The 84,485-nt window shown below is 39.6% G+C and carries 51 protein-coding genes and 2 pseudogenes; 26 read left to right on the top strand and 27 right to left on the bottom strand.

Features of this window, described 5'->3' with window-relative positions:
• Positions 1–459 precede the first annotated feature (459 nt).
• From MXE38_RS03110 to MXE38_RS03120, 3 genes are all read left to right on the top strand, one after another.
• Entirely contained in the window at positions 460–1,647 is a 1,188-nt protein-coding gene (locus MXE38_RS03110) for a peptidoglycan-binding domain-containing protein (RefSeq protein WP_246911193.1), read from the top strand.
• 487 nt (positions 1,648–2,134) lie between these two features.
• Positions 2,135–2,926 (top strand): hypothetical protein, encoded by a 792-nt coding sequence (locus tag MXE38_RS03115; RefSeq protein WP_246911195.1) that lies wholly within the window; start codon positions 2,135–2,137, stop codon positions 2,924–2,926.
• A 1,092-nt stretch (positions 2,927–4,018) separates the two neighbouring features.
• Positions 4,019–4,957: a hypothetical protein gene (locus tag MXE38_RS03120; RefSeq protein WP_246911197.1), complete on the top strand. Its 939-nt coding sequence runs from the start codon at positions 4,019–4,021 to the stop codon at positions 4,955–4,957.
• A 1,137-nt stretch (positions 4,958–6,094) separates the two neighbouring features.
• On the opposite strand, the gene MXE38_RS03125 is transcribed toward MXE38_RS03120, so the two are convergent.
• Positions 6,095–6,874: an MBL fold metallo-hydrolase gene (locus MXE38_RS03125; RefSeq protein WP_348647352.1), complete on the bottom strand. Its 780-nt coding sequence runs from the start codon at positions 6,872–6,874 to the stop codon at positions 6,095–6,097.
• Between the two features lie 122 nt (positions 6,875–6,996).
• Here MXE38_RS03125 and MXE38_RS03130 point away from each other — a divergent pair, with 122 nt between their 5' ends.
• The 4 genes from MXE38_RS03130 to MXE38_RS03145 all read left to right on the top strand — a co-directional run bounded on the left by MXE38_RS03130 (position 6,997) and on the right by MXE38_RS03145 (position 13,141).
• Positions 6,997–8,751: a transposase gene (locus MXE38_RS03130; protein WP_246911202.1), complete on the top strand. Its 1,755-nt coding sequence runs from the start codon at positions 6,997–6,999 to the stop codon at positions 8,749–8,751.
• A 148-nt stretch (positions 8,752–8,899) separates the two neighbouring features.
• Positions 8,900–9,835, top strand: a complete 936-nt coding sequence (locus MXE38_RS03135; protein WP_246911207.1) for a LysR family transcriptional regulator — start codon at positions 8,900–8,902, stop codon at positions 9,833–9,835.
• Positions 9,836–10,527: 692 nt separating this feature from the next.
• Positions 10,528–11,493 (top strand): flagellin, encoded by a 966-nt coding sequence (locus MXE38_RS03140; protein WP_246911208.1) that lies wholly within the window; start codon positions 10,528–10,530, stop codon positions 11,491–11,493.
• A gap of 673 nt (positions 11,494–12,166) precedes the next feature.
• Entirely contained in the window at positions 12,167–13,141 is a 975-nt protein-coding gene (locus tag MXE38_RS03145; protein ID WP_246911210.1) for a Gfo/Idh/MocA family oxidoreductase, read from the top strand.
• A 614-nt stretch (positions 13,142–13,755) separates the two neighbouring features.
• Here the strand turns inward: MXE38_RS03145 and MXE38_RS12390 are convergent.
• The 5 genes from MXE38_RS12390 to MXE38_RS03175 all read right to left on the bottom strand — a co-directional run bounded on the left by MXE38_RS12390 (position 13,756) and on the right by MXE38_RS03175 (position 22,167).
• Positions 13,756–14,877 (bottom strand): DUF805 domain-containing protein, encoded by a 1,122-nt coding sequence (locus MXE38_RS12390; protein ID WP_281503137.1) that lies wholly within the window; start codon positions 14,875–14,877, stop codon positions 13,756–13,758.
• A gap of 1,012 nt (positions 14,878–15,889) precedes the next feature.
• Positions 15,890–16,753: a DUF3737 family protein gene (locus MXE38_RS03160; RefSeq protein WP_246911215.1), complete on the bottom strand. Its 864-nt coding sequence runs from the start codon at positions 16,751–16,753 to the stop codon at positions 15,890–15,892.
• Positions 16,754–17,859: 1,106 nt separating this feature from the next.
• On the bottom strand, positions 17,860–18,792 hold the full coding sequence (locus tag MXE38_RS03165) for a substrate-binding domain-containing protein (protein WP_246911216.1): 933 nt from the start codon (positions 18,790–18,792) through the stop codon (positions 17,860–17,862).
• A gap of 663 nt (positions 18,793–19,455) precedes the next feature.
• Positions 19,456–20,574, bottom strand: coding sequence for a glycoside hydrolase family 172 protein (locus MXE38_RS03170; RefSeq protein WP_246911217.1), 1,119 nt, complete (start codon positions 20,572–20,574; stop codon positions 19,456–19,458).
• Between the two features lie 312 nt (positions 20,575–20,886).
• Positions 20,887–22,167, bottom strand: a complete 1,281-nt coding sequence (locus tag MXE38_RS03175) for an oligosaccharide MFS transporter (protein ID WP_246911218.1) — start codon at positions 22,165–22,167, stop codon at positions 20,887–20,889.
• Positions 22,168–23,587: 1,420 nt separating this feature from the next.
• On the opposite strand from MXE38_RS03175, the gene MXE38_RS03180 reads away from it, so the two are divergent.
• Positions 23,588–24,235 (top strand): manganese efflux pump MntP family protein, encoded by a 648-nt coding sequence (locus tag MXE38_RS03180; RefSeq protein ID WP_246911219.1) that lies wholly within the window; start codon positions 23,588–23,590, stop codon positions 24,233–24,235.
• A gap of 459 nt (positions 24,236–24,694) precedes the next feature.
• Here MXE38_RS03180 and MXE38_RS03185 read toward each other — a convergent pair whose 3' ends face one another.
• From MXE38_RS03185 to MXE38_RS03210, 6 genes are all read right to left on the bottom strand, one after another.
• Entirely contained in the window at positions 24,695–27,712 is a 3,018-nt protein-coding gene (locus MXE38_RS03185; RefSeq protein ID WP_246911220.1) for an acyltransferase family protein, read from the bottom strand.
• Positions 27,713–28,322: 610 nt separating this feature from the next.
• The gene (locus MXE38_RS03190; protein ID WP_246911221.1) at positions 28,323–28,988 is read right to left on the bottom strand and encodes a YigZ family protein; all 666 of its coding nucleotides are present in this window, start codon (positions 28,986–28,988) and stop codon (positions 28,323–28,325) included.
• Between the two features lie 1,673 nt (positions 28,989–30,661).
• On the bottom strand, positions 30,662–31,654 hold the full coding sequence (locus MXE38_RS03195; RefSeq protein ID WP_246911222.1) for a DUF805 domain-containing protein: 993 nt from the start codon (positions 31,652–31,654) through the stop codon (positions 30,662–30,664).
• Between the two features lie 114 nt (positions 31,655–31,768).
• Complete coding sequence (locus MXE38_RS03200; protein ID WP_246911223.1) at positions 31,769–32,377, bottom strand: DUF805 domain-containing protein; 609 nt, start codon at positions 32,375–32,377, stop codon at positions 31,769–31,771.
• 334 nt (positions 32,378–32,711) lie between these two features.
• Positions 32,712–33,386 (bottom strand): DUF805 domain-containing protein, encoded by a 675-nt coding sequence (locus tag MXE38_RS03205; protein WP_281503138.1) that lies wholly within the window; start codon positions 33,384–33,386, stop codon positions 32,712–32,714.
• A 99-nt stretch (positions 33,387–33,485) separates the two neighbouring features.
• A complete protein-coding gene (locus MXE38_RS03210; protein ID WP_246911224.1) occupies positions 33,486–34,421 on the bottom strand; it encodes a hypothetical protein in 936 nt (311 codons plus the stop codon).
• 217 nt (positions 34,422–34,638) lie between these two features.
• Between MXE38_RS03210 and MXE38_RS03215 the strand changes: the two genes are divergently transcribed.
• On the top strand, positions 34,639–36,177 hold the full coding sequence (locus tag MXE38_RS03215; protein WP_246911225.1) for an IS4 family transposase: 1,539 nt from the start codon (positions 34,639–34,641) through the stop codon (positions 36,175–36,177).
• 632 nt (positions 36,178–36,809) lie between these two features.
• Here MXE38_RS03215 and MXE38_RS03220 read toward each other — a convergent pair.
• On the bottom strand, positions 36,810–37,973 hold the full coding sequence (locus MXE38_RS03220; protein WP_246911232.1) for an iron-containing alcohol dehydrogenase: 1,164 nt from the start codon (positions 37,971–37,973) through the stop codon (positions 36,810–36,812).
• Positions 37,974–38,703: 730 nt separating this feature from the next.
• Between MXE38_RS03220 and MXE38_RS03225 the strand changes: the two genes are divergently transcribed.
• The 3 genes from MXE38_RS03225 (at position 38,704) to MXE38_RS03235 (ending at position 42,645) form a co-directional block, all read left to right on the top strand.
• A complete protein-coding gene (locus MXE38_RS03225) occupies positions 38,704–40,008 on the top strand; it encodes a dicarboxylate/amino acid:cation symporter (RefSeq protein ID WP_246911243.1) in 1,305 nt (434 codons plus the stop codon).
• A 98-nt stretch (positions 40,009–40,106) separates the two neighbouring features.
• On the top strand, positions 40,107–41,303 hold the full coding sequence (locus MXE38_RS03230) for an MFS transporter (protein ID WP_246911246.1): 1,197 nt from the start codon (positions 40,107–40,109) through the stop codon (positions 41,301–41,303).
• Positions 41,304–41,970: 667 nt separating this feature from the next.
• Positions 41,971–42,645 (top strand): hypothetical protein, encoded by a 675-nt coding sequence (locus MXE38_RS03235; RefSeq protein WP_246911249.1) that lies wholly within the window; start codon positions 41,971–41,973, stop codon positions 42,643–42,645.
• A 284-nt stretch (positions 42,646–42,929) separates the two neighbouring features.
• Here the strand turns inward: MXE38_RS03235 and MXE38_RS03240 are convergent, their stop codons facing one another.
• Together MXE38_RS03240 and MXE38_RS03245 are read right to left on the bottom strand one after the other, a co-directional pair.
• Entirely contained in the window at positions 42,930–43,073 is a 144-nt protein-coding gene (locus MXE38_RS03240) for a hypothetical protein (RefSeq protein WP_246911251.1), read from the bottom strand.
• Between the two features lie 387 nt (positions 43,074–43,460).
• Positions 43,461–44,249: a ParA family protein gene (locus MXE38_RS03245; protein WP_246911254.1), complete on the bottom strand. Its 789-nt coding sequence runs from the start codon at positions 44,247–44,249 to the stop codon at positions 43,461–43,463.
• A 600-nt stretch (positions 44,250–44,849) separates the two neighbouring features.
• On the opposite strand from MXE38_RS03245, the gene MXE38_RS03250 reads away from it, so the two are divergent.
• The 6 genes from MXE38_RS03250 to MXE38_RS03270 all read left to right on the top strand — a co-directional run bounded on the left by MXE38_RS03250 (position 44,850) and on the right by MXE38_RS03270 (position 54,688).
• On the top strand, positions 44,850–48,695 hold the full coding sequence (locus MXE38_RS03250; RefSeq protein ID WP_246911262.1) for an ATP-binding protein: 3,846 nt from the start codon (positions 44,850–44,852) through the stop codon (positions 48,693–48,695).
• 485 nt (positions 48,696–49,180) lie between these two features.
• Positions 49,181–49,531: an Hpt domain-containing protein gene (locus tag MXE38_RS03255; RefSeq protein WP_246911264.1), complete on the top strand. Its 351-nt coding sequence runs from the start codon at positions 49,181–49,183 to the stop codon at positions 49,529–49,531.
• 675 nt (positions 49,532–50,206) lie between these two features.
• Entirely contained in the window at positions 50,207–51,313 is a 1,107-nt protein-coding gene (locus tag MXE38_RS03260) for an HD domain-containing phosphohydrolase (protein ID WP_246911277.1), read from the top strand.
• 454 nt (positions 51,314–51,767) lie between these two features.
• Positions 51,768–51,890 carry a hypothetical protein gene (locus MXE38_RS12395; RefSeq protein WP_281503139.1) on the top strand — a complete coding sequence of 41 codons (123 nt, stop codon included), beginning with the start codon at positions 51,768–51,770 and terminating at the stop codon, positions 51,888–51,890.
• Between the two features lie 263 nt (positions 51,891–52,153).
• Positions 52,154–53,305, top strand: coding sequence for a polyamine ABC transporter substrate-binding protein (locus tag MXE38_RS03265; RefSeq protein ID WP_246911279.1), 1,152 nt, complete (start codon positions 52,154–52,156; stop codon positions 53,303–53,305).
• Between the two features lie 477 nt (positions 53,306–53,782).
• Positions 53,783–54,688: a flagellin gene (locus tag MXE38_RS03270; protein ID WP_246911282.1), complete on the top strand. Its 906-nt coding sequence runs from the start codon at positions 53,783–53,785 to the stop codon at positions 54,686–54,688.
• 303 nt (positions 54,689–54,991) lie between these two features.
• Here MXE38_RS03270 and MXE38_RS03275 read toward each other — a convergent pair whose 3' ends face one another.
• From MXE38_RS03275 to MXE38_RS03295, 5 genes are all read right to left on the bottom strand, one after another.
• Positions 54,992–56,320 carry a hypothetical protein gene (locus MXE38_RS03275; RefSeq protein WP_246911285.1) on the bottom strand — a complete coding sequence of 443 codons (1,329 nt, stop codon included), beginning with the start codon at positions 56,318–56,320 and terminating at the stop codon, positions 54,992–54,994.
• 616 nt (positions 56,321–56,936) lie between these two features.
• Positions 56,937–58,844, bottom strand: coding sequence for an NAD(P)/FAD-dependent oxidoreductase (locus MXE38_RS03280; protein ID WP_246911287.1), 1,908 nt, complete (start codon positions 58,842–58,844; stop codon positions 56,937–56,939).
• Between the two features lie 303 nt (positions 58,845–59,147).
• Entirely contained in the window at positions 59,148–63,506 is a 4,359-nt protein-coding gene (locus MXE38_RS03285) for a hypothetical protein (RefSeq protein ID WP_246911290.1), read from the bottom strand.
• A gap of 11 nt (positions 63,507–63,517) precedes the next feature.
• On the bottom strand, positions 63,518–64,702 hold the full coding sequence (gene dnaX / locus MXE38_RS03290) for a DNA polymerase III subunit gamma/tau (protein WP_246911294.1): 1,185 nt from the start codon (positions 64,700–64,702) through the stop codon (positions 63,518–63,520).
• A 174-nt stretch (positions 64,703–64,876) separates the two neighbouring features.
• Positions 64,877–65,455: an adenine phosphoribosyltransferase gene (locus tag MXE38_RS03295; protein ID WP_246911297.1), complete on the bottom strand. Its 579-nt coding sequence runs from the start codon at positions 65,453–65,455 to the stop codon at positions 64,877–64,879.
• Between the two features lie 231 nt (positions 65,456–65,686).
• Here MXE38_RS03295 and MXE38_RS03300 point away from each other — a divergent pair, with 231 nt between their 5' ends.
• From MXE38_RS03300 to MXE38_RS03335, 8 genes are all read left to right on the top strand, one after another.
• On the top strand, positions 65,687–66,046 hold the full coding sequence (locus tag MXE38_RS03300) for a metalloregulator ArsR/SmtB family transcription factor (RefSeq protein ID WP_246911318.1): 360 nt from the start codon (positions 65,687–65,689) through the stop codon (positions 66,044–66,046).
• 118 nt (positions 66,047–66,164) lie between these two features.
• Positions 66,165–67,181 (top strand): permease, encoded by a 1,017-nt coding sequence (locus MXE38_RS03305; protein ID WP_246911320.1) that lies wholly within the window; start codon positions 66,165–66,167, stop codon positions 67,179–67,181.
• A gap of 9 nt (positions 67,182–67,190) precedes the next feature.
• Positions 67,191–67,559, top strand: a complete 369-nt coding sequence (locus MXE38_RS03310; protein WP_246911323.1) for a thioredoxin family protein — start codon at positions 67,191–67,193, stop codon at positions 67,557–67,559.
• Between the two features lie 1,362 nt (positions 67,560–68,921).
• A complete protein-coding gene (speA, locus tag MXE38_RS03315) occupies positions 68,922–70,802 on the top strand; it encodes a biosynthetic arginine decarboxylase (RefSeq protein ID WP_348647353.1) in 1,881 nt (626 codons plus the stop codon).
• A 12-nt stretch (positions 70,803–70,814) separates the two neighbouring features.
• Positions 70,815–71,756, top strand: a complete 942-nt coding sequence (gene speB, locus MXE38_RS03320; RefSeq protein WP_246911340.1) for an agmatinase — start codon at positions 70,815–70,817, stop codon at positions 71,754–71,756.
• A 91-nt stretch (positions 71,757–71,847) separates the two neighbouring features.
• Positions 71,848–72,534, top strand: coding sequence for an HAD-IA family hydrolase (locus tag MXE38_RS03325; protein WP_246911342.1), 687 nt, complete (start codon positions 71,848–71,850; stop codon positions 72,532–72,534).
• Between the two features lie 208 nt (positions 72,535–72,742).
• A complete protein-coding gene (locus MXE38_RS03330; protein ID WP_246911344.1) occupies positions 72,743–73,918 on the top strand; it encodes a hypothetical protein in 1,176 nt (391 codons plus the stop codon).
• 55 nt (positions 73,919–73,973) lie between these two features.
• Positions 73,974–74,810, top strand: coding sequence for a DUF2057 family protein (locus tag MXE38_RS03335; RefSeq protein WP_246911355.1), 837 nt, complete (start codon positions 73,974–73,976; stop codon positions 74,808–74,810).
• A gap of 463 nt (positions 74,811–75,273) precedes the next feature.
• On the opposite strand, the pseudogene MXE38_RS03340 reads toward MXE38_RS03335, so the two are convergent.
• The 7 genes and pseudogenes from MXE38_RS03340 to MXE38_RS03370 all read right to left on the bottom strand — a co-directional run.
• Positions 75,274–76,053 (bottom strand): annotated as a pseudogene (locus MXE38_RS03340) (helix-hairpin-helix domain-containing protein); the annotation flags it as partial.
• Positions 76,054–76,803: 750 nt separating this feature from the next.
• Positions 76,804–77,910, bottom strand: a pseudogene (uvrC, locus tag MXE38_RS03345) (excinuclease ABC subunit UvrC); the annotation flags it as partial.
• 1,071 nt (positions 77,911–78,981) lie between these two features.
• On the bottom strand, positions 78,982–79,773 hold the full coding sequence (locus tag MXE38_RS03350) for a MetQ/NlpA family ABC transporter substrate-binding protein (RefSeq protein WP_246911358.1): 792 nt from the start codon (positions 79,771–79,773) through the stop codon (positions 78,982–78,984).
• A 383-nt stretch (positions 79,774–80,156) separates the two neighbouring features.
• Positions 80,157–80,579: a hypothetical protein gene (locus MXE38_RS03355; RefSeq protein ID WP_246911362.1), complete on the bottom strand. Its 423-nt coding sequence runs from the start codon at positions 80,577–80,579 to the stop codon at positions 80,157–80,159.
• Positions 80,580–81,155: 576 nt separating this feature from the next.
• Positions 81,156–81,671 carry a MetQ/NlpA family ABC transporter substrate-binding protein gene (locus tag MXE38_RS03360; protein WP_246911372.1) on the bottom strand — a complete coding sequence of 172 codons (516 nt, stop codon included), beginning with the start codon at positions 81,669–81,671 and terminating at the stop codon, positions 81,156–81,158.
• A gap of 170 nt (positions 81,672–81,841) precedes the next feature.
• On the bottom strand, positions 81,842–82,495 hold the full coding sequence (locus tag MXE38_RS03365; RefSeq protein WP_246911374.1) for a DUF805 domain-containing protein: 654 nt from the start codon (positions 82,493–82,495) through the stop codon (positions 81,842–81,844).
• A 455-nt stretch (positions 82,496–82,950) separates the two neighbouring features.
• On the bottom strand, positions 82,951–83,745 hold the full coding sequence (locus MXE38_RS03370) for a MetQ/NlpA family ABC transporter substrate-binding protein (protein ID WP_246911379.1): 795 nt from the start codon (positions 83,743–83,745) through the stop codon (positions 82,951–82,953).
• Positions 83,746–84,485: the final 740 nt, after the last annotated feature.

The following is an 84,485-nucleotide window of genomic DNA, read 5'->3' on the forward strand; positions in this document are numbered from 1 at the left end:
GTACAAACATATAAATTAGTTGTACCAAAATATAATTAACATTTTTGCAAAAATTCACGTTTATAATAGATTGTGATAAAATAATAATTAAATACTGCTGTATTAATTAATTAATAACTTTCCCAATTCTTTGAACTATGTCCAAGCGCAATCTACTATAACTTATAGCTTATAAGACTTGATGAATCGGCATGTTTATTATCATGCATAGGGTACATAAGAGTTGCTCAAACATAGCTCAGTTATGGGGTCTTAAATGACGCTGTATTAATGCTATAAAACAAGCATTATGTCCCATTTTAGTTCCGAGAACTGGGAAAGATTTAATTAATGGCAGAATCAAGCATCCTATTCAATTTAGTTCCAAGAATTTGGAAAATTTTAGTTTAATAACTTATCAAGTTATTTTCGCTCATCTTTATATTACGCGATGTACGTACCTATAATAATAACTGTATTATGAAGAATATCCGTTTGTTTTTATTTTCTATAATATGTTGGAATATAATCTTTAGTGGTTATACATTAGCAAATAACTCTGACTTAAGCTTTTATGAAACTAAATATGCTGGTATGGGTAAATACTCTGTAGAAGAGTTAATGACTTTTGATGACTCTGATGTAAGAAATAACACACGATTATTAAATTATGAAGAAGCACAAAAGTGCGATGACTATATTCAATATGCAAACATAAGAGGGCTTGTTTTTCAACACTTGATCTCTTTTACAATTGTTCCTGAAAAAACATGTCCTGGTACTGTCGACTATGATTTTTTTTCAAAATCAGAATCATTGTATTCTTTTTTACCTGTAAAAAATGATTTTAAATTATGTGAAAATGCTAACTACCCAAGTAAATACTTCAATTTATTTACTACTAAATACTTTTCAGTTGACAGCGGATCACTTGATTTATTAAAAAAATACTTTAAACAATCTGACGATCTTATCGCTTATGAGCCTAACATTATCCTTGATAAATCAAAAGTAAAAGAAGCTCAAGAAATTTTGAATAAACTAGGATATAAAGCAGGAAATGCAGATGGCATTATGGGGCTAAAAACATCTAAGGCTATTGTTGCTTTCTCAAAGAGTGTTGATTTATTAGCAAACAAGATGGCATTTGCAGGAGCTAGTCGTGGGTTAATTAATGATCATGTTTTAAATGCTTTAAGACAGTGTATTGATCAACGTAAGAGTAATGTTGATGTATTAGCCCAAAAGAATGCTTTAGACGTAGCTAATCGTGAGTTAATTAATGATCGTATTTCAAATGTTTCAATAAAGTGTATTAATCCAAATAAGTGTTATATTGAAGTATCATCAAAAGAGAATGCTTCCGACGAAGATACTAGACGTGAATTAATTAATGAGCATGCTTTAGATGCTTTTTCAGCTTTAAATGCTTTAAATGATTTAAAACATTGCATTGATCAAAATAAGTGTTATGTTGAAGTATCATCAAAAGAGAATGCTTTAGACGTAGCTAGTCGTGAGTTAATTAATGATCGTATTTCAAATGCTTCAATAAATTGTATTAATCTAAATAAGTGTTATATTGATTTATCATCAAAAGAGAATTCTTCCGACGGAGATAATAGTCAGGAGTTAATTAATAATGCTATTTTAAATCTTTTAAGATAGTCCTGAACTCTGCATACTAAAGTATGCCTCAAAGTAGATTTGCCTTATATATCGCATTTATCAAAAAATTGTAGAGGTTACCTAACAATAGGTTAACCTCTAGTCTTGCCCCTTGGAAACAAGATATATATGGGGTTTTATTCAAATTTGTTGTTTGAAGGTTACTTTAGTATGCAGAGCTCAGGATAGTGTATTGATCACAGTAACTGTTTTGAAAAATAATTATTATATAATAAACTTTCCCAATTCGTTTAACTATATCCAAGACGCAATCCACTATAACTTATAGCTTATAAGCCTTGATGAATCAGCATGTTTAGTATCATGCATGGGGTACATAATAGTTGCTTAGGCATAGTTCAATTATGGAATCTTAAATAATGCTGTCTTAATGCTATAAAACATGCATTGTGTCCCAGTTTAGTTCCAAGAACCAGGAAAGTTTTAATATAAGTTTATTTTATATTTCTTAATTTATTTGCGTAATATGAACTTGAAAAAATTTTTAGCATTAGCTATATCGCTTCTTTCACTTATAGCTTATTTCAACTATTCTTATGCTAAAACTGTAGAATATTTTCCTGGCTCAAATATTGACCCAAAACACTTAAGCGTAAACGAATTAAAATTATGTGGACAATATCATTTTCTTTTACAAACATCACAAGATATAGAAAATAACACAGGATTGCTTAGCGAAGAATTTTTAGAAACTAACAAGCAATTGCTAAAGTTGTCCAGTGATTATTTATCTAATCATTGTTTAGGAAATAGTTTTTTTAAAGAAGATTTAGATAATGTTAAACAATCTCTTTGGCCATCAGAAGCAGATACCCCATTAACATTCTATATTTTTAACTTTATTAAAAGTCACCTAAATTTTCCTCAATATAATGGAGTATCTTATAATTGCGTCAATAATTTATTTGAAAATAAATATTTTCTAGCTGATCCTTTTTTTAGTTCATTGCTTGGATTAACCATAACTAATAAATCGCTAATTGAAAGATCTAATTGGATACTCAAAGAGCTAGGTTTTAAATCAGATCTTGATGACATATATTTACCTGATGAACAAGCTGTTTTAAAGTTTAAGCTACACTTGTACAAAAGTTTGCCATATTATCGAACAGACTCACCTCTGTATAACCTCGATGTTAAAACCGCAATAATATTACATCATTGCTTAAACCTTTTAGAAGAGAAATGTTTTATTGACAAACAACATTGGAGAGCTCTTAAAAATTCTAATATCAAAGGTTTAAATACCGCCAAATGATTAGTAGCTTCTAAGAAGCTACTTGCCATAAAACCTATCTTTCAAAATACAGTAGGTTAGTGCATTTCACATTAATTATAAAAAGCAAAACTCGACAATAAAATGCTGTAAACTCAATTTTGTTGTTGAGTAATTGCTTATATTTAAGGTTGTTTGGCATCTTCTCTGGTCAATTTTTTTATAGTTAAAGAAAACCGCATTACCCCGAGAAAACACCATTAAATAGCACTTATTTGTCTATTTTGTTGGCTGTTTTTTGTATTTTGCTAGTCCCTGTTTTCTATTAGCTGTCTACTCTCCCATAGCAGCAACATAAATCAAAGAGTAATATGTGCTTTTATACTTGGCAATCCCCCTCCATAAAGTGATCTACAAAATCATATGAGCTCTTTTAGAGATTTCCAAATTAATGGATAACTTAATACTGATAATAAATAGCTAAAACACCTTGTTCTGATAGCTAAACTTTATAAAAGTACTTGGCAAGTTTTCCTGTAGATCAGACATAGGGGAGACAATCAAATATTTACGTTAAATAGCAGCTTTGCTAGCCTTTTGGAGGTCATTTATAGAGAATTGTGGCTGCTCAACCACTAAAGCTACGAACATTTTGATAAATAACCAATTGTCTCCCCTATGTCTGGTAGATCCCACAATATTTTTAGAGGAAGCTACCTTCTAAAGTGCTATCCGCATATGGCGCCACAACTACTTCTATCCCTATGTGGCTATCTACAAGCTTTTAGATTACGGCCAATCATTACTATAAATTCATGCCTCTATTGCCTAACTATGTTTGCCAGCATACCTATTTAAGCTGATGGAAGGCTAACCTAATCATTGAAAAAACTAGATAGAATAAGGCTTGTCCATGCGCCCCTGAAATAATTTTGCTATTACAGTACTAGCAACTTGATACTAATAAATCTAAAACTCCCAAAACTATATTAAAAGGCCTAGCCTATAGTCATTGCCTATAAGCCTAACCTAAGAGCATTGAGCTACCTCAAATACCTAGGTCAAATATTTTAGTCCAGGTTGAGAGCATGCTAAAATAGTGCTCTTATGTGTATTGTCTATAGGATAGTTTAAATGGATTTCAAGCCAATTCCTCCAGATGGAAAAGTTCATGACTTGCGTAATGCTCAAAAACCAAAAACTGAGCAAGAGATTAAAGATGAAAAGCAGGCTAAGAATGATAAGGTTAGACGCAATCTTCGCATTGTAGCCTTAGTATTGGCTTGTTATTACTTTGCTAGTGCTGGTTATTCTTGGTATCAAGAGTCTCAACATGAGCAAAATGCTACTACCGCTACCAACCTACAAAATCCATTAAAAGATCCTGTACTCTTTAGACAGACTTTTAATACCTTAATTAATGAGCAAGACACTTCTTTGCCAACTGCTAATGCCAATGATACTCCTGAGGGTTTTGTGGCTGTGCTCTCTACCTCAGTAGAAATGCAAGGTATGGCTAAGCCTAACTCCAAAGAGTTACAAAGTGTACAAATTCAAACTCGCTATCCTGATGCTTTCCCACCTGAGAGCTTAAAGGCCTTTAAGACCTTTATCTTAGCTAACGAACGTCTTTACAATAGTGAAGCTGATATGGCTTTGGTAGATGAAGTGCTTAACAACTTAGGCATTATTCCTAAGTTTGATGCCAATGAGGATAATAAGGTCTTTGCCCCTACCACAGTACAAACTGATGGCTACCAATATCAAACTACCTTTACCTCAGGCCCTATCGATGAGCTAACCTTGGTGGTAACTCCACGCATTAACCTCTCATCCTTTACCAAGGACGATGCAACTGCAAGCCAGTCTGAGCAAGCCCCAGCTACCAACAGCCAGGCAGCAACCCAGGCTGCACCACAGGCTAATAGCCAAGAGCAATCAGCCTTAAACGCTGTGGCAGAGCAAGACACCACCCAAGAGCAACAAGCTACCATCGATGCTCAGCAAAACTCCGAGCTTCAAAAAGAGCTAGAGCAAAACTCCCCAGTAGAGTCTGATGTTCCAGTGCTCTAATGAGCTAAGAGCCAAGAGCCAAGAGCCAAGCTCAACTAAGATACCTGCTTAGCTTTTTACAAGATAGCTCCCATAGAAATATCAACGAGCTATCTTAACTACCAAATTACAGACATATGGAAGACAGTTGGTTATTTATCAAAATTTGCTTAGATTTTGCGTTGGGGAGGTAATAAATTCGTATAAATGCCCCTCAACATACAGCAAAACTGTTAGTTTAACGTAAATACTTGAATGTCTCCCCTATGTCAAAATTAAAGGAATAGCCCCAATCTTATTAGAGCTATTCCTTTTTTCTTGCCTGCCATCTTGCCATAGCCTACCCATCTTTTTTAGCAGCAAAATTCTCTTGCAGCTCTGATAGCAGGTGTGATGCTGTAAATTTCTTGGCACTCTAGATCTAATATGCACTATTTGGACTAAAGCAACTTGATGAGAGCAACCCTACTTAATTTTCAAGTTCTTTAAATCTAAATAGCCTCAGTCTCAGGATAAATCTAAGACTAAGGCTAGTGTAGGCAATAATATCAGCACCTACACATACAACTACAACTCAAACTACAAATACAAGCCTAAATTGGAGGTAAACTTAAACAAAGCATTAATTGCAAGTAAAAGCCTTATGGCTTGAATAAATATGATTTGGCCTTATTACTCTATACAAGAGTACCCTATCAAGTCATACCTAAATTTGCTGAAAATTACCCCTTATTGACACAAATCCGATATATATCATGATTGTTGTTTTTTTCGAAAGGGATATTTATCACTTAATCGAAAATGCTCTTTGTGCTCTTAAAGCTGATTTACAAGGGAAATTTTGCAAGTTAAGGGATATTTTTCACTAAGTTCAGGTCATACCCCTGCTGCAATTAAAAGTCTTTTAGGATCTAGGGTCTCCTAACTAATCTTTCCTTTAACCAAGGTAATCACTCACTAAAACACTTTGCTCTGATAGCTAACCTTGTTTTCACAGTACTTTGATTATATCTTTAGCCTTAAAGCACTTGGTAAAACAGGTATTTAATTAGGATGGCCAAGCTAAGCTAAGCTAAGCTAAACCAGGCCAAACCAAGTCAGGCCCAGACCAGGCCAAACCCAGCCAAGCTAAACAGTACCAAAGGATTTATGGAAATTTTAGAAGCTTAAAGACTCTCCATCTTCTGGGATAATAAAGTTTGCTATTTGTCTCTTAGTTAACAAGCCTCTCATCTCATACCTACTTATAGAGGCATGAGCAACTGTGTCCATATGAGAAATAATAAGATGAGCCTCAGGTAAGGTTGCAGCAACACAAGCTACATCTTCATCGTTCATAATTAGCCTACCAAAGCCCTCAAGTTCGGCTGCACATGCATTTAGCAGTACAACCTCAGGATTATGTTTACGTAGTGCCTCTTGCAACTGTGGATACCAAACAGTATCACCACAAGCCATAAACTTAGGCTCTTGATAGGACTCAAGACAAAAGCCACTAGCTTGACCACAAGCCTCAATTGTTCCATGACGACATGGGGTTTTAGTAATAGTAATACCCTCAAAGTCAGTGCCTTGTGCTGACAAAACTCTAACATCCTTAAACTGATTTTGACTAAGAATGCTAGCATCTTCATCGTTTTGTACAAAAACAGGAAGATCGTGAGGTAAGCAATCACCTATATGACCATTAGGCATCATATCTACATGATCAGGGTGTATATGGGTAATAATAATGGCATCAACATCACGTAAAATATCTTCAACACTCATAGGCAAAGGAGCAATAGGCATAGGAATATTAGCCTTCATCTTATCTTGCAACTTAAATACATTAGGTACCATCTGTGCAATAGAGCCTAAAGCATATTGAGGAGCTAACCATGGGTCTATTAGTATAGTCTTATTCTGATAGACTATTTTTACAGTAGCATTTCTAATCCTACTTCCCTGAAAATATTGTACGGTATCATGATTTAATCATAAATACCCCTTATTTTTCCTATATTTTGCCTAAAATATGATACCGTACAATTCACTAAATATTGTACGGTATCACGATTATGATATATACAGACATAACTTTTCCTATCCCAGACTCTAAAACATATGAGCTGCGTCTGTTAAGAAGTGGAACTGAACCTTACTTATACTTCCGTAACGGAAGTAAAAGGGTTAATGGTAAGCTTGTACATGATCGCATCCTTATAGGTAAGATAGCCACAAATATTGACAGTGATCAGCCTCATTTCAACCCTAATGATAACTACTTTAAGCTTAAAAACATTCCTATTCCTTCATCAGAAGTAAGTAGGACTGCTAAAAGAGGACGTAAGCCAAAGCAAATTAGTAATGGCTTTTCTCAAGCTAACCATTGTGTCGATAAAACAAAAAGCATAATGTCATCCCAGTCCAATAATGAAAGCGACTCTTTGCATTTAGAGGATGGTAAAGGTCATATTCTTACAACCAGTCTAGTTGCAAAAGAGATTGGACTTACTGACATCCTAAAAGGTTGTATGAGCTCTAAGTTGTTTAACGATACTATGTCTTCCGCTGCGTTCTTGTCTTTAGGAGCTCCAGGAGGACTTAGTAACATTGACGACTTTACCTCATTAGGTGCTGCACTTGGATTTCATCAAATGTCAACCCAAGACCTAAGCGTGCTATACAAAGATCTTGACAGTTTTTGTAAGGACGATTTCTTTAGACAATGGATTGCATTGCATGGCAGTAATAGTGTCTGTTATGACATTACCTCCATTTCAAGCTACTCAAGCGATATTGAGTTGGTGGAAATGGGGTATAACCGAGATCATGAGCCTCTTCAACAGGTAAACCTTGGGTTGATTTGTGCCATGCAATCTAAGATTCCCTTGTTTTACGCCGAGTACAGCGGCAGCATAAATGACTTTTCAAACTTCCCTAATGTGCTCTCTAGGGCTAGGTTACTAGGATTGGGCGCAACAACTGAGATGACTCTTGTTATGGATGGAGGGTTTGCCAACCTTAAAACACTATCCTTACTAGAACTAGCAGAGATGCCTTATATTTTAGGAATGCCTCTTAGCAAATTTCCAAAAATCAAAGCTCAAACACAGAGCGTGTTTAGAAACTGCTATTACTCACTTCAGTTTTTTGAGCTTCATGGCGATTTAATCAGATACCATGAGATTCCATATGATATCAATGGCAAACAAGAGCGATTAATTATGTATAGGTCAGATGACTCATACAGTAAGCAAAGCAAGTCACTACTATGCCATATTGCTCAGTTACGTGAAGAGCTAAGTACTAAAAAGAACCCACCTGTTAGCAACATGCGTAGGTATTCTCAGTTCTTTCACATAAACGTTGAAAAGGACAACTCCTTTACCTTTACTGATAACGTTGAAGCTCAGGCCGCTGCCTTGTCTCTTTGTGGTTGTTTTGCAATTCTATCATCCAGAAAAGACATGAGTGTGAAAGCTATTCTTGAAGAGTATCGATCAAAAGACTGTGTGGAAAAGTCCTTTGGTATAGTTAAAAACGATATTCTTCATGAGCGTTTCCGAGTAAAGAGTTCATCAACACTTAGAGGCAAGATGTTCCTAGTATTCATAGCACTGGTTATAAGAGTTCGATTAGAGCAACTCTTAAGACCTGTTCTTACTAGAAATAAGATAGGAATCGATAGTGCAATAGAACGCTTAAAATCAATTTCCTTCATAAGACAAGGAGATAAGTGGTTTACTCATAATGCCTTAACCAAAATTCAAAAAGAAATCTTATATGCTCTTGGTGCTAAGTTGGATATGTTGGTGTCTAATTGGGTATAGTTTGCACTGCTTACTGATACCGTACAATATTTTCAGGGAAGTAGGTTCTAATCTGCTGAACTAACATACATTTTCCTCACTAACGAAAACAGCTATGAAGTGATGCGAAAATTCTATAAATCGATCATTACTATGAAAAGCAACTAACATGAAATTAGACGCAACCATTTGGTTGCTGGTAAAGCATATGAACCTACATCATTTAGAAATCTTTTTAGCCGTTTGCCATGCAGGTAGCTTACAAGGTGCTGCCGATAAATTAGGCATATCCCGTCAAGCAGTTAGCAAAGCTATCAATGCTTTAGAAAGCTCATTAGGAACAGCTTTGTTTATCAGAGAAGCTAGAGGCATTACACTAACTACCACTGCTTATGTATTTAAAGAGCATGCTCAAAAAGTAGCCATAGAGCTTGCAGCTATAAGAAAATTAAGAAATATTGAGCTACTACCACGTCGCCCGCTCATGATTTATTCTTTAGATCATGTTTTTTCCTATATTGGCTCTGACTTTATGGTCGAGTTTGCTAATCAAGAAAAACAAATCACCTTAAGTGTAGTAGAAAGTACTGACGAAAATGCTTTATTAGCTTTAGAGGCAGGTAAGTGTGAGTTAGCTATAGTGTATGGCCCTTTTGATGAAGAACGTTTTGAGTCCATACCTTTGTTCGATACCCAATATACAGTTAGAATGCTTGCTACCCATCCTTTAGCAAACAAAGAACTGCTTACTCCTCAAGACCTACTGGGCCAAAAGATTATTGGCAAAGGTCGCTCTTATAGCTGTTTTACTAAATCTTTTGATGAGATTTTAAGCAAATATCAAGAAGAGGTAGATATCATTGCTGAGACCTCTGATGAGGCTCTTTTAACTGAACTAATATTAAAAACTAACGCTCTTGCTGTAGGATTTGACTATTCCTACCAATTAGACAATCCCCTCATAGTTGAAAAACCTTTTGCTAAAACTCCCAACAATACCAAAGTCAACATCTGTTTAGTGAAAAGAAGAGGTACTGTAGCCACCTATGCAGCCTCTGCCTTTGAGCATAGTCTAATTAATTACTTAGCCACTAAGCACTCCTGATTGCTCCCTTAAGAGCTGGTATACCTCGGTTCAAACAACTCTGGCCCTGCCTTTTAGCAGACATGGGTTAGCTTTATTTCATTTGTCTAATCTTTAGACCTTATAGAGATCATAAACGTATGGGTATGGTATGACTTATGACATGGGCTTGTATTAATGTGAACTTGCCTTTAAGGCCACTCATTGTCTCCTAAGCATTAGTATTTGTATAGTTAGACAGAATAGTTGGCATACTTGCTTGCCAACCTCCCTACTTGCCTACTTAACCATTAGTATGAGCATGGACGTGATTATGGGCATGCACCTACCAAGATTATTACTACTCATGGCAAGAGTGCATGGTTGCAATATATTAAGAATACCCTTAGCAACCAATAAGCTTTTACCTCCAAGTAATACCTATCTTGCCCCTGCTTATCATTGCAATCTATGAGGCCATTATTTAATGATTGGTAAGTTGCGTCGTTTTTTTGAATTAAGCAATGGCACTTTATTTGCTAATTGTTTTTAGTAAAACCAAGCCTTTAGCTTAGAGCTACAGGTATTACTATATGATAGAGATGTGGTTTATTAAAAGTCATTAAGAAATCACATAGCATTGAGCACAAACTTTTACTATTAAAGTCCATTTAAGCTCATAACTCTATCGATTAAGTCAAATTGTAACTTTATCATTTACCGAGAGAATTGTTATGGCACTTTACGTTAATACTAATGTAAGCTCAATTAATGCCCAGCGAAAGCTTACCAATGCCACCAATAGCCTGAATGTATCCTACCAGCGTCTAGCCTCAGGACTTCGCATCAACTCTGCAAAAGATGACGCTGCTGGCTTACAAATTTCCGATCGTCTTACCTCTCAGATCAATGGACTTAACCAAGGCAACCGCAATACTAACGACGGTATCGCCTTAGCTCAGACCATTGAAGGTGCCTTAGACGAAACCACCAATATGCTCCAACGTATTCGTACCCTAGCCGTGCAAGCTGCAAACGGCACCAATACCGCCGAGGATCGCAAGGCATTACAGCAAGAGGTTACAAGCCTTTCACACGAAATTACTCGTATTGCCAAGCAAACCACCTTTGCAGGTGCCACTGTTCTTAATGGCAAGCAAAACCTCGGTGCTGGTGGTGCAAACGGTAAGAACTCAAAGAGTATGATTCCATCTGGTGGAAGTTTAATTTTCCAAGTTGGTGCTAATGCTGGTGACACCTTAGCCTTATTATGGGATAAGCCATTTACTATGACTGGTATCGCTACCCAATCAAACATTAAGCTGGAAACAGATAAGGCTAACGCTAGTAAGACTGGTCTTTTAATGACTGGCGGTCAAAATAAAAGTTTAGCACGTTGGAGTGTTAGCACTGCAAATGCTGCTACAGCTACATTAACCAATATCGATGCATTCATCCAGTTAGTTGATTCACGCCGCTCCGAGCTAGGCGCGATCCAGAACCGAATGGAAAGCACCATCCGTAATCAGGCCAATATTTCAGAGAATGAGGCTGATGCACGTAGCCGTATCCGTGATACTGACTTTGCCTCTGAGACAGCTGCTCTTACACAGAACAATATCATTCAGCAGGCTTCTCAATCAGTGCTTGCTCAGGCTAACCAGCGTCCTACCATCGCTCTTAGCTTATTAGGTCAATAAGAATAACAATCTCTCTCTTTATATTTAGAGGCAGACGTAAGTCTGCCTTTATTCTTTTTATGTAAGTAATCTGTCTTACACTACCCCACCAACAAGGTTTTTTATCTACCTTTCATGAACCTATTAGTGTCATGAAGCTTACAAGCACCCGCCATTGTCGTCATGTGTACTTCTTGTAGTTAAACCCAATAGCTGCACTAGAATAGTTGAAGCTATCAGTTTGCTAAGTCTCATAGCTAAACAACGGTCATTTATCCAAGCACAGTATTTTAGGTATTTTTAGTTTGCACTAAGGTCTTGCAGCCCCAACTTCCTACAGTATTACCATCAACTTACATTCAATCTTGTAACCTAAAAGTTAGCGAATAGTGCAATCCCATGCCACTGTTGATTTATCGTCCTGTTAATTAGCAAACTGACTGACCAGCAGGCCTACTTCCTTCCTTGCATGCCCTCCTTACTTACCACCCTTCCTAATAGCTAGTTGCTTGCTGTATAGCTTACAGGATGGCTGTAAAGCAAGAGGAAATGTGAGTAACTGCCTAGGGCTTGGGGCTGTTGGCAATTTTGACCTGGGGTAAATATTTTGTTTTAGATTGTGTGCTAATATTGAGAACTGTGGGCACGTGCCTATAGTCTTGTTGTTTTGTAGTTTTACTTAGGAAGTTATTTTATGAAGGTTGGTCTTTTAGCAGCTGGTGGTATTGCCGCCAAAATGGCAGAAACTCTCAATGGCTTAAATCATCCAGAGATTGAGCTCTATGCTGTTGCCTCACGTAGTGCAGAACGTGCTAGTGAGTTTGCTAAGAAATTTAACATTCCTGTATCTTATGGCAGCTATGAAGAGTTAGCCGCTGATCCTAATGTAGATCTTATTTATATTGCCTCCCCACACTCTGAACACCATATCCATGCTCAATTATGCCTTAAGCATAAGAAAGCTCTCTTAGTTGAGAAGGCTTTTACTGCTAATGAGAAGATGGCTAAAGAAGTGCTTGACTATGCCAAGGATCAAAACACCTTAGTAACCGAGGCTATTTGGACTCGCTATATGCCTTCACGTACTATTATTGCCAAGGCTATTGCTGATGGTAAGATTGGTACTCCTCACTCTATTCAAGCTAATTTAGGCTATCCAATTGCCCATAAGGATCGTATCTTTAAGCCAGAGTTAGCTGGTGGTGCTTTACTTGACTTAGGTGTATACCCAATTAACTTTGCCATGATGTTCTTTGGTCATGAGCTTGAGAGTGTCACTGGTACCTGTGTTAAGAGTGAAACTGGTGTCGACTTCTTAGACAATATTTGCTTAGTATTCAAAGACGGCAAGATGGCCTCTTTACATGCTACAGCTTATGGCCCTGCTGATCGTAATGGCATTATTTATGGTGATAAGGGCTATATGGTGGTTACTAACATCAACAATCCAGAAAAGGTTGAGATCTTTGATAAAGACCACCAGCTCGTAGAAGAGCTCCCATTACCAAAGCAAGTTACTGGCTATGAGTACCAAGTCATTTCTTGTCTTGAAGCCTTAAAGGCTGGCAAGTTAGAGTGCCCAGAAATGAGCCATCAAGAGACCTTAGAGGTAATGCACGTAATGGATGAGCTTCGTGCTAAGTGGAATATTGTTTATCCATTCGAGTAGTATTCCTAAAAGCTCATTATAAGCAGCCCTCTTACCAGTGCTTCTTAGCACTATGTTTCGCTGCTAAACAAACAACAAAGGCCCCCGCCCGCACTTCATACCTGCCCAGGGGCCTTTTTGCTAATCAGAAGCCAATATAGCCTCAGCTTGTGCTACTGCACCATGCTCTTTTATTACCTCTATAAGAGGTAAGCTAAGCCAAGCTATGCTAAGCTATGCAAAGCTGAGCAGACCTAAACAGCTCATACCCTTTCTACCTTGAGCAAGATGTGGCTTAAAGACCCTCTCTATGAGCCATCAAGCTACCAAGTCTTGACCTATCTCATCTTAGCAAAGCTACATTAAGCCAAGTTAAGATACCTTACGCAAAACAACGTTTAGCTAACAATGGCAACCCTTGAGTTTTCTTTCACTAATATCCCAATTGAATGCCTTGTGACTTATTTTTGCGCAGCACCCAAAAAAATAGCTGGCTCACAATAAGCCAGCTACATTCTAGGAAAATATGAACTGGTAGCAGCAAGTGAAATTATTATTATTTCAGTCTTAAGCAAAACAAAGATTGCGCCTAGCCCTATCGCTCTGCGCAATCTCTTACATCGCTTCAATAATTTCTACTTGGATTCTTTTTGCTCTACAGCCTCTTCTTTAGTCTCTTGAGCAGGTACTGCCTCAACGGTGGCATCTTGAGCAGTTTCAGGAGCTACATCTTGAGCAGGAGCAGCCTCAGGTGCTACGGCCTGTGCAGGAGCTGGGGCTGCAGCGGTGTTTGGCATTGCTTGCTGATTAGGGTCAAAGCCTTGTTGATTTGGATTGAAACCCTGCTGGTTTGGAGCAAAACCTTGTTGATTTGGGTTGAAGCCCTGCTGGTTTGGAGCAAAGCCTTGTTGATTTGGGTTAAAGCCCTGCTGGTTTGGAGCAAAACCTTGCTGATTTGGGTTAAAGCCCTGTTGGTTTTGATAGAAGCCCTGCTGGTTAGGGTTGAAACCTTGCTGCTTTGGGTTAAAGCCCTGTTGGTTAGGATTGAAACCTTGCTGATTTGGGTTAAAGCCCTGCTGGTTAGGGTTGAAACCTTGTTGGTTTTGATAGAAGCCCTGCTGGTTTGGAGCAAAACCCTGTTGATTTGGGTTAAAGCCCTGCTGGTTTGGAGCAAAACCTTGTTGATTTGGATTGAAACCCTGCTGGTTAGGGTTGAAACCTTGGTTTTGACCAAAGAATTGAGCAGGTTGCTGCTGCTGCATGTTAGGGGCAAAGTTTTGAGCAGCCTGAGGGAAAGCACCTGGAACACCATTTAATGGATCTGGACCAAAACGATTTGGGCCTACAGTGCCTCTTAGACAAAAGAGTACAAATAAGTAGATGTAGAAGCCAATACCAATTAAGCATAAAGTTGAGCCAGCATAAATTAAGCCTTCCTCACGCTCTTCCAGTCCTACCAAATATAAAACTGTACCAATAAACAGAGGTACGTATACACCAGCAAGCCAAAAGCCACGCTTGTTAAGATCATGAAGACGACGAATGGCAACAATGGTATTGAGCCAACTTAAAGCAGCACCACCTACAAATCCAATAATAGCACCTACAGCTGGAATTAATCCTAAAATTCCAATTACGATATTAGCTAAAAAAACGAACAGCATGCACCACCAGAACTCAGAACGGGTAGCTCTATCCTTCCAGTTAAATGGTTTTTGCACAACACAGACTTTGACAGCATCTACAAAAGAAGACATGATAATTCTCCTGATATCTAAAATAATATAGGCACAATCAGGCCTAGCTAAGCAACGATTACAAAACAAGATCGCTACTGATTTTTTTGGACAGTCGTATCGATTACCCTTAATAAGAAAGGCTAATTCAGTAGGTAGCGGTTGTGTCAAAACCGAAATCGGTAATAGAGCTAACAGACACTAAAGATCTATTAGCGTTAAGGCTTAATTATGTTTGTTTGAAAGTATCCCCAATCATTACAGTGGCATCGCAATGAGGCACAGCTAATGAAAGTTGTCCTTAAATAAAAAAATAAAATTCTTTTTTAGTGAGATAGTGTTTGTTGGAGGCAAAAGATGCTTCCTTAAACTTCAAAGAATAGGGATAAAGTGCTTTAAAGTGCCAAAGCAAAATATCCTAGTATGCACAGACGCACTACAACGAAAAAAGATTAAGCTGAACTACTCAATCTTTTGGGTAGACCTGGTAAGACAGGCTGCATAGAGTAGAGATTGCTAAAATTATATAGCAATTTTAGGTGATGCTAGTTTTTGATAAACATTATCATCTTGCCTGAGGGTATAATATTCATATCTATGCAAAAATGCAAGCCATTTTTAACTAAAAACAAAAAATTTTGTATTAGTCTATTAATTACTTAGCTTACCTACGCCTTGCTCTTCTATGCAATTGGAGCATTTCTTACTTGTTTTCTAACTTGTATGATAAGGGCAAAAAACCACAGTACACTCATACCTCACCACCTATTACTACTGCTTAATTAAAGGCTGATGTCAACTAATTTAGGTGATGATTAAGGTCGTAAGCTATAGTGCCATTATATGAGGCTATAGCCGTGTTTGTGGTGAGTATTGAGATTGGGACTGGGACTTTGTGTGATGGTTTTGGGGTATGAATAGCTCGAGGTGCTTATTGGCAGTGATAGCAAAGTGCTACTAACCTACAAAGGAGCAATGCTCCTTTGTAAGTTGCTTTATAGCCCTAGTCTCATCTAATCTAGGGGCCCGAAGCTTAGCTTTGCTGGTCGTTGTTGTTGTTAACAATAATTTGGCAGTGGCAATTCTTTAGGTCTTGCTCAGTAATGATTTGACCTACGCTATCGACAATAATGCGGCCTGAAAGAGGATTTTTGATGGAGGTGATATGACCTTTAATGGTGGCACTAATGTCTGAGTACTCAAAAGAACGATCACCAATTTCAAAAGTACAGTTAATGAGCTTGAGGCCCTTGCAATAGCATAAAGGCTGAGAGCTAACAATGTGGCAATTAATCAGGGTTAAGTTTTCTGAGTACCAAGCTAAATACTCACTAACTAAGGTGCTATTGCTAACGGTGACGTTTTTGGCATGCCATAGACAATCTTTGGTCTCAATATGGCTATTGCTAATAGTAGAGTCCTCTACATATTGCAAAGCATACTTACCAGTAAGCTTGGCATCGTTAATAGTGAGACGTTTTGAGTCTAAAAAGCCATAGACAGAGTTAATCTGACAATTATTGAAGCTTAAGTCTGCGCTTTTCCAGCCAAACTCTTCACTGTCGATATCACAATCTACAAAAGTAATATCTTGGCACTCTCTAATATTTTTCACGCTATGCAGCTGACAATTATCTATCAAGCCATGAGAGTCGTACCATAGTGGAGCTCTTGTTGCTTCATCTAGTTTGCAATTACGCAATACAAAATTTTGGGCATGCCATAGCACATAGCGCATGGCAAAAGTACAGTCCTGTACCTCAAAATCATGACATTCTTTTAGAGCTGACTCACCATCAGCCTCGCCTCCAAAATGACAGTTAAGAACCTTTATATCGCTCATACCATATAAGGCACGCTCTTGATCAAAAGAGAGATCAGCTATTATCTTATTCATAGAAAAACTACCAAAACAAACTTTAATTTAGCCACTCAACTTGCAGCCACAAGGATGAAGCTTGAAGCTTGAATCGCCCGCCCTTGCTGCTGCCTTAGACCTTAACTAACTATCAAATGTTTTTTGTATAGCTTAATCAAAATTACCCTAAAGCGATATGGGTAAAGCTCTCAAAAACTTGTCTATTCCTCTACACTTACAAACTTGTCGCTTCTTTAAAGCGCCAGCTTGGCCATAAGCTTCAATAAGCTAAGCTTGGCTAAGACTTACTTGGCTTGGATAGGCTTGGATAGGCTTGTTTTGCTCAAGCCTACTTAATTGCTTAAGGCTAAATGATTGATGCTTGATGCTTGAAGGGAGCTCTTTTTATGTGGCCAGCACTATTACTTATAAGAGGAGCAGGTCATAAGTTGCAATCAAGTTAAAGGCTCAAGCCCTCAGAGCAGCAGCATTGACTAAGGACACTAAATTTAGGCTTGGTGCAGTACTCACTGGCACTGGCACACCATTACGCTATCATGCCCTTTAGTTATCATGCCCCTTGCACAGGCATACTATGGCTAGGAATAAGACTATCTCCCATTACCTATCGCTTCGCCTACCTTGTTTGTTGTCCGAATGCTACTACCTACTAAGCCAAATTAAAGCTCTATGAGTGCCCAATAGCAGTTAAGCCTATCTAACTAAGAGTAAATCAAGGCTTTAGTTTAGCTAAACTATAAACATGGGCTGTAGCATATTGTGGCTATTGAAAACTAAATCTTTATTGCACCAGAGCCAGTACCAAACAGGGTTGAAGCATGCCTAAGCCCTTGTCCACCAGAGCTGTTGCTCTACATAACCGTAGCACAGCATGCCCATGGCACAATATGGCCATTACACACTATGGCTGTTGCACACCACGACCATTGGACTGGCAGTTGTAGCGGTCTATGGCCATGGGATGCCCAAACTTAGGCTAGCTGTGTTGTAGCGCACCACTGTTAAAGCAAGCTACTGTTAAAGCCCGCCCGCACCACAACTGAACAATGTTAAGGCACACCTGAGTTGTTGAAGGTAAGAGGTGGTGTGTTGTGTTGTGTGCCTGGGGATGGAGGGCTTAGGTATTATTTTTCTCCTAATACGGCTGGTATTAAGATATGGGTGTTTTCCATGGTCTCACCGTCCAAGAGCTTGTCTACCAAATGAAAACAAGCATGGGCAATTTCCTGGTAATTAGGCTCTAAGTAATGCACCTGAGCATCAATGAGAGCCAAAGAATTTAGTGAGTCAAAAACTAATAAGGTGAACTTATCGAATGAGAGCTTATGCTGCTTAATAAAGCTTAAGACTCCTAAAAACACAATATAAGAGGAGCAAAACAAATAGTAATGCTCTTGCTGAGGATAGCGCTCTAGGATTTGAGAGACTAGTTTTGCCCCCACCATACTCTCATAATCATCATGAAAACTATAGGCCATTGGTTCAAAGCCATGTTCTTGTGCCCAAGAGCTAAAACCTAAGAAGCGATCATTAATGGAGGACAACCATAAATCTGCTCCTACAAAGAAGCAACTACTAGCAGCGGGTACATGCTCTACTAAAAACTGATAACTACTTTGTTTAGCCTCAGTAATTACATAAGGCAAAGCACTATCTTCAAAGCAACGATCAATAAGAACTACAGGGATATTGGCCGCAATTTTGTCGTAAAAAGCACTAGTTTTATGGGAAGTAAAAACTAATAAGGCATCTACCTTCTTCTCAAGCAAGCCTGTTACTACGCTAATTTCTTGCTTCTCATCATAGTGTGAACAAGCAATGATAAGTTGGATATTATTGCTGGTAAAAATAGCCTCAAGCTCATTTAAGTATAAGGAGAAGCTGTAATTTAGGAGGTCTGGAACAATCACTCCTACAATATTAGAGCACTGGGCACGAGCCAATAATCTTGCCACCAAAGGATCGGATTCATACTTCTTAGCAATAGCAATCACTCTATTAAAGGTATCTTCGCTAATACGCATTTTCTTATGATGCCGATTGAAAATAGCTGACACTGTAGAAGGCGATACATTGCATAATTTTGCTAGTTTGCTTAAATTCATGCCTGAACCCATAGTAATCCCCTTTGAAATCAAAGCTATTAAAGCTGATGGTACTTCTTATTGCTATCCCTTTAGTTTAATTGTTGGGCAATGATTATTCTACTTTATGTCGTTTTCAATATTTTCCACGATCAGTAAATTTTCACCCTACCCCTACTAAGCTGTATTGCTACCTCAACACTTCGTTTCTTGCATACCCGTAGTGATGGTTTGTCTGTTTACTTGCTTGCTTGCTTTTATGAGTATAGCAACAACATCATTAAAGGATGCCCAATGCTTGGTTTTAAATGGTTCTACCAAAAGCAAAAAAGATAGCCCTATCAATATAAGGCTATCTTGGTAGCATAGATGTTGTGTATTGTTGTATTGATTTTTTAGGCTCTCACCTGTCTTAATGGCCATTGAGCTTTACTTGCTCTTGCCATGCTCCTTACTCATACAAATAGCTTTGTATATGCTTCTACTTATGGCTTTGCATATGCTTGGGTTGCAGCCTCTAGCTTTTGCTTGGACTGCTACCTCTAGATTTTTCCTAGGCCTCTAGCAGCATGAGCAGGACGGTGTGAGGATAAAAAACTTTTTTGTTAGCACTGACTTTACATATTGGGCATTGCGCTAACGTGGTTGACGATAAGCTCTATCAGGTAGAGTGTATGGGCTGTTTAGGCCTGGGGCTTGATAGTAGTAAGCTACTGTTGCTACATCGTCTTGACGCTCGTACAGCCTAATGTCGTCGTTACCAATCTGCTGTAAGGTAACCTTTAAGTCAGAGCTAAAAGCAATTGGATCTGGGATATGGAAACGATATAAGCCATGAGATGGTAAGCCATCATCACCAAAGCCATGTACAGGGTTAGCTTGTCCTGTTTGGAAGAAATCACGAGTGCTATCTCTATTAGTTTGGTATGGATAGCCCATAAATGGAGTTTGGTAGCACTTGGCCTTTGGACGGCCATTGGCATCTCGATTATGGAAAGCCCAAGCACCACCAAAATAGTCCTCAGAACCAGTAGAGTTTTGAGTTGGATATTGGCTATCGCCATCAATATAGAACTTAAACTCACCCTCGCCCCACCAGTAGCGCTCAAGAGCAGTTAAAGCTAAATAGGTTCCTACATAATAGCCAGGGCCCTTAACATTATCCAAGATTACATAATCCTGAGCTAAGGTAGTAGTACGCTCACGTCGCCATTGAGCATGGAAATAAAGAGGGTTCTCAATCTCATGAGGTAATAGAGCATAGTTAATGGTGAAGAAGAAGTTTTCTAAATCAGCCTCATGCTCATTAACAATCTCGATACGGCACTTCTTATTAAATGGCATTTTAAAGTAGCAATTAAAACCACCTGTTGGATTTACTACTATTGGCATGGAATTAATATCACAGCGCATGCCAAAACCATTACAGAAGAAATCACCAATTGGAGAAATTACTGATGGATATTGCTCATCATCAAAGAAAATCTTAAGCACTACATCACGTAAGACAAATGAGCCTCTTACGGTACGATCAGTCAAGGTGATCCAAATATGTCTAATCTCACCAGGGCCAGTAATATCAGCAATAGTCACAGTTTCTTGTGATTTAATTTTAATACAGCCACTACCCTTACGGCCTGGGCCTAAGTGGCTGCCTGCCATGCATGATTTGCCTTTTTCACCAGTTAAATTTTCTGGAGAGATAGAGCGGGTTTGCTCACCATGAAAAGTAGTTAAGTAGTCTAAATTGTTCATTTTTTTACCCCAATCAACAGCACTATCATTACCAGTGCTGGCTTTTACTTGGAAATGTAATTGTTGGTTTAATTAGTTGTAAAAACTTGTTAGTACTTAGCATCCAGGATTACTTGGGACTACTGATGCAATGATGGTTTACTCTTGCTCAATCGAGCACTATGACACTAAGACACTTTAGCACTTTGGTAGTCAGAGCAGGAAACTTGAATCTTGAATCTGTGCTCTTGGCTCTTTAGCCTTAGGTCTTTGGGCCTTTAGTCTTTATCCTGGATACTGGTTATTGTTTAGTTGGTTAAGGTTTAATTAGGACTAAGCTGCACTCGCAGTGAGCTTGTCTTTTTTAAAAATTTGTTTGAAGCTCTTATCTTGCTTTAAGAAAATAACAGCAAAAATCATGAATGCTAATACGGTTAAACCTAAGTAGTGGAAAGTTACGCCCGCACCATAAGAGTCGTAAAATGAGCCTACAGTAGAGGAGAAGGCAATCACGCCTATAGAACCAGCTACTTGGTAACCAATTAAGAACACAGTGGCTGATAGTCTCTTGTCAAAATTGCATTGAATGTATTTGAACACGGCAACTAATACAGTAGAAATTTCTAAGCAGTGCATGAGCTTAATTACGGCAAACATTTCAACTGAGGTTACAACTGAGGCTAAATAAATACGTAAGAAAGATACAAAGGCAGCAAAAATTAAGGCATTCTTAGCACCAATCTTATTAGCTACAAAAGGCACAGTGAACATTACTGCGGCCTCTAAAAATACTTGAGCAGAGTTTAGATAGCCATAAATCTGATAGGCATTGGACTTCTCATCAAAAAGATGAGTAAAGAACACAGGGAAAAGCTGTTGGTCAAAAATGTTGTACAAAGAATATGTACCTAACACATAGAGTACAAAGATCCAAAAGCGTACTAACTTAAAGACAGAGATAATTTCAGCAAAGGTTAAAGATTGATTGTTATTGGCAATTTTGGCCATATTTTCAGCTGAAATGTTCTCTGGCTTAAAGACAATATTAAGCACCATATACAGCACACCAACAGCAGAGGCCATATAGAAGTTTAGATGAGGATCAACACTCATTAATAGACCAGCAATAAAGGTTCCAGCAGCATAGGATAAGGAGCCCCAGGTACGTACTTGGCCAAATTCTATAGAGCAAGCACGGCTGATTTTGTCGCAAAAGCTATCTACCAGCCCCATACCAGCAACCCAGCCTAAGCCTAAATAGACACTGCCAAAGACCACGCCTACATAAAAGCTCTCTCTTAGTAATGGCTCATATACATAGATGATGGCAGGTGCACAGCAAGTCATGATAATACTTTGGAACCACACTAAGTGCTTCTTAAGCACTAACTTATCTTGCAAAATGCCATAAAAAGACATGAAAAATAGAGAAAAGGTAAAGTTAGATGAGTACAAAATACCAGTTTGCTCAGCACTAAGACCTATTTCGCTAGAAAGCCAAATGGCATAGAAAGAAAACACAAAGGCAGCACAAGCGTAGTAGCAAAATGAATAGCTAGAAGCAAACCAATAAGCTGGTCGCTTATAAAACGGCTTAGAATCAACGTTTGACATTGTTTTATCTCCCCAACAAGACGATGAGGAGATTGTGCTTGGCTAAAATTTTAGCAAAAATTATCTTTACATAAATTTATGATCTACTTCACAAAAGCCCCGATAATTGACCTTGTTTTTAACCAAAATCCCTAACTTTACCCCGCTATGTTAGCTTTGTAGCATCCTCTGTCAGCCCCTATTGTTCTTTGACATTCAACTAACTAACACGCATACCACTAATGCCGCTCTGCTAATAATGCCATTGATAGCTCTTAGAAAAAGCTATAGTTCATTACAGAGCTACTAAGTTCCTGATGCTTTAAATCATGAATGAATCTTTGTACCTGTTGTGAATATTTACCTAAACTTTCCACTCCCTAGTGCTAAGGCTTGCCTTAGCGCAAGCACTAACGCTAAAACGCAAGCTCAAGCTTAAGCTCCAGCGCCCGCTCACGCTTACACTCAAGTTCAAGCAAAAGCTCCCGCTTCCCCTACTCTTTATTATGAAAGTGCCTAAACCTACAGTTAACAGTTGGCTCATAAATGTAAATGTAAGCTTAGAGCTTACATACATCAATTGGTGTCAGTACAAATCTAATTGGCTGTCATAAGAATTTTTTGTGTTCTACTAGCCTATATCAGAGGTCATAACTTACTTTGATATCATTCCTATTGAGCACTATCAATAAAAGCCTTGTTTCTTAGTGAGCTTTCTTTATAATCAATTGCTCACAAAAATTGCTCAGCTATGCACGTAAGGTATCTGCCTTTTAAACGAGCTCTATTAGACAACTATTAGACTACGTTGCTCCTAATAGCTAAGCCCATATACTTAAGCCTTGAGCTTGGTTAAGACTAGCTGCCAAAGCCTTGTTTTACTCTTAGCTTGCTACTGCCACGGCCATAGCAAGTCCCTAACCTTTGCCATCACCATGGCTATGGTTATGGCTATAGGCCTAATTAGCAATGCAAACTAAGTAGTAACACTGACTGTTCTGCTCTTAATTAAGCTACATTTTGCTATGCCTGAGCTTGCTTTTGTTTAGCGAAGCCTTAATCGCAGCTTGAAACTATGACCAGCCGTGTTTAGTTGTATTTTGCGGTGCTTAGCCATGTTCTGCTAAGGGGCTATGATGAGCTTGGCTGTACCGTCTAAGCTCAGCTGTGTAAGCTATGTAATTTATGCTTGAGTTAGCATGGCCTTGACCGAGATTAAACCTTTAGTATATTGAGAACTTATGATAAAGCAGTATTGGTAGCTACAAGCTAAGAGCTAAGAGCTAAGAGCTGACGGCTTAGATATGCGAGCTAAAAACTGCAAGCTATGCAGAGCTATGAGAGCTTAGGGATGAGCTGTTGCTAGAGGTTGCTTGGTAAGGACTAAGAGAATAATTTTGTCTCTGCTTGTGGCTGTGCTTTTGTTAATGGATCTGTTTTTATGTCTTCATCGCAAATGTTAATTATTGCCTTAGCATTGTCTGTAGATGCTTTGGTGTGCTCCATTATTACAGGCAAAACCAGCTGCAATAATATTTCTAGATTAATCACAGGCTTTACGGTAGCTTTTAGCTTTGGCCTTTTCCAATTTCTCATGCCTATCTTGGGCTTTTTAGGTGGCAAACAACTACAGGAGACGCTTGCTGCTTTTGATCATTGGATAGCTTTTATTTTGCTCTCAGGTGTAGGTGCTAATATGCTTAAAGAGGCCTACACTTCCTATCGTGAGCAACACTCTGATGATGATGATAGTGGCGGCGGCCACTGTAATTCCAACCAGCTACTGCAAGTAAGCTTAATAGCATTATTATCCATGGCTATTGGAACTTCTATTGATGCTTTAGCTGTAGGTGTGTCTTATGGCTTAGTTAGTGATGCCATTATGCTCTGTGCTTCTATCATCGGTATAGTGTGCTTTATTTGTTCCCTACTGGGCTATTTTTTAGGTCAAGTGCTAAGTACCTTTAAAGCCATCGACCCTATCCTTAATCTCTTAGGTGCTATAGTGTTAATCTCAATAGGAGTGAATATTCTTATTGAGCATCAGGCCCTTGAACAGATTAGCCATCTTATGAGCTGCGCTTATTAGCTTAAGCCCCCGACCCTTTTCCCTTTTCCCTTTGCCCTTAAGCCCAAAATATTGCCCTAATAAAATCTTTGCAGCCGCCTATTGGCTGTTTAGTACAGCTCGGCACGGCATGGCACATTACGGCACTGCACTGCACTGCCTATTAACGCCACTTTGATGCTACTTTGCGACCCTGTGTAGTACAGTAAGGCAAGATAAGGTAAGGTGTGGTACAGCATGGCAAAACGCTGCAAAACAGCACCGAACACCAAGGCTGTTTAGCTTAGAACAGAGGCTGTTAGAACTGTAGCTGTTAGCTAAGCAAAAATTCCAGCAGCGCAGCTTACATGCAATATAGCCATCTGCTATGTAGCACACATAAGTGCTTATAATTCGATGTTTAGCTGTGAGCTGGGGAGAACAGCTTTTTCATGTTCTTGAGTTTAATGTTGTTTTGACCTGGAATAAGCAAGCATAGCTCTAGCTATAATTGCCAAGGAGACCTAAGTCCTCAAGGTGCTGAATTTCCTCTGGAGTTAGGTAATGTTGCTTGTCTTTGAGCTTACACTTGGTACTCTTAACTTCCTCAAAATACTTATACTCCTCGCGAGGGTCAGCTAATTGAGGTCTATCGTGATCTGATGATATTTGTGAGTACAAATATGAAATTTGCTCACCAATATGATGAGCCATACTTACATTATCAATATCCTCTTGTTTGTGCTCATGCGCAAATTGCAAACACTCTAGCTGTGGTCTAAGTTCTTGGTATTTTTTAGCGTTGTACATGTGCTCTAAATGTAGACGAGGATTAGAGATATTACTATTTCTATGTACCACGAATACATTTTGCTCAGAAGAAAAATTAAGATGCTCTTTATTGTATTCTTCATTAGGGTAGAAAACAGAGGACTGATTTTTTGTAGTAGCGGTGGTTGTGGCTGAGAGCAAGGCCAATTCTGAATCTAAATCCTGATTAAGCTCCTTGGCAAGCTCGTTTGGCAATTCCAAATCTACGAAAGCTGGGGCTGGATCTAAAGTTTGAGTTTGAGTTTGAGTGTGTGGAAAAGCAGCTGGGGCAGTAATGGCAGCAGTTGCATCAATGTGAGTATCTGACTTTATTGCATTATTGTCAGGCTCTACCTCATATGGTAGAGCATTAGATACAGAAGTTAAATTATCTTGAGTATTAGTTGCCTCACTTAATGGGGCCTTATGATTAGACTGAGACTCTTTTTTGACCAAATTTGGAGCCTCTGTGGCTGTAGGTTGTGGTGCATCTTTAGGAGCTACTTTAGTGGCAGCTTCTGAGACTGCCTTGGAGGCAGCCTCTGGAGTGGTTGTAGCTCTAGTCGCAGCTGCCGCCGCTGCTGGCTCGGCCTCTGTGCCAGCTGCTTGAGCAGCTGGGGCAGGGGCTGGGGCAGGGGCTGGGGCTTGGGAGGAGTTTAGTAAGGGGCCATCGGCGTAGCCCTCTTCCTCATCCACGTCTTTACCTTGTGGGGTTTGACCCACTACTTCGTCTTCAAAGTTGGTTCTGACCTTACCTTGCTTAACACCAATTTGAGACAAGATATAAGAAACTATCTTTACTGAGCCTGCCCATGAGTAATGTAAGCCATCTTGGTAAACAGGAATGTATTTGCCTACTAAGATTTCACAATTACTATCAACACAAATAGCCTCATTAGGATCAATGTACTTAACAGGACGGTCTTTGTCAGTTAAATGCTGATTTTGTGGTAGTTCCAGCACCGATCTTTGCAAGAAATCATTCATTGGAATGGCATTTAACTCCTTGCTCTTAGTGCAGGTAAAGTGAGCACGAATAAAGCGGCTTAAAGGATTTTGCAAAGCATGTAAATACATACAGGTACTGCCCACATCAAACACAGTTTGACGAGGAGTGCCAATGATATAGAGCTTACGATTTTTAAAGCGTGCAGCCATAGATTGAATATCACGCTTAACTGCCTTTTCAAACAAATGCTCAGGTACTTGAAAATCATTAGAACGACGTACTAAGCTACCTTGATAGCGTGGCCAATCTTGGGCTACTACAATAGGCAGATCAGGATATTTATCTACCGCTTTTTTAGCCTCACTATAGCGCATAGCGCACTTTTCATCGATATGACCCTCAGAGCGGCGGTTAACGTAGTTTAACCAAGAATAACAACCATCTCTAAAAACAGTAATCACATGCAAACCACGATCAATTAAATCAAGTGCATAATGACGAGCAAAGCTATCACCAATTAAAATAAAATCTGGCTTACGCTCTAAATCACCAATAGCATTGATTGTTCCTTCAAAAGGCACGGAATGTCCGCCATATTGAGCGTAGCGAGTAACCTCATGATCTAAACGGAACTTAGCACCATTGATAGAAATATACCAAGCACATAAAGCAACTACAAAATAGCTGCCTAAAAATACGTAACCAAAATTACGACGACGCTCGACCAAGTAGTGTAAGAGCACACCCAAGATAAAGATTGGTATTAACAGCTCTAAGCACCAAACATTAAAGCCTAGCTTGGTAATAAACACTATTAACGGCCAGTGAGCTAAATAAATAGCATAAGACCATAGACCTAATTTTTGAAAAACGATATTTCGTAAGAGGGACTTCTTATTATCTGCTGCAATACATAAGTAAGTACCAAATAATGGCACTACTGCCCATAAAGTTGGCCAGCCATGAGCATCATCAATGACAGCAAGGGAAATAAAGATAATGATAAGACCTGCTGCTTCGGCTCTTAATGGAGTAATAGCTAAAATACGAGCACGTAAGGTCTCTGGTAAGAGATGGCCCTTGGCTACACCTCTAAAGAAGCTTAAAGGATAGTAATAAGCTAAAGCACCAAACATGAGCTCAAAGGCACGTGATGGCAAAATATAGTAGGAGTAGCGAGGGAAGTTATTAGTTAAATAGCAAGCAAAGATTAAGAAGAAAATGGTTAAAACTAAAACAGTACGAGCAATGGACTTAGTGCTCATAAACTTGCGGAGCAAGATTAAGAGCAAAGGATAGAACATGTAGAATTGCCATTCTACTGATAATGACCAAGTATGTAAAAAGGCTTGGTCTAAGGCTGAATTAGCAAAGTAATCAGTCTTTTGGGCAAAGTACATGTTAGAGACAAAGAATAAGGCAGTAAAAGCCTCATAGCACATGCGCTTAAGATCACTAACTCCAATGAGCAAGTAACCTAAAATCATAAAGACAGCAATTGTTACCATTAAGGCAGGACAAATACGCTGGGCACGACGCTTGTAGAAGTCATAGAGGCTAAAATTATCATGAGATAAGCCCTTCATGATGATCATGGTCATCAAATAACCTGAGATCACAAAGAAAATATCTACACCTAAGAAGCCACCTCTAAAGTAGGTAAACTCTGGAGTTAAAACGTGAACTAAATGATATATAGTCACAGACAGGACGGCAATTGCTCTTAATCCTGTAATATCCATTCTTAGATCTTTGGCCATGGCCTTGTTTCCTCTTATCTTTCCTTTGGTACTTGTAAGGACAGATTTTTTAGATAAGCAATGTGTCTGCAAGCTTCTGAACTTGCACTAATCTTTAAGCTCAATGCTTGGTTAAGTTTGCTTTCTAACACATGCTGGCAAATATTAGCTCTCTTGTATCCTAAATTACTACCAATCTTTAGACATGAGCATACTAAGCCAAAGAACGCATTGTCTTTGACCCAGCTCTTATGTCTATAAATGTCTGATTGGGAGATGATGGCTTTTAGAGGTGTTTGTGTGTTGGTAATTGAATTATTAAGGTAAAGTTAAATACCTACTTAAGAATAATAGTTTGCTATTCTTAGCTGAACTAAACCAAAAAACTTGTCTCAAAGATAGCAAAAATTTAAGCAAAAGGCCAAATTAATTTGATTTTGGCCAGGCAAAAACTACAACTAGCCCTTGCAAAGAACTATTGCAGGGCAAAACCAAGCATTTAATAAGAGATTATTCTAATTTTGCACCAGTTTAGCACTTACTAAGACGTACCACGATGCAAGTAGTAGCCTTAAGACGCATTAAGCCTCACTAAAACGCTCTGAGATTCGCTAAGATACACCAAGGCGCTCTAAGACTTGGCAATGATCTTTAAAGAGCCTTTGGTCAGATCAATGAGCTCACGCTCTAAATTATCTGCCTCATGTAAAGGTAAGACCACATCAAAATATGCCACCTCTGCATAGTTTTCTTTAACTACAGTAGCTCGATAACGTGGCAATAAATATTGGAACTTTGGAATATAACGATGCTCAATACCTAAGCTAAGCTTAGCAGCAATCATGCGCTCTGTAGTTGGCAAAGTCATTAAGGCCTCTTGTACTGAGCCTTGATAGGCCTTTACCAAGCCACCAGTACCCAAGAGCACGCCACCAAAATAGCGTGTTACCACGGCAGTTAACTCACCTACTCCACAATGCAATACAACATTGAGCATAGGTTGACCTGCTGTACCTTTAGGCTCGCCATCATCAGAACAGCCACAATAGGCAGTGGAATTAGGAGCTGTAGCATTAAAAGCAAAGCAATTATGACGAGCATCTTTATATTGCAAAGAGATCTCCTCAATAAAAGCCTTAGCCTCATCAACACTAGCAGTATGAGCAATAGTAGTAATAAAGCGGCTACGCTTAATTACAATTTCATTAACGTGATACTGACCAGGCTTTAAATCAGGCACTAAATAACTATCTTTACTAGCTTCTTTTGCCGCATTTTTATCTTTTGCCTGAGCCATAATCAATAATCCTCACATCTAAAACTACTACTACTATTACTGCTTACACTGGCACTAGCACAAGCACTACAGCCTAAAGCTCAAATAATCAGGCTCTGCCCCTATTATCTAGCCTCTTGCCCTGCTGCCATACCATGCAACGCTATGACACAACATGACATGACATGATATGACACGACACGCCATACATGGCATACCCATGCCATAGCAAGCATGCCGTCCCTAGCCACGGCTTACTCTGCCTCATAACGCAATATACGGCAATGAAATACAATACAATTCAATGCAGTGCCGTGCAATGCAGATTCAGGGTGGCAGTGCTTTACTTGCTGGCTGGGCATGGCAGTAAACTACCCGCTTTGCCCTTAGCTTATGCCATTAACAGCTTTTGAGTACTATCATCAAAAGCCCTTGATGCTAAAGCTATAGCTTGCTCTAAATTATCCCACAATTCGCCCTAATGACCAAAAGAAATAGGCATACCCAACCAGAGCAAATCCCTACTACTTTGCTCCACCATATAAAAAACGGGAACTTCTAAAGCAAAATTGCCCGCCTTCTCATGGAAAGTGGCAACCTTAAAATTGACCAGCCCTATCGCAATTATGACAGCTCCTTATGCCTCAGAAACAAACATAAAGCTCCTAATACCAAGGAGCCAATTACCATGTTTTTTAAACAAGTAGCATCAAAATCTAGCAGTCAGTAGCCTTTAAAAAACAAAACAGGTGCAATATCGAACTCAAGAAGGGCCATTAGCTTGTTAGCTTGTTAGCTTGTTAGCTTGTTAGCTTGTTAGCTTGTTAGCTTGTTAGCTTGTTAGCTTGTTAGCTTGTTAGCTTGTTAGCTTGTTAGCTTGTTAGCTTGTTAGCTTGCGTTGAAAGGGGTTTTTAAGGGGAGGTAAATTGAAACAGGTTCCCTTTAGGTAAGCTAGTCAGTTCACATCAGTTGTTTAGCTTACAGAGAACCTGCGTTTGTGGCAAAACAAATTATACACTATTTAACTGACAATGCAATATTTTATTGTCATAAAGTTTTAGTTTTTTATCAATACAGGTGATTACTATAATTGACAGCTGATTTTATTATGCTTGTTTTGTAATAATTTAGATTATTGCTAGATTTATTCTCTTAAAGAAGCATTTAACCACTATTATTTTTGCATTTTAAATCTTTTGTCATGAATGTGTTTGCTATTGGTTGCTTAACTCAGTAACAGCAAACATAGTGAAAATTAGACTTTTGCCTAGCAAATCAGCCGAAAAGCACATATATATGCGGTTTTATGCCAAGATTTCATTATCAATTTGGCTTTGAGCAACAATTGGTAATTTACCAATGGTCAAATTTGCTGTAATACATCCATGAAAATCTATATATCTTTTCTTTGTCGTAATTGACAAAATATGTTTTGTGATGCGAGCAGCAAAGGCTCTCTTATGCCATTTTGCTTATCTTTTGGGCTTTTGGGCTTTTGCTCCTGTTTGTTTGATATTGAAACTCACAAGCTACTCACTAGTGGACTGAGAGTTAACCAATAACACTATGCAAATGCTTGACCCGTTTTACAAAAAAAATGGCCTAATGTTGTAGTGCAAACATTAGGCCTATTATTTAGTTAAAAGCTCTACTGATACTGAGCTTCTACATAGTATTAAGCTTTAAGTCCAACCCTATTGCTTATTTTGGTTGTTCTGATCATTCTGTGCATTAGGGTTAAAACCGTAGTTTTTGTTTGGATCATAATTGTTTGGATCTGGCTTAAAGCTATTTTCTGATGGATTGAAACCATTGTTTTGGCTTGGGTCAAAGCCTTGATTTGGATTAAAGCCATTATTAGCTGGGTTGAAACCATTGTTTTGGCTTGGGTCAAAGCCTTGATTTGGGTTAAAGCCATTATTAGCTGGGTTAAAACCATTGTTTTGGCTTGGGTCAAAGCCTTGATTTGGGTTAAAGCCATTATTAGCTGGGTTGAAACCATTGTTTTGGCTTGGGTCAAAGCCTTGATTTGGATTAAAGCCATTATTAGCTGGGTTGAAACCATTGTTTTGGCTTGGGTCAAAGCCTTGATTTGGATTAAAGCCGCCTTGATTTTGGTTAAAGTTGTTGTAGTTTTGGTTATTGCTGTTGCGGTGTTGGTTGCGGGCATCACCAAACATTCTCTTAGCCTCTTGGAAAGAGAAATCGTTAGTAATATCAGAGTAATCAATCTCTAAAGGATCTTGACCAAAACGGTTTTGACCAATAGTGCCACGGGTGACAAACAACACTAAGAGATAAATTGAGGCAGCAAAAGGTAAGATGAAGGTAATATAGGTAATAGTTGCTAAGGTCTCAGAACGAGTTGACACTACTATCATCGACATGACCAAGATTAATAATAAGGCACCAGTTGGTAATAGCAGGAAAAAGCCACTCTTATCTTTATCATGTAAACGACGAATGCTTGCCATTAAAGAGAGCCACCATAGGGCAATAGAAACAAAGAAGCCTAGAAAACCTACAATTATGCCTAAGATAGGAATCACAGATAGAATACCTAGTGCCAGCTCAACTAAGAAAGCAAATAAGTTAAACCACCAAAACTCTGAACGTGATGCACGATCTTTCCAATTGAAAGGTTTTTTAAAGACACAGATTTTAACTGCCTGTACGAATGTAAGCATGTTTTTTCTCCTCAGTTTTAGCTAAAAAAGTGGAAAGCTTACAGCTCTTTCACTTTTTTAGATATGCTCATTTTTTCCTAGAACAACCACATATCATTTATGGGGTTGGTATTATTATTTGTTGTTGGCTACATAAGACGAATAGCCATGAAACTTGTTAGCTGCTCTTAGTTGCTCTTGATCAAAGAGCTCTTGAGCTAACTCAAAGTCAAAGTGCCTATTGTTATTGTTATTTTCCTCAGCAAAAACTCTTAATCCCTCATAAGGATCAGGGCCATACTTATTAGGGCCTCTATTACCCTCACACAAAGTTAAAAAGAAAATATAGAAACTAACTACCCACGCAATAATATTAAGTGGGGTTAATATGATTGACCCAAGATCATCATCTACAATTTGGTATATAAAGCCATACTCATAGCCTACACCTACGACTAGATCTATCAGGATTGGAATTACGGGAAAGATCACCAATAATCCACTTCTGCCCACATCATGTAGTCGTCTAACTGTTAATGCAAACATAAAGCCAGTAATTGCCCAGGTCAGATAGCTCCAAAACTCATCAATATAGACTATGTCTGCGATCACTATGAATATGACTGTTAGCTCTATTAGGAAAAACAATAAGAACACGTACCAAAACTCAGCACGTGAGGCACGTCCTGTAAGGTGTAATGGCTTTTTAATAAAAGCTTGAGTGATAGCTTGCAAAAAAGTCATTCCTAAAGAGCACTCCTTAAAGCTAAAGCTAAACCGAATACCTAAATAATTATTAAGGTAGTTTAGCTAATACGCAATTGTCTACCTACTAAAAAGGTGATTTAGCTTTTAGTTTTTGTTCATTTTCCTTATTTTGCACCAATTATGTGCACTAGTAGTTTTTTGTCCTTACCAAGCTCTCTAATTCTTTGCAGCAGCCAAATTTTAGGCACTAATAGGCACTAAAAAGCCTTAGCAGCAAACAACTACTAAGGCTAGCGCTTTAACTTAAGTAAGATAAATCTGATATGGAGGCTTAATTATTCTTTATGCCAGAGCTCCTATCACTCTGAGCTTACTTGCCATCTCCTCCATTATTGTTTGGATTAAAGCCCTGCTGTGCTGGATTGAAACCATTGTCAGCTGGGTTAAAGCCCTGCTGGTTAGGGTTGAAGCCATTATTAGTTGGGTTGAAGCCTTTCTCTACTTGGTTAGAGGTTCTCATGGTTGGTTTAATTGGCTGTTGGCTTTGATTGTATTGGGCAAAATTATTATGTGTGGAGAGCAAATCAAGCTCTAAAGGATCAGGGCCAAAGCGATTTGCACCTACAGTGCCACGTTTGCAGAACCAGCACAACAGCACCAAAAAATAGATAAGTACAGCAAACACACCTAGAATTAGCACTATATGAACAGGTGATTTTTCATCTGCCCATGGATCAACAGTTAAAGCTAAAATAATAATTGCTAGTAGCAAATATAGGTATGGGGCAAACAACCACCAAGCGCTTTTGTTTAGATCATGCATGCGTCTAATAGACACCATGGTATGAAGCCACAATAATGGAATGCTAAAAAAACTCATTATCATGTTCGTCGAACTGTTTATTTCAGCCAATGGCGAGATAAAAATAGAAATCAAATTCATAAAAAGAAAAAACCACCAAAACTCAGAACGAGAGGCACGATCTTTCCAGTTGAAAGGCTTTTTGATAATACAAATTTTTAGTGCTTGAGGAAAAGAAATCATAGTTTGGGTACCCAAGGTGTTAGCTGCAAGGCGCAAGCTGAAAGCTGCAAGCTGCTAGGAGCAAGCTGCAACTAAAATAGTTGCAGCTTGCTTGTGAGACTAGAAGATTTGCCAGATAGCAAACAACACTTCAATGAAACCTGACCAAATGGCAAAAGCACCAAAATACACCATGCCTAAAATTGAGCATAAGCTATTAAGAGGATGCATTACCAGGCCAACAATACCACCAACTACAGCATTACCAAGGGCTAGCCATAAGTCGAGTATGTAGCCAACTAAACCTACTAAGAAGTCCAAGGCTAATACTACGAACACACAAAAAGAGCCTGTATGCGAGCCCGTAAATTGCTTAAAGCTTTTGGAGGCAAAAATTACAGCTAAGGCTTCACTAACAATTTTTTGAGGGGCATTAACGATCCAAGTGAAGGTATACAACAACATGGAAGGGCCATCAGTTGCTGAGCCTAAAAATACTGCCCTATTCTTTTTGTCAAACATATAAAGCGAATATTGCTTTTGTGAGATACCAAGACGATAGGCTAAATTAAGATTTTCTAAAGACTCTTTGTTGTAGAAGGTAAGGAGCTTAATGATTGCATTATCATGGCCCTCAAAGCGATTAATTTCACTCCAATTAGAACTTACCATGAAGGAGGTAAAGCTCGTATTGGTGCTTAGCTTACAAAAACGCTTGGTGTGTTCTAAAGGCTCTTCTGGGCCAAAAAAGTCCTCAGCTATTATGTCTAATTCAGAAGGGATTAGCTGGGTATTGATGTAAGATCCAGTGCAATTAACCACAGGCAACTTACCAATTACCTCACCTTGTGAAGCAAGCGAAGTCACTGGGGTGGTAATGTAGTTGTAGATGCGGCTAGCGCTATGAGCAAAGGTGCCACCATTTAGCCACACAAAATAGCCAAAGAAGGCAGCGATTAGTAATAAACCAAATAAAGCAGATACTAATTCTGAACCTTTACTTGAGCTAGAGCTAGAGCTAGTTTTAGCTCTTTCCTTATTATTCTGTTGACTCATATTATTATTATCCTAAGACTACTGTAATTGGCCTAAAGGCCAAATATCATATGGGAAGAAAATGATTAGAGTTGCTAAAGATAGGCTCAAAGCAACTATAGTGCATAAGACCAAAGGTCTTTAGTAGCCAGGATTTCTCTTATGAAGAGAGAATGGAAAACGTCATGATTTCCTAATTAAGAACGGTCAAGCTAAAAAAGCTGACAAATAACTTATTATGAGAAGGGAGAAATTTTTATGTATTATAGAAGGCATAACCAAACATACACAGAAAAAAAGGGGTTATGCCATGTTCAATTGTCAATTACTTCCAGCCAAAACTCAAGAACTTTTTAATATCATCAAATCATTTGATATAAGACAACTTTCTAAGGAAGTCGGCTTTATAGAAAGAGTACGTAAGTTATGTCCTGAAGCTCTTATTATGGCTCTTTTAACTTTGTGTTCGATTCGAAATGTTTCAGACGGTCAAGATAATGGCTTTGATATTTGCGAAATAGCCTCTTATTACAACTTATACATTGAAAAATATCCTGAGCTTGGAGGGGTAAAAGTCTCTGCAAAAGATATTGACTTTCAAATATATAAGCCAGGATTAACCGTTTTGATGCGTACTGTCTTTGAGAAGTTATTAAAACATCCTTTTGATTCAAATCGTGAAAAAATATGCGAGCTTAAATCTGAGTTATCTAATTGTTTAGGATTTGAGATAAGCGATATAGTCTTACATGATGGCTGCTACAAAATAGTACATAGCTCTCTATGCAATGATTTTCCAGCTACAAGAAAATCGTCTTCTAAGCAATCAGCTCAAATGGGATTGCAAACAGCCTTAAGTTTAACTGCCGAGACAATAACCTCTTTAACAATAACTAGCGCAACAGCAAATGAGCGTAACTATCTATGTTTTCAAAAAGGGTGTATCCATATTTGTGATGCAGGGTATATAAAGTATGAATTGTTTGATGAAGCTACAAAGGCAGGGGCATTACTTATTATTAAGGGCTACTCAAATACTTCAGGTACGATTTTAGAAGCAAAAGTAAACGGAATTATTGATAAAAGCTTAGCAGGAAAAAGCCTTAAAAGCATTAAAAATTTACCAGAAACCATCAATATTGATATGAAGGTTGCTCTTAAAGGCAAGGATAAAACTGCCTTTGTGGATTCTAATGGTAATACTAAAATGATGCAAAACAATATTATTGTTCGCATAATAAGATTTTTTGATCCTCATAAAGGTAAGTGTGGCTTTATTTTAACCAACATACCATCCTGTGTAACAGGCAATATCATAAAGGCTTTACTAAAGCTAAGATGGCAGATTGAGTTATTTTTCCGTGATCTTAAAGGATATAACAATTTAAGGGCAGCTAAGACAACAAGCAAAAGCTTATCTTTAACTTTTGTTTGGGCTAGCCTAACCTCTCAATTACTTAAGTCTATATTTAGGCGATCATTGTCTTTAAGTTTTAATATGGAAATATCTACTAGACGATTAGAGAAATTCTCGTGTTTTAGTCAACTTTATAAAGATCTTGTTTTATTTGCTTTTGGTGTTGAATCAAAAATCAATGATTCTTATAAGCTACTATCGAATAATCCAGATTTAATTAAAAAGGCCAAAAATACAACAAAACAGATTCAAGAGTTAAGATCTATGAATGCTGTTTTAGATGAAATTAAAAGACTATTTAACTGTCCTGAGATCTGCTTTCCCTTACCAGAACTACCATTGCTTCCTTTAAAAAAATAGAATAATTAAAGCTCAATACTCTTAATTAGGAAATCATGGGAAAACGTAATAGATAACTGGGGATAGTTGGGAGGTGAAAAAAGATGTCAACTATCTGGCCTGCATTGTATTAATATCTATTCGGCCATGCAAGTATTTTTGCTTAAATTGTAATTAAATCATGTTTTTTGCTCCTACTGCCCCGTTTTAATAGCTAGTTTGCAAGCTTAATCTTAATGGAATAAAAGATGGTGCCTACTTTTTTGCTGTTGTATTAAGTTAGCTATGGGACTGGTTAGTTGTTTTGCATTGCATTGCATTGGAGCGAAGTGGACTAGATTGGACTGGACTGGACTGGGCTGTGGTGTTTTGGGGCGCTATAAATCAACCAATAAACAAAAGACCTCATGGGCTTTTTAGGCCTATGAGGTCTTTTAGTATGTAAACCTAGCTAGTATGGGCTTTGGCCGATGCTTGGCAAAGCTTGGCCTTGCCAAGATTGGTATTAGTGGAGGCTGGTTTGGAGCTCACTTATACCTTTAATGGCTCTGGTGTGCTTTAGCTTTAGCTTTTGCTTAAGCTTAAGCTTAAGCTTTGGCGAAAGCTAGCTGGGTTTAGTTTAGTTTGGTTTTGTTTAGTTGGTTTGGGTTGGTTTAGAGGCTGTTGCGATAGATTTGCTTTACGTCCTCGAGGTAGAGAGGGCGAGGGCATTGATCGAGGCCTGGGTTGAATTTGATGCAGTGCTCGGCCATTTCATCAATGTGGCTATCATCGATACCTAAAGCAGTTAAATTGTTAGGGAGACCAATGGAGGTAAAGAATTGTTCGGTCTTGTTAATAGCCTCGTTAGCCATAGCAAAACGATCTGCTTGCTCTGGCATATCAAATACGGCCTTGCCATAATGACAGAAGCGTTCAACAGTATCATCATTTAAGGCATAGCGCATTAAATGTGGGGTTAAAATAGCTAAACCTACACCGTGAGTAATGTCGTAAATAGCAGAAAGCTCATGCTCCATGCCGTGGCATGGCCATGGACGGATACCATTACCTAAAGAGCAAATACCATTACAGGCTAAAGAAGAGGCCCACATCATTTGAGCACGAGCATCATAATCCTGTGGATCTTTTAATAAGCGAGGAGCGCAAGCAATAATAGTACGCAAAATGGTCTCACAAATACCATCAGATACTAAATTGCTATCCTTGCAAAAATACTGCTCATAAATATGAGACATGATGTCAGCAGCGCCAGCAGCAGTCTGATTAGCTGGTACAGAATAAGTATATTGTGGATCTAAGATAGAAACACGAGGGTAGATGTGATCACTAATTAAAGGAAGCTTTTCATTAGTTTCTAAATTAGAAATTACAGAGCCATAGTCAAACTCAGAGCCTGTGGCTGATAAAGTTAAAATGGTGACTAATGGTAGTGCCTTTTTTACTTTGTTCCAGTCTAGAACTAAGTCCCAAGCATCACCTTCATAGCAGGCACCAGCACAAATGGCCTTAGCACAATCTAATACTGAGCCACCGCCTACAGCTAACACAACTTCTACGCCCTTATCTTTGCAGATTTGAACGCCATTGCGTACTGAGGTAATACGTGGATTTGGCTCAACACCTGAGAGCTCAAAAATTTCACAATCATTAAGCTTTGCTAACACACTATCATATAAGCCAGAGCGCTTAATGGAGCTACCGCCATAAACTAATAATACTTTCTTGCCGATAGCAACTACTTCATCGTGTAATGACTCAATAGTGCCCTTACCAAAATGAACCTTAGTTGGGGTATGAAAAACAAAATTTTCCATTACTAACAATACTCCTAACGTACTTGTCTAAAATAGTTTTCCATCAATCCTAACAGAATTTTTTTAGCTGACAATATTTATATGAGCAATGATCTAACGTGCTGATTCGAACTTTTTAACTAAAAAGCACACTAGCACACCTAATATTGCTCATTTATCTCAATAAAAGTGCAAAAAGTGAGCAAAAAGCGCCAAATGCTTGGTATTTTTGGAGCAAGGCTTGGAGATTGGGTCTGTCTATGGTAAAAATTTAGGCAGTCGCTAAAAAGTTTGATTTAACTCTCACTTTTTTTCTAGCTGACTGCTTTCTAGGCTCATTGGTATTTATTATTGGCGAAAAATTTAAGTTTTTCCTCATTGTTTGCTATTATGCAGGCCAATTAATCCAGTGAGGGGTTAATTTTATTAAGCTTTATTTTTTTTAGCTTAGGAAAACTAACCAATGGCAGGTTGCACATCTTAGACTGAGGCGCATAGGCGCATCACTAAGATACAAGCTAACAACATTAGTCTTGGCAACCTTAGGTTTTTCAGCAAACTACTAATTGTTTTTAGTAAAAAGTTTTGTTGTACCACTTAATAATTTTTTAGGAGACATTATCCCTGCTAGTAAGTCACGGGCTGGTGCCATCAGCTTTATATAGACTTGGTTCAATAAAAGTGCTAAGTGTTCTTATATATTGTGCTTTTGCGCTTGCATGGCTTATCAAGTACATAATGTAGAAAATTTATGACAAATCAAAGACAGACCTCGACTCTTGAAGCTGCTCGAGCTTCGTTAAGCCCTGAAGAAAAGAAGCGCCGCTTAATTAATGCTGCTTTTTATGCTCTCTGTTTGGTATTGGGTGTAGCTTTTGGCTTTATCAATAACCCAAGCTTAAACGAGCTCATGAACTTTATTGCCTCTGTCTTCACTCGTTTATTCTCTTTTATTGCCGTACCTATTATTGCTTTAGCTTTAATTTCCACTTTAGCTAAGTTAGGCAAGGACTCAAGCTCAGGCAGAATCTTTAAGCAAACTATTTTCTACACTTTAGCTACTACTATTGTGGCTGCTATTGTAGGTGCTTTACTTTATAAGATCATTGCCCCTGCTAATGTGCCAGCTGAAATTGCAGGTACTGCTAATATTGGTGATATTCAGAAAACCACTTATTTAGACCACATTCTTAGTGTTATTCCAAATAACATTTTGCAGCCTTTTGTTGCTGGTAATGTCTTATCAGTATTATTAATTTCTGCTGCTGTGGGTATTGCCTTAGCCGTAATGCCTAAAAATGAGCGCCGTGATGCCTTATTAAATGGTATTTTAGGACTTCAAGATGTGCTCTTTATGCTCATTAAGTGGATTATTGCCGTATTACCAATTGGTATTATGGGCTTTACCGCTAAATTAGTAACAGAGCTTGAGCATGGTGTAGTATTAGGATCGGTGGCCTCTTACTTTAGCGTAGTAATCAGCGCCAACTTAATTCAGATGTTTATCATCTTACCTTTGTTCTTAGTGTTACGTGGTTTAAACCCATTCAAGGTAGCTCGTGGCATGTTACCAGCTGTAGCAGTGGCCTTCTTCTCTAAGTCATCTGCTGGTACCTTACCAGTTACTATGGCCTCAGCTGAGAACAATTGCGGTGTTAATCCAAAGGTAGCACGTTTCGTATTACCAATTTGCACCACCATTAATATGAATGGTTGCGCAGGCTTTATCTTAATCACCTCTTTATTCTTAATGCAAAATGCAGGTATTGAGATCACTACAGGTACCGTAATTGCCTGGATCTTCATTGCTACTATTGCTGCTGTAGGTAATGCAGGTGTACCAATGGGCTGCTACTTCTTAACTATTTCCTTATTAAGCTCTATGAATGTTCCAGTTTTACTCATGGGCATTATCTTACCTGTATATGCAGTGATTGATATGATTGAAACTGCAGTTAATGTTTGGTCAGATGCTACTGTAGCTAATATTGTTAATAAGGACTTAGAAGGTGAGCTGGAAAAAGATCAGCACCAAGGCGATCAGGTAGCCGTCTAATTTATTAGGTCTTTATTTTAAAAAACCAATAGCAAAAGAGCGCAAATAATGTTTGCGCTCTTTTGCTTTATCTTTAGATTAAATTGATGGAGGATAATATGCGCAGGCTTTCTGCAAGGCACCAAGTCTATGTCACTCGTATTGGCTATTTTCTCTGCGGCTTTGCTGTTGCTTGCTGGGCTCCGCTCATTCCTATTATCCAAGACCATTTATCTCTCTCTACTGAGGCTATTTCTTTATTAGTGTTATCCTTTGGTATTGGCTCAGTATCAGGCATGATAATTTCAGGCTTTTTACTCCAATGGATAGGCTTTAAACTAACTTACGCTATTTCTTGCTTTACCACCGCAGCCTCAATTTGTTTGCTGGCGTTAATGCCTAATTATGAAATAGTGTTTGGCGCACTCATTGTCTTTGGTATTTCTATTGGTTGTTTAGAGGTGGTAATCAATGTGTTTGCTGCCTATATCGAAAAGAAATATCGCATTATGATGATGTCAGTATTATTTGGCTATTACTCTATGGGTGAAGTAGTAGGAGCACTAATGATGATGTTCTTACTAACCTTAAATGTTGCCCCATCAATGGCCATCTTAAGCCTGATTTCTATTATTTATGTAGCCTCTGCCTACTATATTCCTGTCATTATTTCTATTAAGTCAGCTGACAAAAAGGAAAATAAGACCTTTGTACGCCCAGTACAACCAGTCATTTCTCTAGCTTTAATTATTGCTTTTACCTATATGGTTGGTGGTGCTATTTTAGATTGGTCAGGTTTATACGTTACCAAAGATGCAGGCGTACCTTTAAACTTTGCCTCCTATGGCTATTGTATAGTAGCAGCCTGTATGCTCTTATGTCGTCTCTTCTCCAAGAGCTTGATTAAATTATTAGGCACCTTTAATTGTGCTTTCTTTGGTGCCCTGATGATGATTGTGGCCCTATTTATTATGGTTCTCATACCCAATATTTACATCATCACCTTATGCTTCTTTGCTATTGGTATTGGTATGTCTAATATTAGTCCGCTTACCACCTCAGCAACAGGCGCACAAAAGAATATGCCATTAGTACCTGCTATTTCTTTCCTTTCTATTTGTGGCTATACAGGCTTACTTTTAGGCCCTGCCCTCTTAGGTTTTATTGCCACCCATATAAACTTATCAGGCATTTTCTATTTCCTATCTGGCCTAACAGCCATTAGTGCCCTACTAATCTACAGCTGTAAACCACAATTTAAGGCTATTGATCCACGTAGCTCAAATCAAAATAGCTCCCAAGAGCAAGCTCAATAGCAACCACTCTCCCTCCTCATAAGGTACACGCACCTGCACTTTAAATACACAGTTGCGTGTACTTGCCCTCCCTAACCTAACCTAACCTAACCTTGCGTAGGCTAATCTAGCCTAATGGTTAAATTGCAATCTCATTGCACAAATACCACTAACCTAATCAGCCAGTAAAATTGCGGAAAAGCACAAGACAATTAGCAAATTAAGGTGCCACTTTGGTTCGTTAGTATGTAATGGGTTTTCAATTTAACCACTAGCCCACTAAGCTAAGGCAAAGACATGAGCACAGGAGCTCAGCGCCAACACCAATATAAGTACTAATGCCTGCGCCAGCTTAGCTACTAGCAGGGCTAGTAAACTAACAAGATAGCAAGCTAGCTAGCTTCCTTGGTTAATCTTATTGCAAGAGCTGTTGATATCTCATTGCTCTGGTGGCTAGATTTTGTTTCAAGAAATTATTTGTATAATTTTTATCTTTAGATAATTTTTTATGGTATTATAGTTTTTGTTGCTGTTGAAATTCTATTGGTAGAGGTGGTGGTACCACACTAAGCCCAATAGTTTTCAACCTGTTAGCAGTAATGAGAAGTTAAGCTCAGTCTCTTAACCGAGCTAGAGAGTGAGTTTTTTTAACTTAATCGACAAACTTTTTTAGCCTTAAGGACAACAAATGCGCAAGTTAGTTTCTTTTGCTCTTGGTGCTAGCCTGTTAATGGCTGGCAGTATTAACTCTGTTTCTTATGCTCTATCAGAAGCAGAAGACGCTCTAAACTTTATCAACAATATGGCTTTGGCTACAGCCTACAAAAATCCTACTGATCCTTTAGTAGCTATGGAGGCCATTAACTCTTTACCAACCGCATACGAAGATCAAGAACAATGCCTCCAAAGTCTGCATGTTTTAGAGTTTTCCTATAGCCTACCAGATCTACTCTCAAACAAAGGCTATAAGTACCTGCAAGATCAAACCTCTTTATCTCGAGAGCAGCTAAAAGATTATGTTCGAGAAGTTTCTCCTAGGGTTTTAATGAACTTTGGTGTTCAACTTGAGAAATTCGGCTGGAATCATCTTGAATTACTACAAGGCCTTAATTTAATTAACACTGCCGACAACTACCTTAAGCTCCATAAGGACGATTATGGTAAAAAAGATTACATGTTAATCTTTGCCAAGCAAAAGAAGCGTTGCTACACCTATTTCCAAGAGTTTGAAGAAGATCCAGAATATAGCTTTGAAATCTACGAACCTATTGGCCTCCTTCAAGATATTGGTTGGGACTCCATTCCTCTTAAGTTCTTTGGCAAAGAGTACAAGTTAGATTTTGATGGCAACCCAATTCAGTAATCATCAAAGCTTGATTTAACTTAAGTCTTGGGCCTTGGTTCTTTTGCCTGAGGCCCAGCTCCAAGGCAAGGCAAGGCCTTAGCCCAGCCCTGGGCCAAGGCTTAGGCCCTGGTAAGGCCAATGAAAATAGGCAAAGGCTAAGACAAAGCCCTCTTTATCTTTTAGTTTAACCATTACCCCATAAGCTGAGCTCATGGGGTTTTTGTTTGTTAGGAGCAAAATTATGTTCTATGACTAGGGCTGCTGATTTTGTTTAATGGCTTATTGATGCTCTACCAAGTAGGTTATAACTTGCCTAAGAGAGCAAACCTGCCCCAGAATCTGCCCTGTCTAAAGCCTGCACCTGCCTTGTCCATGCCATTGGCACCAGCTGCTGATGCTGCCCACTGCTTATGAGCATGTCCTGCCCATATAAATGCCACTGCCATTTGTGCAAGCTACTGCCTTTTGTACATGCCCCTACTCCTTATAATTACCTAAAACTTACAGCTTAGCAGGATAAACAAATTGGCCTAATTACGCCGTTTGGTGTTCTTTAAAGCAAAGGTGGGCCAGAGCAATAAAACGGTCAGGGCCTTGGGATAGAGACTGGAACTTGCAGCAGGATTGATGTTAGGCCCTGGTGAGGCTGGTACTCTTTAAGGGCCTTGGTAGGTTTGCGGGCTTATAAGGGGCCGTTCATTGGATTGCTGTTGCTACTGTTGCAGCTACTGCAGCAGCAGCTGGTGCTACTGTTGTTACTTTTTTTGTAGCAGAGGCTGCGGCTGCTGTTGCTGTTGCTGTTGCAACAGCGGTGGTGGCGGCAGCTGTGGCGGCTATTGCTGGTGCTGCTGTTGGTAGCGGGAGAGGATTTCGGCGGCGAGGCTTAGGTAGGCCTTGGAGCCGATGGCGTTTTTGTCGTAGAGAATGACTGGCTTGCCTACGGATGGGGCCTCGCTAATTTGGGAGCAATAAGGGATCACGGTGTTAAAGAGCAATTGCCCCATGTTGCTTTTTAAGTCCTTGGCAATTTTTTGGGATAAAGGCTCACCTTGATTATAGATGGTGCACACAATACCCATTAAATGAACCGTGGAGAGGCCTTTACGCTTTAAGCTTTCAAAAGCACGCATTAAAGAGCCTAAGCCCTCTACAGCAAAATAATCACAAGTAGTTGGGATCACCAATTCATCGGCGGCACATAAAGCATTAATAGTGAGCAAATTTAGTGCAGGTGGACAGTCAATAATAATGATGTCATAGATTAAGCGCAGACTTTTTAAAGCTTCTTTCAGGCAATGTTCTTTATGCTCATCATCAGCCTTTTTAATACAAAAAGCAGTGAGATCATCTGAGGCAGGAATTAAATCAAACTTAGCTAGCTGATAAGGAACAATACAAGGCACTAAAGAGGAGCCTTGGATTAAGGCATTACCAGAGCTAATAATAGAAATAGGTCTAGTTCTTAAAATAGAAACGCTAGCTGATCCTTGAGGATCAAGATCAATATATAAAACCTTGCGCCTAGTACCAGCAAAGGCACAAGCTAGATTCAAGGCTGTAGAGGTTTTACCTACTCCACCCTTGTTATTGGCAATAGCTAATACTAAAGAATTGCTGTTCATTAAAGACACCTTGCCTCTAGCTTCTCAACTGTACCTGAAAGATTTAGTCTTTGTCCTTATATTTTAGGCACAAAAGCGCTAAAGGGCAAAGCAAATGAACTTAAAACTTGAAATTTCGCTAACTTTATACCTTATTAGTTAAGAATATTTCAGAAAACCTTGAATGATTATCTGATTTACAACTACCTTTGAGCTATTTACTGGTATCAAGCTTAATTTGTGATTTTTTTTATTTAATACTTGCTCATAGATATGTAAAGTTCGATAATGCACACTGTAATATTAGTAATTATTCACAGTTTATTGTTGCCAATAAGCTTGCTTTTGTTGCTTAGTGGATTTGATTTTGCTCTCAAAAAAATGCAAATCTAATACTTTAGACTTATGGCACACTTACAATATTTGAGCTCAATCGCTATAATCTATCTTGTATAGCAGATTATCCATAGTCCTTAATACTATCATTAGCAACATGGTAGTAAGAATTTTTGTAAACACAATTACAAATAATCTAGTCGTCAAACGAGCAGGTAGGACTGTAATTTAATTGCTTGTTAATTAACCAGGGCACGTTTTAACACAACGGTATGATGCATATTTATGTTCAGAAATAACGCTGGTGCTGCGTCGCTTTTGCGCACTCGTACTCGTAAAGCTAAGAAGTTAATCTTATCTTACGGCACCATACTATTTATGATTTTCTCAGTATTCTTGATCGCTTCATTGTATTTGATGCGTCAGAATATTTTGTCTAACTCAAATACTGTAGGTTATGAGGTAGTTCAGCGCTTGGACTCTTCTTTACAAGTTGAGTTCCAAAAGCAAAAACAATTCGTTGAATTTATTGCTCATTATGCTGATGTGTTCTTGCAAGATCATGCCGATGATCCTGATGGCGGTCGTGCGGCCTTTGATTTATGGATGAAGAAAACTGAGGCTGAACTTCAAGCAAAGCAAAAAGACCTGCGTATTGATATTTATGCCTCCATTGATGGACAAATCGTTTCCCCTACTTACTGGGATGGTGATGCCTTTTTAATTACCGAAGCCCGTCCTTGGTATAAGGCTGCTATGGCTGCTGAACCTGGCAAAGCCGCTATTTTAGACCCTTATACTGACATCTTTACCAATACTGTTATTACTACTGTGTCAGCTCGTATTGGTAATACCAATAATGTTTTTGCTATTGATTTATATTTAGAGAGCGCCTCCCAGTCCTCTACTTTTGCCTATTTAGTATCTGAAAACTATTGCTTCTACCTAGTAGATAGCAAGGGTACTGTTATTCTTTATTACACCCCATTTAATGCTAACTACTCACAAATTCAGCGTTATGTAAGCTCATTTTTTGAAACTAATGTTAAGCAACACATTAGTGGCACTGAGGAGCCTATTACTGATTTAATGGGTGATAAGCGTAACGTCTACTCAATTTATAACCCTGAAACAGGTTGGTACACTATTGCCACTACCCTATATTCAGACATACTCTTTAACTACCACATGATTTCTAATCTCTTCTTATTGATGGTAGTAATCTTTATTATTATTGAAGTATGGATGGTATGGCGTGAGTATCACCTCTCCTCACAAATTGAAACTACTAATGAGGCCTTAAAGGTATTAGGTAACTCCTATCAAATTATTTTGCGTGTTAACTTTAAGATGGGCACTTTTACGACCTTAAAAGCGCCTGATAATATGCGCATTCGCCTGGCATCACGCAATAATTTTGATGATTTATTGACCGTGTTCTATGATATGGTCTTACCAGAGAGTTGGAATAACTTTTATAAAAACTTCTCTTTAAATCACTTACGTAATTTAGCCTCTTTATCCATTCGTGATTTTGGTCATGACTATCAGCTTAAGCTCAGTAATGACAATAATTACAAGTGGTTTAATGCTCGTATCTTATTCGATGAGTCTTTAGACTTAGATGAGTCTATTTTATGCTTTAAGCTCATTGACGATGAAAAAATTACTGAGATTGAGGAGCACAAGCTCTTAGCCGACGCTCTTGAATCAGCCAAAAAGAACGAAGAATCCAAGAATGTTTTCTTTGCCAATATGTCTCATGATATGAGAACACCACTTAACGGCATTATTGGCTTGTGTCAAATTGGTATTAATCACTTACGACAAAGTGACACTGCAAACTTACCTGATGTCTTTAAGAAGATGACTACCGCTTCTCACCAATTATTAGCGTTAGTTGATGACATCTTGGAAGTTGCTCGTCCACAAATGGAAAATAAGCTTACTTTAGAGCCTTTTGATATTGTAAGAGCCGTTAAAGAAAACATTGATGTCTTTAAGGTTAATGCTGCATCTCAAGGTAAGGAAGTAAATCTTACTTGCGATGTTAAGCACTCTGTTGTTATTGGTGATACTGCCAAGCTCCGTCAAATACTGAATAACTTAGTATCCAACTCCCTTAAGTACTCTCATAGGGGTTGCGTAGTTAATATTAGTATTCGTGAAATTCTCCACCTACATAAGCCATCGTTTATGATTGAGGTTGCCGATACTGGTATCGGTATGGATAAGAACTTCTTAGCTAAGCTCTTTGCCCCTTATGCTCGTGAATTGCGCTTAAACTCAGTGCAAGGCACTGGCCTTGGTATGTCCATTGTTAAGAATGTGGTTTCCATTATGGGCGGTGATATTAGAGTGAAGTCAGCAGTTAATGTTGGTACTACCTTTACTATTAATATCCCATTTAAGTTAGCTGACGAAGAGACAGCTCATCGTATCCAAAGTGCTTATGAAAATGATTTTGCCTTTAGCCAAGGCCAGGAAAACATTAGCACTGATAATAATTTAATTGCTAATAATGCAGATGCTCAAGAGCAGGCAAGCACTAGTGCTCCTACTAAAAATTCAGAGTCTAGTGATAACCCATTAGCCAATGCTGTTTTAAATAACTTTAAACTTGATGGCTTGCATATTCTCATTGTTGAGGATAATCAGCTTAATATGGAAATTGCCTGCGATATCTTAGGTATGAAGGGTGTAACTCTTACTAGCGCCTGGGATGGTGAGCAAGCTGTTGATATCTTTAACAAGTCACCAGAGTACAGCTTTGATGTTATCTTAATGGATATGCGTATGCCTAATATGGACGGTTGTGAGGCCTCATCACAAATTCGTGCCAGTGGTAAGGCAGATGCTACTACTATCCCTATTATTGCTTGTACTGCTAATGCCTTTACTGAAGATATTGCTGCTACTCAAAGTGCTGGTATGAATGCTCACGTCTCAAAACCATTAGACTTTAATGTACTTGAGAATGTTATGGGTAAGCTCATTGCTAACCGAACCGACTTAGCCACCTTAGTACAAAAGCACAAGTACTTATTAGGTACTGAGGATTTGCCACCAAGCACTATTGAAAGCATGGCTCAGTCCTCTGGCTCTACCTCTAGCTCTACCTCTAATGCCGCTAATAGCTCCAGCACTGCCGCCAGTGACAGTGAAAGTGAAAGCGCCAGCGCTCCTGCCAGTGACAGTAAGAGCTCTAGTGCCGCTACCCCTGCCCCTGCCAGCTCTAACACCAGTGCTGCTGACACAGCAAGCACCGCTGCTAGCGAGAGCACCAGCGCCAGTGATAACACTGCTCCAAGTGAAGTTTCCAACACAGGTGCAGATGCAGGTGCTGATGTAGGTGCAGATGCAGATGCAAATACAAGTGCAGAATTAGGGGCAAGCAAGGAGAAGCCTGAGCCAATACTTAATGAGGTTAACTTGAGTGATACTCAGGATGCATCTCAAGAGAGTAAGGACAATGATGATAAGGGTGGTAAGTTTGAGAATGCTCGCTCTGAATTGGTCTCAGCCAATGATGATAGCAAAGACAGTGTTAATCAGCTAAAAGCTGCATTACAGTCTAACTATTTAGATGCCAATAAAGATCAGACTACAGCTAAAATGGCTATTAATAAGGCCATTAGTAAGCTAACTGAGAACAAATCTTTGGCTGAAAATAATAACAAGCCACCAGTAGTTCCAGTAACCTCAGGATCTCATACTGCAAGTAAGGAGGATTCTGAGGGACAAAAGCAAGATAACTTAGGAAAATTTAAAGCTTCTGAGTCGGGATCTTTTGTTGAAAACTATAAGGCCTATAAGGAGTTACAAGCTGCTGTAGAGCCTAATACCCCTAAAAAGCCTGCTAGTGTCGAACCAAATAATGATGAGCCAGTAGATAATAAGGCTACTCAAGCACAACAAAGCTTAGCTGAGAACAATAATCCTGAGGAGAAGTTCTCTAAGGAATTATTAGCCTCTAAGAGTAACTTTAAGATGAAGATCAAGAGCTCTACTGAGGATAGTAATCCTGACTATTCTTACCTAAAGGAAAAGAGCAGTTATAGCCTCTTTAAGCGTAAGAATAAGGAAAAAACAGACGCTCGCAGCCTACTTGATGGCAAGCAAAATAAATAATACTTATAAGACCAGCTCTAATTTTGAAAGCTGGTCTTATTTAATTATTTTCTGAACCTAGACTTCAAGAAAATTTGCTCAAAAACCATCAATTAATTAGCAAGACATGTTTTTTTGTGGGATAATGACCACGGATTTTTTTCATACCCTACAGGGCATCTTTTCTACTATGCACTAGGGATCTGTCAGATAGGTTTATTCTTGGTTAGCAATCAAACAAATATTAACTATTTATTAGTAGTTACCAAGGATAAAGCTTTATTACATCATTAATCACTAAGGGATATTTTGTCCTTAAGATTTTGGCTCTTAAAGTAGCACTTTGCCGCTCTAAGAGCATTAGTCATGTTTGCAATTTTAATATGGCTAATGGTTTGTTTAATCAACAAACCAAGTATTTTACTTGTTAATAGCTAATTCATATTTAGCTAATTGTGGCTAAGCTACAACTTTTTTAAGCTTAGTCATTTCGAGGTTATTTTGAAATGAAGTTACAAGAATTACGCAATGTTATTGACATCGATGTCGATGGTTCATTAGCTCGTTTTTCTAATATGGAAGCTATGTATCTTAAGTATTTAAAGCGCTTTATTACTGAGCCTACTTATGATGCATTACTTGAGGCAGTAGCTAATAAAGATTACAAGGGCATTGAAATTGCCGCTCATACTTTAAAGGGCATTTGTGGCAACTTAGGCCTCAATACTCTTTATAATGACTTTAATGACATTGTTAAAGCTGTTCGTAGCGAAGACAACGCCTTAGCAATCAGCTTATGCGAGCAAATTCAACCAAAAATAGCCCAAACTAGAGATGCTTTAGCTACTCTTGACTAAGTAAGCTTAGTTTTTTAGTTTACCAAGTCTAGGTATAAGTTTTTAACTAACCTCCCTCCTAGTACTTGGTAACAACAAGTTGAAGTATTAGCCTAAGGCTTATAGTGTCCTCAAAGCTAACATACTTGTAGTCTTCTTTAGTTTTTATAAGTCTTTTATAAAACTAAAATAAGCTAAACAATAATAGAGATTGTGAAACTCTGAGTTCTTCGCAAAAGTTGCAACGAACCCTGTATTTAAGATTATCGATGCAAAAAAAATGATTTTTTTACATTCATCTTAAAGCAAAATTTGAAGATTCATGCGTATTTTTACGAGAAAATACCTAATTTAAGGTCTTTAAACCATCAAAACATGCTACTTTTACTTAATTTTTTCTAAGTAGATAGTCATATCTATGAAAAAAGCCTTAAAATACTAATTAGAATTACATTTTGAAAGTGTTTTGCGTCCGACTATACTGTCGATAAATATCAGCCAAAACAAACACTATTGTAAGCAACAGCTAAAAGCTTTTAGCCTAAGCTTAAGCTTATATAACGAGTTTTCAAAATCTATTAATTTGGTGGTCGTTAATTTAACTGTATTTTGAATGCCTGGTTGAGAATATTTATTTTGGGTTAATTAAAAACATAAGGAAACCAAAGGCAGTTTTTTCACTCTACTGGAGGGGTGATGAATACTCAAGATCGCAAGGATACCATTCTTATTGTTGATGATATCGAGATGAATCGAGACATCCTCGATTTTATTTTCAATAAGGATTACCACACTCCACAATTTGCAAATGGCTTGGAAGCTTTTAACTATACAAAAGATCATGCCGACGAGATTGTGGCAGTATTGCTAGACATTACCATGCCTGTAATGGATGGTTATGGCTATTTAGAAAAGATCCGTGAGCATAACCTTTTAAATGGTGTGCCTATTTTCATTATTACTGCTGAAGATCGTGATCAGCAATTAGAAGCTTTTGAGTATCGTGTTTCCGATATTATCTCAAAGCCTTTTACTCCTGCTTTCTTATTAAAGCGTGTTACTTCTCAAATTGAGCTTTATAAGATTCACCGCTCTTTAGAGTATAAGAATCTCTTACAAGAGCGTGAAATTGCTCGTAAGAACAAAGAATTTTCTGAAATTAACGTAAAAGTTATTTCAACCTTAGCCTTGGCTATTGAGTTTAGATCTGGAGAAACAGGCAAGCACGTCTTATCCATTCGCAACATTACTTATCGCCTCTTACATAAGCTAAGAGAGTTGCAATTCCATGAGTGTGCTTTCATGTCTGATGAGGATATTAACAATATTGCTTATGCCGCTATCTTGCACGATATTGGTAAGATTGCTATTCCAGATGCTATTTTAAATAAGCCTGGTCGCTTAACTAAAGAAGAGTTTGATGTTATCAAGACTCACACAGTACGTGGTGCTGAGTTAATTGAAAAGATTGGTATCAACACCTCAGACATTCTTAAGTATGCCTACGATATTTGCCTCCATCACCATGAGCGCTATGACGGCAGGGGTTATCCTGAGGGCAAGAAAGGCGATGAGCTAAGCATTTGTAGCCAAGTAGTGGGTATTGCTGACGTTTACGATGCTCTTACTCAAGAGCGTTGCTACAAAAAGGCTTTTTCCCATGAAGTAGCTTTAGAGATGATTTGCACCAATCAGTGCGGCTTCTTTAATCCAGAATTAGTCGATGTCTTTAAGCGTGTTATTGGCGATATTATTAAAGATGATGCCCATCATCTCGATATCCCATCTTTAGTTAGCATGTAAGAGACATATTAATCTAAGCTTGCTAAGCATTCTCGACCATCAATGAGCAAGCTAGTATTCCCACAAAGCCAAGATTAAGCTTTCCAGAGCCTACATCTTGGCTTTTAATTTATTCCCCTCTCACCCCATCGCCCAAGCCTAGAGCAGCGCCCTGACCCAAGGCTCAGGCTCCTGTGCCCAGCCCCAGGCTAAGCTCCAGGCCTTAGAGCCTAGAGCAGCGCCCTGCTTAGTACCCATACCTATGCGCCCAGAGCCAATAACCACCAGAGCAGTTAAGAACTGACGAAAATGGGTTAACCTTGATACGCAGGAACCACATGGGCTTGCCCATGGGAGTTGGTCAGCACACTACTAAACATCCCTATTCCTTGCTACCAGTTCACAATATCTGGCCCCCCTATTTATTCTTTGCACTTTGCACAATAGCCCATGCGCTAACCACTATGCTTAGTACATGGCGATTACCAAACAACTCTCTAAAGTAGGCTTTAGCTTAGTGAAAAACTACTGCGATTTTGCGAAAAATATTGCCAGATCTGATCAAAATGAAATGTTTATGTTTGAATGCCGTCCATAATGGAACGCTTTGCCATCTAAATGAATATTTAGTACGTTTTTTCTAGCACTCTTAATATTAGGTTGTTAAAATAAGGCAGCTTTTTTTCCTAGTAGCATACTAGCAAACTAAGCCGACTATCTTCTTAGTCATAATTGCAGTGGGATGCGCTCTGAGCTAAGCCTTTACTGGTTTTTTAGGCTTTTAGTTTTATCTTTCTAAGCTAAAGGGCAAAGTGCGTCAAACCATATTTTTAGAAAACCACCTTTTGGGAGAAACGACACATGCGTTTCACACAAATTGCTGCCTACTGCAGCGGCCTTGCTTGTTTAGCTCTTGCGAGCGTTAGTTTTTCTGCTCAGGCCGATGATGGCGCTAAAAAAGTCAACATTTGGAACTGGAGTGATTATATTGCTGAGGATACCGTTAGCAATTTCTCACAAACAACAGGTCTTGATACTAACTATGTATTGTTTGACTCTAATGAATTAGTAGAAGCCCGCTTACTCTCTGGTAGCACAGGCTTTGATGCCATCATGATGACCTCTTATTATGTTCCTCGTCTAGCAGCTGCTGGTGCTTTGGAAAAAATTGATAAGAGCAAATTAACCCATTACCAAGATCTCGATCCTAAGCGTATGGAGCTCTTAGCCACTGTTGATGCCAACAATGACTATGCAGTACCTTATACTGAGATTTCCCTTGGTATTGGTTATAACACTAAAAAGATTGAAGAAATCTTTGGCCCAGGGACTAAGATTGATAGCTGGGAGTTCTTATTTGATAAGGACAATGCTGCTAAATTAAAGAAGTGCGGTATTGCTGTTCTTGACTCCCCTGTAGAGGTTATCTCTGCGGTACAACACTATTTAAAGAAAGATCCAGCTACTGAAAAGCGCAGCGAGTATGAACAAACTCAAGAGTTATTAACTAACTTTGCTAAGAATGTAGCTTACTTCCACTCTAGCCGCTATATCAATGATTTAGCCTCTGGTGATATTTGTGTTGCCATTGGTTATTCTGGTGACATTCTCCAGGCAAACGATCGTGCTATAGCAGCTAAGCGTGATTACAATATTGAATATGTCTTTCCTAAAGAGGGCTCACTATTGTGGTTCGATTGCTGGATTATGCCAAAGAACGCATCTCATGCTGACAATGGCTTAAAGTGGATTGACTACTTATTAGACGGTAATGTAGCCAGCTCAGTTTCTAATGAGATTCGCTATATCCTCCCTGTTAAGACAGCAATTGAAAAGTTAGATCCTTCTTTAGCATCTAACCCAAGCGTTAACTTAACCGAAGAAAAGCTTGATACTGCTTACTTCCCTAAGGCACCAAGTGCTCGTTTATCTAAGATCCATAATCAAATTTGGAACTCTATGAAGTTAAACTCCACCTCTCATGAAGAAGAGGAAGGCACTGGTTGGGAATAATAGGCTAACACACAACCAGTTTAGCTAAATTTCTTACAGACAAGGCAAAGAAAGTTTTTTCTTTGCCTTGTTGCTTTTGCCCCTACCACTACCATGTGCCTACCTTCCCTACCTCATTAGCAGTAAAAACTCAACCCTCAATCACCAGCTCACATTGATGTACTTTAATATCTAGTGTAGAGAACATTTCTCATATCTATGCTCATTACACAAACTGCTTATTTACAGCCTTTAACTAGATTTTAAAAAAAGTTAAACAATTGATTAGACCTGTCGTTAAAGTTTGCGTAAGCACAAAAAATTATCAACAAATGCTATTTAGAGTTTGGTTAGCTAAGTTAGCTTATGATCAACAATATATTTCTCTTTAGCATCTGTTTTCCTATCTAAATTTACTGAAATTAAACGTAGTTTTACTAATTTAATTAGTAGAACTTTGTTTTTTTTGTAGTTGTTAGAATTTTTTAGAGGTTTCCTATGGCAGTTTACGTAAATACTAACGTATCCTCATTAAATGGCCGTCGTTACTTAAATAATGTACAAAATCAGTTGACTACTACCTACCAGAGACTAAGCTCTGGCATGCGCATTAACTCTGCAAAAGACGACGCTGCTGGCTTACAAATTGCCGACCGTTTAACCACCCAAATCAACGGCCTTAACCAAGGTAACCGTAATACCAATGACGGTATCGCTTTAGCTCAGACTATGGAAGGTGCTCTTGATGAGACCACCAATATGCTTCAAAAGATCCGTACTTTAGCGGTTCAATCTGCCAACGGCACCAACACTCAAGCTGATCGTGATGCATTGCAGCAAGAAGTAACCAGCCTTTCTATGGAAATTAATAGAATTGCTGAGCAAACTAAGTTTGGTGGTCAGCAGATTTTAGATGGTGCTGGTGTTGGCCTAATTGGTGCAGCTGGTTCTGTTGCATTCCAAGTGGGCGCTAATAAGGGTGATGAAATTGTTTTAGCAGGCTTCTCTGCTGGCTTTAAACTAAGCGGTATTGCAACTATTGCTGGCGTTGAAGGTACAGCAGCTAGTGAGTCTGGATGGTTTGATGATAATGGCACAAGCCGTTGGGGCGTTTCTAGTGCTGACTCAGCTAAAATGACTATCGCTAATATTGATAAGTTTATTGCTGCTGTTGATATGAAGCGCTCTGATTTAGGTGCTTTCCAGAACAGATTAGAGTCCTCTATCCGCAACCAGGCTAATGTTTCTGCTAACCAGGCTGATGCACGTTCACGTATTCGTGATGCTGACTTTGCTGAAGAGTCTGCTGCTTTAAGCCAGCAGTCCATTATCCAGCAGGCTGCTACTTCTATGTTAATGCAGGCTAACAGCCGTCCACAATTAGCTCTCTCTATGCTTGGCTAATTAGGTTGTTAATAGCTAAATATAAGGCTTAACTTTATACAGAAACAGGCTCTTACTTTTAATAGTTTGAGCCTGTTTTTCATATAGGCTATTACCACGCTACAGAGCTGCTGCATTGCGGCAATGAGAGACTTTATTGATCTGCATTGGGCCTCTGTAAGCTTTGATGGGCTGCACTGCGGAACTACATTGCTCTACGAAGCCCTGAGGGAGCAGCACAGCTGCGGCTTGCTGCTAAGCAAGCTGCAGCGGGGCGCTGTAGAGACTATTAAGGCCCGTTTAAGGGCCTTAATGGTATGGTGTTTAGCGGACAATTTTCATGGAGACTAGGTAATCCATGGCTTTGACTGCGGCTTGTTCGTGTAAGTAAATTAAGCGCAGGTCGTTAAGCTTGTACTTTTGAGCAACACCACGAATGTTTTGGAAGTGCAGCATATCGATGCTATCGCCAAGAATAATTAAATCTTGTAGCACACGTAAAAAGCGGCAACGAGGCTTAATTAAATCTTGAGTAATCTTAAAGACCTTATCAGGACGATGCACAATCATGGCATCTAAGCCGTGGAAAATAACAAACTCAAAGATTAAATCACGGCAAGGAGCAAAGTAAGGATAAACCTTACATACAGACTCAATAAAAATAGCCTTAGTGATCAAGCGCTTAAAATAATCTAAGAGCTGATCGCCATTTAAATTAGTAGCACGATTGTAAAGATCATACTGAATAGCAGCGATTACTAATGCTATTAAGTTACGAGCCCCATGACCACCAAAGTGTTTAACAATATCCTCCATAGAGCGGAAGGAGAAGAACACAGTTGAATCAATGGCTTTAGCCAAAACGTTAAAGGTTTGCCACATCTTAAAGGAAGTGCGCAAGAGCATGTTAATTTGCTCAATATTTGGTTTAGGCGCGCACATAAAGCTCATGAGCAGACATAGTTGTCTTTGCTCTAAAAAGAGCTCTTTAGTAGTGGCATTATATGGTGGCTTAAGCAAGCATGGTGGCAGTGGATTAAAGTTACCACGACCAGTTACCAAGTGAGCGCCTAGTGAAAATGCTACTTTCATTTCTTTTTGTGTTTGCACATTAGAAATGAGCATTTTTAAGCGAGGCTGAATCTGCTTTAAGCTTTGTACTGCAATAATGTCTTTGGCAATATTAGGGGAGTGCATATCCAGCACTACATAATCAAAGCGAGGAATTTGCTCCAACCACTTTTCCCTAATCAGAGTTTCTAAATCAGTGGCAAAGGACATACCAAAAGAGCTCATCTCACGCATTTGTTGGATGAGAGTTTGGTTTACAGGTTGATTAGATGGCAAGCGCACCAACATACGAGAGTAGTTGATGTCATGACGGAAATCTAGGAAAGCTGAAGAGAATTGGACGTTAATCGAAACGCCAGCCTTTGGGCCTACGTACTTATCTAAATTAGCTTGTACCAGATAGCGCTTGAGCACCTCACCAGTATTAGCAGGTGTGATTCTAGTCTTACGATCTTGAGTAACAAAGGAAAGATCATAATAGAATGCTTGGCTTTGAGAGTTCCAATATGGGACGGTACTCATCAGTATAGTAGTGACAGGATCAGGCTTTTTTACCTCTTCCTCTTGACTTGTATCAGACACCGTAGATCTCTCCTAGAATTGGAAATTGATTGCTGCTTCATAAACAACGCATACTCACTCATAAAACCAACACTACTAATGGTCTTATGCTCTGACTATCTAATGATGCCACCAATGAAAAATGCGTAGCTTATAATCAAGCACTTGCTTGTGCTTGTTAGTTGGCCTGCCCAAACATTCCAACTCCATCCAAAGTAGGCATTAAAATAATGCCACAATAAAAGGCTCTCATCACTCGTTACAACTACCAGATAACTATGTATAGTTGGAATATCGATGAAAGTGACATAAATTACTAAAATTAACGGCCTTAGGTGCTTTAACTAAAGAGCTTAGCAAGAAAAAAAACTTAACTCTCGCCTAGAATAATGACCACAATACTACTAGCAATCAATGTCTGGCTAACAAGTATAGCAAATTAGCATAGTTAAATACAAAGTTAGAAAAACATGTATTACAAATTACTAAGCTTGCCAAAAAATAGGCACTAAAGAAGCTATGACTAGTTGTCTCATGGTTAAAAGCAATATCTAAGCCACAAAACCTTTTGTTAAAAAAATGATGCTTACTAATTTAATAGTAAGCACCATCTTTTAGTAGCAATTAGCCTTTTTGCTTATTTCTTGGTTGCAGTTCTCTTAGAGCTCTTTACCTGCTTAAGAGAGGCTTTTTTCACATTAGTCTTAGCCTCAGCTGCGGCTACTTCGTTGTTGGCAACTATCACCTGGGTGGCAGATTTAGCAACTTTGGCAGCTTGGTCGTTAGCTTGGGCTTTAGCTAAAGTTTCTTGTACTCTTGAAGCGATAGCTTGTGCCTGAGCGGACTCTTGGGCTTGAGCTTGAGCGTCCTCTTGAGCTTTTTCTTGCTCTAAAGCTTGGGCCTGACCATCGGCCTTAGCTTGGGCTTGGGCCTGAGCCTGGGCGTTGGCCTGGGCTTGCTCTTGGCTCTTGGCGTTAGCCATGGCCTCTTGGACTTTTGAGGAGAGGGCTTGAGCTTGTTCTTGCTCTTGGGCCTGGGCTTTTTGTTGCTCTTGAGCACGGGCTAAGTCTTCTGCGGCAATTTCATTAAGGAGACGCTCAGCCTTCTTAAGAGCATTACGTGCTAAATCGGCTTGGGCCTTTAAGGCAGCATCTTCATTGCTCTTCTTAAGAGCAGTATCAGTTAGACGCTCAGCCTCAGCAGCCTGCTCTAATGATAATTCACCCCAGTGGCGCATAGAGATTTCATAATTACGCTCCAAAATAACTTTTGGATGCTTAACTGCAATTAAAGTACGATTAGACTTATCGTAAGTAATATATGACCAAGCCCAATCAACTAAGGTAGAAATCTTATTCTTCACACCTAAGATAGACATAAGGTGCACGCCCATCCATAAGAACCAAGCTACAAAGCCAGTTAAGTTCATACCAGCAATATCAGCTACAGCCTTATTTCTACCAATAGTAGCCATAGAGCCTAAATCACGATACTCAAAAGGCTTTAATATTTGGCCATGCTCTTTACGTAAGAAGTTTTGGCCTAAGTTCTTACCCTGCTGGATAGCAGCCTGAGCCATTTGAGGGTGGCCTTTTGGATAAACATGGGTCTTCATGAGGGCACAGTCACCAACAGCAAAGACATTGTCTAAGCCCTCAACCTTGTTAAAGCGATCTACGATAAGACGATTGCCAGGGCCATAGAACTTATCATCAATACCATTGATACGACGACCAGTTACACCACATACCCAAATAATAGTTTGAGACTTAAAGGAGCGACCATCACGTAAGATAACTTCGTGTTGCTTATAGTCATGTACATAGGCCTTAAGCTGCACATCAACGCCCATTTGGGTTAAATACTTCAAGGCAGCAGCTGAGGCTGTTTCAGACATGGCAGGTAATAATCTACTACCACCTTGTACTAAGTGAATCTTAAATAAAGAAGTATCGAGATCTGGATAGTCTTGAGGCAACACGTGCTGACGCATTTCTGCTAAAGCACCTGCGATTTCTACACCAGTAGGGCCACCACCTACGATAACTACGTTTAGAAGCTCAGCACGCTCCTCAGGAGAGGAGGTGGTATTAGCACGCTCAAAAGTAGTAAGCAAAGCATTACGTAAACCTAAAGACTCGCTAATAGTCTTCATAGGCATAGATTCTTCTTGTAACTTTTGGTTACCGAAGTAATTGGTAGTAGTACCAGTAGCAATAACTAAATAGTCATAGCTAAGCTTACCAATAGAGGTCTGGATATAGCGCTCTTTAGTATGAACTGAGCGTAATTCACACATTCTATAGAAGAAATTCTTAGAACCTGCAAACATCTTACGGAAAGGGAAGGCAATAGAGCTTACTTGTAAACCAGCAGTAGCAATTTGGTAAATTAAAGGAGGGAACTGATGGAAGTTGTTCTTATCAATCAGCACTACCTGGAACTCAGGATTTTTAACTAAAGTGGTACATAATTGTAAGCCACCAAAACCACCGCCAACTACTACAATTCGTTTAGCAGGAACATCAGGAATACGAAAACTCATTAGCCAGACCTCATGAGCTAAGAGTATAGATCAATGATCTTTGCTCTCATTCATCTATGCTCTTAAGCATGAATAAAGGGACAGATTTAACGATAAAATTTTATTAAGTAGCTTTAATAAAAATATAAAGCACAATCTAAATTAACTATAGATTGTGCCTCTTAACTATTTTAGCACTCTTTAGGCTTGCTATAGAGCCTAAAGCAACAATGTAATATTACAAAAAAAAACTAAAAACATTAATCAAACATGCAAAAACAACTCAACTATATCAATATGAGCCCCACTATTTATAAGTAAAACTTATATTAAAGGCACAGAATTGATGGCTTTTGCTACCTGACGCTCTTGCTTTTCTACATATAAGGTAATACCTACATTATCCAAGCTTAAGCCTAAGTTCTTAACTAAGCTATTAAAGCCATGTATTTTCTTAATTTTTTGGCGAGTAATAGCAATGGCCTCTTGGTGAGCAAAATATGCTTTATAACAAGGAGCCTCTCGAGGTGTTTCATTATCTTTTTGCACCTCAATTTGTAAGTTTCTTCCTGTAGCTGCATTTAGAGCCTTAATAATGTTAGGCAGTAAATAGTCGCACTCATCGCTCTTAGCCACCACAATAGTCCAGTGATCAGGATTAAGCTCATCTACCTTACGAGCAGTACGAGTTAAGATGGAGAACTCAGGGCCATTGTTAGAAAAAGCTTGAGTAATGATTTGTAACCATTCATCTTTTTCTAATACTTGACCATAAAAGTCGTCATCACTCATCATGCGTAAGCCAGCAAAAGTATCCACCCTTCTTAGGGCACTACCTATTACTCTATCAGTGCCTTCTATAGGCTCAGCATTTACTAATTGTGGATCATTATTCAGAGCCTCAGCAGCCGCTAAATCATAGCCACCACCAAAATACTCTCCATCGTCCTCATCAGATTCCATAGGGGCAAAGTTTGGAGCAGCTACACCATAAGAGCTCTCATAACTTTCTTCACTTTTATAAAATTCATCATGATCAGCAATATAGTCAGGACGCTCCAAGGTAGCCATTCTATCTACAAACTCATCAGCGCCATTAGGTCTACCATAACCACCATTAGGGTTGGCCACACCAGTATTTACTGCGTTTACACCATTTACAGGGCCTTTATATTGGGGAGCACTGTTAGGCTGCATATTGCCATGGCCCTGAGCAGACATTTGTCCAGACACTGGAGCTTGGGCCTGTACCTGTCCCTGCACTTGCACTTGCACTGGCATAGAAGCACCGTTCTGAGTACCTCTCTGAGCATGACCTGGCTGCTGTATTGGGGCTTGAGCATAAGCACCAGTAGCAGAGCTTTGAGCTTGAGCTTGGGCCTGTGCCTGTGCTTGCATCTGACCATTAGCCTGAGCTGGTGGTATAGAGCCTTGGGTTTGAGCCATTACAGGTGTAGCACTAGCAGCTGTTGCCACTGTTGCTGCAGTTGCCGCAGGCTGAGCCAAGGCTTGGGCAGGAGCCTGAGCTTGGGCTTGAGTTTGGTTTTGAGACTGGGCCTGAGCTTGGGCCTGAGTCTGGGTATTAGAGAGCATGATCTTAGGAGCAATATGGGCAACCTGTGTCCATGGGAAGTGCTGCTCTGGTACCTTGATATTGCCTTGGCCAAAGACATAAGCTCTGCTGCGATCTTGGCCCTCTGTAGCTAAGCGCTCTTGTAACTCTTTAGCTATGGCGCTATTGCTTATGGCCATGAGATTGAGCACATCATTAGATTGCTCATGGAACACATGACCATGAGCGATCATTTGTTGCTTATAAAGCTCAACTTGCTCTAACTCTTGTTGATGCTCTAACACAGCTTGTTGCTCTTGGGCACGAATTTGCTCTACTAAACTGCTAAAGTCTTGAGCCTTAGTAGTCTGAATAAAGCCATCATCACGCACCTTTAAAGGCTCAAAGAATATATCACTATTGCCCTTATCCTTAGAGCTACCTTGCTCGCTATCAGCCAATAAATTGTTATCACTTCTCTTAGTAAGCTTAATAGGCTCAGCATGATTAATCTTAATGCTATTTTTGCCTATAGTAATAACTGTAGCCTCATTAGCTAATTCCCATGGTGATGGGCCATTAGCTTTAGAGAGCTCTGCCTCCTTATTAAGCTGAGCATCTAAGGTATTTAAAAATTGAAAACTAGCCTCACCTTTAGCTTTTGCTATAGCAGCTTTTTCATCATCACTATGAGCATGTAACAGAGATTCCTTTAAATTGCTTAAAGCCTGATTAGCCTGTTGTACCTTAGCCTTTTCAGCAGATAGATCAAGGCTACCATCAATAAGCTTCACTCCGCTTTGAGGAGCAGTAATCAAACTATCACTCTTTGGAGTATTTAGTCCCATACTTTGGGAGCTTGCCGATAGGGCATTATTGGCCACTACCATAGAGCCATTAGCCCCCTGTCCCTTATCTTGATTAGCTATAAAGTCTTGAGCAGCATTAGTGGTAGCAAGAGCATTATTAGTGTGCTCAGGATACTTTTGTAAGTTTCCACTCTCACCTTTATCTTGATTGAGCTCTTGTGCTTGTGGCAAGCCGTTCAAAGCATTAGGGTTAATAAACTCTCTCTTATCATCAGGCCCCATTGACCATGGAGGCAAGTCATCATTTGATTGACTGCCTTTATCAGTAGCGCCACCATCTTGCTTCATTTGTGGAGCAGTAGCGGATAAATCACCTTGAGACTGTTCTGGTAGCTTAACTGTTGCTACATCAATAATCTCTAGAGAGTTATTATTGTTATTACTATTAATGCTTGAGCCTAAAATATCATCAATATCAGCCTCATCACCATAGCCCTCGCTAATACCAATGCCAGAGGCAAAAGCATCTAGTGACTTATTGGCATTATCACTAAGTTTTTGTGGTTCAAACTTAGGACTATCAGCTAAGGACACACTCAAGGAGCTAGTAGTTTGATTTTGCTCAGCAAAAGCACTATCACCCTCACTATGAGTTACCTGTGGCACGCTATTGGTAGCTTGACCCATATTTTGCTCAGCTACAGAGACAGCAGCCCCGCTATCACCATTAACTTGCTCTTGGCTATTAGCCTCAGTCTGCTCCTGGGCAGGAGCGTGAACTTGGGCCTGATCTTGGTTCTGGGCTGGAGATTGGGTTTGCTCCCCTACGCTAACCTTATCAGCGCTTGGCTCTTGATTTGGAGCAAGCTCTTGCTCTTGATCATGAGACTTTGCTGTTAGCTCTGCTGCTTGCTCTGACACTGGTGCTGCTGGCACTGGCTCTGCTGGCGCAGCAGGTGCGCTCACTGGAGCTGAGACTGTTGCTTCCTGTGTAGAGGCAATATCAACGCTTTGGCCATTATTGCTTAAAGATACACCCTCACCTACTAATTGTGAGCCTAAATGGCGTGGGTCATTAACATCAAAACCATGAGCGCCTTGAGAGCTAAGAGCAAAGCTACCATTGGCCTGAGATTGGCCATTATTAAGCGCTTGAGCTGATTGTTCTGTCATCTTATGAGCGTTAACAGGCAAGCCCTTACTCTTATTTTCCTTCATGAGATCCATGTCAGTAAAACAAGAGTTCATTATATCTTCGCCTTCTTTGCGGGTAATATGCTTATTGTTTTCAGGCTCAGGCTCTTTATACAAGCCTTGTCTTTTGGCATTGCCTATATATTTATGAGCATAATCATAGAATTTCTGGCCACACTCAATATAGCGAGAGCTTTCTTCTTGGTACTTTTTCAACTCCTCTTCTTTAAACACATTAACTACAGGGGCCAGTACCCTAGTATTAATAGCAACTCCACCCTTGCGAATATTCTCTAAATCACGCTGTTGGTTGCTATAGTCTAATTTGGAGTCGAGATCGATTTTCTTACGACCATCAAAAGTACCCACTGTAGGTGCAGCCGCTCCACTAGTTTGAGCAATAGCACCTTGCTCGTAAGATAGGCCCTGAGCAGAGGCTTGTCCCTGCTGATCTAAACCTTGGCCCTGGCTCAGGCCCTGGCCCTGGCCCTGGCCCTGGCCCTGAGCCTGGGCATTAGCATTGGCATTGGCATTGGCATTAGCATTGGCATCTAAGCTGGCCTTGAGGTCACGCTCTTTGATGTCAGCTGCTATTTGGGCAGCACGCTGCTGCTTAGTACGTAAGTTAAAGCCTTCGCTAAAACCACCCTGTGGGCCATTACCCTCGACATGAGCCTTAAAATCAACAGTAAAGCTATCATTGCTTGGCACGTCACCTTGAGATGGAGTGATGCCTTGTTGCTTTTGTAAAGTAGATAGGCGCTTTTGCTGCTCAGCACGGATACGCTCTAATTGGCTAAAAGAGGTCTTAGCTTCTGTTACTAACTGTTTGCTTTGATGCAGGGTATTGGCTAAGTCCTTAAATTCCTTAAGATTTTCCTCATCTAAACCTAGTTCTTGGGCTAATTGACCAATACAGTTGTTTAGATCAGAGCCACCTTTAGCAATGGCAGCTAATAGTGATTTACTATCATCTGAAGTGATAGCACGCAATAAAGGACGGAAGCTATTATTATCAGCAGCTGAGGTATTGGTAGGCTGTACACCCTTGAGACCTAAAGAGGCTAAAGGGTCTGCATCTACCTTACCAGCGCTAGCTACGGTAGCGTTGGCAAGATAGTTTTCCAAAGGAGGGGTTTTTAGAGCGTTCTGCTCAGATCTCCACTGTTTTTTTTTACAGGGGTAAAGGCCAACAGACGCAATAAAGTCATCTCAAAGGCAGAACGACCGTCTGAGGCATACTGATACTCTTGTAAGCCCTCAAGTACAATTTGGTAGTAATGCTGTACTTGTTGAGGAGAGATACGGCGGGCGTAATTCTCTAAAATGCTCTTGCTAAAGGAAAAGACCTCTAAATCAGAGCGGCCAATCAGCTGATATAAAGCAATATCGTGGAATACAATGATAAGCTCATCTAAGAGGCTCTTGTAATTAGGAGCCTTATTACGAATTTGCTCGATTAAAGCAGCAAAGCTTTGGGCGCTATTAGAGCCAGACTCAGAAGAACCATCAGCTACCGCAGAAGCATCATGTGAACATAAGAGCTCTAAAATATCGGCTGTCAGCTCATCACCTACTGTGCCAAGCATGGCATAGACGTTAGCAGCCTCAAGCTTACCATTGCCCAGAGCAATAGCCTGATCACATAAGGATAAACCATCACGCATAGAGCCACGAGCAGCACGGGCTAAAGCAATTAAAGCCTCTTTTTCAAACTCAATATGCTCTAGATTACAGATCTTCTCTAGCTGGCCTTGGATTTGATCTAAGGTCAAGGCACGCAATGGGAATTGCAAACAGCGAGATAAAACTGTAGTTGGAATCTTGTGAGGATCTGTAGTTGCCAAGATAAACTTAACGTAGGCAGGTGGCTCCTCTAAGGTCTTTAATAAAGCATTAAAGCTATTAGTAGTGAGCATGTGCACTTCGTCAATGATGTAAATCTTATAACGAGCATTGATAGGCGGATATTGGGTATTTTCTAAAATCTGACGAGTATCTTCTACCTTGGTTTGTGAGGCAGCGTCAATCTCAATCACATCTGGAAAAGCACCATTAGCAATGGCGGTACAAGCATCACACTTACCACATGGATGGGAAGTTGGTTTATCTTGTGCCTTACACTCTAAGGATTTGGCAAAAATACGAGCAATAGTAGTCTTACCAATACCACGGGTACCAGTAAATAAATAGGCATGGTGTGTTTTACCAGCATCAATAGAATGAGCTAAAGCTTTTAAAACGTGCTCTTGTCCCACTACATCTTCAAAGTTCTGGGGACGATATTTACGTGCTAACGCTAAATACTCAACTTCAGACTGCATTGCTATGTTGTCCTTGATCTTTCAAGCCAAAAAACCCAAGCCCCAAATAGTGCATTAAAGACACTAGCTCGGGCTTGGGATCTTATGTTGTTATTTTTATACCAACAAGCACGCCTTAGGCTAAAAAGCTTAACGCTCGCTTAACTTAAGCTTAAGGCGCTTTAATTCTTTTTCCTAGTGGCCAGGGAAGTCTAATAAGCTTAATGACTCCACGCCACACTCTTCTTTAATCTTATCATAGCCACCCAAATCGACCAAATCGATTACAAAAGCAGCATTGACAACTTGAGCGCCCGCTCTTTGTGCTAGCTTACACATGGCAATCATAGTACCGCCAGTAGCTAACAAATCGTCTACGCATAATACACGCTCACCAGGCTTAACTGAATTAGTGTGCATATGGAGCTCGCTTACGCCATACTCAAGAGCATACTCTTCTTTGATAGTCTCACGTGGCAACTTGCCCTTTTTACGTACCATCACAAAGCCAGCACCTAACTTAGCTGCTAAAGGGGCACCAAAAACAAAGCCACGAGCCTCGCTGGATAATACCTTATCAATTTTCTTATCTTTAAAGGCTTGAGCTAAGAGATCAATAACTAAGGCAAAACCCTTAGCATCCTCACATAAAGTGGTGATATCACGGAATAAAATACCCTTAATAGGATAATCTGGGATGCTAGTAATGGTCGACTTTAAGTAATCAATCTTACCTGCTAAATCCTCAACACGACCACATAAAACTTTTTGCATCTAATTAAGACCTCTTAACAGCGTTTGAATCTTGTGAGCACTGTGTTTTAACAACAACTACCTTATATTTTTAACAAAAGATAAACAGCGCACCAAGGTAAAATTATACCTAAAAACCAAGGCTGTTTTACAAAAAAATAATTACCCTCAACGAAGGCTATAGAACTAACCTACTTATTGACAAATATCAATGAAGTAATTACTATAAGAAACATATCAAAATTTTTTAATATGAGACGTACTATGGCTACCACCTTTTCCCAGAATGCCTTAATGTTTAAGGCTCTTAGTGATCCTATAAGGCTTGAGATTTTAGACTTGCTAAGTGATGGCGAAAAGTGTGCTTGCGTTTTGATTGAACGATTAGGTATTGCTCAGCCTAGTGTTTCTTATCATACCAATATCTTATTTAAGGCAGGCCTTATCCATCGCCGCCAAGAGGGCAAATGGGCCTTCTTTAGCATTAATGAGCAAGGTTTCCTCCACGCTTGTCAAACAATTTTAGCTATCACTAAGCTTGATAAGCACCAAACTCTTTTAAATAGCTCTTGCTGTAGCTGTAGTCCAAGCCTAAGCCCAAGCTCTAGCTAAAGCTCTGGCTCTATCAGCAACTAGCCAGAAAAACTTTTAGGTAGCACTCTATTGCTACCTCTTTTTTGCCAATACATATCAAAAATTTTTTATATATTGCTTTGTAGGTGTCGCCACTATGGAATTTTTAACAAATTTAGGTGCGTTCTTTCAGTACCAAGTGTTAGGTATGCAATGGCTTAATGAGCTAATAGGACAAGCCTTAATTGCTCTAGGAATGGATTTAAGCTCTCCTATTGCAGGTTCGCTACAGTTCTTTATTTACGATACGATTAAGATTTCTGTACTCTTATGCTTATTAATCTTTAGCATTTCCTATGTCCAAAGCTTTTTCCCTCCTGAGCGCTCTAAAGCTATTTTAGGTAGATTCAATGGCTTAAGTGCTAATACTATAGCTGCCTTGCTAGGAACTATTACCCCTTTTTGCTCTTGCTCCTCTATTCCTCTTTTCATAGGCTTTACCTCAGCAGGATTACCTCTTGGTGTGACCTTTTCCTTTTTAATTTCCTCTCCTATGGTCGATTTAGCAAGCTTAGTACTAATCTCTAGTATTTTTGGCGCTAAAGTAGCCTTTGCCTATGTAATATTAGGTCTAGTCATTGCTATTGCTGGCGGTACTTTAATCTCAAAACTCAATATGGATAATTACATTGAGGACATAGTGCGCCCTAAAACTATTAAAACTAAAACCATTATTCAAACTCCAACAACAAAAGAGCGCTTGTCCTTTGCCTATGAGCAAATGAAAAATACCTTTAACAAAGTATTTGTTTATATCTTAATTGGCGTTGGCATTGGTGCCTTTATCCACAATTGGATCCCTCAAGAATACATTGTTTCCCTGTTAGGCTCTCATAGCACTGTTGGTGTCTTTCTTGCCACCTTAGTAGGCATTCCTATGTATGCTGATATTTTTGGCACTATTCCTGTAGCAGAAGCTCTATTAGCTAAAGGTGCCCTATTAGGTACTGTACTTGCCTTTATGATGTCTGTTACCACCTTAAGCTTGCCCTCTTTGATCATGCTTAGAAAAGCCATTAAGCCTCGCTTACTGTTTACCTTTATCTCTATCTGCACTATAGGTATTTTCCTCGTTGGCATCTTATTTAACTTATTGCAATCTTTCTTAATCTAGGAGCTCCTTATGAGTATCTTTAATATCAAAAAAATCTTTAACAAAACCAACGCTCAAGACCTAAGCTCAAACCTCAGCACCATCCCTACCAATCCCCAGCAAGGTCTCGTTGACTTAGAGAGCATTAAAGCTAACGACATTGTGGTATTAGGCTCAGGTTGTACTAAATGCAACACCCTTGAGGACCATGTTAAAGAAGCTCTTCAACTCTTAGGCCAAGACAACAAAATCATACATATTACTGATTTTGCTCAAATTGCCGCCTGTGGCGTAATGACAACCCCAGCCCTAATGATCAACAACACCATTATCAGCACAGGCAAAGTCCTAACCGTAGCCGAGCTCCAATCCCTCTTACCGCAGTACCTCTCCAACTAAAACTAAAGTAGCAACCAAGGGCTAACTCCAACCTCCATTAGTAGTTAGCCCCTACCCTCATTATTACTTCAGCGTAGGCGGTGGTATTCTCGCTAATTTATGATAAACATGGCTAATCTTAAGGGCATAAGAGAATGCAAACCTTATGTAAGTGTTAAGACCATACTTACTCAGATAGCTAAAGTTACAGGTTGTTAGGGCCATAGTGTGTGTTTAATAGCCAATCTTAAGGGCATAAGATATGGCAAACCTTCTGTAAGCGTTAAGCCCCTACTTACTCAGATAGCTAAAGTTCCAGGTTGTTAGGGCCATAGTGTGTGTTTAATGGCCAATCTTAAGGGCATAAGATATGGCAAACCGTCTGTAAGTGTTAAGGCCCTACTTACTCAGATAGCTAAAGTTCCAGGCTGTTAGGGCCATAGTGTGTGTTTAATGGCCAATCTTAAGGGCTTAAGAGATGGCAAACCCTCTGTAAGAGTTAAAGCCCCTACTTACTCAGATAGCTAAAGTGCTAGGCTGTTAGAGCCATAGTGTGTTTAACAGCCAATCCTAAGGGCTTAAGAGATGGCAAAGCATCTGTAAGTGTTAAGACCCTACTTACTCAGATAGCTAAAGTTACAGGCTATTAGGGCCATAGTGTGTGTTTAATGGCTAATCCTAAGGGCATGAGAGATGGCAAACCTTCTGTAAGTGTTAAGCCCCTACTTACTCAGATAGCTAAAGTTCTAGGCTGTTAGGGCCATAGTGTGTGTTTTATGGCCAATCTTAAGGGCATAAGAGATGGCAAACCTTCTATAAGAGTTAAGCCCCTACTTACTCAGATAGCTAAAGTTCCAGACTGTTAGGGTCATAGTGTGTGTTTAATGGCCAATCTTAAGGGCATAAGAGAAGGCAAACCGTCTGTAAGAGTTAAGCCCCTACTTACTCAGATAGCTAAAGTTCCAGGTTGTTAGGGTCATAGTGTGTGTTTAATGGGCTGTTTTTAGCTTTATGGGGCTAATTGTGCTTGTTTAGTTTTTCTATATTTGGCACAATCGTTCCTAAGTTTGAGTCTTGAGGGCTCGGCCTACCATGAAGGTTGCGATAGCAAGCTGCGCTGCAGCGCTGCGGCAAAGCGGTGAGCGGCGCTATGGATGCATCAGGCTGCAAGCGGCGCTATCTGATTGCGCTGCTCAAGCGGTGAGAGGCACTGCGAGCAGCGGTGAGCTGCGGAGCAAGATGCAGGCGGCTGCGAAGGCAGCAGACTGCGGTGGCGGCTGTCGTGAAACCTTATTTCTTTATCCTTTTGCCTTATGGGGCGCAGGGCTGATTATTGGTTTGCTGTGCGTCTTGGTTAAGGCACTAAGCGGTTGGAATTTTTGCATGAGCACATTTAACACAGACTGGTGGGGCAATGGTTACTTTGAAATTAATGACAAGGGCCATGTTGTCGTTTGTCCAGATCCAGATGTTCCTGAGGCTAAAATTGATTTAGCTGAGTTGGTGGCCTCTAGAGAAAAAAGTGGTCAACGTCTGCCTGCACTATTTTGTTTCCCTCAGATTCTTCCTCATAGAGTACGTTCTATTAATCGTGCTTTTAAGCAGGCAAGAGAAAGCTATGGCTATACAGGCGATTACTTTTTAGTTTTCCCAATTAAGGTTAACCAGCATCGCCGTGTGATCGAGGCTTTAACTCAGTCAGGAGAGCCTTTAGGTTTAGAGGCTGGCTCCAAGGCTGAGCTCATGGTGGTATTAGCCCACGCAGGACGCACTCGTAGTGTAATTGTCTGCAATGGCTATAAAGACCGTGAATATATTCGTATGGCTCTCAATGGCGAGAAAATGGGCCATAAGGTTTATATCGTTATTGAGAAGCTCTCAGAGCTGCGCTTAGTATTAGAAGAGGCCAAGCGCTTAGAGGTACAACCTCGTTTAGGTGTACGTGCTCGTTTAGCCTCCCAAGGCTCTGGCAAGTGGCAAGCCTCAGGTGGTGAAAAGTCTAAATTTGGTTTGAGTGCTACTCAAGTCTTAGAGTTAGTATCGGACTTAAAAGAGCATGATAAGCTTGATTGCTTGCAATTGATTCACTTCCATTTAGGCTCTCAAATGTCTAATATTCGTGACATTGCCAATGGTGTTAGAGAATCAGCTCGTTTTTATGTTGAGCTTGCTAAATTAGGTGCCAAGATTGAATGCTTTGATGTTGGCGGCGGTTTAGGTGTTGACTACGAGGGCACCAGATCTCAATCTGATGGTTCAGTTAACTATGGTTTAGGCGAATATGCCAATAACATTATTTGGGCTATTGGTGATGCTTGTAAGGAAAACAACTTACCTGAGCCTACTGTGATCACTGAATCTGGTCGTGCAACTACTGCTTATCACACTGTTTTAGTATCAAATGTTATTGGTGTAGAGCGTATTTGCGATGTTCGTAGTGTGGTAGAGCCTAAAGAGGATGCCCCTCGTCCATTACAATCCATGTGGCATACTTGGCAAGCTATGCATGAGGCAGAGCAGCACCGCTCTTTACGTGAGTGGCTTCACGATAGCCAATTAGACCTTAATGATGTTCATCATGGCTTTATTGTAGGTGATTACTCCTTAGAAGAGCGTGCCTATGCCGAGCAATTGTATTTATCAATTTGCGTTGAGCTCAAAAAGATGCTTGATCCGCTTAACAAGTCCCATCGCATCTTAATTGATGAGCTTGAAGAGCGCATGGCTGATAAGCTCTATGTCAACTTCTCCTTATTCCAATCGCTACCTGATGCCTGGGGTATTGAGCAGCTCTTCCCTGTAATGCCATTAGAGTTTTTAAACAAGCCATTAACCCGTCGTGCTGTACTCTTAGACATTACTTGCGACTCAGATGGTGCCATTAAGCACTATATGGATGGCGACGATGTGGCTAGCACTATGCCATTCCCTGAGTACGATATTGATAATCCGCCATACATTGGCTTCTTTATGGTCGGAGCTTACCAAGAAATTTTAGGCAATATGCATAACCTCTTTGGTGATACTGAGGCTGTAGATGTCTATGTTTATGAAGATGGTAAGGTAAGATTACGTCTTAGCGATGAAGGTGATACTGTAGCTGACATGTTGCAATATGTGCAGCTTGATCCATCCAAGCTATTAAGCGAGTTTACTCGTGAAGTACGTGATAGTGGTTTAGATGAAACCTTACAACGTCAGCTGATTAATGATTTCAAGACTGGCCTTTATGGCTATACCTACTTAGAAGAAGATCAAATTTAAGGGCTATTTGTCATGGATAAATTCCAAACTTTAGGTAATAAGGAAGATACCTCTTTAGTAGCAAACAGCTTTGGCTACTTAAGAAGTCCTTTAGTGTTCAATCCTTATGAGTGTCAAGCTGATGTAGCCATCACTGGTGTGCCATTTGATATTGCTACCTCTGGCCGTTCAGGCTCACGCTTTGGCCCTCAAAGCATTAGAGCTATTTCCACTCAATTAGATTGGGAGCACTGCCGCTATCCTTGGGACTTTTGCCTCAAAGATAAATTAAAGCTCATTGACTGTGGTGACTTAGTTTATTCTTTTGGTGATGCTAAAAGCATGGCCAAGGCTTTAGAAGAGCACACTTTAGCCCTCTTAAAGTCTGGCAAGACCTGTCTTACTTTTGGTGGTGATCACTTCATTACCCTACCGCTGTTACGTGCACATGCTAAGCATTTTTGCGCTGATGGTTCTAAGCTCTCTTTACTGCATTTTGATGCCCACTCTGATACCTATTCTAATGGCTCAGATGCTGACCATGGCACTATGTTCTACCATGCCCCAATGGAAGGCTTAATTGATCCAAGTAAGTCAGTACAAGTAGGCATTCGTACTGAGTTTGATAAGAGCTTAGGCTTCAATGTTATCCATGGTGCTATGGCCAATGATATGAGCGTTGAGCAAATCATTGAGAGCATTGAAAAGACTGTAGGTGATAACAAGGTTTATTTAACCTTTGATATTGACTGCTTAGATCCAGCCTACGCTCCAGGCACTGGTACCCCAGTATGCGGTGGTTTAAGCACTGATAAGATCTTAAAGATTATTCGTGGCTTAAAGAAGCTTAATATTGTGGGCTATGATGTAGTTGAGGTAGCGCCTGTCTATGACCATGGTGAAATTACCTCCTTAGCTGCTGCTACTTTAGCCTTAGATATGCTTTACTTACACGCCAGCGCTAAAGCTAAATAAGCTCTGGTAATTACTTATTATTAACCTTAATAAGCCGTCATAGGGCTATACCTTGGCGGCTTGTTTCTTTTTTTTAAATATTACCTATCCTATGTCTCACCATATCCCTTGCATCAACCCTAAAGCTGTAATCTTTGATCTTGATGGTACTTTACTCGACACTGCCCCAGACATTATTTCCGCTTGTAATGCTACTTTAGAGCACTTTGGTTATCAGCCTATTGATAATGAGTTGGCTCATAGCAAAATGACAGCTGGCATGAGAGAGCTGTTAAAACTTGGTATTCCTCAAAGTGAGCATGATAGTGCTGATATTGCAGGTGCTATGCGCTCTTATTTTGCCCAATATTATCTTGACCATATTAATGTTCATACCAAGTCATTTGAGGGTATTGAAGCGCTGTTAGATGATTTAAAGGCTGCTAACATTAAAGTTGCGGTAGTTACTAATAAGTACTATGACATGGCCCAAAAGCTCTTATCACAATATCCTTTTTATAAGGATTTAGCCCTGATTTTAGGCTGTGATAGTATTGCCAATAGTAAGCCTCATCCTGAGCCTATTTTAAAAACACTAAGCCACCTTAATATTGGCCCTTATGATGCTGTTTATGTAGGTGATCACTTAAACGACATTATGGCTGCTAATAGAGCTAAAACCCATTCAGCTGTAGCCTTATGGGGCTATGGTGCACAAGAGTGTGGTGATCCTAAAACTTGGTGTGCTCACTTTTTACTCAATAGTGTTGCAGATTTAAGAGCCTTATGCCTCAAATAAGTGCTTTTTACTAAGCAATATTATTTTTGGGAACTAACTTAAATTTTGCTAGTCAATATAGGCAAAGACAAGCATAATGGCCTATACCCTTGGCTTTATTAGCACACTTAATGAGTCTCATATTTGTATCTTGCCTAGGTATTATTAAGCTAATTAAGCTATAATGCTTTTTTATTATTATTGCCTAGTTTTAAGCTGATTAACAAATATGGGTAAGTTTATGCGCTCATTATTGCCTTGCAAAAATAAATTATTGTCCTTGGCTTTGCCTATTACTTATGCCACAGTATTTTTAAGTAGCGCTTCTCTTACCATGGCAGCCACTGTTTATGATCATGAGGGCACTAGCTTAGATATCTTTGGCAATATTAGAGCTATGTATGTCAATGAACATGCCTATCAAGATATTGCTAAATACGATAGCAAGGATAATGGCATTTATGCTAGCGCACGCCTGGGCATTGCCGCTCGTAGCTCCATTAATCATGGCTTAGATGCTATTGCTATGGCCCAATGGGACACTAAGGCAGATGAACAAGGTCATTATGGTTATTTAGGGCAAACTAAATACATGTTTGCAGGCTTTGATGCCTACCAATATGGAACCTTAATCGCAGGCCGTGGAGATAATGCTTACTATAGCGTAGCAGGAGCTACCGATATCTTTAATATCATTGATGCTCAAGCTAGCGACTATTATATTTATGGAGATCAAAGACCTTCACAGCTCATGTACTCTTTGCGAGCATTAAGCTGGGATTTAAAGCTCTCTTATATGCTAGCCACTAATGAATTAGGGCAGACCCCGCTCAACGCAAAAAGAGGTATGTCAGCTTCGATCTCTACCAAGTTTGGCGATGATATTACCTTTGCCTATGGTATTGACTATTACAAATTCAACTTTGATGTAAATCAAAGTAGTGCTGAGCAATTCTTTGCTCATCAATTTGTTGCCGACGGTTTTAGCTATACTGATGCGCTCATGCGCTCTCAAAACCATCATGTAGGCACCAAAAAAGAATATGGCATGGCCTTGTCATATGGTGTATTAGGATCAGGCCTCTATGCTGCCTTAGTATTAGGCACTACTGATTATGATTACCTGGCTCACCAGCTCTATACTGTAGATACTGCTATCAACTACACTATGGATAATGGTGTTTCCATGAGCCTAGGCTATGGCCTTAAGCGCTATGAGGATATAAATATAGTTTCCCAGTTAACTGTAGGACTAAGTTATCAAGTTAACTCTGTATTTAAGCTTTTTAGCGAAGCCCAATTTAATCTTGATGGTGAGGCAGATCAGTTTTATGGCAAAACAATGTGCGATCTGCTTAACTTAAATGAAAACAAAATAGCCCTGGGTGCTGAAATTAGTTTCTAATTAAGCTAAGATCGGTTGTCCCAATAAGTATTAATTTTTTTAGAGAACTTATATCATGTCCAAACTAGGTGCTTTACTTAAAGTTAGTGCACTAGCAGGTGCCTTAGCTCTTACCACTGGCGTATATGCAGCCTCTTTTAAGGTTCCTGTAAACTACTCTGTTGAGTTAGTTGATGGCCAGACCTCTAACTTCGAATACAATCGTTTCGACCGTACTATTACCTTAAGCCCAGGTCGTCACCAGCTTGTTATGTTATTTGAAGGCACCTTTGGCAACTCTCGTGAGTCTCGTCTCTATCAAGCTGCTAACCCAATCGTAATTGAAATTACTGACATGCCTGCTGATGCTCAGTATACCTTCACTTACCAAAAGCCAAGAGATGAAAGAGAAGCTGAGAATTACACTCGTTCTCAAAAGATTAACTTAATCAATGATGCCACTAAGGCACCTTTAAGCCAGGACGAGGCTAGCTACTATTTATTAACCTCTGACTCTGGCTTTGCTATTTTACGTGATTATCGTGAAGACCTAGCCTCAGTAGGTCGCCTCTATGCCCCAGCTAAGGTATTTGAGGAAATGCGCTCTAACACTAACCGTGTGTCCGTAAACGAGAATAATGTAACTACTGTTCAGGCTCGTATTAGTGGCTACAAGGGTGACTATGCCAACCCTGGTACTGTAGCTCCAGAGGGCAACAATATGGCAGCAGCAAGTGTTGCAGCAACCACTGCTGTAGCCGCTCCTGGTGTTGCTACTGTTCAGGCCAAGTCTGGTGGCAAGAACGCTCAAACTCCAGCTGCTAACGCTACCTTTGACCAATTAGTACAAATTTATGAGTCCTCTGATGACGCAACCAAGCTTAAGTTTGTTAAGTACATCATGTCTCACTAAAACCAAATAATCAAAACTAAGTATTTTTACAGGCCTGGCCCCAATTACCAGGCCTGTTCTTTTTTATTCCACCTACCAAGCCCAGACCAGGCTCAGGCAAGGTTGAGCCTTGCCAGGCCCAGCTGAGCTTAGCCAGGTCAAGCCAAGCCAGGCCAGGCCAGGCCCAGCATTGCTTGACCAAACAGGGCCAAGCCAACCCTGCCTCGCTACCAACGCTCAGCTACAGCCTAGCCTCGCAGCAGCAGCCTTACTCAAAGTCCAGCTTTATTGGGTCAATTTTAGCCCCGTTTGCCTGGGCTCCCAGTACTACCAGAGCACACAGGGCTTGCCAGAGCTTCCCTGGGCTTTCAGGGCCTCTCTGAGCTTGCCTGAGCTTAACCTAGTTGACAGAGCCTTGGACTTACGTATTACTTGGCATATTTTGATTAGCCATGGGTCTAGCTTATGGCTTAGAGCCTAGAGCTTAGGCATGCAGCTGGTCGTAGATGTGCTGGGCCAGCTTAGGGCTAATGCCTGGGACTTTTTGCAGCTCTGAGACGCTAGCTTTTAAGACCTCTTGCATACCACCTAAGTGTTTTAATAAAGCCTGTCTACGCTTTGGGCCAATTCCTGAGATGGATTCGAGTTTTGAGGTACGGCGCTCTTTGGAGCGGCGATTTCTGTGTCCTGTAATGGCAAAGCGGTGCGATTCATCTCTAATATGAATTACTAATTGTAGCGCAGGGCTATTTAAACCAAGTTTAATGCGCTCATGGCTAAAAGCCTTGATTAAGGTCTCAAGACCCTCTTTTCTGCCCTCACCTTTAGCTACAGCCACAATATTAGGCATAGGGGTAGTACAGTGCTCAAATTGCTCCGTTAAGACCTCCTCAGCCTGCTTTAACTGACCAGGGCCACCATCAATAAAGATTAATTGCGGACATTCTGAGCCGTCAGGATCTTTAAAGCGTCTTTGTAAAACCTGATGCATAGCCGCAAAGTCATCACTTGGAGTAATGCCTTCAATATTATAGCGGCGATACCTTGAACTATCTGGGCCCTCACGATTAAAGACTACGCAAGAACCTACAGTAAGCTCACCCATGGTATGAGAAATGTCATAGCACTCCATACGCTTAATACCGCTAAGACCAAGTAAGCTTTCTAAATCCTTAATTCTTTGTTCTGCTGTAGACTGAGAGCCCAATTTAGCATCTAAAGCAACTTGAGCATTAGCCATAGCCAAGAGCAAATACTTTTTCTTAGCGCCACGAGCACCTTTAACAAAACGTATCTTCTTATCAAAGCGCTCTTTAATGGCTGTTTTAAGTACTTCTAACTCGCCAAGACCTTGCTCCTTCGAGCTATCTTTACTCTCTTGACTATTGTCACCATCCCCATCAGCCCCAGCAGCAACCACAGCCCCTGCTACGGATACAGACTCAGTGGCTAGTGCTGCTGCCGCTGCAGCTGCCGCTGCCGCTGCGCTCTCAACTGACACTCTCTGAGCCTTAGTTTCAGCATCATTGCCAGCGCCAGGCTCAGCTGTGTCTAGCGCCCGCTCTTGCTCTTGTTCCTGTTCTAAGAGCATAGCAGCTTGTTGCTTGCTCTTAATTTGGCCAATAAAAGCCTTGGCCTCTGAAAAGTCATCCTTATTAGAACTACTCTCTTGAGTGGCCAAAGATAAGCTTTCTTGGTAGGCTTGCTTGCGATAATTGCGCCGCTCTGCCCAATGCTCTTGTTTTACCTTAAGCTGAGGCTTACAACTACTGTTATGAAGCTCAGTCCTTGGCTTAGGGGCCTTGCTTACCTGTGGCTCTCCATCAAGGTCGGCAAAATCAATTTCCTCTAAATCGTCCAAGAACTCATCACTAAAGTCCTCCTGATGGCGCACTTGGGCAGGCTCTTGACCATGCGCTTGCTCATGTGCTTGCTCAGGCACTGGCATTGCCTGACTTTGGGAGGTAGTTGGCGGCTCTAGTTGCTGTTGCTCTATTGGCTCTAGCTGCTCTATAGGAGCTTGATTCTTGGAAGTAAGATCAATTACTACCTCATCAGGAATAAGGTTAGGATGCTCATCGTTTAGATAAAATTGGCAGAGAAAAGATAAAACTATATCCTCACTGCTTTGCTCATAATCTCTAAGCTTGGGGAAAAAAGAACGACTTCCAAAAATACGGCCATGTCTAATGAATAAAACATGGATACAGGCCATACCTTCACGCATAGCAAAGCCAATAATATCTACAGGGTACTCAATACCACTAATGATACTATTGCTCTCTTGAACACGGCGTAAAGTAGTTAATTGATCTCTAAGAGCTGCTGCTTGCTCAAACTCCATTTTGCTTGCATGCTCTTCCATCTTTTGCACTATGGCGCTTAAGAGTTCTTGATTTCGTCCTTGCAAAAAGAGCCTAATCAAATCTACTTGCTCATGGTATTGCTGTTCTTGCTCTTTACTCATAGGAACACAAGGGGCTAAGCACTTACCTATTTGTGCCATTAAACAAGGACGAGAGCGGTGGGCATAGACTGTGTCTTCACACTGTCTAATAGGAAAAAGCTTTTGCATGAGGCGTAAACTATCTTTAACGGCACTAGAGTCTGGAAATGGGCCAAAATAATCGCCCTTCTTTCTTTTAGCACCACGATGAAAGTAAATACCAGGATGCTCATGCTCGCTAGTAAGCAATAAATAAGGATATGACTTATCGTCACGTAGCAAAATATTGTAGTGAGGCTGGTATTTCTTAATCAGCTCGTTTTCTAAGATTAAGGCTTCGGTCTCAGAGAAGGTAATAGTAAATTCAATACGAGCAATATGAGATACTAAGGCACTAGTTTTGGCATTTTGCTCTTTAACAAAATAAGAGCTCAGACGCTTTTTTAAGTCCTTGGCCTTACCAACATAAATTACTTCATTTGCTTGGTTATACATGCGATAACAGCCAGGAAGCCCAGGAACAGTCTTTAAAAATGCCTTAGCATCAAATGGTTGCAGCTCATGCCCATTCCCCTGCTCTTGCTCCTGCCCCTGCTCTCGCTTTTGCCCTTGACCTTGCACTTGCTCATGCTCATGCTCTTGAACAAAATTTGGCTCACTAGTATTAGCTTGCATCTTTAGCCCTTATTACTCTTACCTAAAATATTAACCAGCATCATAGACCAGTAACTACAAGCCTAAGCTTGGTAAAAATTACCATCATGCTCACTATTTTAGCCCAAGGCCCATCCTAGCCACTAGCTCGTAGCTAAGATTCTCATCTTACCAATCTCTAAGAGAGCACTCACAGCACCAGCACCTGCCACCGCCCTAGCACCAGCATCAGCGTCCGTTCCAGCGTCCGCCCCAGGGCCAGCATCAGCAACTGCAAGAACCTGCTCCTACGCTAGCTAAAGTGCCTTTAGCAGTGACAGCGCCAGCACTAGCACTAACGCTGATAGTTTGGCATCGCACAGCGCTGTATTGCGCTTGATCACAGCACCTTGCCAGGCAATACCTTTCACAGCACCGCTTAGATAGCATCTCTCCAACTAGCGATTTATTTCCAAGCTTACGCCCGCTCCCAAGACCAAAAGGCTTAAGCTACTGTTACGAAAATAGGTCAACCTTGATACGCAGGAACCCTATGGGCTTGCCCATGGGAGTTGGTCAGTGTAGAGGTAACTTCGGTTAGGGCTAAGTTTTCAGCTCTGCCAGGCACATAAGATTAGAGGATGAACTAATCACCTTTACTGAGCTAAAGATATGACGATAAGGACTATGCTCTCAAGCTTTGTATTAGCCATATAGCAAAGGTGAGGAAGGGGCCTTTATTTAATTGGGACTAGTTTGGTATTTGAGATGGGAGCGGTCGTTAGCAAAATTACTTGTCAGCTTGGACGAACAGAGTGTAGGATTGCGCTTTGCGCTTTTTCTTTTTGTTGATTGGAGAGATAGAGAGCGTTGGTGGGGCTAAGGATGAAAATAAGGCAAAGGCAATCGCCTTAGGTTAATCACCTGATGGTAATTATCTAAGGACGATTGCCTGTAATTAAGCCAAAAAGCACTCTTAAGGGTGATCCTAAATTAGATAGCCGCTAACTTAGGCTTAAGAGATAGGAGTCAGCTCTATGAGCAAAAATAGGATAGCCGCCTAATTACACTCTTAATAAGAGCTTGTTCCTTGACTAATCGCTGGGGATGCTATTATTTGCTACCACCTACTGGAACTAATGCACCTTCGTACTTAACCTTAATGAAGTTAGCAGCATCTTCTGATGATATTTCTTCACGTAAGATTTTAATGTCAGGATTGTTAGCACTCTTAGAGTTAGCTACTAAGATGTTTACATATGGTGAATCAGAACTTTCTAAAAATAAGGAATCCTTAATAGGATTTAAACCTGCAGGCATAGCATAATTGGTATTAATTACAGCTACGTCTAAGTCCTCTAAAGAACGAGGCAACTGAGCAGCTTCTAACTCATGGATGTCTAAATTCTTTGGATTCTCAGCAATATCTAAAACAGTGATGTTAGCATCATTGGGATCACTAACCTTAATAAGTCCTGCTTTAGCTAATAGCAGTAGAGCACGACCACCATTGGTAGGATCATTAGGGATACCAACACTAGCACCATCTTTAACCTCTGACAAGTTTTGTATTTTGTGTGAGTACACGCCCATTGGAGCAATAAGCACAGCACCCACATCAACTAAATCAGAGCCATGATCCTTAATGAACATGTCTAAATAAGGCTTGTGTTGGAATAAGTTGACATCTAACTCACCTTCAGCAACGGCAAAATTAGGTTGTACATAGTCGTTAAACTCAGTGATTTCTAGTTTAACGCCTCGTTTTTCTAAGGCTGGCTGAATATGTTCTAAGATTTCAGCAAAAGGTACAGGAGTAGCACCAATTTTGAGTACTCCTGCTTGAGCTAAACTTACAGAGCTAGCAGCTAGTGCTAGAGAAATGGCTAATAATGTTTGCTTCATGACTTTGTGCGCACTAAATGCGCCTCCTTATAATAATTACCCAGAAACTCCATCACATGGAGTATTAAGCACTATAGCACTGAGGCAAAAGAGCTCTCAATAAGATAAATGAGCTCTCATTTTCATGCCCTAAAATGTATCATGAAGCAAAAATATCATTATTTTGGCTTATTAATGCGACTTATAAAGTTGTAAAGATTTAGCTTACCAAGCTCTCTTTAACTAAACGATCTAAAATAGTGCCCATTTTTGAGGCAGCTTTTAGCAAGGCCAGGAGTTTGTCAATCACCTTGGCCTTACCTTGTAAGGTTATTGCTATTTTTAGATGCCAAACATTTTGTACCCTGGAGCAATTTAACTCGTGAGGCCAACTAAATATTAGGCTAATTGTAAAATATTTTGTCGTACCATGATCTTACGTCGTCTCTGATACTTTCATGGTACTCATATATTACATTAACAATGTCAAAGTTAGCTCTCTTGTCCTTGAAACGATTAATAGTGAAATAGCCATAGAAATTACCATTTTTATCAACAACTACAGGAGGATGTGAGGCATATTTGTTAAAAGGGCTATAATCGCTATAAGCACTGCCATAATCGCCGTACTTGTTCCATATAGAGTGTTTATTGTATTTGCTGCCGTAATCTCCATAAGCATTCCATATGGAGGATGATTCATATTTGTTAGCATTCAATACCCCTAAGAACACATCATGTCCTCGACCGCCAAAAATATATAGCGCTTGGCTATACACACAACCAACTTGCAGCAACAAAACTAAAGCTAATATTAATTTTTTCATATATATCAGGCAATGATATCCCTACTTGTAGGCTTATCTAGCAAGGATATAATTTAGCCTCTCCTATTTTGATTATACGTAAGCGACATGTTTGTTCGTCAAACCAAGTTTAATGAGCTAAAGTGGCTTTTTAGCATTAATTTTGGTTTCTACTTGAGCCATTTTACAGCTTTTAACAATAAATAATATGAAGCTTAATCATTAATTATTGAGAGCTCATGGCTCAATCTAGCTTGATGACCTGCTCACTTAATAAAGTCGGTGGCGCTATAATCTATGAATTTAATCACTCTGATATGCAGCAATTAGTTTGAGAAGAGGGCCAAAGGCTGATTGTGGCTATAGTTTGATGGGAGTTTTGCAATAGCTTACTTAGATAGCTAAATAAAAGGCAATCGTAGGAAATACGATTGCCTTAGTAAAGCCAAAAAGCACTCTTAAGTGAGATCCTAAATTAGATAGCCGCTAATTTAGGCTTAAGAGAGATTGTCTAGCTTTTAATAAACCATTGGGATAGCCGCCCAAAAGCTTATTGTAAGAAAGCATAGACAATAGAATTTTTGTCTCTGGGGTTAATTACTTGGCCTTGGTAGCTACTGGAACTACAGCACCATTGTACTTTTCGGTAATAAACTTAGCAGTCTCCTCAGAGGATAACTCGTCGATTAATACCTTAAGATCTGGATTTTTTGCGCTCTTTGAGTTTGCAACTAAGATGTTAACGTATGGAGAGTCAGCATCTTCAATGAAAAGAGCATCCTTTAATGGGTTTAAACCTGCTGGAATTGCGTAATTAGTATTAATAACAGCAAAATCTACATCAGGTAAGGCACGTGGTAATTGTGCTGCCTCTAACTCTTGGAACTTTAAGTTCTTTGGGTTCTCAGTTACATCAAGAACTGTGACGGTTACATCAGTAGGATCACTAAGTTTAGTAGCAGAGTTAAGCTCTTCCTTTGATACTATAGATCCGATGTTGTAATTACCATTAGAGTCATAGTTGACCTCATACTTAGTAACACATTGAACGGATGTATTTGAGTGATTTCTACCATGAAAAGTACCATAAATATTCAGGAACAACTTACTCATTAATAGGAAAAGTGGCCATTATCATCATAGCAGGCTAGGACATGGACTTAATCAACAGCAATATATACGTTAATTTTGACAAAATTAACGTATATGGGAGCTAAGCATTTCTGGCAATTTTAGCTGGCACAATATCCTAAATAACAATATTGTTAGATACTGTTTATTGCTTATTTTGAAAGATTTAGTTTCTTTATTTCATCCGCAAGATCTGTGCTTATTTTCGGATCATAAAGACTCTCTTTTTTGTTGCCTTGACTTGGCATTTCTGGCTCATCAATCTTTAAGGATTTTTCTATAAGATCATTGTTTTCTTCTTGCTTTAAAGTGCCACTTTCTAAGTTAATCTTAGTCTCAGCAATGAGATCATCTGTCTTAGTTAAAGGATCTTTGCCAAACCTGTTTGTTCCTTTGGTACCACTTAACATGGTTAATACAAAGATATAAATGATTAATCCACTACCAATAAATAAGCATATATCAGGCAAGAACTCAGGCATGGGCACACCATCATATTTCAACTTTTCAGCAGCGACCGACAAGAATGATGTTGCCCAAGGCAATAGCAACCAAAAACCTCTGCGATTAACATCATGCAAACGCCTTACTGAGGCTGTAAAAAAACAGATTGTTAAATAGATAAGTATAATGTTGAATATCCAAGAAAATGTGATTCCAACCATTTCGATAAATAATTTGAGTATTGAACTAGAAATAAAATACAGCAAGAAAAACCACCAATATTCAGGTCTTGTTGCACGATCTGAGACATTAAAAGCTTTTTCCATAGTACATATTTTTAGAGATTTAGTTAATGAGATCATATTTCAATTCTCTTTGCTATAACTACAATATAAGCACCATTTTGTGCTATCTACAGACATAGGGGAGACAGTTGGTTATTTATCAAAATTTGCTTAGATTTTGCGTTGGGGAGGTAATAAATTCGTATAAATGACAATCAACATACAGCAAAACTGTTAGTTTAACGTAAATTTTTGAATGTCTCCCCCATGTCAGTATCTAGTTTAATTTTTAGCTTATAAAAAGTCCACAACCTCCAATAAGCTCAAGCAAAATATAGCGCAAAAAAGGCAATCGCAGGAAATGCGATTGCCTTAGTAAAGCCAAAAAGCACTCTTAAGGGTGACCCTAAATTAGATAGCCGCTAATTTAGGCTTAAGAGAGATTGTCTAGCTTTTAATAAACCATTGGGATAGCCGCCCAAAAGCTTATTGTAATCAAGCATAGACAATAGAATTTTTGTCTCTGGGGTTAATTACTTGGCCTTGGTAGCTACTGGAACTACAGCACCATTGTACTTTTCGGTAATAAACTTAGCAGTCTCCTCAGAGGATAACTCGTCGATTAATACCTTAAGATCTGGATTTTTTGCGCTCTTTGAGTTTGCAACTAAGATGTTAACGTATGGAGAGTCAGCATCTTCAATGAAAAGAGCATCCTTTAATGGGTTTAAACCTGCTGGAATTGCGTAATTAGTATTAATAACAGCAAAATCTACATCAGGTAAGGCACGTGGTAATTGTGCTGCCTCTAACTCTTGGAACTTTAAGTTCTTTGGGTTCTCAGTTACATCAAGAACTGTGACGGTTACATCAGTAGGATCACTAACCTTAATTAAACCAGCCTTAGCTAGTAATAATAAAGCACGACCACCGTTAGTAGGATCGTTAGGAATACCTACACTAGCGCCATCCTTAAGGTCAGCTAAGCTCTTTAAGTCCTCAGAATAAATACCCATTGGCTCAATGTGAATACCAGCAACACTTACTAAATCAGAGCCATGATCTTTTACGAATACGTCAAGATATGGTTTGTGCTGGAAGAAGTTAGCATCGAGCTCGCCATCAGAAACAGCAAGGTTTGGCTGAACATAATCGTTAAACTCAGTTAATTCGAGCTTAACACCCTTTTGCTCTAAAGCAGGCTTTATATGTTCTAAAATTTCAGCATGAGGTACTGGAGTGGCACCTACTTTTAAAACACCTGCATTGGCAATACCAAAAGAAGTAGCTGCTAGAGCTAAGGATAAGGCTAATAAAGTTTGCTTCATGACTTATATACGCACTAAGTGCGTCTCCTTGTAATAATAATTTCCCAGAAATTCCAAAATTGGAGTGCTTTGCAATATAGCACCGACAAACAAGATCTTACAAGATGGCGGCTACTACTCACTAATATTAAGGCACTACTATGCCCTAAAATGTACCACTCTATAATAGCTCTCTAAAGACAGCTTATCCTTAGAACCAAAGCCTAAACTTGGCTTATTTATGCACAAAAAATTAACCACCTATTAATAGTTTCCTCATTGCCCCTTAATCTTTGAAGCTATTAGTCTAAGCTTACCCACAACAATGCACCAAAATAGCTCCCCAATATAAACAAACTACCCTACCCCATTACTTTCAAGAGCATTAAATCTGACGTAATGCATCTTTCAAACATACTAAGAACCACTACCAACTAAACGTCCTAGCTAAAGCATGGTTTGGACTTAGCTTAGCTTGTCTTGCTAGCAGATGGCGCATAAATAGGCTAAATACAAGCGCTGCAAATAGCCATAAAAGCTCACAACGCAAATTAGTACACCGTGAATCAGGTTTATAGCACTGAGTGCTGATGACTTAGTTCAGAGGTTAAGAATATCGAGCTTAAGTCAGGTTCATGATTTCCTAATTAAGAGTATTGAGCTTTAATTATTCGATTCCTTTAAAGGAAGCAATGGTAACTCTGGTAAGGGAAAGCAGATCTCAGGACTGTTAAGTAGTCTTTTAATTTCATCTAAAACAG

The sequence above is a fragment of the Anaerobiospirillum sp. NML120448 genome (genome assembly GCF_023050945.1).
Taxonomy (GTDB): Bacteria; Pseudomonadota; Gammaproteobacteria; order Enterobacterales; family Succinivibrionaceae; genus Anaerobiospirillum.

Excerpts from the sequence above, each read along its gene's own strand:
- MXE38_RS12390 (WP_281503137.1), bottom strand. The coding sequence starts at position 14,877 with ATGTCTTCTTTTGTAGATGCTGTCAAAGTCTGTGTTGTGCAAAAACCA.
- speA (WP_348647353.1), top strand. The coding sequence starts at position 68,922 with ATGAGCACATTTAACACAGACTGGTGGGGCAATGGTTACTTTGAAATT.
- MXE38_RS03185 (WP_246911220.1), bottom strand. The coding sequence starts at position 27,712 with ATGGCCAAAGATCTAAGAATGGATATTACAGGATTAAGAGCAATTGCC.
- MXE38_RS03145 (WP_246911210.1), top strand. The coding sequence starts at position 12,167 with ATGAAGGTTGGTCTTTTAGCAGCTGGTGGTATTGCCGCCAAAATGGCA.
- MXE38_RS03240 (WP_246911251.1), bottom strand. The coding sequence starts at position 43,073 with ATGGCAGTGGCATTTATATGGGCAGGACATGCTCATAAGCAGTGGGCA.
- MXE38_RS03200 (WP_246911223.1), bottom strand. The coding sequence starts at position 32,377 with ATGACTTTTTTGCAAGCTATCACTCAAGCTTTTATTAAAAAGCCATTA.
- MXE38_RS03190 (WP_246911221.1), bottom strand. The coding sequence starts at position 28,988 with ATGGCTCAGGCAAAAGATAAAAATGCGGCAAAAGAAGCTAGTAAAGAT.
- MXE38_RS03300 (WP_246911318.1), top strand. The coding sequence starts at position 65,687 with ATGAGACGTACTATGGCTACCACCTTTTCCCAGAATGCCTTAATGTTT.
- MXE38_RS03140 (WP_246911208.1), top strand. The coding sequence starts at position 10,528 with ATGGCACTTTACGTTAATACTAATGTAAGCTCAATTAATGCCCAGCGA.
- MXE38_RS03160 (WP_246911215.1), bottom strand. The coding sequence starts at position 16,753 with ATGAATAAGATAATAGCTGATCTCTCTTTTGATCAAGAGCGTGCCTTA.
- MXE38_RS03135 (WP_246911207.1), top strand. The coding sequence starts at position 8,900 with ATGAAATTAGACGCAACCATTTGGTTGCTGGTAAAGCATATGAACCTA.
- MXE38_RS03250 (WP_246911262.1), top strand. The coding sequence starts at position 44,850 with ATGTTCAGAAATAACGCTGGTGCTGCGTCGCTTTTGCGCACTCGTACT.
- MXE38_RS03220 (WP_246911232.1), bottom strand. The coding sequence starts at position 37,973 with ATGGAAAATTTTGTTTTTCATACCCCAACTAAGGTTCATTTTGGTAAG.
- MXE38_RS03260 (WP_246911277.1), top strand. The coding sequence starts at position 50,207 with ATGAATACTCAAGATCGCAAGGATACCATTCTTATTGTTGATGATATC.
- MXE38_RS03265 (WP_246911279.1), top strand. The coding sequence starts at position 52,154 with ATGCGTTTCACACAAATTGCTGCCTACTGCAGCGGCCTTGCTTGTTTA.
- MXE38_RS03295 (WP_246911297.1), bottom strand. The coding sequence starts at position 65,455 with ATGCAAAAAGTTTTATGTGGTCGTGTTGAGGATTTAGCAGGTAAGATT.
- MXE38_RS03325 (WP_246911342.1), top strand. The coding sequence starts at position 71,848 with ATGTCTCACCATATCCCTTGCATCAACCCTAAAGCTGTAATCTTTGAT.
- MXE38_RS03350 (WP_246911358.1), bottom strand. The coding sequence starts at position 79,773 with ATGAAGCAAACATTATTAGCCATTTCTCTAGCACTAGCTGCTAGCTCT.
- MXE38_RS03255 (WP_246911264.1), top strand. The coding sequence starts at position 49,181 with ATGAAGTTACAAGAATTACGCAATGTTATTGACATCGATGTCGATGGT.
- MXE38_RS03370 (WP_246911379.1), bottom strand. The coding sequence starts at position 83,745 with ATGAAGCAAACTTTATTAGCCTTATCCTTAGCTCTAGCAGCTACTTCT.
- MXE38_RS03175 (WP_246911218.1), bottom strand. The coding sequence starts at position 22,167 with ATGTCAAACGTTGATTCTAAGCCGTTTTATAAGCGACCAGCTTATTGG.
- speB (WP_246911340.1), top strand. The coding sequence starts at position 70,815 with ATGGATAAATTCCAAACTTTAGGTAATAAGGAAGATACCTCTTTAGTA.
- MXE38_RS12395 (WP_281503139.1), top strand. The coding sequence starts at position 51,768 with ATGGCGATTACCAAACAACTCTCTAAAGTAGGCTTTAGCTTAGTGAAA.
- MXE38_RS03180 (WP_246911219.1), top strand. The coding sequence starts at position 23,588 with ATGTCTTCATCGCAAATGTTAATTATTGCCTTAGCATTGTCTGTAGAT.
- MXE38_RS03365 (WP_246911374.1), bottom strand. The coding sequence starts at position 82,495 with ATGATCTCATTAACTAAATCTCTAAAAATATGTACTATGGAAAAAGCT.
- MXE38_RS03215 (WP_246911225.1), top strand. The coding sequence starts at position 34,639 with ATGAGAAGGGAGAAATTTTTATGTATTATAGAAGGCATAACCAAACAT.
- MXE38_RS03230 (WP_246911246.1), top strand. The coding sequence starts at position 40,107 with ATGCGCAGGCTTTCTGCAAGGCACCAAGTCTATGTCACTCGTATTGGC.
- MXE38_RS03335 (WP_246911355.1), top strand. The coding sequence starts at position 73,974 with ATGTCCAAACTAGGTGCTTTACTTAAAGTTAGTGCACTAGCAGGTGCC.
- MXE38_RS03310 (WP_246911323.1), top strand. The coding sequence starts at position 67,191 with ATGAGTATCTTTAATATCAAAAAAATCTTTAACAAAACCAACGCTCAA.
- MXE38_RS03210 (WP_246911224.1), bottom strand. The coding sequence starts at position 34,421 with ATGAGTCAACAGAATAATAAGGAAAGAGCTAAAACTAGCTCTAGCTCT.
- MXE38_RS03305 (WP_246911320.1), top strand. The coding sequence starts at position 66,165 with ATGGAATTTTTAACAAATTTAGGTGCGTTCTTTCAGTACCAAGTGTTA.
- MXE38_RS03115 (WP_246911195.1), top strand. The coding sequence starts at position 2,135 with ATGAACTTGAAAAAATTTTTAGCATTAGCTATATCGCTTCTTTCACTT.
- MXE38_RS03170 (WP_246911217.1), bottom strand. The coding sequence starts at position 20,574 with ATGAACAATTTAGACTACTTAACTACTTTTCATGGTGAGCAAACCCGC.
- dnaX (WP_246911294.1), bottom strand. The coding sequence starts at position 64,702 with ATGCAGTCTGAAGTTGAGTATTTAGCGTTAGCACGTAAATATCGTCCC.
- MXE38_RS03330 (WP_246911344.1), top strand. The coding sequence starts at position 72,743 with ATGGGTAAGTTTATGCGCTCATTATTGCCTTGCAAAAATAAATTATTG.
- MXE38_RS03195 (WP_246911222.1), bottom strand. The coding sequence starts at position 31,654 with ATGCTTACATTCGTACAGGCAGTTAAAATCTGTGTCTTTAAAAAACCT.
- MXE38_RS03360 (WP_246911372.1), bottom strand. The coding sequence starts at position 81,671 with ATGAGTAAGTTGTTCCTGAATATTTATGGTACTTTTCATGGTAGAAAT.
- MXE38_RS03355 (WP_246911362.1), bottom strand. The coding sequence starts at position 80,579 with ATGAAAAAATTAATATTAGCTTTAGTTTTGTTGCTGCAAGTTGGTTGT.
- MXE38_RS03130 (WP_246911202.1), top strand. The coding sequence starts at position 6,997 with ATGATATATACAGACATAACTTTTCCTATCCCAGACTCTAAAACATAT.
- MXE38_RS03280 (WP_246911287.1), bottom strand. The coding sequence starts at position 58,844 with ATGAGTTTTCGTATTCCTGATGTTCCTGCTAAACGAATTGTAGTAGTT.
- MXE38_RS03110 (WP_246911193.1), top strand. The coding sequence starts at position 460 with ATGAAGAATATCCGTTTGTTTTTATTTTCTATAATATGTTGGAATATA.
- MXE38_RS03225 (WP_246911243.1), top strand. The coding sequence starts at position 38,704 with ATGACAAATCAAAGACAGACCTCGACTCTTGAAGCTGCTCGAGCTTCG.
- MXE38_RS03205 (WP_281503138.1), bottom strand. The coding sequence starts at position 33,386 with ATGATTTCTTTTCCTCAAGCACTAAAAATTTGTATTATCAAAAAGCCT.
- MXE38_RS03245 (WP_246911254.1), bottom strand. The coding sequence starts at position 44,249 with ATGAACAGCAATTCTTTAGTATTAGCTATTGCCAATAACAAGGGTGGA.
- MXE38_RS03270 (WP_246911282.1), top strand. The coding sequence starts at position 53,783 with ATGGCAGTTTACGTAAATACTAACGTATCCTCATTAAATGGCCGTCGT.
- MXE38_RS03235 (WP_246911249.1), top strand. The coding sequence starts at position 41,971 with ATGCGCAAGTTAGTTTCTTTTGCTCTTGGTGCTAGCCTGTTAATGGCT.
- MXE38_RS03120 (WP_246911197.1), top strand. The coding sequence starts at position 4,019 with ATGGATTTCAAGCCAATTCCTCCAGATGGAAAAGTTCATGACTTGCGT.